This is a genomic window from Hafnia sp. (assembly GCF_036648275.1).
In the GTDB taxonomy this organism is placed as follows: Bacteria; Pseudomonadota; Gammaproteobacteria; order Enterobacterales; family Enterobacteriaceae; genus Hafnia; species Hafnia alvei.
Genome location: NZ_JAVXIQ010000005.1, coordinates 1 through 115,343, shown reverse-complemented (window position 1 = coordinate 115,343; position 115,343 = coordinate 1). Strand labels below are relative to the sequence as shown.

104 protein-coding genes and 1 other annotated feature (1 of these 105 running past the window's edge) are annotated in these 115,343 nt (G+C 48.6%); of the genes, 58 read left to right on the top strand and 46 right to left on the bottom strand.

Annotation, left to right across the window (positions count from 1 at the left end; translation table 11 throughout):
• Both RSC70_RS06895 and RSC70_RS06890 read right to left on the bottom strand, forming a co-directional pair.
• Positions 1-209, bottom strand: partial view of a gluconate 2-dehydrogenase subunit 3 family protein gene (locus RSC70_RS06895; RefSeq protein ID WP_025800877.1) — the start only. The gene continues 529 nt to the left of window position 1, outside the view; the window shows 209 of its 738 coding nt (coding positions 1-209); its start codon is at positions 207-209; the stop codon falls past the left edge of the window.
• A 435-nt stretch (positions 210-644) separates the two neighbouring features.
• Entirely contained in the window at positions 645-1,283 is a 639-nt protein-coding gene (locus RSC70_RS06890) for a homoserine/threonine efflux transporter (protein WP_282814909.1), read from the bottom strand.
• A gap of 224 nt (positions 1,284-1,507) precedes the next feature.
• Here RSC70_RS06890 and RSC70_RS06885 point away from each other — a divergent pair, with 224 nt between their 5' ends.
• From RSC70_RS06885 to RSC70_RS06875, 3 genes are all read left to right on the top strand, one after another.
• Positions 1,508-2,401: a leucine-rich repeat domain-containing protein gene (locus RSC70_RS06885; RefSeq protein WP_130997805.1), complete on the top strand. Its 894-nt coding sequence runs from the start codon at positions 1,508-1,510 to the stop codon at positions 2,399-2,401.
• Between the two features lie 38 nt (positions 2,402-2,439).
• Positions 2,440-3,258 carry an MBL fold metallo-hydrolase gene (locus RSC70_RS06880; RefSeq protein ID WP_130997806.1) on the top strand — a complete coding sequence of 273 codons (819 nt, stop codon included), beginning with the start codon at positions 2,440-2,442 and terminating at the stop codon, positions 3,256-3,258.
• A 406-nt stretch (positions 3,259-3,664) separates the two neighbouring features.
• Complete coding sequence (locus RSC70_RS06875) at positions 3,665-4,861, top strand: MFS transporter (RefSeq protein ID WP_130934107.1); 1,197 nt, start codon at positions 3,665-3,667, stop codon at positions 4,859-4,861.
• Between the two features lie 21 nt (positions 4,862-4,882).
• Here RSC70_RS06875 and RSC70_RS06870 read toward each other — a convergent pair whose 3' ends face one another.
• Positions 4,883-5,422, bottom strand: a complete 540-nt coding sequence (locus tag RSC70_RS06870) for a GNAT family N-acetyltransferase (RefSeq protein WP_130997807.1) — start codon at positions 5,420-5,422, stop codon at positions 4,883-4,885.
• A gap of 154 nt (positions 5,423-5,576) precedes the next feature.
• Here RSC70_RS06870 and rimO point away from each other — a divergent pair, with 154 nt between their 5' ends.
• Complete coding sequence (gene rimO / locus RSC70_RS06865) at positions 5,577-6,893, top strand: 30S ribosomal protein S12 methylthiotransferase RimO (protein WP_063585536.1); 1,317 nt, start codon at positions 5,577-5,579, stop codon at positions 6,891-6,893.
• 66 nt (positions 6,894-6,959) lie between these two features.
• On the opposite strand, the gene RSC70_RS06860 is transcribed toward rimO, so the two are convergent.
• On the bottom strand, positions 6,960-7,787 hold the full coding sequence (locus RSC70_RS06860) for an SDR family oxidoreductase (RefSeq protein WP_040045844.1): 828 nt from the start codon (positions 7,785-7,787) through the stop codon (positions 6,960-6,962).
• A 339-nt stretch (positions 7,788-8,126) separates the two neighbouring features.
• Here RSC70_RS06860 and hisL point away from each other — a divergent pair, with 339 nt between their 5' ends.
• The 12 genes from hisL to RSC70_RS06800 all read left to right on the top strand — a co-directional run bounded on the left by hisL (position 8,127) and on the right by RSC70_RS06800 (position 18,653).
• Complete coding sequence (gene hisL / locus RSC70_RS06855; protein ID WP_102961614.1) at positions 8,127-8,177, top strand: his operon leader peptide; 51 nt, start codon at positions 8,127-8,129, stop codon at positions 8,175-8,177.
• Positions 8,153-8,278: a sequence feature (His leader region), on the top strand. (Overlaps the previous gene by 25 nt.)
• A gap of 56 nt (positions 8,279-8,334) precedes the next feature.
• Positions 8,335-9,234, top strand: coding sequence for an ATP phosphoribosyltransferase (hisG, locus tag RSC70_RS06850; RefSeq protein ID WP_004095958.1), 900 nt, complete (start codon positions 8,335-8,337; stop codon positions 9,232-9,234).
• 5 nt (positions 9,235-9,239) lie between these two features.
• Positions 9,240-10,577, top strand: a complete 1,338-nt coding sequence (gene hisD / locus RSC70_RS06845; protein ID WP_332542098.1) for a histidinol dehydrogenase — start codon at positions 9,240-9,242, stop codon at positions 10,575-10,577.
• Positions 10,577-11,680, top strand: a complete 1,104-nt coding sequence (gene hisC, locus RSC70_RS06840) for a histidinol-phosphate transaminase (protein ID WP_130994189.1) — start codon at positions 10,577-10,579, stop codon at positions 11,678-11,680. The genes hisD and hisC overlap by 1 nt, the downstream gene beginning before the upstream one ends.
• Positions 11,677-12,744 (top strand): bifunctional histidinol-phosphatase/imidazoleglycerol-phosphate dehydratase HisB, encoded by a 1,068-nt coding sequence (gene hisB, locus RSC70_RS06835; protein WP_111329239.1) that lies wholly within the window; start codon positions 11,677-11,679, stop codon positions 12,742-12,744. The genes hisC and hisB overlap by 4 nt, the downstream gene beginning before the upstream one ends.
• A complete protein-coding gene (gene hisH, locus RSC70_RS06830; protein WP_103009329.1) occupies positions 12,744-13,346 on the top strand; it encodes an imidazole glycerol phosphate synthase subunit HisH in 603 nt (200 codons plus the stop codon). The genes hisB and hisH overlap by 1 nt, the downstream gene beginning before the upstream one ends.
• Before the next feature lie 14 nt (positions 13,347-13,360).
• The gene (gene hisA, locus RSC70_RS06825; protein WP_332542097.1) at positions 13,361-14,098 is read left to right on the top strand and encodes a 1-(5-phosphoribosyl)-5-[(5-phosphoribosylamino)methylideneamino]imidazole-4-carboxamide isomerase; all 738 of its coding nucleotides are present in this window, start codon (positions 13,361-13,363) and stop codon (positions 14,096-14,098) included.
• Positions 14,080-14,856: an imidazole glycerol phosphate synthase subunit HisF gene (hisF, locus tag RSC70_RS06820; RefSeq protein WP_234619020.1), complete on the top strand. Its 777-nt coding sequence runs from the start codon at positions 14,080-14,082 to the stop codon at positions 14,854-14,856. Before hisA ends, hisF begins: the two co-directional genes overlap by 19 nt.
• The gene (gene hisIE, locus RSC70_RS06815; RefSeq protein ID WP_332542096.1) at positions 14,850-15,479 is read left to right on the top strand and encodes a bifunctional phosphoribosyl-AMP cyclohydrolase/phosphoribosyl-ATP diphosphatase HisIE; all 630 of its coding nucleotides are present in this window, start codon (positions 14,850-14,852) and stop codon (positions 15,477-15,479) included. The genes hisF and hisIE overlap by 7 nt, the downstream gene beginning before the upstream one ends.
• A 503-nt stretch (positions 15,480-15,982) precedes the next feature.
• Positions 15,983-16,873, top strand: a complete 891-nt coding sequence (locus RSC70_RS06810; protein ID WP_282814917.1) for a VOC family protein — start codon at positions 15,983-15,985, stop codon at positions 16,871-16,873.
• A 59-nt stretch (positions 16,874-16,932) separates the two neighbouring features.
• Entirely contained in the window at positions 16,933-18,315 is a 1,383-nt protein-coding gene (locus RSC70_RS06805) for an alginate export family protein (protein WP_332542095.1), read from the top strand.
• A 71-nt stretch (positions 18,316-18,386) separates the two neighbouring features.
• A complete protein-coding gene (locus RSC70_RS06800; RefSeq protein ID WP_332542094.1) occupies positions 18,387-18,653 on the top strand; it encodes a DksA/TraR family C4-type zinc finger protein in 267 nt (88 codons plus the stop codon).
• 27 nt (positions 18,654-18,680) lie between these two features.
• On the opposite strand, the gene RSC70_RS06795 is transcribed toward RSC70_RS06800, so the two are convergent.
• Positions 18,681-19,856 carry a M20 aminoacylase family protein gene (locus RSC70_RS06795; protein WP_332542093.1) on the bottom strand — a complete coding sequence of 392 codons (1,176 nt, stop codon included), beginning with the start codon at positions 19,854-19,856 and terminating at the stop codon, positions 18,681-18,683.
• A 363-nt stretch (positions 19,857-20,219) separates the two neighbouring features.
• On the opposite strand from RSC70_RS06795, the gene RSC70_RS06790 reads away from it, so the two are divergent.
• A complete protein-coding gene (locus tag RSC70_RS06790; RefSeq protein ID WP_025800860.1) occupies positions 20,220-21,383 on the top strand; it encodes a NapC/NirT family cytochrome c in 1,164 nt (387 codons plus the stop codon).
• Positions 21,384-21,395: 12 nt separating this feature from the next.
• Positions 21,396-23,912 (top strand): trimethylamine-N-oxide reductase TorA, encoded by a 2,517-nt coding sequence (torA, locus tag RSC70_RS06785; protein WP_332542092.1) that lies wholly within the window; start codon positions 21,396-21,398, stop codon positions 23,910-23,912.
• Positions 23,913-24,015: 103 nt separating this feature from the next.
• Here the strand turns inward: torA and RSC70_RS06780 are convergent, their stop codons facing one another.
• Positions 24,016-24,285, bottom strand: a complete 270-nt coding sequence (locus RSC70_RS06780; protein WP_234619025.1) for a type II toxin-antitoxin system RelE/ParE family toxin — start codon at positions 24,283-24,285, stop codon at positions 24,016-24,018.
• A 35-nt stretch (positions 24,286-24,320) separates the two neighbouring features.
• Positions 24,321-24,581, bottom strand: a complete 261-nt coding sequence (locus RSC70_RS06775; protein ID WP_234619026.1) for a type II toxin-antitoxin system RelB/DinJ family antitoxin — start codon at positions 24,579-24,581, stop codon at positions 24,321-24,323.
• A gap of 335 nt (positions 24,582-24,916) precedes the next feature.
• Between RSC70_RS06775 and RSC70_RS06770 the strand changes: the two genes are divergently transcribed.
• Positions 24,917-26,095, top strand: a complete 1,179-nt coding sequence (locus RSC70_RS06770; protein WP_432707134.1) for a sugar efflux transporter — start codon at positions 24,917-24,919, stop codon at positions 26,093-26,095.
• Positions 26,096-26,170: 75 nt separating this feature from the next.
• Here RSC70_RS06770 and dagF read toward each other — a convergent pair whose 3' ends face one another.
• The 8 genes from dagF to RSC70_RS06730 form a co-directional block, all read right to left on the bottom strand.
• Complete coding sequence (gene dagF / locus RSC70_RS06765; protein WP_332542091.1) at positions 26,171-26,914, bottom strand: 2-dehydro-3-deoxy-phosphogluconate aldolase; 744 nt, start codon at positions 26,912-26,914, stop codon at positions 26,171-26,173.
• Positions 26,901-28,025 carry a D-glucosaminate-6-phosphate ammonia lyase gene (gene dgaE / locus RSC70_RS06760; RefSeq protein WP_282806782.1) on the bottom strand — a complete coding sequence of 375 codons (1,125 nt, stop codon included), beginning with the start codon at positions 28,023-28,025 and terminating at the stop codon, positions 26,901-26,903. The genes dagF and dgaE overlap by 14 nt, the downstream gene beginning before the upstream one ends.
• 11 nt (positions 28,026-28,036) lie before the next feature.
• The gene (locus tag RSC70_RS06755) at positions 28,037-28,903 is read right to left on the bottom strand and encodes a PTS system mannose/fructose/sorbose family transporter subunit IID (protein WP_025800854.1); all 867 of its coding nucleotides are present in this window, start codon (positions 28,901-28,903) and stop codon (positions 28,037-28,039) included.
• Complete coding sequence (locus RSC70_RS06750; RefSeq protein WP_025800853.1) at positions 28,900-29,652, bottom strand: PTS mannose/fructose/sorbose/N-acetylgalactosamine transporter subunit IIC; 753 nt, start codon at positions 29,650-29,652, stop codon at positions 28,900-28,902. The genes RSC70_RS06755 and RSC70_RS06750 overlap by 4 nt, the downstream gene beginning before the upstream one ends.
• A 58-nt stretch (positions 29,653-29,710) precedes the next feature.
• Positions 29,711-30,196 (bottom strand): PTS system mannose/fructose/N-acetylgalactosamine-transporter subunit IIB, encoded by a 486-nt coding sequence (locus RSC70_RS06745; protein WP_046458054.1) that lies wholly within the window; start codon positions 30,194-30,196, stop codon positions 29,711-29,713.
• A gap of 49 nt (positions 30,197-30,245) precedes the next feature.
• Positions 30,246-30,677 (bottom strand): PTS sugar transporter subunit IIA, encoded by a 432-nt coding sequence (locus RSC70_RS06740; RefSeq protein ID WP_115103199.1) that lies wholly within the window; start codon positions 30,675-30,677, stop codon positions 30,246-30,248.
• A gap of 131 nt (positions 30,678-30,808) precedes the next feature.
• A complete protein-coding gene (gene dagR, locus RSC70_RS06735) occupies positions 30,809-33,601 on the bottom strand; it encodes a transcriptional regulator DagR (protein WP_332542090.1) in 2,793 nt (930 codons plus the stop codon).
• A gap of 80 nt (positions 33,602-33,681) precedes the next feature.
• Positions 33,682-33,936: a YkgJ family cysteine cluster protein gene (locus RSC70_RS06730; RefSeq protein ID WP_061554160.1), complete on the bottom strand. Its 255-nt coding sequence runs from the start codon at positions 33,934-33,936 to the stop codon at positions 33,682-33,684.
• 442 nt (positions 33,937-34,378) lie between these two features.
• Between RSC70_RS06730 and mtr the strand changes: the two genes are divergently transcribed.
• Both mtr and yeiP read left to right on the top strand, forming a co-directional pair.
• Positions 34,379-35,629, top strand: coding sequence for a tryptophan permease (gene mtr, locus RSC70_RS06725; RefSeq protein WP_304185677.1), 1,251 nt, complete (start codon positions 34,379-34,381; stop codon positions 35,627-35,629).
• Between the two features lie 157 nt (positions 35,630-35,786).
• Complete coding sequence (gene yeiP / locus RSC70_RS06720) at positions 35,787-36,359, top strand: elongation factor P-like protein YeiP (RefSeq protein WP_004096007.1); 573 nt, start codon at positions 35,787-35,789, stop codon at positions 36,357-36,359.
• 85 nt (positions 36,360-36,444) lie between these two features.
• On the opposite strand, the gene uxuA is transcribed toward yeiP, so the two are convergent.
• The gene (uxuA, locus tag RSC70_RS06715; protein ID WP_332542089.1) at positions 36,445-37,635 is read right to left on the bottom strand and encodes a mannonate dehydratase; all 1,191 of its coding nucleotides are present in this window, start codon (positions 37,633-37,635) and stop codon (positions 36,445-36,447) included.
• 449 nt (positions 37,636-38,084) lie between these two features.
• On the opposite strand from uxuA, the gene RSC70_RS06710 reads away from it, so the two are divergent.
• The gene (locus RSC70_RS06710; RefSeq protein WP_332542088.1) at positions 38,085-39,551 is read left to right on the top strand and encodes a mannitol dehydrogenase family protein; all 1,467 of its coding nucleotides are present in this window, start codon (positions 38,085-38,087) and stop codon (positions 39,549-39,551) included.
• A 79-nt stretch (positions 39,552-39,630) separates the two neighbouring features.
• Here the strand turns inward: RSC70_RS06710 and RSC70_RS06705 are convergent, their stop codons facing one another.
• The 3 genes from RSC70_RS06705 to RSC70_RS06695 all read right to left on the bottom strand — a co-directional run bounded on the left by RSC70_RS06705 (position 39,631) and on the right by RSC70_RS06695 (position 42,640).
• On the bottom strand, positions 39,631-41,166 hold the full coding sequence (locus tag RSC70_RS06705) for a cyclic diguanylate phosphodiesterase (protein WP_332542087.1): 1,536 nt from the start codon (positions 41,164-41,166) through the stop codon (positions 39,631-39,633).
• A gap of 178 nt (positions 41,167-41,344) precedes the next feature.
• Complete coding sequence (locus tag RSC70_RS06700; protein WP_332542086.1) at positions 41,345-42,088, bottom strand: GntR family transcriptional regulator; 744 nt, start codon at positions 42,086-42,088, stop codon at positions 41,345-41,347.
• 228 nt (positions 42,089-42,316) lie between these two features.
• Entirely contained in the window at positions 42,317-42,640 is a 324-nt protein-coding gene (locus tag RSC70_RS06695; protein ID WP_025800844.1) for a hypothetical protein, read from the bottom strand.
• A gap of 366 nt (positions 42,641-43,006) precedes the next feature.
• On the opposite strand from RSC70_RS06695, the gene RSC70_RS06690 reads away from it, so the two are divergent.
• From RSC70_RS06690 to cycA, 4 genes are all read left to right on the top strand, one after another.
• Entirely contained in the window at positions 43,007-43,993 is a 987-nt protein-coding gene (locus RSC70_RS06690; protein ID WP_332542085.1) for a CobW family GTP-binding protein, read from the top strand.
• Between the two features lie 37 nt (positions 43,994-44,030).
• Positions 44,031-44,735, top strand: a complete 705-nt coding sequence (locus RSC70_RS06685) for a phosphatase PAP2 family protein (RefSeq protein WP_063585557.1) — start codon at positions 44,031-44,033, stop codon at positions 44,733-44,735.
• A 399-nt stretch (positions 44,736-45,134) separates the two neighbouring features.
• Positions 45,135-45,719: a bifunctional murein DD-endopeptidase/murein LD-carboxypeptidase gene (gene mepS, locus RSC70_RS06680; RefSeq protein WP_004096016.1), complete on the top strand. Its 585-nt coding sequence runs from the start codon at positions 45,135-45,137 to the stop codon at positions 45,717-45,719.
• 430 nt (positions 45,720-46,149) lie between these two features.
• Entirely contained in the window at positions 46,150-47,553 is a 1,404-nt protein-coding gene (cycA, locus tag RSC70_RS06675) for a D-serine/D-alanine/glycine transporter (RefSeq protein WP_332542084.1), read from the top strand.
• 107 nt (positions 47,554-47,660) lie between these two features.
• Here cycA and wzz(fepE) read toward each other — a convergent pair whose 3' ends face one another.
• From wzz(fepE) to dinG, 3 genes are all read right to left on the bottom strand, one after another.
• Positions 47,661-48,776: an LPS O-antigen length regulator Wzz(fepE) gene (gene wzz(fepE) / locus RSC70_RS06670; protein WP_332542083.1), complete on the bottom strand. Its 1,116-nt coding sequence runs from the start codon at positions 48,774-48,776 to the stop codon at positions 47,661-47,663.
• A gap of 336 nt (positions 48,777-49,112) precedes the next feature.
• Positions 49,113-50,030, bottom strand: a complete 918-nt coding sequence (ybiB, locus tag RSC70_RS06665; protein ID WP_332542082.1) for a DNA-binding protein YbiB — start codon at positions 50,028-50,030, stop codon at positions 49,113-49,115.
• A 93-nt stretch (positions 50,031-50,123) separates the two neighbouring features.
• Entirely contained in the window at positions 50,124-52,313 is a 2,190-nt protein-coding gene (gene dinG / locus RSC70_RS06660; RefSeq protein ID WP_282814929.1) for an ATP-dependent DNA helicase DinG, read from the bottom strand.
• 455 nt (positions 52,314-52,768) lie between these two features.
• Between dinG and proV the strand changes: the two genes are divergently transcribed.
• From proV to proX, 3 genes are all read left to right on the top strand, one after another.
• The gene (gene proV, locus RSC70_RS06655) at positions 52,769-53,968 is read left to right on the top strand and encodes a glycine betaine/L-proline ABC transporter ATP-binding protein ProV (protein WP_063585562.1); all 1,200 of its coding nucleotides are present in this window, start codon (positions 52,769-52,771) and stop codon (positions 53,966-53,968) included.
• A complete protein-coding gene (proW, locus tag RSC70_RS06650) occupies positions 53,965-55,068 on the top strand; it encodes a glycine betaine/L-proline ABC transporter permease ProW (RefSeq protein WP_130934127.1) in 1,104 nt (367 codons plus the stop codon). Before proV ends, proW begins: the two co-directional genes overlap by 4 nt.
• 211 nt (positions 55,069-55,279) lie before the next feature.
• Positions 55,280-56,278, top strand: coding sequence for a glycine betaine/L-proline ABC transporter substrate-binding protein ProX (gene proX, locus RSC70_RS06645; protein WP_226930023.1), 999 nt, complete (start codon positions 55,280-55,282; stop codon positions 56,276-56,278).
• Between the two features lie 51 nt (positions 56,279-56,329).
• On the opposite strand, the gene RSC70_RS06640 is transcribed toward proX, so the two are convergent.
• Complete coding sequence (locus RSC70_RS06640; RefSeq protein WP_130934128.1) at positions 56,330-57,388, bottom strand: FUSC family protein; 1,059 nt, start codon at positions 57,386-57,388, stop codon at positions 56,330-56,332.
• A gap of 208 nt (positions 57,389-57,596) precedes the next feature.
• Here RSC70_RS06640 and sbcB point away from each other — a divergent pair, with 208 nt between their 5' ends.
• Both sbcB and rarD read left to right on the top strand, forming a co-directional pair.
• Positions 57,597-59,021 (top strand): exodeoxyribonuclease I, encoded by a 1,425-nt coding sequence (gene sbcB / locus RSC70_RS06635; RefSeq protein ID WP_332542137.1) that lies wholly within the window; start codon positions 57,597-57,599, stop codon positions 59,019-59,021.
• A 227-nt stretch (positions 59,022-59,248) separates the two neighbouring features.
• Positions 59,249-60,175 (top strand): EamA family transporter RarD, encoded by a 927-nt coding sequence (gene rarD, locus RSC70_RS06630; RefSeq protein WP_025800832.1) that lies wholly within the window; start codon positions 59,249-59,251, stop codon positions 60,173-60,175.
• Between the two features lie 5 nt (positions 60,176-60,180).
• On the opposite strand, the gene RSC70_RS06625 is transcribed toward rarD, so the two are convergent.
• The 6 genes from RSC70_RS06625 to RSC70_RS06600 form a co-directional block, all read right to left on the bottom strand.
• On the bottom strand, positions 60,181-60,510 hold the full coding sequence (locus RSC70_RS06625) for a helix-turn-helix domain-containing protein (RefSeq protein ID WP_040045807.1): 330 nt from the start codon (positions 60,508-60,510) through the stop codon (positions 60,181-60,183).
• Positions 60,500-60,889 carry a type II toxin-antitoxin system RelE/ParE family toxin gene (locus RSC70_RS06620; protein WP_332542081.1) on the bottom strand — a complete coding sequence of 130 codons (390 nt, stop codon included), beginning with the start codon at positions 60,887-60,889 and terminating at the stop codon, positions 60,500-60,502. Before RSC70_RS06620 ends, RSC70_RS06625 begins: the two co-directional genes overlap by 11 nt.
• Before the next feature lie 164 nt (positions 60,890-61,053).
• Entirely contained in the window at positions 61,054-62,442 is a 1,389-nt protein-coding gene (locus tag RSC70_RS06615) for an APC family permease (protein ID WP_332542080.1), read from the bottom strand.
• Complete coding sequence (locus RSC70_RS06610; protein WP_040045804.1) at positions 62,432-62,650, bottom strand: hypothetical protein; 219 nt, start codon at positions 62,648-62,650, stop codon at positions 62,432-62,434. Before RSC70_RS06610 ends, RSC70_RS06615 begins: the two co-directional genes overlap by 11 nt.
• Positions 62,651-62,916: 266 nt before the next feature.
• Entirely contained in the window at positions 62,917-64,239 is a 1,323-nt protein-coding gene (gabT, locus tag RSC70_RS06605) for a 4-aminobutyrate--2-oxoglutarate transaminase (protein ID WP_304185705.1), read from the bottom strand.
• Between the two features lie 190 nt (positions 64,240-64,429).
• On the bottom strand, positions 64,430-65,848 hold the full coding sequence (locus RSC70_RS06600) for a glutamine synthetase family protein (RefSeq protein WP_025800826.1): 1,419 nt from the start codon (positions 65,846-65,848) through the stop codon (positions 64,430-64,432).
• 216 nt (positions 65,849-66,064) lie between these two features.
• Here RSC70_RS06600 and puuD point away from each other — a divergent pair, with 216 nt between their 5' ends.
• From puuD to sanA, 11 genes are all read left to right on the top strand, one after another.
• Positions 66,065-66,847 carry a gamma-glutamyl-gamma-aminobutyrate hydrolase gene (gene puuD, locus RSC70_RS06595; protein ID WP_040045802.1) on the top strand — a complete coding sequence of 261 codons (783 nt, stop codon included), beginning with the start codon at positions 66,065-66,067 and terminating at the stop codon, positions 66,845-66,847.
• 12 nt (positions 66,848-66,859) lie between these two features.
• Complete coding sequence (gene puuR, locus RSC70_RS06590; RefSeq protein WP_025800824.1) at positions 66,860-67,417, top strand: HTH-type transcriptional regulator PuuR; 558 nt, start codon at positions 66,860-66,862, stop codon at positions 67,415-67,417.
• Between the two features lie 91 nt (positions 67,418-67,508).
• Positions 67,509-69,005 carry an aldehyde dehydrogenase PuuC gene (gene puuC / locus RSC70_RS06585; protein ID WP_304185711.1) on the top strand — a complete coding sequence of 499 codons (1,497 nt, stop codon included), beginning with the start codon at positions 67,509-67,511 and terminating at the stop codon, positions 69,003-69,005.
• Positions 69,006-69,010: 5 nt separating this feature from the next.
• Positions 69,011-70,291 carry an NAD(P)/FAD-dependent oxidoreductase gene (locus RSC70_RS06580; RefSeq protein ID WP_332542079.1) on the top strand — a complete coding sequence of 427 codons (1,281 nt, stop codon included), beginning with the start codon at positions 69,011-69,013 and terminating at the stop codon, positions 70,289-70,291.
• 268 nt (positions 70,292-70,559) lie between these two features.
• A complete protein-coding gene (locus RSC70_RS06575) occupies positions 70,560-70,823 on the top strand; it encodes a hypothetical protein (protein ID WP_130934130.1) in 264 nt (87 codons plus the stop codon).
• A 251-nt stretch (positions 70,824-71,074) separates the two neighbouring features.
• A complete protein-coding gene (locus RSC70_RS06570; protein WP_193764722.1) occupies positions 71,075-72,292 on the top strand; it encodes an MFS transporter in 1,218 nt (405 codons plus the stop codon).
• A 143-nt stretch (positions 72,293-72,435) separates the two neighbouring features.
• On the top strand, positions 72,436-72,843 hold the full coding sequence (locus tag RSC70_RS06565) for a CidA/LrgA family protein (protein WP_025800819.1): 408 nt from the start codon (positions 72,436-72,438) through the stop codon (positions 72,841-72,843).
• Positions 72,843-73,535 (top strand): CidB/LrgB family autolysis modulator, encoded by a 693-nt coding sequence (locus RSC70_RS06560; protein ID WP_193764717.1) that lies wholly within the window; start codon positions 72,843-72,845, stop codon positions 73,533-73,535. The genes RSC70_RS06565 and RSC70_RS06560 overlap by 1 nt, the downstream gene beginning before the upstream one ends.
• Before the next feature lie 182 nt (positions 73,536-73,717).
• Positions 73,718-74,602, top strand: a complete 885-nt coding sequence (gene cdd, locus RSC70_RS06555) for a cytidine deaminase (protein WP_332542078.1) — start codon at positions 73,718-73,720, stop codon at positions 74,600-74,602.
• Between the two features lie 208 nt (positions 74,603-74,810).
• The gene (locus tag RSC70_RS06550) at positions 74,811-76,508 is read left to right on the top strand and encodes an NAD-dependent malic enzyme (protein WP_130934134.1); all 1,698 of its coding nucleotides are present in this window, start codon (positions 74,811-74,813) and stop codon (positions 76,506-76,508) included.
• A 218-nt stretch (positions 76,509-76,726) separates the two neighbouring features.
• A complete protein-coding gene (gene sanA, locus RSC70_RS06545) occupies positions 76,727-77,476 on the top strand; it encodes an outer membrane permeability protein SanA (protein WP_332542077.1) in 750 nt (249 codons plus the stop codon).
• Between the two features lie 16 nt (positions 77,477-77,492).
• Here sanA and RSC70_RS06540 read toward each other — a convergent pair whose 3' ends face one another.
• From RSC70_RS06540 to RSC70_RS06505, 8 genes are all read right to left on the bottom strand, one after another.
• On the bottom strand, positions 77,493-79,685 hold the full coding sequence (locus RSC70_RS06540) for a sensor domain-containing phosphodiesterase (protein WP_332542076.1): 2,193 nt from the start codon (positions 79,683-79,685) through the stop codon (positions 77,493-77,495).
• Between the two features lie 528 nt (positions 79,686-80,213).
• On the bottom strand, positions 80,214-81,224 hold the full coding sequence (gene mglC / locus RSC70_RS06535; RefSeq protein WP_025800813.1) for a galactose/methyl galactoside ABC transporter permease MglC: 1,011 nt from the start codon (positions 81,222-81,224) through the stop codon (positions 80,214-80,216).
• Positions 81,225-81,270: 46 nt separating this feature from the next.
• Positions 81,271-82,863 carry a galactose/methyl galactoside ABC transporter ATP-binding protein MglA gene (mglA, locus tag RSC70_RS06530; protein WP_072039383.1) on the bottom strand — a complete coding sequence of 531 codons (1,593 nt, stop codon included), beginning with the start codon at positions 82,861-82,863 and terminating at the stop codon, positions 81,271-81,273.
• A gap of 112 nt (positions 82,864-82,975) precedes the next feature.
• Positions 82,976-83,974 (bottom strand): galactose/glucose ABC transporter substrate-binding protein MglB, encoded by a 999-nt coding sequence (gene mglB, locus RSC70_RS06525; RefSeq protein ID WP_040045794.1) that lies wholly within the window; start codon positions 83,972-83,974, stop codon positions 82,976-82,978.
• Between the two features lie 335 nt (positions 83,975-84,309).
• The gene (gene galS / locus RSC70_RS06520) at positions 84,310-85,308 is read right to left on the bottom strand and encodes an HTH-type transcriptional regulator GalS (RefSeq protein WP_332542075.1); all 999 of its coding nucleotides are present in this window, start codon (positions 85,306-85,308) and stop codon (positions 84,310-84,312) included.
• A gap of 258 nt (positions 85,309-85,566) precedes the next feature.
• A complete protein-coding gene (gene yeiB, locus RSC70_RS06515) occupies positions 85,567-86,766 on the bottom strand; it encodes a DUF418 domain-containing protein YeiB (RefSeq protein WP_332542074.1) in 1,200 nt (399 codons plus the stop codon).
• Positions 86,767-86,907: 141 nt separating this feature from the next.
• Complete coding sequence (folE, locus tag RSC70_RS06510) at positions 86,908-87,570, bottom strand: GTP cyclohydrolase I FolE (protein ID WP_332542073.1); 663 nt, start codon at positions 87,568-87,570, stop codon at positions 86,908-86,910.
• Positions 87,571-87,731: 161 nt separating this feature from the next.
• The gene (locus tag RSC70_RS06505) at positions 87,732-88,892 is read right to left on the bottom strand and encodes a YbfB/YjiJ family MFS transporter (RefSeq protein ID WP_332542072.1); all 1,161 of its coding nucleotides are present in this window, start codon (positions 88,890-88,892) and stop codon (positions 87,732-87,734) included.
• 129 nt (positions 88,893-89,021) lie between these two features.
• Between RSC70_RS06505 and ptrR the strand changes: the two genes are divergently transcribed.
• From ptrR to RSC70_RS06470, 7 genes are all read left to right on the top strand, one after another.
• A complete protein-coding gene (gene ptrR / locus RSC70_RS06500) occupies positions 89,022-89,990 on the top strand; it encodes a putrescine utilization regulator PtrR (protein WP_282806795.1) in 969 nt (322 codons plus the stop codon).
• Entirely contained in the window at positions 89,977-91,101 is a 1,125-nt protein-coding gene (locus RSC70_RS06495) for an S-(hydroxymethyl)glutathione dehydrogenase/class III alcohol dehydrogenase (protein ID WP_046449830.1), read from the top strand. The genes ptrR and RSC70_RS06495 overlap by 14 nt, the downstream gene beginning before the upstream one ends.
• An 83-nt stretch (positions 91,102-91,184) precedes the next feature.
• Positions 91,185-92,027 carry an S-formylglutathione hydrolase gene (gene fghA, locus RSC70_RS06490; RefSeq protein ID WP_332542071.1) on the top strand — a complete coding sequence of 281 codons (843 nt, stop codon included), beginning with the start codon at positions 91,185-91,187 and terminating at the stop codon, positions 92,025-92,027.
• Between the two features lie 214 nt (positions 92,028-92,241).
• Complete coding sequence (moeA, locus tag RSC70_RS06485) at positions 92,242-93,480, top strand: molybdopterin molybdotransferase MoeA (RefSeq protein WP_040045788.1); 1,239 nt, start codon at positions 92,242-92,244, stop codon at positions 93,478-93,480.
• A 2-nt stretch (positions 93,481-93,482) separates the two neighbouring features.
• A complete protein-coding gene (gene moeB / locus RSC70_RS06480; RefSeq protein ID WP_130997843.1) occupies positions 93,483-94,250 on the top strand; it encodes a molybdopterin-synthase adenylyltransferase MoeB in 768 nt (255 codons plus the stop codon).
• A gap of 137 nt (positions 94,251-94,387) precedes the next feature.
• Entirely contained in the window at positions 94,388-94,774 is a 387-nt protein-coding gene (locus tag RSC70_RS06475) for a VOC family protein (protein WP_130997844.1), read from the top strand.
• Between the two features lie 191 nt (positions 94,775-94,965).
• A complete protein-coding gene (locus tag RSC70_RS06470; protein WP_282806798.1) occupies positions 94,966-95,787 on the top strand; it encodes a hypothetical protein in 822 nt (273 codons plus the stop codon).
• Positions 95,788-95,854: 67 nt separating this feature from the next.
• Here RSC70_RS06470 and mdoH read toward each other — a convergent pair whose 3' ends face one another.
• From mdoH to RSC70_RS06455, 3 genes are all read right to left on the bottom strand, one after another.
• Positions 95,855-98,404: a glucans biosynthesis glucosyltransferase MdoH gene (gene mdoH, locus RSC70_RS06465; RefSeq protein WP_332542070.1), complete on the bottom strand. Its 2,550-nt coding sequence runs from the start codon at positions 98,402-98,404 to the stop codon at positions 95,855-95,857.
• A complete protein-coding gene (locus tag RSC70_RS06460) occupies positions 98,397-99,893 on the bottom strand; it encodes a glucan biosynthesis protein G (protein ID WP_038502720.1) in 1,497 nt (498 codons plus the stop codon). Before RSC70_RS06460 ends, mdoH begins: the two co-directional genes overlap by 8 nt.
• Positions 99,894-100,391: 498 nt before the next feature.
• A complete protein-coding gene (locus RSC70_RS06455) occupies positions 100,392-100,736 on the bottom strand; it encodes a DsrE family protein (protein WP_227741599.1) in 345 nt (114 codons plus the stop codon).
• Positions 100,737-100,915: 179 nt separating this feature from the next.
• On the opposite strand from RSC70_RS06455, the gene RSC70_RS06450 reads away from it, so the two are divergent.
• The 4 genes from RSC70_RS06450 to RSC70_RS06435 all read left to right on the top strand — a co-directional run bounded on the left by RSC70_RS06450 (position 100,916) and on the right by RSC70_RS06435 (position 104,625).
• Positions 100,916-101,290 carry a MysB family protein gene (locus tag RSC70_RS06450; RefSeq protein ID WP_040045784.1) on the top strand — a complete coding sequence of 125 codons (375 nt, stop codon included), beginning with the start codon at positions 100,916-100,918 and terminating at the stop codon, positions 101,288-101,290.
• 200 nt (positions 101,291-101,490) lie between these two features.
• The gene (locus tag RSC70_RS06445) at positions 101,491-103,182 is read left to right on the top strand and encodes a sensor histidine kinase (protein WP_040045783.1); all 1,692 of its coding nucleotides are present in this window, start codon (positions 101,491-101,493) and stop codon (positions 103,180-103,182) included.
• On the top strand, positions 103,179-103,913 hold the full coding sequence (locus tag RSC70_RS06440) for a LytR/AlgR family response regulator transcription factor (protein ID WP_282806800.1): 735 nt from the start codon (positions 103,179-103,181) through the stop codon (positions 103,911-103,913). The genes RSC70_RS06445 and RSC70_RS06440 overlap by 4 nt, the downstream gene beginning before the upstream one ends.
• A 247-nt stretch (positions 103,914-104,160) precedes the next feature.
• Positions 104,161-104,625: an HdeA/HdeB family chaperone gene (locus tag RSC70_RS06435; RefSeq protein WP_332542069.1), complete on the top strand. Its 465-nt coding sequence runs from the start codon at positions 104,161-104,163 to the stop codon at positions 104,623-104,625.
• 87 nt (positions 104,626-104,712) lie between these two features.
• On the opposite strand, the gene glk is transcribed toward RSC70_RS06435, so the two are convergent.
• The 3 genes from glk to RSC70_RS06420 form a co-directional block, all read right to left on the bottom strand.
• A complete protein-coding gene (gene glk / locus RSC70_RS06430) occupies positions 104,713-105,678 on the bottom strand; it encodes a glucokinase (protein WP_040045781.1) in 966 nt (321 codons plus the stop codon).
• A 164-nt stretch (positions 105,679-105,842) separates the two neighbouring features.
• Entirely contained in the window at positions 105,843-106,547 is a 705-nt protein-coding gene (locus RSC70_RS06425; protein ID WP_130934144.1) for an aspartate/glutamate racemase family protein, read from the bottom strand.
• Between the two features lie 72 nt (positions 106,548-106,619).
• Complete coding sequence (locus tag RSC70_RS06420; RefSeq protein ID WP_063585585.1) at positions 106,620-107,072, bottom strand: multidrug/biocide efflux PACE transporter; 453 nt, start codon at positions 107,070-107,072, stop codon at positions 106,620-106,622.
• Between the two features lie 107 nt (positions 107,073-107,179).
• On the opposite strand from RSC70_RS06420, the gene RSC70_RS06415 reads away from it, so the two are divergent.
• On the top strand, positions 107,180-108,049 hold the full coding sequence (locus RSC70_RS06415) for a LysR family transcriptional regulator (protein WP_063585586.1): 870 nt from the start codon (positions 107,180-107,182) through the stop codon (positions 108,047-108,049).
• A gap of 15 nt (positions 108,050-108,064) precedes the next feature.
• Here RSC70_RS06415 and RSC70_RS06410 read toward each other — a convergent pair whose 3' ends face one another.
• Positions 108,065-109,738, bottom strand: a complete 1,674-nt coding sequence (locus RSC70_RS06410) for an alpha-keto acid decarboxylase family protein (protein ID WP_332542068.1) — start codon at positions 109,736-109,738, stop codon at positions 108,065-108,067.
• A gap of 222 nt (positions 109,739-109,960) precedes the next feature.
• Between RSC70_RS06410 and mgrA the strand changes: the two genes are divergently transcribed.
• On the top strand, positions 109,961-110,950 hold the full coding sequence (gene mgrA, locus RSC70_RS06405; protein ID WP_332542067.1) for an L-glyceraldehyde 3-phosphate reductase: 990 nt from the start codon (positions 109,961-109,963) through the stop codon (positions 110,948-110,950).
• On the opposite strand, the gene RSC70_RS06400 is transcribed toward mgrA, so the two are convergent.
• A complete protein-coding gene (locus RSC70_RS06400) occupies positions 110,947-111,489 on the bottom strand; it encodes a sugar O-acetyltransferase (RefSeq protein WP_282806988.1) in 543 nt (180 codons plus the stop codon). The two genes, mgrA and RSC70_RS06400, sit on opposite strands and share 4 nt — an antisense overlap.
• A gap of 218 nt (positions 111,490-111,707) precedes the next feature.
• Between RSC70_RS06400 and RSC70_RS06395 the strand changes: the two genes are divergently transcribed.
• Positions 111,708-112,124 carry a DUF2502 domain-containing protein gene (locus RSC70_RS06395; RefSeq protein WP_080764369.1) on the top strand — a complete coding sequence of 139 codons (417 nt, stop codon included), beginning with the start codon at positions 111,708-111,710 and terminating at the stop codon, positions 112,122-112,124.
• A 77-nt stretch (positions 112,125-112,201) separates the two neighbouring features.
• Here the strand turns inward: RSC70_RS06395 and RSC70_RS06390 are convergent, their stop codons facing one another.
• Positions 112,202-113,437, bottom strand: coding sequence for an Nramp family divalent metal transporter (locus tag RSC70_RS06390; protein ID WP_130934148.1), 1,236 nt, complete (start codon positions 113,435-113,437; stop codon positions 112,202-112,204).
• Positions 113,438-113,854: 417 nt separating this feature from the next.
• Between RSC70_RS06390 and RSC70_RS06385 the strand changes: the two genes are divergently transcribed.
• Both RSC70_RS06385 and RSC70_RS06380 read left to right on the top strand, forming a co-directional pair.
• Entirely contained in the window at positions 113,855-115,057 is a 1,203-nt protein-coding gene (locus RSC70_RS06385; RefSeq protein ID WP_025800785.1) for a NupC/NupG family nucleoside CNT transporter, read from the top strand.
• A 19-nt stretch (positions 115,058-115,076) separates the two neighbouring features.
• The coding region (locus RSC70_RS06380; RefSeq protein WP_332542066.1) for a hypothetical protein at positions 115,077-115,343 on the top strand (267 nt) is incomplete at its 3' end.

Here is a 115,343-nt window from a genome sequence, read left to right as displayed (position 1 = left end):
TGCACAAACGCATATTCTTCAGGCGTAAAAAAGGTAGGAGTGTAATCACGCGCCGTATGTTTTTCGGGCGTTTTTGGTTCAGTTGCATGCGCAACCATCGGAGCCGTCAGTGAGCCAATACCTGTTCCACCGATAGCCACTGCGGGTACTAATGTTATTGTTTTTAGAAGGAAATCTCTTCTTGAGCTTCCAGATTTTTCTTTTGCCATGACATTGCCCATCTACAAAATGTTATCAGTTATTTAACACCATTTCCTTGCTGAATGTGTTGTTATGAAACATTTGTTTACGTTACGCTACGTTTGGAAATGGCAGATTTGGCGTGAATTAAATGAATTGTTACGGGTAACTTACTGATTAGGGAGGAAAACGAGCAAGAGAGTCTTGTGACTGAGTAAGTGTGACGGATCGCACAAAATGTTGATTATTTGATTAAATAACCCACCATAAATCTAACAATTTTGCATACAACTCAAAAAAGCGATCGTCTTGGTGGTCTACAGCGCTACAGAGATAAATCAGCAACGCTCTCACTCCCAAACTGGATTAGTCATACTTAAAAGCACACAACATGTCTATTTTCCACCCAATAACAGCATAGTTGAAATATCAATAAGTGTTACGACTTATCCCTGTGATTCAGTTCAACGGCTAAGTTCGCGTCCACCTTCGTAAATAAGCCGCAACGCAAATGCCCCGACAACGGCACCGATCACCTTGCTGATCACGCGTTGAATGCGTGAATAACCACGGCGCACCACCGAGAGAGAAAAAGCCTGACTGAGGAAAATACGCCAAATGACCGAGCTCATCACAATGCCAAACCAGGTTAATAACTTGGCCCAAGTTGGCGTTTCAGCGCTTAGCGTTACCGAGAAAATACTGATAAAAAACAGCACGGTTTGTGGGTTAGAAAGATCGGTAATCAGTCCACGGCGAAAAAATACCGCCCCTTCGCCGGGCACCAGCGTATGCAACCCGCCAATTTGTATATCATTTTGATTTTTTACTACGCCGTAAGCGTACCAAAGCAGATAAACACCGCCTGCTATTTTGATGATTGAGAACAGGCTTTCAAACTGGGTCATCAAGGCCACCATACCAAATAGGCCAAGACCAGAATAAATCGCATCGCCCAGCGCTACGCCTAATCCTGTATGCACACCGGCACGTCGTCCAGAAGATAGGCTCGTCTGAACCACCACAAAAAGGTTCGCTCCCGGATTAAAAAAGGTGAGGACAAACAACCCGACAGTGACCCAAACCGCATGTAATGGTTCCATTATTCTTCCCAAGTTCGTTAACGTTAGTAGCATTATGGTTAGTGGCATTATGAGAAGCTATTCGTCGTAGCAACGTGCGCCAACTCACTGTTTATAAACAACACGCCAAAGGGTTTATTTTATCCTTGTGAGCACTCAGTTTTGCTCCCCTTTTCTTCCCATCACGAGGCAAACTGGCTACAGTGATCTCCTCACTGCCAGCCTCACTCATTGGATTCATCCCTATGCTATTACACCAACGCTCAATAACACCGACAGAACAGGCTAACGCGCCGTTTCTCAATCTTGATAATCAACAACTTGAGCAGCTTGATAACATTAAATTGAATGAAGGGCTGACAGGGCTTAGCGTCTATAACAACCAGCTACGCGACTATCCAGAGCAAATTGACAGCTTAACTAAGCTACAGGTGCTCAATATATCCTGTAATCAGATCGCACATATTCCTGACTCTATTGGGCAGCTTCGCGCGCTGGAAATGCTCGACCTCGGGCATAATAAATTATCTGAATTGCCCAGCACGCTTGGACAGCTAACTGAATTGGTCTATCTCTATTTGAGCAATAACCAGCTCAATGATATTCCAGCAACGCTGTCAGCGCTGCATAACCTGCGTTACCTGAATATTACGGATAACCATCTCACTAGCATTCCAGAAACCGTTTTTGCCCTGCACGCCTTAGAAGAGCTGCGCTTATACAATAATAAAATTGCGTTGTTTGCTGAAAAGATTGGTGAACTTACAAATCTCAAAGAACTGCATTTAATGAACAATCATCTCAGCCAGTTCCCAGACCAAATCAATCAGCTAACTCAGCTACGCGTGTTGGATGTGTCGGGTAACCGCATTAAATCGATTCCGGATGCTTTAACGCAATTAAACTGCCTGCAAGATCTTAATTTCAGATTTAATAATCTGTCTGAGTTACCAGAAAGTATTGCCGCTCTAACTCAGCTACAAACGCTGGATCTGCGGGCAAATAATCTCACGTCATTACCAGACAGTATCTATACGCTCAAGAATCTTAAACGACTCGATCTGCGTTGGAATTCATTTGGCCACTATCCGGCACAGCTGGCTCAGCTCGAAGAAAACGGCTGTCTGATTCATATCTAATTTAGTTAGTCATTATCAACTGTGCGGGCAAATGACAGATGTCGCTTAAGATTACGGTTTTGCTAGAAAATCACACCCGTCACGCTGATTTAAACAGCGGCGTAGGATTAAGTTTATGGCTGGATGATGGCGAACAGAGGGTCCTGTTTGATACGGGGCAAGATCAGCGTTTTTGTCATAACGCGCAACGCTTAGGAATAGATTTAAGTACTGTTTCTTCCGTGGTGCTTTCACACGGGCATTACGATCATTTTGGTGGGCTTCCTTATCTGATTCCCTACACTCCGCACAAGCCTAAGGTCATATGTCACCCCGATGTGTTTCTCACACGCTATGCGGGGGGCTTTATCGGTTCTCGTGCCATCAAAATAAAAAAAATATCCCCTGAAAATAACAAAACGCAATTACAAACCCATTTCCCCTTTCAGCTTTCACGACAACCGGTAAACATCGGCACACGCTTTATTTTTGCCGGAGAAATCCCCCGCAGCAATCCCAATAAACGCTTCGGCTTAATTGAAAATGATACAGGTTATGAAACTGACTATGTCAGAGACGATAGCTGTTTAATCTGGCGTGGAAGCCAAGGTTTAGTGATTATTGTTGGCTGCTCGCATTCAGGCATCTGCGATATTATTGACTACGCCAAACAGATCACTGGAATAGATAAAGTCAGCGCCGTTATCGGCGGTCTGCATTTACGTAGCGCGGGTTTGCCAGAGATGCTCCGCACCCGACGCTATTTCCAACAGCAAAATATCAATCTTATTTACGGTTGCCACTGTACCGGAAGTTGGGGTCGCTTATGGTTAAATGCTCAGCCGTTTAATACCGGCGATATCCTTAGCCTAGAGTAGCCACCAAAAGACCACGATTTGCCCTATCTATATTACACAGATATAATTCGCACCTAATCTAAAGAGAATTTGTCTCTTGGTATCGAGTAAATTTCATGGTTTGTACCTACTTCAAAAAATCCGTCACCAGACGCAGCTCCGCGCAATCGAAAGATGAAGCGTTGTTCGGAGCCTAATCAGCAGCCATCCGCTGCTTAAACTCTTCATCAGCCAGCAGGTCATCGGTCGTTTAGTTACGTCGATTTCTGCTAGCTGAAATTTAGGGTTTATGTCTCTTGCCACGCTTTATCTGTGGCCTTGATGTTGCAAAACATCCGTGACGGATTGTTGAAATAAACAATCTTTAAGCCGGGCCGCCAACAGTGCGAACCGGCTTTTTTATTGAAAAAAATTGAGTACCAATACCATGACGCAACAACTTCATTGGAAAAAGGACATCGCCCTTTTCCTCTCAGCCCAAACAGTGACTCTGCTTGGTTCATCCATCGTGCAATACGCCATTATTTGGTACATCACGCTGACTACGTCTTCAGGGCTGATGATCACCATCTCGACCCTGTGCGGTTTTTTGCCTCAGCTCGTTATTTCGCTGTTTGCCGGTGTATGGGTAGATCGCTATAACCGCAAGTATGTCAGTATGATTTCAGACGCGGTTATCGCGCTGGTAACGCTGTTGTTGGCTGTTGCATTTATCTTAGGATACAAGCCGCTATGGTTGATCTTTGCCGTATTGGCCGTTCGTTCCTTTGGCACGGGAATTCAAACGCCAACCGTGAATGCGATCATTCCTCAACTGGTGCCAAAAGATCGCTTGATAAAGATAAATGGAATCAACAGCACATTAAGTTCGTTGAACATGCTAATTGCACCGGCGGCCAGCGGTGTGCTGTATGCTTATTTCTCCATCGAGAAAATCTTCTTCGCCGACGTCATTACCGCCGCGATTGGCTTAGTATTTATGTCGATGTTAAAGATCGCCAAACTCACAAACAGCAATCTTGACGGTAAATCGACTATCAAGGTTATCGGTGAAGGCTTCCATTACCTTCGGCAAAATCCGTTTATCAGCTATCTGATTATGTTCTTGATCATCATGATGATCTTGATAAGCCCTGCGGCATTTATGACGCCCCTGATGGTCAGCCGTTCGTTTGGCCCAGAGGCATGGCGATTAGCCATCAATGAAATGGCCTTTAGCAGCGGAGCCATTACGGGTGGAATATTGATTGCAATGTGGGGAGGATTTACCAGCCGTCTACGCACCACCTTGTTCGCTGGCGGTGCCTATGGCTTTTTCATGATCGCACTTGGCTGCGCGCCGCAATTCAGCATTTATCTGGCTTTTAATTTCCTGATAGGGATCACCATGCCGTGCTTTAACGCGCCGGTGACTTCTCTGCTACAGGAAAAAGTGATACCCGAAATGCACGGTAGAATTTTCAGCTTGGTGCAGGTCGCCAACTGCTGCGCTTTGCCGCTGGGTATGGTGCTGTTCGGCCCGCTTGCCGATCATTTCCGCATCGAGCATTTGCTGGTTATTGCCGGAGTATTGGTGCTTCTTCTCTGTGTTCAGCTATTTGTGAAAAGGAAATTAGCTGAATAATAACTCAAATCCTAGCAGGGGTTAGCCCCTGCTATATTCCTCGGCCAACAAGCCGAAGACCCAGTCATCATGCCATTTTCCCTGTAGAAAATAATTTTGTCGCAAACAGCCTTCCTGCTGAAAGCCGCTGCGCATTAATAATCCCCGCGATGCTTCATTACCCGAAGTCACCACCGCCTTTAGCTTGTGATAGCCACATTGTGAAAAGGCAAAATCAATAAGCGCAGTGAGAGATTCTTTGCCATAGCCTTTGCGTTGAAACCTAGGGGAAATAATAAAGCCAACTTCAGCTATACGATATGGCATCCATTCAGAAACAAAGCCGGTTAATCCCACTCGCTGACCCGAGTCCCGATCAATCATGACTAAGCACAACCATTGGGGCAGTTCTTTACGCCATTTAGGTAAGCGACTCTCGAAAGCAGCCAAAATCTGCTGCTCTGTTTGCGTATCAGCAATCAGCGCCATAGCTTGCTCATCACGGTAAAGATCGCTGAAAAACGCCCAGTCTGATTCAGTGATTTGCCGCATGATTAGTCTTTGAGTTTCGAGCATTACCATCTATGCATCCTTAAAAATCGGTCAAGATTTCTGATAACATCGCGACGAATTTATCTAGCCTAAGCACCCATCATGATAAAAACTAGAGGCAAAATAAATTCCCGTGTAAAATCTCAGCCGTTTTTCTTCTTTGAACATTTTGTGAGCGTAATATATGCACCAACCGCGTATTGGTTTTGTGTCTCTGGGCTGCCCGAAAAACCTAGTAGACTCCGAACGTATTCTGACCGAACTGCGCACCGAAGGTTATGATGTAGTCCCCCGCTACGATGACGCCGAGCTCGTTATCGTGAACACCTGCGGTTTTATCGACAGCGCCGTGCAAGAATCGTTAGAGGCTATCGGTGAAGCGCTCAACGAAAATGGCAAAGTGATTGTTACCGGCTGCTTAGGGGCAAAAGAGAACCAGATCCGCGAAGTTCACCCTAAAGTTTTGGAAATAACGGGACCGCACAGCTACGAAGCCGTGCTTGAACACGTACACCAGTATGTGCCGAAGCCAACGCATAATCCGTTTACCAGTCTGGTGCCGGAACAGGGTGTTAAACTCACGCCTAAACATTACGCTTACCTGAAGATATCCGAAGGCTGTAATCATCGCTGCACGTTCTGCATCATTCCATCCATGCGCGGCGATCTGGATAGCCGTCCGATTGGTTCCGTATTGGATGAGGCAAAACGTTTGGTTGATGCGGGCGTCAAAGAACTGCTGGTTATCTCGCAGGATACGTCGGCCTACGGCGTTGACGTCAAACACCGTACCGGATTCTGGAACGGACAGCCGGTGAAAACCAGCATGATCGGCCTATGTGAACAGCTTTCTTCACTCGGCGTTTGGATCCGCTTGCATTACGTTTACCCCTATCCGCACGTTGATGACGTCATTCCATTGATGGCGGAAGGCAAAGTGTTGCCGTATCTGGATATTCCGCTTCAGCACGCCAGTCCAAAAATCCTTAAACTGATGAAGCGCCCTGGCGCAGTAGAACGCACCCTTGAGCGCATTAAACGCTGGCGCGAAATTTGCCCGCAGCTCACGTTGCGTTCGACGTTTATCGTTGGATTCCCAGGTGAAACCGAAGAAGACTTCCAGATGCTGCTCGATTTCCTGACTGAAGCGAAACTCGACCGCGTTGGCTGTTTCAAATTCAGTCCGGTTGAGGGTGCCACCGCCAATGAATTGGCTGACCAAGTGCCGGAAGAAGTGAAGGAAGAACGTTTCCACCGCTTTATGCAGCTTCAGCAGCAAATTTCAGCCCAGCGTCTGAAAGACAAAATTGGCCTGACACTTCCCGTTATCATTGATGAAGTGGATGAAGAAGGCGCTATTGGCCGCAGCATGGCTGATGCACCTGAAATCGACGGCGCGGTTTATCTCAACGGTGAAACCACGTTGAAGATCGGCGACGTTGTTAACGTCACCATCGAAAACGTTGATGAATACGATATGTGGGGCAGCGTTAGCGCCTAATCGCAGCGCTAATTTCTGCAACAAAAAAGCCTGTCATTTGACAGGCTTTTTTACTTTAAGCGCATATCAATTCAATGGCATCAGCGTCGGATTCGAATACTGATACTCGAAGCCTAATTCTTTGCTGATTAAGCTGCCATCCACGAGTTTTCCCTGCGCAGGTTTATCTTCATCGGCAAACTGCGGTGGCTCCAGTCCTAAAGCCCGCGCTAGAGGCGGATAAAACTCGGCCTTAGTCGGATGGATCGGCGCACACAGGTTATATACATGCCCACCCTGCGGCAGTTTGAGCAGCATTTGAATGGCCGCAATCACGTCATCTTGATGCACCAAATTCACGCCGCTGTTGGCCCCAGAAATACCTGTTTTCCCCGCAAGAAAACGACCCGGATTACGCCCTGCGCCAACCAATCCTGCCAAGCGCAAAATATCAACAGAGGTATTTGGCAAATCGTGCAGCCACGTTTCTAGCTCAGCCAAAGTACGACCAGCGCTGGTATTAGGTTGCAACTCAGAGCGTTCATTCACGGTACCAACGGCGTCACCATAAACCGAGGTAGAACTGAGGAAAATAATCCGTGGAACGTTATGCGCCAAAGCGCTATCCACCAAAAGCTGAACCGCGTGCAAATAGCGCTCGCCTTCTTCTGGCTTGCGGCTGGCTGGCAGCGTAATCACTAACGCATCGGCATCGAGCAACTGTTCTAAATCGTCTTGCTCGCACTCAAGTTCAGGCGTCATCACCAACGGATAACATTCGATTCCGCTCATCCGTGCAGCTTCAACGCCGTCTGATGTGGTTTTACTGCCAACCACCTGATAGCCGCGCCCCAGCAAAGATAGGGCCAACGGCATACCAACCCAACCAAGTCCTACTATTGATATCTTTTTCATTGCGGCCCTCTCAATGCGCATGACCAGCGATCTAATCGCACCATTTATTTCGATGAATTATGCATGGAAAACAATTTATTCATATAAATCAGGCTACGCCACTCTCTCTGTTTATACAATTTCCACGCTATATCGTGCAGTAAAGTATTGTCAGTAATAATCAATCATGCTGGGTAAATGAAACAAAAACGAAATATTAAACTTTTCTCGCCATGTGCCAGCTATAGATAAAACAAAAAATGACCACAAAAAAGAGGTTGCCATCGCCCCTGCATTTGGTTTAGGTTAATTTACAGTTAACGCAGACAATCGTGTCTGCCAAATTATTGGATTACCAAAATGCTTACTCGCGTTCAGTTCAGCCACCATCATCACCATCATCCTGACTAGTCTGACAGGCCGATGAGTGCTGGAAGACGGTTAACAATCTTCCAGTGGCGCAGAACGCAAAAGAGAGCCCTCGGAAGATTATCTTCCGAGGGCTTTTTTGTTGTCCAAAGATTAGTAAATAACATCACAGAATTTATAAAATATTAAGGGAAGCCACATGTTAGACAAAACTCGTTTACGTATCGCCATGCAAAAATCCGGTCGCCTGAGCGAAGATTCTCAAGAGCTTCTGGCACGCTGCGGCATCAAAATTAATCTACAGCAGCAACGCTTGATCGCATTCGCTGAAAACATGCCTATCGATATTCTGCGTGTTCGTGATGACGATATCCCTGGATTAGTGATGGATGGCGTTGTCGATTTGGGCATCATTGGCGAGAACGTTTTGGAAGAAGAGCTGCTGAGCCGCCGCGCTCAGGGCGAAGATCCGCGCTACTTCACGCTGCGTCGCTTGGATTTTGGCAGCTGTCGTTTATCACTGGCGATGCCGTTAGACGTTCCTTACGACGGCCCGCAGTGTTTACAAGATTCCCGCATCGCGACCTCCTACCCACACCTGCTTAAGCAATACCTCGATAAACAAAATATTCGCTTTAAATCATGCTTGCTGAACGGCTCGGTGGAAGTCGCACCGCGCGCTGGCCTTTCTGATGCGATCTGCGATTTGGTGTCTACCGGCGCAACGTTGGAAGCCAACGGTCTGCGCGAAGTTGAGGTGATTTATCGCTCCAAGGCCTGCCTGATCCAACGTGATGGCGAAATGCCAGCCGCCAAACAAGAACTCATCGACAAACTGATGACCCGTATTCAAGGCGTAATTCAAGCTCGCGAATCTAAATACATCATGCTGCACGCGCCAAGCGACAAGCTGGAACAAATTATTCAGCTGTTGCCGGGGGCTGAACGTCCAACATTACTGCCGCTGGCCGGCGACCAAAACCGCGTCGCCATGCACATGGTGAGCAGCGAAACCCTGTTCTGGGAAACCATGGAAAAGCTGAAATCTCTGGGTGCTAGCTCGATTCTGGTTCTGCCAATCGAAAAAATGATGGAGTAATAGCGATGATTGCTGCTGATAAGAAAACCAACTTTAACAACATCACTTTCTGGAACGAATGCGATGCGCAGCAGCAACAAGCGCTATTGCAACGTCCAGCGGTCGCCGCGTCTGACTCCATTAGCGCCAGCGTAGCCAAAATTCTGCAACAGGTTAAATCCGGCGGCGATGCGGCACTGCGTGAGCTAAGTGCCAAATTCGATAAAGTCGATATCACCACGTTGCGCGTCAGCGTGCGCGAGATCGATCAAGCGGCCTCTCGCTTAGGCGAAGAGATCAAAACGGCTATGCAGCAGGCTGCCAAAAACATCGAAAAATTCCACGTTGCCCAGATCTTGCCTGAGGTTGATATCGAAACGCAGCCCGGCGTACGTTGCCAGCAGGTCACCCGCCCACTGGCATCGGTCGGTTTATATATTCCCGGCGGAACTGCGCCGCTGCTATCCACCGTATTTATGCTCGGTATTCCGGCGCGCGTCGCGGGCTGTCAACGTGTGGTCTTGTGTTCTCCACCGCCGATTGCCGACGAAATCCTTTATGCCGCATCGCTGTGTGGCATCACCGAGGTGTTTCAGGTCGGCGGAGCTCAGGCCATTGCGGCACTGGCTTTCGGCAGCGAGTCGATCCCTAAAGTGGATAAAATTTTTGGGCCGGGCAATGCTTACGTCACTGAAGCTAAACGCCAGGTAAGCCAAAGCATCGACGGCGCAGCCATCGACATGCCTGCTGGCCCTTCTGAAGTTCTGGTCATCGCCGATGAAAAAGCGACTCCGGCATTTATCGCCGCCGATTTGCTGTCTCAGGCCGAACACGGCCCTGATTCACAGGTGATTTTGCTCACGCCAGATGCTGAAATTGCCAAACGCGTCGCCGTTGAAGTGGAAGCACAGCTGGCAACCCTGTCACGTGCCAACATCGCCCGTCAGGCGCTAGATTCAAGCCGTTTGATTGTCACTTCATCATTAGCGGAGTGCATCGATATCAGCAATCGTTATGGCCCTGAGCACTTGATTATCCAGACGCGCGAGCCGCGCCAGTGGATCGACAAAATCACCAGCGCAGGTTCCGTATTTCTTGGCGACTGGTCACCCGAATCTGCGGGCGACTATGCGTCTGGAACTAACCACGTGCTGCCAACCTACGGCTACACCGCAACCTATTCCAGCCTCGGTTTAGCTGATTTTCAAAAACGCATGACCGTTCAACAAATTAGCGCCGATGGCCTACTCGGCTTAGCACCGGTGATTGAAGCGATGGCGGCGGCAGAGCTGCTGACCGCCCACAAAAATGCCGTCACCCTGCGCGTTGCTGCGCTCCAGTCTCAGCAGAAGGAGAAAAACTAATGAGCTCCAGCATTGAAGAATTGGCCCGCGCCAACGTGCGCAAATTAGTCCCTTATCAATCTGCTCGCCGTCTGGGCGGTAAAGGCGACGTGTGGTTAAACGCCAACGAATATCCAATTGGCACGGCTTATCAACTCAGCGCCGATACCTTTAACCGTTATCCAGAATGTCAGCCACAGGCCGTGATTAATAACTATGCGTCCTACGCTGGCGTCAACGCCGATCAGGTTTTAGTTAGCCGGGGTGCCGATGAAGGCATTGAGCTTCTGATCCGTGCATTCTGTGAACCGGGTCAGGATGCGGTGCTGTATTGCCCACCTACATACGGTATGTACGGCGTAAGCGCTGAAACTTTTGGAGTTGAACGCCGCACGGTTGCACTTCGTGAAGACTGGCAGTTAGATTTACCGGCTATTGAACAAAATCTGGCTGGCGTGAAGCTGATTTACGTCTGTAGCCCTAATAACCCAACCGGCAACTTGCTTAGCCCAACTGATTTACGCCAGCTGTTAGAGCTCACCGCTGGAAAAGCCATCGTGGCGGTTGATGAGGCCTATATCGAATTCGCGCCGCACGCCACGCTGGTGCCTTGGCTGGCTGAGTTCCCGCACATGGTCGTATTGCGTACCCTTTCTAAAGCGTTTGCTTTGGCGGGGTTACGCTGTGGTTTTACGATCGGAAGCCCTGAAATGATCACCCTGCTGTTAAAGGTGATTGCACCTTATCCACTCTCAACACCGGTTGCTGATATCGCCGCACAGGCGCTCTCTCCTGACGGTGTGGCAGCCATGCGCCAGCGGGTGCAAACCATTTTAGAAAACCGCGCGCTGCTGGTGAAAGCCTTAACCGAATGCGACTGCGTCGAGGCCGTTTATCCCGGCGAAGGCAACTATTTAGTCTTCCGCTGTTCAGCCGCCGCTGCGGTGTTTAAATCGCTCTGGGATCAAGGCATTATCTTACGAGATCAAAGTAAACAACCCAGTCTGTCTAACTGCTTAAGGATCACCATAGGTACGCAGGCAGAAAACAACCAAGTGATTGCAGCCCTGCGCGCTTTTCCCAATGCCGTAGCCGCTAAAGAATTCAGCAAGGAGGCCGTGTGAGCCAGAAGTTTCTTTTTATCGACCGTGATGGAACCCTAATTAGCGAACCACCGGTTGATTTTCAGGTCGACCGCATGGACAAATTGGCATTTGAACCTGCCGTTATCCCTGCGCTACTGAAGCTACAACAGGCCGGTTATCGTTTGGTGATGATCACCAATCAAGACGGATTAGGAACGGCCAGTTTTCCGCAGGCCGATTTTGATGGCCCACATAATTTGATGATGCAGATTTTCACCTCACAAGGCGTGGTATTTGATGACGTGCTGATTTGTCCACATCTGCCTGCTGACAACTGCACCTGTCGTAAACCAAAAACCGAGCTGGTGCAGTCGTACCTGAATCCTGAAGTGATGGACTATGCGGCCTCACGCGTCATTGGCGACCGTGAAACAGACGTTCAGCTGGCTGAAAATATGGGCATCACCGGTATTCGCTACAACGCCGAAAATAGCGGTTGGGCACAGATCGCCGAAGAGTTGACTAAACGCGACCGCCACGCACAGGTGAACCGCGTTACGCGTGAAACCGCAATCAACGTTGACGTGTGGCTCGATCGTGAGGGTGAAAGCCACATTCGTACCGGCGTCGGCTTCTTTGATCACATGCTCGATCAAATTGCCACCCACGGCGGCTTCCGTATGAATATCGAGGTGAAAGGCGATCTGTATATCGACGATCACCACACCGTGGAAGATACCGCGCTAGCATTGGGCGAAGCGTTGAAAAAAGCGCTGGGTGATAAACGTGGCATTTCCCGCTTTGGCTTTGTGCTACCGATGGATGAATGCTTGGCGCGCTGCGCACTGGATATCTCTGGCCGCCCTTATCTGGTTTATAAAGCCGAGTTTACCCACCAGCGTGTAGGCGATCTCAGCACCGAAATGGTTGAGCACTTTTTCCAATCTCTGGCCTATGCCATGGGGATCACGCTGCACTTGAAAACCAAAGGGAAAAACGATCACCACCGCGTAGAGAGCTTATTTAAAGTCTTTGGCCGCACGCTGCGTCAGGCCATTCGCGTTGAGGGCGATACACTGCCAAGCTCGAAAGGGGTTTTATGATGGCCGACACGAACGTTGTGATTCTGGATACAGGCTGCGCCAACTTGTCCTCGGTAAAATATGCTATTCAACGGCTGGGCTATGAGCCAAAAATCAGCCGTGAGCCCGACGTGGTGCTCACCGCTGATAAGCTCTTTCTTCCGGGTGTGGGGACGTCACAAGCCGCGATGCAACAGCTGCGCGAACGCAATCTGATTGAGCTGATTAAAGCTTGTACTCAGCCCGTTTTGGGGATCTGCCTCGGTATGCAACTGCTGGCTAGCCGCAGCGATGAAGGTAATACCGACACATTAGGCATCATCGATACTCCCGTCGAAACCATGAAAGATTATGGGCTGCCGTTGCCACACATGGGCTGGAACCAAGTGTCAGCCCTCGCCGGTCATCGCCTTTTCCAAGGGCTGGAAGACGGTGCTTATTTTTACTTTGTGCACGGTTATGCCTATCCCTTGTGTGAAAATACCATCGCACAGGCGAACTACGGCGCGCCCTTTAGCGCGGCGGTGCAAAAAGATAATTTCTTCGGTGTGCAATTCCACCCTGAGCGCTCCGGTGCCGCCGGTGCTCAGCTGTTAAAAAACTTTCTGGAATTGTCACTTTAAGGAGCAGCACGCCAATGATTATTCCCGCATTAGATCTTATCGACGGAAAAGTAGTGCGTCTGCATCAGGGCGATTACGGCCAGCAACGCGATTATGGCAATGACCCGCTACCGCGCCTGCAAGAGTATCAGCAACAAGGTGGTGAAGTTCTGCACTTGGTTGATTTAACCGGTGCCAAAGATCCGGCAGCACGCCAGATCCCCTTGCTGCGCAAACTGCTGGCCGGTGTTTCCGTTCCCGTGCAGGTTGGTGGTGGAATTCGCAGTGAAGACGACGTAGCAGCGCTGCTTGAAGCGGGCGCTGCACGCGTTGTCATCGGCTCCACGGCGGTGCGTCAACCTGATGTCGTGAAACAGTGGTTTACCCGTTTTGGTGCCGATGCGCTGGTTCTAGCGCTGGACGTGCGCATCGCGGCTGACGGCAGCAAAAATATTGCGGTCAGCGGCTGGCAGGAAGATTCCGGCGTCACGCTTGAACAAATCGTCGATGCGTTTCTGCCTTATCGCCTCAAGCATGTGCTTTGCACCGATATTTCGCGAGATGGCACGCTCAGCGGCTCCAACGTGGCGCTGTATCAAGAAGTGTGCGCGCGTTATCCGCAGGTGGCGTTTCAGTCATCCGGCGGCATTGGTAGCCTAGAGGATATTGCGGCCCTACGCGGCAGCGGCGTTAAAGGCGTTATTGTGGGGCGCGCCCTGCTCGAAGGAAAATTCACCGTGAAGGAGGCTATCGCATGTTGGCAAAACGCATAATTCCTTGTCTGGACGTACGCGATGGCCAAGTGGTCAAAGGCGTTCAGTTTCGTAACCACGAAATTATCGGCGATATCGTGCCGCTCGCTCAACGCTATGCGCAGGAAGGTGCCGATGAGCTGGTGTTTTATGACATCACCGCCTCTTCCGATGGACGCGTAGTGGATAAAAGCTGGGTATCACGTGTGGCGGAAGTGATTGATATTCCCTTCTGCGTCGCTGGCGGGATCAAAAGCATTGAAGATGCTTCGCAAATCTTAACCTTTGGCGCAGATAAAATTTCCATCAACTCTCCGGCGCTGGCCGATCCTGATTTAATTTCTCGCCTCGCCGACCGATTCGGCGTGCAGTGCATCGTGGTGGGGATCGACACATGGTTTGATGCCGAAAGCGACAGCTATCAGGTTTATCAATTTACCGGTGACGAACAACGCACCAAAGCCACCACGTGGCAAACGGTTGATTGGGTTAAAGAAGTGCAAAAGCGTGGTGCCGGTGAGATCGTGTTAAACATGATGAACCAAGACGGCGTGCGCAACGGCTACGATCTTCGTCAGCTACAGCTGATTCGCGACGTATGTCATGTGCCGCTGATCGCCTCCGGCGGTGCGGGTACACCAGAGCACTTCCTTGAAGCATTTCGCGACGCCGACGTTGATGGCGCGCTGGCCGCCTCGGTGTTCCACAAACAAATTATCAATATTGGCGATTTGAAACGTTATCTGTCGCAACAAGGTGTGGAGATCCGCTTGTGTTAAAAGAATCCTTTTTATCTGAACAGCAGAAAGAACAATTAGATTGGAACAAAGTTGATAACCTGATGCCTGCGATCGTTCAACACGCGGTATCCGGCGAAGTGCTCATGCTAGGCTATATGACGCCCGAAGCACTCGATGAAACCAATCGTAGCCGCCACGTAACGTTTTACTCGCGTACTAAACAGCGCTTGTGGACCAAAGGCGAAAGCTCAGGCCACTACCTCAGCGTTGTCAGCATCACGCCCGACTGCGATAACGATACGTTGCTGGTATTGGCGGAGCCTCAGGGCCCAACCTGCCACAAAGGCACCAGCAGCTGTTTCTCTCCTGCCGCCTCCGACTGGGTATTTTTGTTCCAGTTAGAACAGTTGCTGGCAGAGCGTAAAAATGCCGATCCGAAAAGCTCTTATACCGCAAGTCTGTACGCCAGCGGCACCAAACGTATCGCGCAGAAAGTAGGAGAAGAAGGCGTGGAAACCGCGCTAGCCGCCACGGTGCACGACCGTGATGAACTGGTGAATGAAGCCTCAGACCTGATGTATCACCTGATGGTATTACTACAGGATCAAGATCTGGACCTCAGTGCGGTGATTAATAATCTGCGTCAACGACATGAGAAATAATAGCGGCATTTAACCTTCTCTATTTGTAACGTCATCATATTAAAGATGACGTTACAAACTGCATATATCTATATCCAGATAATCCCAATACGCAAAACATTAGCCAACTCACGCAGTGCTCACATGCACCACTGACATTTTATTTGATGATAAAAGCTCTTTACCTCCTATTATCAAACAAAATTAAAACCACCAAACCATTAATAAAAATAAAAATAAAAATAAAAATAAAAATTCAAAATAAAAGAAATTATTTTCTAGAACTATTCCTAGAGCGTCATTCTGCTAAATCTAGAGTGACGGTTATTTTCAACTATTCTGCCAGAACCCACTCTTTAACCTCGCTAATTACAACTCTATTTTACCCTAGTTATTTTAAATAAAACGTTAAAAATAACTGTCTATCCTTCATTTCGCTTCTCCGTAATATGCACATTATCAAACAGTTCATCGGCAGTGCACTCAACCGATAGCATCGAATAGTTAATATTAAGGGGACTGAAATGAATCAAACAGCGCGAATTTCTATCTACTTCGCCGTCGCTTCTGCATTAGCAGTGACTTTATCTACGGCCAGCTGGGCGGCGGATATCGGCGTAAGCCCGCAATACGACACCACCCACGTCTATGTCGAACCGGGAAAAATGGATCCTTTCGTCGACAGTATTCTGAAAACTTTTGGTGGAAGCACAACCCAGCGCGTCTTAGCGGATGTCACCCCTACACCGAGCCAAACCTATTCTCAACTGATCTTAACCCCGTCGGGAAGTTTTTCCGTATTTGATTTCCAAACACCAGCGCCTTATCCGTTTGGCAACGAGCGTAACGGTTTCTTAGTCACTAATATGGATGCCGCAATAGCGAGCGCCAAAAAAGCCGGTGCCGACGTTATCGTTGAGCCATTTAACGATCCTATTGGGCGTGACGCAGTTATTCAGTGGCCAGGCGGCGTGAACATGCAGCTGTATTGGCATACTAAAGCACCTAACTATCAGCCACTAAGCTTTATTCCTGAAAACCGTATTTATCTTTCACGCTATCGCGTTGATGATTTTATTAAAAGTTATCAGAAATTCTCAAATGGCAAAATCGTCGATGATTCACAGCAAAGCTCTGCCGTCATTGGCGGTGAAAAAAATAGCGCTATTCGCGTAGTTAATTTGTCTTCCGCCTTCGGAAAAACCCGCATCTTTGTCACCGATGGGCATTTGAACTATCCCTTCGGGCAAGAACGTACCGGCTATGGCGTTGCTAATCTGAGTGAAACCCTCGGCAAAGCAACGGCCAGCGGTGCAAAAATCCTGTGGCAGTCGGTCGCAGGGGAAAAACGTGCTAGCGCCGTGGTGCAATTCCCTGGCGGCTATATTGCGGAAATCCATCAAGACACCAAATAATTTTTATTTTATCGCGATGCCAGCGTGATTTGGCATCGCGACCTCAGCAAGCGATCCCCATGCAACACGTTAATGAACCACTTAATAAACGACTTAATCAACAATTAAATAAACTACAGCCTCAGGGCTTGCTGCCCGCATTCATTGCGGCGGCCGCGCTATCGACATTCGTTCACTCACCTTACGTTCACGCAGAAACATTACCTGCATGGAAGCAGATCGCATTAACTGACAATGCGACGCTTTCCTTCGACGGTTCACTGCGTGAACGCTATGAATGGAGCGATCAACGCGATCTGGCCGCGCACGGCGGAGGGCGAGATAGTACCTTCATGCAGCGTTTTCTGCTGGGTTCTAAACTCGACTATGGCCGTTATTTATCAACCTATATTCAGCTTGGTTCGTCGATTGCCACGCCGCGCGATCAGGGACGCAAGCCAACGGATGACGATCACGCCTATGTCGGGCAAGGATACATCGATTTAAAATTACCTACCGACGCGGGTCTCGGCACGCTGCGGGTGGGACGGCAAGAGATTCCCCTCGGCTCACTGCATTTGATGGGAACGCGTGACGGAGCAAACGTGCGCCGCTCGTTCGATGCGGTTCGCGCCAGTTGGGCAACGCCCAAAAATCGCGTAGATGCATTTATTGGCCATCCGGTGAACATCAAAAAAGGCAGTTTTGATGATGACACCGATAATAGCCAAAAAATCTGGGGGCTATATGCCACAACGCCGTTAGCCCCACTCGCCTCTTCTATCGATCTCTACACCTTTGGCTTCGAAAGCAACGATTCCACCTACGCACAAGGCAGCGGCAGTGAACGCCGCTATACCGTTGGCAGCCGAATTTTCGGCGGCGCGGCGGGGTTTGATTGGGACAATGAAGCAGCGTATCAATTTGGTGAGTTTTCCCCCAATGGCGCATCACGCACTATTCGGGCATGGTCCGCATCAGCGCACGCGGGCTACACGGCGTCTACCTGGATGTGGAGACCACGTTTCGGCGGCAAAATGGGGATTGCGAGCGGCGATAAAAACCCGCGCGACGGCGAACTGAATACCTTTAATGCCATGTATCCAAAATTGCCTTATCTCACCGAGAACGGTCTAGTGGCACCGGCCAACCTGATAGACATTCACCCGTCTGTCACGTTAACGCCAACGGATACCCTCTCCGTTGATCTTAGCTGGGATGCAATGTGGCGGCAGCAAAAGCAGGACGGATTTTATCTTGGCCCAATGAAACCAGTTAAAAACAGCACACAAGGCAGCCGTTTTATTGGTAACCAATACCAGATTTCAACTCAATGGACACCAGAAAAATGGCTACAGTTTAAATTCGCCTATGCCTATTTTGACGTTAGCCATAGCTTGGAAAAACATGCCGATTTAAAAGATATGAATTTCATAATGACATCTGCGACGCTGAGTTTTTAAGCCATGGTTGATCCTGAGTCTTGAGCCCCCATCTATACTTATGTAGCCTAAAAAATAACCGGAGGTGAATAATGGCCAGTGGTTGGGCAAATGATGGGGCAGTTCAGGATCAAATTGACGCTACGGTTGATGATGCCGTCGCACGCGCACGTAGCCAGTTAAGCCACGGCGAAAGCGCTCATTTTTGTGAAGAGTGTGGCGCAGAAATCCCAGAGGCGCGGCGCAAGGCACTACCGGGAGTTCAGCTTTGCGTGAACTGTCAGGCGGAAATCGACAAAAAGCAGCAGGTAGCCAGTGGATACAACCGCCGAGGCAGTAAAGATAGTCAGTTGAGGTAGGAAAACCACCCCAACTCACTCACGCCGTTATGCCAAATAAGATTGGGTCAGTGCCACCCAATATGCTGCGCCCACGCTCAGATTGCGGTCGTCAAAATCGTACTGTGGGTGATGCAGCATCGGCGAATCACCGTTGCCAATAATGCAATAACAGCCGGGCTTATGCTTGAGCATAAACGCAAAATCCTCGCTGCCCATAAACGTATTAGGCATATCAACAACCTTCTCGCTGCCGAGTAGCTCAACCGCCACCTGCTTGGCAAACGCGGTTTCATGCGGCGTATTCATCAACACCACGCCCGCCACCGCGCTTTCGATAGACGCCGTCACGCCATAACATACGGCCTGTGCTTCGGTAATGATTCGAATCCGTTGCAGCACATTTTTGCGCACGTTTTCATCGGTGGAGCGGATGCTTAATCTCAGCACCGCTTCCTGTGGGATTACGTTTCCTGCGTCACCAGCCTGAAAAGCCCCCACGCTAACCACGGCCTGATCCTGTGCGGCAATATTGCGCGAAACAATTGTTTGCAATGCCATCACCAATGACGCACCAGCAACGATCGGATCAATGCTTTTTTCAGGCGTTGAACCATGACTGCCTTTGCCGGTCAGGGTGATGGTCAAACTATCCACCGCGGCCATCGTCGCGCCTTCTTTAAACGCCATATGCCCTTGTGGATATCCCGGCATATTATGCATCCCGTAAACGGCATCGACGGGGAATCGAGTGAACAAACCATCGTCAATCATTGCCTGCGCGCCGCGCATATCTTCTTCAGATGGCTGAAAAATCAAACGAACGGTGCCGTTGAAGTTTGCGCTATCGCTCGCCAACCACTGCGCAGCCCCCAGCAACATGGACGTATGACCGTCATGACCGCAGGCGTGCATCTTACCGGAACAACTGCTTTGATATTTTACGCCGCTGGCTTCATGAATCGGCAATGCATCCATATCTGCCCGCAGGCCGATAGATTTTGTTCCTGTTCCTCGGGTTAAACTCGCAACAATGCCGGTTCCGCCGATGCCTGTAACAACTTCATAGCCCCATTCATTGAGCAACTCAGATACTTTGCTAGACGTATTCGTTTCGTGAAATCCCAATTCTGGATTGGCATGAAATTCGTGGCGGATACTTTCCAACTGAGCCTGCGAACGTTGTAGCTGGGAGATAAGTGTTGCGGAGTCAAAATTCTTCATTAATTCAACCTTTGAGGATTTCAAACAGCCAATGCCGGAACCTACCGCTCAAATGACATTCGCAAACAATTCAAGAGATTCAGTTTAATCATAGCGGTATCTATACCCCTCAATGTACCCGTACTACGCCGCTGGCTGTTAACGAAATGTGTTACTGACTGCAAACAGTACAGATCGCCGCCCTCAGCCACCCTATCTCAACAAAAAAAGCTTATAATTTTGCTACTTCTTTATAGGTAATTAGTTCAAAAATTTTCTATACTTAACAAGTTTTTGAATCCTATAGCATTGAAAATAATCAATTCATTCGATTCAGGAATAATATGGCAAGAAAACTATATTAATAATTATATGGAATAAACTATGAGCAATCGATATCAGACTCCCGGCAAGCGCCGGAGCAGAGCCTGGCTGTGGCTTTTGTTGTTGGGGATCATCATCGGTGCAGCCCTGCTGGCAGGAACCGCCACCGTTATGCATAAAACCAGTGACACAGCATTCTGCATTTCATGTCACACCATGGAACAGCCTCTCGCCGAATATCAGGGCAGCATTCACTTCCAAAACACCAAAGGTATCCGCGCCGAATGCGCCGACTGCCACGTTCCACACCAACCTATCGATTATCTGCTTACCAAAGTAGCCGCGTTGAAAGACGTGTATGGCGAAGTGACAGGTAAAATCGATACGCCTGAAAAATATGAGGCGCACAAACTCGCCATGGCGCAAAGCGTGTGGGATACGTTGAAGAAAAATGATTCCGCAACCTGCCGCTCATGCCATAGCTACGACGCAATGGACGTTATCGCGCAGAAGCCAGAAGCCCGTCAGCAGCATCCGGTCGCCATCAAAAATGGTGAAACCTGTATCGATTGTCACAAAGGTGTTGCCCATATCCTGCCAGACATGAGTGGGTTAGCCGCCGCCGGTGCCAGCGAATTGGCTAACGCCGCAGCGAAAACGCCAGACAGCGCTACCACGCTGTACACCATCGCCACCGAACCGTTCTATTTGAGCGCCGATGAAACCCAGCACAACGCGGGTAACTTGATGCCATCCACCGAAGTGAAAGTGGTAAAACGTCAAGGCGATCGCGTATTGGCTGACGTTGCCGGTTGGCAGCAGGATGGCGTGACAGAAGTGTTCTATGCCGCACAAGGTAAGCGCATTCTGAGCGTGTTAGTGGGCGAAGATGCTCGCAAACAGCTGAAAACCCTAAGCACGGTTAAAGACGCCGAAACCGGACTGGTTTGGCATCAGGTTTCATTGCAGGTTTGGTTGCCGAAAAAACAGCTGGTTGATGACCAACAAAAAATTTGGCATTACGCCTCTGACATGATGTCTGCCAACTGTACCGGTTGCCATGGTTTAACGGCGCTTGACCGCTTCAACGCCAACCAGTGGATCGGTGTGGTTAAAGGTATGGCTCCACGTACTTCTCTGACGCAGGAACAACTGCGCGTTCTGACCCAATACGTTCAGAAACACGCCAGTGATATGCCTGCCAATCAGTCGAACAAGATTTAAGGAGCCATAACAATGAAAAAAAATCTGAACTCCCACGTTGAAAACGTTAGCGATTTCGAACAGAAACCGCTGCAAGTCAGCCGCCGTCGCTTTTTGACCGGCGCCGGTGCCGTGTTGAGCGTGCCATTGCTTGCGGGTTTATGGCCTAAGTCAGCCTTAGCGCAGGCCATCAGCCAAGCGTTGCCGCAGTTTACCGCGCTGCGTCAGGCACAGACGGGCATACTCACCGCCGCACACTGGGGCGCTTTCGAAGCCATCGTGAAAGACGGCAAAATGGTGGATGTTAAGGCCATTAGTGACGATCCGTTCCCAAATGAGCTCATCACCATGGCGCCCTATCAGGTGCACGCAGAAAACCGCATTAAGTACCCGATGGTACGTAAAGGCTGGTTAGAAGGCGGTCCTGCCAATAGCCAACCAGAACTTCGTGGCCGTGACGAGTGGGTACGCGTGAGCTGGGATAAAGCGCTGACGCTGGTAAGCGATCAAATCGCACGCCTGCAAAAAGAACATGGCCCACAGTCTATATATGCTGGCTCTTACGGCTGGAAGAGCGTGGGTATGCTGCACAATAGCCGTACACTGCTTCAACGTATGATGAATCTAAGTGGCGGCTTCTTAGGTTACGCGGGTGACTACTCGACCGGTGCTGCGCAGGTGATCATGTCGCATGTGGTAGGTTCAATGGAAGTTTATGAACAGCAAACCGCATGGCCAAACGTTATCGAGAATAGTCAGTTGGTGATTCTGTGGGGATGTAACCCTATGATCACATTAAAAAACAGCTGGAACGTTCCCGATCACGTCGGCCAAACTGGCTTTGAGGCGCTGAAGAAAAAAGGGACTCGGATCATCAGCATCGATCCAGTTCATAACGACAGCGCAAAATTCGTGAATGCTCAGTGGATTGCACCGCGTCCGTACACCGATACTGCCATGTTGATTGGTATTGCGCACACGCTGCTGACAGAAAAACTGCATAACCCTGATTTCCTGAAAACCTATACCGTTGGCTTTGATAAATTCGAAGCTTATCTTATGGGTCAGGACGATGGCATCGTCAAAGATGCAAACTGGGCAGCCGAGGTTAGCGGCGTTGATGCCGACGTACTTCGTCAGCTAGCGCGTGATATGGCGAAGAATCGCACCATGATTATGGGTGGCTGGGGTATTCAACGTCAGCATCACGGCGAACAACAACACTGGATGCTAGTGACCGTTGCCGCCATGTTGGGGCAAATTGGTCTGCCGGGCGGCGGTTTTGGCTTTAGCTATCACTACTCTTCAGGCGGCAGTCCGACGGCTAAAGGTGGGATCTTGGCGGGTATTTCCGCCGGTAACTCACCGAAAAATACGCCTACGCCAATTCCCGTTGCGCGTATTGCCGAGTGTTTAATGAATCCAGGCAAAACCATTAATTTTAACGGCGCTCAGGTTACCTATCCTGATGTGAAAATGGTTTACGTCGCGGGTGGTAACACCTTCCACCAGCATCAAGATACAAACTCGCTAGTCAAAGCTTTCCAAAAACCTGAAACCATTGTGGTCAACGAACCTTATTGGACAGCAACAGCTAAACACGCGGATATCGTATTCCCAACCACCACCAGCTACGAGCGAAACGATCTGGAAATGGGAGGTGACTATTCTCAGCTGTATGTATTCCCTATGCATCAGTGCGTACCACCGCAGTTCGAATCGCGTAGCGATTTCGATATCTTTGCGGGTTTGTCAGAAAAACTCGGGGTTCAGGATGCCTTCACCGAAGGCAAAGACGAAACTCAGTGGCTGAAAAGCATGTATGACGATATGAAAACGCAGGCTCGCGCAGCCCGCGTAGCACTGCCGCCGTTCGACATGTTCTGGGAATCAAACAACTATGTTCGCTTCCCTGTGCCAGAAGAGAATAAACAATGGATACGCTTCGCTGACTATCGCGAAAACCCACTGTTAAATCCATTAGGTACACCGTCCGGTAAAATCGAAATCTACTCTGACGCCATTGAGAAAATGGGTTATGAAGATTGCAAAGGTATTCCAACGTGGATGCCGCCGCATGAGTGGTATAAAGGGCCTGAAGCCGCAAAATATCCGCTGTCTCTGAATACCGCTCATCCGATCAACCGTCTGCACTCTCAGCTAGACAATACGCCGCTGCGTAAAAAGTATGCAGTTGCCGATCGTGAAGCCATTCTAATCCACCCAATTGATGCTAAAACTCGTGGCATCAGCAACGGTGACTTAGTACGTGCCTTTAACGATCGCGGCCAGATCTTGGTGGGCGCAGTGGTCACTGAAGATGTGCGTCAGGGCGTGATTCGTATCAGCGAAGGTGCATGGTTCGATCCAGCAGATCCAGCAACACCAGGGTCGCTGTGTAAAAACGGCAACGTGAACTGCCTGACGTTTGATATTGGCTCATCTAGCTTGGCGCAGGGTAACTGTGGCCAAATGGCGCAGGTTGAGATCGAAAAATATCAGGGCCCTGCACTCACCAATACAGCCCATGCGGTTCCAACTGGCGCATAATTTCTAACGCTGCACTTTAACCGCATCACCAACGGGGCTTCGGCCCCGTTTTTTAATCAAAAAATTACCATCAACCATGGCTCATCAACGACTCACCAAAAAACTAATCAAATAACTCCGCATGACTTCCCACACGAAATAGTCTTAACTCGGTTTTGGTACGCTGATAGATTAATAGAAGATCGGGCATTCCATGGCATTCAAGATAACCAATATAATTTCCGACCAACTTATGTTCTCGATATCTTTCCGGCAGCGGCTCGCCTGTCTGTAGCAAAGCAACTGTTTGTAGGATGACTCTCTGAGCGAATAGATTACCCATAAAGCGTTTAGCATCTTTTTTAAAACGATGCTGATAAACAATCATTAACATGATGAGCAATCCTTGCATCATGATCTCCCAACTCGCTACCAGCCGATATCTGCCTTCAATTCATCAATATCGCTGGCCCGATTCACACCGATACCGGCTTCCAGATCGCGGATCGCCTTCAGCGTTTTTGCATTAGGCTTGAGCAATTCCGCAGGGACCTCACCTGTCACCGCAATCTGATTAACTAATAACCGAATGATCGTTGAAAGATCGGTTCCTAACGCGCTGGCATTCTCCATGGCGGCCACTTTAACCGCAGGGGAAACTCTTGCTCTTACCACATCACTTTTAGTCATAACTTCGCTCCATGAACTGAGTGTTTTATAACCATAAATGTAGCTACATCGTAGCCATAAAACAAGTGAATTCATCGCTCTTCCCCCGTATTTATACTTACCGCTATTATTACGTTTTACGGACAAAAGTCAGAACCAAGAAAAAATAATGGAATGCTCTTCGCAAACTATTTTCAGCCTGCTATCCATTTATTATTGTGCATAATCTATTCCCTATCTTTTGTATGACTTTCTTACATTCGAGAGGCTGAAACAGCTTTTCATTTTTAACATTCGAGCGTAACATGCCCGCCCTGAAGTTCTCCGTTCACCTCTGACTGATCCCTGATAAATCTATGCGCATGTATTCGACCGCACTCCGCCGTCTGCCCGATTTAACCTCCACCTCATTCTTGATTGTGGCTTTTTTGACCGGTATTGCTGGCGCATTACAAACACCAACTCTCAGCCTATTCCTCTCCACCGAAGTGGTTAAAAGCCCGTTCATGGTTGGGTTGTTTTATACCGGCAGCGCGGTGATTGGGATCATTGTTAGCCAGTTTCTCGCCGCACGCTCGGATCGCTCAGGCGATCGCAAAAAGCTGATTTTATTGTGCTGCATTCTTGGCGCTGCGGGTTGTCTGCTGTTTGCCTATAACCGTAACTACTATTTATTGCTCGTCGTCGGCGTCATGCTCACCAGTTTTGGTTCCACCGCCAACCCGCAGATGTTTGCTCTAGCACGGGAATACGCAGATAAAACCGGTAAAGAAGCGGTGATGTTCAGCTCAATTTTGCGTGCTCAAGTTTCTTTGGCGTGGGTGATTGGGCCACCGATTTCGTTCGCGCTAGCGCTCGGTTTTGGCTTTCCGTTTATGTATCTGGCGGCGATGGTGACGTTTTTAGTTTGCGGTTTGATTGTGTGGTACACGCTGCCTTCGATGCCTAAAGCGGTGGTACGCACAACAGAAGTGCTGGATGCGCCACGCCGCAATCGCCGCGATACGCTTTTGCTCTTTGCTGCCTGCACATTGATGTGGACCTGCAACAGCATGTACCTCATCAATATGCCGTTGTACATCATTCATGAACTGCATTTACCGGATAAACTGGCTGGCGTGATGATGGGCACCGCCGCAGGCTTAGAAATTCCAACCATGCTCATCGCGGGCTATTATGCGAAGCGCTTCGGCAAACGCTTTTTGATGATGGTTGCACTCGCCGCAGGATTGGCTTTTTATGCTGGCCTATTGTTCTTAACCGCACCGTGGGCACTGCTGGCGTTACAGCTCCTCAATGCCGTTTTTATCGGTATTTTGGCCGGAATTGGCATGCTGTATTTTCAGGATTTAATGCCCGGTCAGGCAGGTTCAGCTACTACCTTATTTACCACTGCGGGGCGTACCGGTTGGATATTTGCAGGTTCAGTTGCTGGTTTTATTGCGGAGTTCTGGAACTACTACGCCGTATTTTTTGTTTCGCTGGTTTTGTTGATTGCGGGCGTGGCCTGCATGATTAAAATCAAAGAAGCGTAATTCCTACGGCTACGGTCTGTAGAAACAGAAACGCTGGAAATAAGATCCCAGCGTTTCGGTACAATACAGCGTTATCTACACAATGGCTTTGATCATATCCATCAGCTGTTTGATATCTTCTGGGCGCGTCTCACCACTTTGTGGATCGATGATCGAGGTATAGACGTGTGGCATTACTCGCTGCACGCCAGCCTGCAAACAGGTTTGTAAAATAACCCCAAAGTTGTCCAAATCGATGCCGCCTGTCGGTTCTATCAGCGTCATTCCGTTACGTGCAGCGCTTTCCGCCAACGTTTTTAACTCCTCTAAGCTACGCTCCCCGCCCATTGGGAAAAACTTCGCCGCGTGCGCGCCCATATCCAACATCATATTCACCGCGCTATCACAGGAGACAATGGCTTTGTCTCCTTTGGCACTGCGCTCGCCGGTTGAAATTTGTACCTGCCCGATCTTTCCCGTCGGGCTTACTAACGCATTGATATACGTATGCGACTGCCCAGCCTGAGCCAGCGCGCCTGCGGCGAAACCACATCCAGTAAAGGTTTGGTTAACATGCGCGGCGCCTGTAGCGGCGGCAATCATCGCGGCTTTGTAAAATTGAGCAGGATCACCCGCCCCCAATCCCACTGAAATCGAAGGCACCTGCAACTGCCAGCGTTTAACCTCTTCAATGCCCTGCGCCACATTGTCGAACTGTGCCGATAACACGCCAATCACCGCATGGCCTTCAGCGGCGTCATACACCGCTCGCGCATTTTCTATATTTTTGGCCAGCACGTTGATGGCTACACGCCCTTGGTAAAAATTAATGCTTTGCATAATGCTTTTCCTGTTCGCCGGCGATCTGTGCCAGTCTCTCAACGATCGTGGTTAAATCATGTTGATCTAATGTGCGAGGATCGATACTAAATACACCTTGATGCAGGAAGTATCGACGCGTGTAGATAGCGATTTCACCGGTTCGTAGCATCGCTTCAACCTGCCGTGCATCTATGCCTAAAACATCAGAGTGAACGCGTACCTGAACACGCCAAATCTCGCGCCCCGCTTCATCTTGTTCGATCTCGGCGCTAAATCCGCGCAGCGCCGAGATCGCCTCAACCGTGGAGGCTAGCTTTTCTGGCGTCATATTGGCGATACCTTCGCCATAAAGTTCCAACGCTTTCACCAAGCCGACCATGTTTTCTTTGCCGATTTTCATGGCTCGCGCAATTCCGTGATGCTGAGCTTTGCAGCAGCGGATCCACTCACGCCCGCCAGTAATAAATCCCGACGTTGGGGCATTGAACGCTTTGGCTCCGCTGTAAATCACCATATCGGCACCACGAGCAATGTATTGGCGCAAATCTTCTTCGGCGGCGGCGTCAACGATGAGTGGCAGTTGGAACTGTTTGGCGACCGCCACAAAATCTTCAAGCGTGAGCATGCCTTTTTGTACGCTGTGGTGAGATTTCACAAACAGCAGCGCCGCCGTGCGTTCGCTGACCGCTTTCTCAAGCTGCCAGCGCGCAGCCAAATTACTCTGCCCTACTTCAACAATGCGCCCGCCACCCAAACGAATGGCGCTGGTGATCGGCGCGCCATAATCAATGTTATGACCGCGCAGGATGAGAATTTCGTTGGCCATGCCAGCGCTGTCCGGCATCATCGCTACGCGGTCTGGTTCACCGCGCGTGATAACCGCCGCCACCGCAATGGCAATCCCCGCCGATGCGCAAGAGGTTATGTAGCTATCCTGCGCGCCGGTGTGCGCTGACACCAGCTCGCCGGTGCGATCGACCAGAGCATCAATTTCCACAAACGCCCCTGCGGCCTCTACCGTTGCGGCCATCACTTCAGGTGATACCGCTGAAACGCCCAGAATGGTCATTTTTCCGCAGGCGTTAATCACACGTTTTAGCCCTAGGCGTTGGTAAATATTTTGACTCATTTCAACTCTCCTTACAGCACACCAAGCAGTGAACACACCACGCTAATCACCACTACCGAAAGCAAAATCGTGGTATAACGCGGGCCTTTTTTGGTGAGATAGAAGTAGATAGAGAACACCGCGGCCAGCGGCAAAAGCCCAGGCGCAATAGAATCTAATATCTGCTGCACAACAATTTCAGATCCTTCAAGCGCGCTGATTTTGAGCGGTGACGTTATCTTGACGTAGCTTGCCGATAGCGCGCCCATCATGATTAACCCGAGCACGTTGGCACCATAAATCAGCTCTTTAATTCGCCCGCCTTGTAGCAAGGTGATGATGGAATCGCGCCCAAGGGTATAGCCTTTGTGTACCAGCCCGTAGCTGACCGCCAGCGTAATACCGGTGTAAAGCACCAGCGGCAGGATCCCGCCGAATGCGCTTCCTTTAGCAGCAAATGGAATGAAGATCGCGATGAGCAAAGGCATTACCGCCGCCCAAATTACCGAGTCACCGATACCTGCCAGTGGTCCCATCAATCCCGTTTTGATCCCGGTGATCGATGCATCAGAAATGGGTTCACCGCGCGTCTTTTGTTCTTCCATGGCGATAGCAACGCCTTGGATCACCGCACCAAACGTTTGTTCAGTGTTGAAGAAGTTCAAATGGCGCTTTAACGCCTCGGCTCTCTCTTCTTTTTCGGGATAAAGCTTTTTGATAATCGGCGTCATCGAGGCGCAGAAAATCAGGCTCTGTAGACGTTCATAGGAGCTGGAAACCTCGGCACCCAGCCAATAAATAAACCACGCTTTGGTGATATCGCCTTTGGTGAGCGCCGAACTCTGGCGGGCACGCTCCACTAATTCGTGCTGCATGATATCTGGGGTTGATTCACTCATGATGATGCTCCTTCATTCTTTGCCAAACCTTTCACCAAAAACGCCACGCAGGTGCCGAAAATAGCCATCGCCATGATGTCGACTTTGAGATAAAGCACCGCGAAGAAACCACCGATAAACCAAGGCAGCAGGCTTTTCTTACCAATCACCATAATCGTGATGGCAAAACCGAGCGCGGGAAGAATGCCGCCCATAATTTCAAACGAGTGCGTTAACCAATGCGGCATCAGTGCGAGGAATTTCTCGACCACGCTCTGGCCGAAATAGTTGGCACCGAACACCACAGGGAAACGTAGTACTAACCCCAGCAACGCCGGATATAAAAAGGCGCAGCGCATAATGCCGCCGGTATTGGCCTCTTCGGCGTATTTGTCCGCCATATGCACCCACGCCGCATTCAGCGTACGGCGAAGCTGGTCGAGGAAGACGCCGATCACGCCAAACGGAATCGCCAGCGCGATAGCTAAGTTAGGCTCCATATGGGCCTGAACGGCAATGGGGATCGCGATGCAGGCCGCCAGAGCTGGATCGGAAGGCACATTACCGCCCGGCGTTGATGTCACGCCGAGATAAACCAGCTGCATGCCCGCCCCAATAATCATTGAGGTTTGCATATCGCCCAAAATCACCCCAACGAACACAGCAATAACAATCGGCTGAACCAACATGCCTGAAAAGGTGTACCCAAGACGTAAACGGGCAAACCAGTAATACAGCCCCATGCTGATAGCAATAAACAAGGTATCCATAGTGATTTCCTCTGGTCAAAATCAATGGTCAACAATCAAAGTTGGTACTCAAAGACGATTAATATTTTTTTAGAATGTCTTCTAGCGACTGCGGCTTATCTTCTGGAATGGTTTGGAAGAACACCTTAATGCCGTGATCTTTCAAATCGCCTAAAATGCCCACGTCTTTGTCGTCTAGCGTAATGTTTTGGAAAACGGCTTTGCGGCTCGGGCCACCGCCTAACCCACCTACCTGAATATTTTGCACATCAAAACCTTGATGCACGGCGTCTTGTACCGCCGTCAGCGATGGGAACAGCACCAGCACTTTTCCTTCGCCCAGCTGATTCTCTTTCCACGCAGCGGCAAAACTGCTGTTGCTGTAGCAATCCACTTTGATGCTTGGCGGTGCCGCCATCAGATAGATATTTTTCATAAACGGATCGGCGTCCAGTTCGTCGCTGACCACCGCAATACGGTTTGCTTGAGATTGCCCAACCCACTTAGTAACAACCTGACCATGAATTAAACGACTGTCGATACGACATAAAACGATGCTAGCCATGTGATTTTCCTTTTTTCGTTATTCGGTTTTATATTTCGGATTTGATGGGTTATGCGTTGTTCTGAAGGCTATTGATATGCGCCACCACGTCGAGACAGCTGTCGCGCCCAGCTTCGACCAGTTCTTCGATTGCATCGGTCAATAAACCGGTTTCGCGCAGCTCTAAAGCCTGTAGCAGCAGTGATGCATTCAGGCCGCAAATCACGCCGATTGGATAATCCACGCTTAGCCGAGCCGCCACGTTTGACGTGGTTCCACCGATAAAATCGGTCAGGATCAGCGATCCTTTCGGCATGGCGATCACGGCTTGTTCAACGCGCTGAAAGAACTCGCTAAAGGTATCTACCGGCATGAGCGCAATTTCGGCCACGCCTTGAATATCTCCAGCAACCATTCGTAAGCTGGCGCAGAGCTGGCTGCCCCAGCCACCGTGAGTCAGCAGTAAAATCTGTGGTAGGGGATGTGAAGCGGTGGTAGACAAAATGAGCCTCCTGGCATTCAGTCAAAGAAATAAAAGGTTTCTATGACTGGTATTGCAACGCCCGTGCCAGCATTGTGTCACGGCGCGTTTTTTATCGAGGAGGTATGCAGAGAAAGCCCGTGGAATACGGGCTAGCGGTAGAGAAGCTCGTAAATATAAATGAATTCTGCGTCAGATAAACGAATGGCATACGCCTCCTCAATGGGGGCAAACGCCTGTTTGATGACACTCATGGCGGCAGCATCAATATCTTGCTGAGTTTCCAGCGCCATCTGTAACGGTTTACGGCTAATAACGATACGCTCCACCATGCAACAGCAGTGGATAAGGAAGCGTAGTGTCACTTGTCGGCTCGGTTTGAGGTCTGAGGCCTGACAGATCCGCTGCAAGACGCTCTCCATTTCCTGCAAGATGCGCCGTGGGTTCAGAACCGAAATCTGATTAATGATACTTTCGAGCGTTAACGCGCTGATAAAGCGCATTGAGCTACGTTCAACCTCAAGCCGGCGTTCCTGAGTGCTGAGATCGGGGTTTAATAAGCTAAGCAGCAGCTCTGGGCCTTGCTCTGAAAACATCTCTTCCAGCGAGATAAAGGGAATATCCGGTAATCCCGGTTGGAACGTCCCCACAATGCCCACCAGCCGTTCATGGGGAGCCAGAACCTGCTGAATACGGTCTAGGCTGCGAACCTCGTTGTAATCCAGAATTAATAAGCGCGTATCCTGCGCCATCAGTTCACCAAAGCTTTCTGACAGAACCTTGTGGATTTTCTCTGCGGTTCCCATACCGGTAATGCAGGACACTACCAGCACTTTTCCCGCTCCGGCCTGTTCAGGAGAACACCAATGACACGGAATTTGTTTCTCCTGCATTAGCGCATTCAGCGCGGCGAAATCGCTAGACTCGTAGGTCAGATCCAGCCCAATTTCTAACAGACTGGTCAGCGTCATGTTTGGCAGCAGCAACACTTCAAACTGGAACAATTTGCTGATGGCGCTGCCAAAATGGACCAGCGAACCAATATCGACCATCAGAATCACGCGCCGGTAGCCACGGCTGCGGATCAGGTTGGTAAGCACTTCCAAGGTGTCATGCACCGACTGTTCGAACGGCATATCAATCGCGGTCAGCAGTTCACGCTCTAAAACTTGATTCACATATTGCGCCATACTGGTAGCCGTCGTGGCACCGTGGGCAATAAAAATCACGCCAAGCTCTGGGCTATCGTCAATTTCACAGCGGTGTTGGCGGCACTCTTTCAGGAACATGCACAGATAAACGACTTCGGTCGCAGGGCATTGAATATTAAATATTTCATCGATGCGACGACAAAGCTGCATCGCGTTATCGTATTCGTCTTTGCAGTGATCCAATATCAGGCTTGAAGAGTAAAGCTGAGGAATCAAACCGCGCTGGACATAGCTCAGCAAGGTGAGGAAGTGCTTACGCAGATGGTTAACCATGTTTTCTGGCAGCGTAAACCCAACCACCTGCTCAACGTAGCCAATAAGCAGCGCTAAACGCTGTTCAAGCTGGCCGCTGTAGCCGACCGTCGCAGTGTCACGGCTGTACAAACCATACTCAAATATCGAGCGCAGTTTGTTTTTGAGGATAGCCAGCGTTTCCTGCGGCGGCACGTTGCTGTTGCGTAGGTTGACATATTCACGCGTCAGAAAGCGGTAAAACAGGTCACTGTCTTCTTGCCCAACGGCGGCGCCCAACGAGGGTTTCAGCGCAGACAGGGTATCTGCACTGATATCCAGCCATTGCTGTTGACCAAATATGCTATCGACCAGCAAACGTTGATCCGCACTCGGCATCACCGATTGCTCCACAAGCTTTTTATCCAACGTCAACACGTCGTGTTGCTGTCCCATACCCGCTGCCCAGCCCTGAGCACACAAGAACTGGATGTCGCTTTTCAACTGGCCGATATTGCCTTCCAACGGTTTTTCTAGCAGCCACAGCAGCAGCGCTTTATCTACCCGAATGGTGCGGCTGATTTTTCGACTTTCTTGATGCAGGAATCCAGTAATCAGCTCAATTTGCTCTTCCATTGAACGCTCACGTAATGCAGGAAGATCGATACTGACCTGTATACGGCGCTGAAAAGTCCGTAGCAACGTGGAATTCACGGGCTCCGTGGTGGCGCAGATTAAGCGCACACTCACCGCTCGCGCTTTATGGCTAGAACCCAACGCCCGAAATTCACCTTTATCTAACAGGGCAAACAGTTTTTCTTGCCCTTCATAAGGAAGGCGATGAATTTCATCCAGCAGCAGATAGCCACCGTCAGCCTGCTCAATAAGCCCAGTTTTGTCGCTGGTTGCGCCGGTAAAAGCGCCCTGCCTGTGACCAAAAAGATGAGAAGAGAGCAGCTCGGGGTTGTGCGCATATTCGGCGCAGTTGAAATAGACCATCGGCAGTGCGTTATTGGCACTTTGCTGACAGGCAAACTGGTGCATCAGCTCGGCAAAATAGGTTTTCCCCACGCCCGACGGGCCGGTCAGTAAAACATGCAAACCACTGGGATAGAGTACCGCGGCCTTCCCTTTTTCCACCGCCAGTTTTAGGCTGCGGTCGTAACCAATCAGCGCGGTAAAAGGGTCGCTGGCGATAAGTGGGTCTTCACTTGGCAATAATTCGCTGACAAAACGAACCTCAGTGAGATGGTCTGGTAAAACATGACCAATGATAGTTTCTATCACCTCGCGATGGAGAAAATAAACCGGGCGGGTTTTCACCTTAATGACCCGTTGCTCACTCCACAGTTGGTTAAGATCTTTACTGACTGAATTACGCGCGAGGCCAAGATTAAAACCAATACTTTCAGCGGTGAAAGCAACGTCGTTTTGCAAATCGGTCTGGTTCAGACCCAATGTTAAGCGTTCTAATTCCTGGCAAATTCTGTCTATACGTTTCATGCTGAGATCTAACCCGTCCCTTAAGTCGCGATTTTTGAACATAACATAAACCGCGAAAACTTAATGTGCGGGAACCGGCATCAAGGCGCAGTGGCTATCTCAAGCTGAATTAAATAGCTCAAGGCTTGATCTCGATGACTAAAACACATATCCGCAGCGGCCTGAAGTCCGCCACACACGGCGGGTCTAAGTGGCGATAAAAAGATTTTACAGCGCATGTCATCATCAAGTTGAACACAGCGCGTATTAGCGGGTTTGCCGTTAGGCATACCGGGGATTGGGCTAGAAATTGAGGGAGCAATACAGCAAGCTCCACAATCGGAACGGCAGTCCATGGAAGTACTCCGGTGGGCTGTCTGAAATGAGCTGCGACAGAGTCAGCGCGCGGAAAATCCGCTCTTCATATTTACGAATGCTGCTCATTTAAAATATTGAGATACACGGGGCTAGTACACCGCGGGGCGCTCCGGCGGCTTACGCCGCTACGACCCCATCGATGTCCTTCCCCTAATATCTGACTTTAGGGAGCAATACTACTGATTTCATTTATACAGGGTTTTCATCATTTCTGCTGTAAAAGCTCGCGACAGATACACCGATAAATCGGTATCAACCGGCGGTTAAACGCGTAACTTTCTGCCTCATCGCGACTTTCTCGCACAAAATTTGGCAAATTCTTTTACCTCACTCGTTATTACTCTGTTTACTTCTCATCAAACAACACGTACCATTGAGCTAGTACATAAGAATTAGCATGCCGCTAATCAGGAGCACAGCATGACGATGGAGAATACCTTGACTCAAACGATACGCCGCCCGTCAGTCCTTGGGGGCGCGATGATTATTGCCGGAACCGCCGTTGGTGCGGGGATGTTTTCTATTCCGGTCGTCACCGCTGGAGTCTGGTTTACCGGTTCCGTCTTGTTGCTGATCTATACCTGGGCCTGCATGTATATCTCTGGCCTAATGATTTTAGAAGCCAATCTAAATTATCCTGCAGGCGCTAGCTTCCACACCATGGTTGGCGATCTGCTAGGCAAAGGCTGGAACTCGTTAAACGGGCTTTCCATTACCTTCGTTCTCTACATTCTGACCTATGCCTATATCTCAGCGGGTGGTTCAATCATCACCCACACGCTGGAACCCTATTTTGGCGTTGGGCAAACCGCAGCAGGCTTGGTATTCGCCATTGTCGTAGCCTTTATTGTATGGTTATCGACGCGTGCGGTTGACCGTTTAAGCACCATTCTGATTGGCGGCATGGTGATTACCTTCTTGCTGTCGACCGGTGATATGTTCACCCATGTCGATCCTGCGGTTTTGTTTAATACCGGTGAGGACAAGCCAAGTTATTTGCCCTATGCGCTGGCTTCGCTTCCTTATCTGCTAACGTCTTTTGGCTATCACGGCAACGTTCCAGGGCTGGTGAAGTATTACCATAAAGACGCTAAGTCAGTGGTTCGCAGTCTGTTTATCGGCACAATTATCGCGCTGACAATCTACATCTTCTGGCAGTATGTGATCCAAGGGAACATCACCCGCGCGGCGTTCCAGCAGATCATCGCTGAAGGCGGCAATATTGGCAGTTTGCTAAAACAGATGGGCAGCGTTGCTAGCAGCAGCATTGTCAACCAGCTGCTTAATGCGTTCTCTTATATGGCGTTGGCGAGTTCGTTCTTGGGCGTTTCTTTGGGGCTGTTCGACTTTATCTCAGACTTCTTTAAGTTTGATGATACCCGTGCTGGCCGCACCAAAGCCGCATTGATTACTTTCGTTCCACCAACGATTGGCGCTCTGGCATTCCCAGACGGCTTCCTTTATGCCATCGGCTTTGCGGGTTTAGCCGCCACTATTTGGGCGGTTATCGTGCCGGCCATGATGGCGCGCGCAAGCCGTAAGCGTTTCCCGCAGGCGAGCTATCGCGCACCGGGCGGTTCAGCAATGATTCTGTTTATTATTACCTTTGGTTTGATTAACGCAGTGGCACATATTCTGTCACTGATGAACTTGTTACCCGTTTATCAATAACTCGTCAAAAACTGTGATGCCGGAGCGCCCGCTCCGGCTTTTTGCGTCAAATTTATCTGCTTTTTTATCTTCCCCTCTTGCCTAGAAAACGCCGCGCGGGTAACGTGTCGCCACACGCTAAAGACTGAATTTGCAAACTCATTAACAAGGTTTTTTTATGCCAAGAGCTAACGAAATTAAACGCGGTATGGCGGTCACTTTAAACGGCAAACTGCTGCTGGTTCGCGATATCGATGTACAAAGCCCAAGCGCTCGTGGCGCGAGCACGCTGTACAAAATGCGTTTCTCCGATATCCGTACCGGTCTGAAAGTTGAAGAACGTTTTAAGGGCGATGACATTCTGGAAGAGATCTCTCTGAGCCGTCGTCAGGTCAACTTCTCGTATATTGACGGTGACGAATACGTCTTTATGGACAATGAAGACTACACGCCATATACCTTCAAAAAAGATCAGATCGAAGAAGAACTGCTGTTTATTCCTGAAGGTGGAATGCCAGGCATTCAGGTATTAACCATGGATGGCCAAGTGTTGGCACTTGAGCTGCCACAGACCGTTGATATGGAAATCGTTGAAACCAGCCCAAGCATCAAAGGCGGTTCTGCCAGCGCACGTACTAAGCCTGCGGTAATGAGCACCGGTCTAACGATTCAGGTTCCTGAATATCTGAGCAGCGGTGAAAAAATTCGCATCCATATTGAAGAACGTCGCTTTATGGGCCGTGCTGACTGATTACTGTTCTGCACAGCAAGCAGCAAAAAGGGACGCAATGGCGTCCCTTTGTTTATCTTCAGCAATACATTACGCGATAACTGTTTTATTTCATCTCAGGGAACAGCGCACGCTTAAGCGCAAGTTCAACGCCGCGCACCTCAGCTAAACCTTTCAAGCGACCAATCGCAGAATAGCCGGGGTTAGTTTTCTTCTTCAGATCGTCTAGCATCTGGTGACCATGATCGGGACGCATAGGAATTGGGCGCATATCCCCTGCTTTCTGGCGACGTTGCTCTTCGGTCAAAATCGCTTTCACCACGGAATACATATCTACATCACCCTGCAAATGTGCACCTTCGTGGAAGGTTTTCGGGTTTTGCTCACGGCAGGTAGAACGTAAATGCGTGAAGTGAATACGGTCGCCGAAGGTTTCAATCATCTTAACCAGATCGTTATCGCCACGAACGCCGTATGAACCGGTACACATGGTGAAGCCGTTATAGATACTATCGACGGTTTCTTTCAGCCATTGCATATCTTCAATAGTTGAAACAATGCGTGGCAGCCCCAGAATTGGACGCGGTGGATCATCAGGATGAACCGCTAGCTTCAAGCCGCACGCCTCGGCAACAGGCACGATCTCTTTCAAGAAATAGCCCATGTGCTCGCGTAGCTTAGCCTTATCGATACCATCGTACTCGGCTAAACGAGCGCGGAATTGATCCAGCGTGTAGCCCTCTTCTGCTCCGGGTAAACCTGCAATGATGTTGCCAGTTAACTTAGCAATATCGGCTTCGCTCATGGCGTCAAAATAGGCTTTAGCCTGAGCTTGCTCTTCTGCCGTGTAATCTGCTTCTGCATTTGGGCGCTTTAAAATATGTAATTCAAAAGCCGCAAACGCAATTTGATCGAAACGCAGCGCTTTAGAGCCATCAGGTAACTCGTATTCAAGATCGGTACGCGTCCAATCCAGAACGGGCATAAAGTTGTAGCAGACGGTATCAATGCCGCAGGCCGCGAGATTTAGCAGAGACAGCTTGTAGTTGTCGATGTGCTGTTGATAGTTGCCGGTGTGCGTTTTGATCTCTTCGTGAACCGGAACGCTTTCAACCACGGACCATGTCAGCCCTTTTGCCGCCAAGATAGCCTTACGCTTCTCGATTTCTTCAACTGTCCACACTTCTCCGTTAGGAATATGGTGCAATGCGGTGACAACACCGGTTGCGCCTGCCTGACGAATATCATCCAAAGAAACCGGATCGTTCGGGCCATACCAACGCCAAGTTTGTTCCATCTGTCTCTACCTTCTGCGGGTGAAAATACGATTTATCATGATTAAGTGAATTCTTCTGTGGCAGCTTTGGCAGCAATCTCTCGTTGTTTCCAGCAAAATAGTGAGCAAAAAACTCAAGATGTTATACCAAATACCACAGATATCATTTAGCTTTTACCTTACTCTTTGCTGGTTTTCTGTCAAAACCCAATCCACTATTGGTTGATCCACTTCACGAATATTCTAGAATTTTGGACTAACCAATTTCATTTTCTGTCATATGACTTTAGACTGCAAGCCACTTTAGCGATCTTAGAAGATGTCAGACCGCATTAATACTCAGGCCATAAACGCATTTTTATGCCGTGAGCATAGGTGAGATAAAGTGGTCTAACATCTTTTGCTTTACCGTTCTGATGCTGACAGACCTTTGTTCGTCTGCCACGTTCATCTTCTCAATGGAGTTCAGCATGAAAAACCTAGCCAACCACTCTTTGCCAGACGGTGTAAAACAGCCCACTTATGACCGTAGCCTTTTAAAAAGCCGTATCGTCCACCTCGGTTTTGGTGCTTTTCATCGTGCCCATCAGGCATTGCTGACTGACCGAGTGCTTAATCAGCAAGGCGGAGATTGGGGTTATTGTGAAGTTAACCTGTTCGGCGGCGAAAAGTTGATTGAACAGCTGCGCGAACAAAATCATCTGTACACCGTGTTGGAAAAAGGCGCTGAACATAATCAGGCCGTGGTGGTAGGTTCAGTGCATGAATCGCTGCACTCAGAAATCGATGGCATTCAGGCCGTTATCGAGAAAATGGCGGAACCACAGGTAGCCATTGTATCGTTGACCGTCACAGAAAAAGGCTACTGCATTGAACCCGGCAGCGGAAAATTGGATCTCAACAACGCCTTGATCCAACGCGACTTAGCCACTCCGCTGGCACCGACTTCAGCACCAGGCGTGATTGTGGAAGCTTTACGTTTACGCCACGAACGCAATCTTGCACCGTTTACCGTCTTATCTTGCGACAACATCCCTGAAAATGGTCACGTGGTTAAAAACGCAGTTCTCGGATTAGCTAAAGCACGCGATGAAAATCTGGCCACATGGATTGAATCCAACGTCACCTTCCCAAGCACCATGGTTGACCGTATTGTACCGGCCGCCACGGAGGAAACATTGGCCGAAGTCGCTCAGGCCGTTGGCGTGGAAGATCCTTGTGGCATCGCCTGTGAGCCTTTCATTCAGTGGGTTGTGGAAGACAATTTTGTCGCAGGTCGCCCGCAGTGGGAAATCGCTGGCGCAGAGCTAGTGAGTGACGTACTGCCTTATGAAGAAATGAAGCTGCGCATGCTTAACGGTAGTCATTCATTCCTCGCGTATCTGGGATATCTGGCTGGCTATCAGCACATTAATGATTGCATGGAAGATCAGGCCTATCGCACCGCGGCACACCGTTTAATGCTGCAAGAACAAGCCCCGACGCTACGCGTAACCGGCGTTGATTTAGGTCAGTATGCCGACCGCCTGATCGAACGCTACAGTAATCCATCGCTGAAGCACCGCACTTGGCAAATTGCCATGGATGGCACCCAGAAACTGCCTCAGCGTATGCTGGACTCCATTCGCTGGCACCTTGCTCACGACAGCGCTTTCCCATGCTTGGCGCTCGGTGTGGCGGGTTGGATGCGATATGTTGGCGGCGTAGACGATCATCAACAGGACATTGATATTCGTGATCCTATGGTGGAAACATTAAAAGCGGTGGTTGCTGGAAGCCAAGAAGGCGAAGCCCGCGTTCAAGCATTGCTGGGTATCAAAACGGTATTTGGTGATGAGTTGCCAAAACAAGCTACATTTGTAGCAGCCGTAACCCAAGCTTATTTAGCACTCGTGAAACATGGCGCGGCTAAAACCTGTGCTGCACTGGTTAAATAACTGACGTGAATTGGCTATCCTTTATGGGATAGCCAAAGCTGTAAACTTTATCTGATAGCCAATTGATATATTAAGCATTCTATAACAGCCACTTATCGCTAAAGATTTTGAGATCTTCTGGCCGCCCGAATAAATACCCTTGTAAAAAATCAAGGTTATATTGCTTAAGATGCTCCGCCTGTTCCGGTGTTTCCACCCCTTCCGCGACCGTCACCATTTGTAGACGTTTAGCTAAATCAATCACGTTATCTACGATATGTCCTGATAACGCATCTGACCCGATCATGCGGATAAAACTCTGGTCAATCTTAAGAATATCGATATGGAATTCACGCAGATAAGCCAAGCTTGAGTGGCCGGTGCCAAAATCGTCTAACGCAATAAGCACACCAAGCTCGTGTAGCTCATGGAATATGCGGTTCGTCATTTCGTTTGGCACAATTAGCTGGCGCTCGGTCAGTTCTAATACCAGCTGAATTTTATAGCCTTCAAAGGCGGCAAGAAATTGGCGGCAATCCTCAACCAGACTGAGATCTTTAAAATGGCTCGCGCTAATATTGATTCCAAAATGGAAGTTGTAAGGGAGACGCTCCGCTAACGGCGCAAAATAGTCCCTCACCTGCGCCATTAAATCTTGAGTCATCGGCACGATTAGCCCTGATTCTTCGGCTAAAGGAATAAACTGGTTAGGCGCAATCATCCCCATCTGCGGATGACGCCAGCGCATGAGCACTTCACACCCCGTGAGATCGTTCGTATTACCGCTAACAACGGGCTGAATAAACGGAATAAACTCATGATTCCTCAATCCGCTTTTCAATTCGGATAAAGGTGAATTCACGCGGCCCATTGTACGATAGGTTACGAATCCCAATAAGGCGGCTAAGAGTGGGAATAAAATAATGCTGCCGGAAGAGTACTCCCAGACGTATTCCCAATGGGTGCTGGTGGGAATTTCTGTTGCAACCGTGTAAGGAAAACGCGTTGATGTCTGAAAATAGCTGGTGCCATTGGGCTGGAATTTCTCATCGGAGACATGGCCTGAACTATCCATCCAACTTGTACCGACTAATAGACGGATTTCCGTTGGTGTTTGCAGCAGTTCCAAAACATTCTTTAGATAATAGCCATCAACACCAACTAAAACGCTGTGCTCACCGTAAGATTTGCGAAACGCAATAAGCGAACGATTTGGCGTTACCGGATTACCATTCAGCATCAATAGCATTCCACCGACGTATTTACTGGTACTCACACTGGTCGAATACTTTCCCGCTAGAGATGAGCAGTAAACATTATCGCCAGTAGCCAGATTAACAGTACGGATATCTGGAACAACGGTAACTTGATAACGTAAAGCATCCTGAGTTTCAGTGTTACAGGTCTTACCTAAATAATCATGTACAGCATTCGCGGCGGTCTCTGCATTTTGTAACGTCGCATCAAATTGCGATATCGCACGCTGCAGGCGTTGTTCAATATCGCGCTCCATCCCACGCGAAATCTGCCATGAAATTGTCAATACGGCGATAATAAGAATTAAAATAACGACCAGTAGAGAGACGATAAGTCTGGCTACTGGGCGGAAACTCGCTGAGCGAAAAAGCTTTGTCATATATCAGTTACCGGCAATTTCCGACGGATATTATTTTTATTATGTCGAAAAACGACCATAAATAGCTAATCTATTGCGAAATATAGGAACTTACCGCACAAACTGATGAAAAAGCCAACGGCGAAGCGACGTTGATAGCATGCAGCTAAGGTAGTAATGCACTAACAAAGTATAATGCCTACTCGCTCTGTAACACCGGAGTTGATTCAAATAAAAAACCATCGAAACTCGGATCTTCGGGATCGGAGATTTCTAACAACTTAGTTTTTACATTTTCCAAATGCTGCCACATCGCCTGTTTTGCAGATTTAGCATCGCGACGTAAAACGGCATGCAGAATTTTTTGGTGATCGTCTAACCAATTCCAACGGTAGCTGAAGTCGCTGGTATGCACGTGCAGCCCACTCCACATTGGGTTATGTTTTCTTGCCTGCCAAGCGTCGTGAACCATGCTGGCCAACACGCTGTTTTGCGTAGATTGCGCAAGCAGGCAGTGGAAGAGTTCATCGGCGCTTTCATCGACCGTGCCTAAGGACAATAACTGGCGCTCTTGCTCAATCGCTTTTCGCATCTTCATGATGTCGGCTTTGGTTGCCTGAACCGCCGCAAATGCCGCAATCTCGCTCTCCAGCAACTGCCTTGCCTGAAGCAATTCAAAAGGGCCGTAGGTATTTTCATCGAGATCGGTCACCGCTGCACGTCGCTGGCTTTGCGGCAAAGCAACAACATACACGCCGGAGCCTTTACGAACATCAATCAGCTTTTCCAGTTCGAGCATGATAAGTGCTTCACGAACAACGCTGCGGCTAACGCTAAATTGTTCCGCAATATCACGCTCAGGGGGCAAACGTTCGCCAATTGGATACTCTCCTTGCGCAATGAGCTCACGCAGAGTATTGCCCACTTCTTGATACAATCTCATATTGCTACCTTTTATACCGATAACGTGGGCGAATATTGTCTAGCTTACCAATTGGCCAGACCAAATCCCCAAATGATAGGAGCACTTACCTAATTTGGTCTGATTATATCACAGCAGAGAAATGACCTCGGCAAAATACATCAATAACAGGGGCTGGATAACCATAATCCAAACCCCATTTGAATCCACCAACGTATAAAGTATTGAGAAAAGAATTAGCAAAGAAATCTAATGATAATTAATAGTTAACACACCTAGGGTATGTTTGGAATTGATCCAGTTTAATTGACTGGTTCCCACTGAAATAGGGAGATCGACGGGAGCCGTACCTATTTGGCTAATTGGATGACTGACCGTTGCGGTTCGGCCACCGTTGTCACAGCGGGTTTTTATGCGATTCTTGTCAATGCCAACGTCACAGGCATCTTCAACAATCGAGCCAACAAAACGAATAACCCCCACATTTCCTGCCTGAGCTTCAGGCATCAATCCAGAGAAAAAAGGCAATCCTAAGCCGACAGCGAAAAGCATTGATAACCAAACCTTATTCATGGTCACCTCTTGGATTTTCACACAAATACACGCTAGCCGGTAAATACATCAATCCATGCAAATCCTGCGCATAGAGAGTGATTTAAAGGTAGCAGTCTGTAAAAAACACAACGGCACCAAAACAGGAAACCTTAAGAAAAAATGTCGTTCAGGCGATATACAGCAGGTAACTATGCTATAGAGAAAATTCTTAGCGTTTAATAAGGCTAAATCGGCAAGCCCACAGTAGATTACGGAAGCGAATATTTTTGCGATATTCTCTTTTTCGTTTAACTTTGGTTTAACGTTGCAGCACTTTCGCTCCCCTGAGATAGTGTGCAATCATGGTAATATTCTGGTCGAAAAGCAGGTAAATCGGGGCGTTAAATGACTAAAGTAAATCTCATCACTGGATTTTTGGGTAGCGGTAAAACCACCACGCTACGCCACTTATTAGCAAACAAACCCGAGAATGAAAAATGGGCTGTTTTGGTCAACGAATTTGGTGAAATTGGCATTGATGGTGCGCTGTTGGCCGATACCGGAGCCGTGTTAAAAGAGATCCCCGGTGGATGTATGTGCTGCGTTAACGGCCTACCCATGCAGGTTGGATTGAATATGTTGTTGCAGCAAGCCAAACCCGATCGCTTGCTGATTGAGCCCACGGGGCTTGGACATCCAAAACAAATCCTAAACCTGCTGACATCAGATACCTATCAAGCTTGGCTTGAGTTAAAAGCCACACTTTGTGTGCTTGATGCCCGCCAGCTGAGCGATGACAAATACACCAGCAACGAGAATTTCCGCGATCAGCTCGCCGCAGCAGATATCATTGTGGCGAATAAAGACGATACCTATAGCGACAGCGATCGCGAGAAGCTCGATGGCTGGTATCAGCAAGCGGGCTCAGGACGTCGCTTAGTATCGACGCAGCATGGGCTGCTTGATGTGGTATTACTCGACAGTCCACGTGAAAATATCGCCGAGCTACCTAATGCTAAACATCACCATCATGGTAAAGCGCCTGCTTCAGGCATCGCCGCTCTGCGTCTGCCTGAAGGGCAAAACTGGCGTCGCTCACTGAATCAGGGCCAAGGCTATTTTAGCTGCGGATGGGTATTCAGCACGGAGACCTGTTTCAACACCGTCGCGTTGCTGGAATGGGTACGTCTCGCACCGGTTGTCCGCGTGAAAGGAAGCTTGCGGATCCCTGAAGGAACCTTGATCGTTAATCGACAAGGCGCTGATTTTCATATTGAAACGCAGCAGACCACGCCGCTGGACAGTCGCATCGAGTTAATTCATGACGCTGAAACCGACTGGAACACATTACAAAGCGCGCTCTTAAAAGCGCGTATTAAAACAGCATATTAAACAGATGTTTTCATTTTTTACAGGTTAGGCTTAGCACATGACTCGTCGTAATCTGCCGTGGATTATTTTGTGTAATCTCCTTGGCATCGCTTTATTCTTTTCTTGGTATTTGGCTCCGAATCACGGTTTCTGGTTCCCAATAGACTCGTCGATCTTTTTCTTTTTTAACGATCATCTGGTCACCAACCGCGCCTTTCTCTATTTAGTCGCCTATACCAATAATCGTGCGTTTGACGCCATAGCACTACTGTGTATGGGATTGCTATATCTGTCATTTTTTGTCAAACAAGATGGTTACGGCAAGCGCCGAATGCTAATTTTGGGCGTGGTAATCTTGCTGACTGCGGTGGTTTTAAACCAACTGGGTCATATTCTTCCCGTTAAGCGTGCAAGCCCAACTAACTATTTCCCCCACATCCATCGCGTGGGAGAACTTACTGGAATTAACACCAAAGACAGTTCAAGCGACAGTTTCCCTGGCGATCATGGCATGATGTTGATTATTTTTGCCGTATTCATGCTGCGTTATTTTACGCTTCGCTCTTTTATTATTGCGCTGGCGATCTTCGTGGTATTTATTCTGCCGCGCATCATGATTGGTGCACATTGGTTTAGCGATATCGCCGTAGGCTCCCTCAGCGTTGTGCTGGTAGGTCTAAGCTGGTGGCTACTCACGCCTGCATCAGATGCCTTATTGAACTTGTTAGACCGGCATTTGCCCGGCAAGTATCGTCCGCAATAATCCATCACATCCCCCTGAATCCATATCATCGATTAAGGGGGATAAATCAGACATTGCATAAGTTCTCATTCAGACAATTCCTATACCATCTTGCCTTTCTTTTATCCTTTCCATCCCGTGCGCATCTTTTTTAATAATCTTTAAATATTACATATTATTACAGCAGCTTCTTATTCTTTAAAATGCACAAAAAGCCTCGCCAAACCTATTTCGATCCGGTAATATTTCAACGTTTGTGCATAGATTCTGAGTTTTTGAGAATAATAGCGACAAAAGTGTGCTCCACCGCACAGATTTCATGTGTAAACATTGTCACATGTGGATCCTATTATTAGTCTCTTGAATGGCATTTATAGATAGCGACTCCGTCGTTAAGGACAAAAAGGAAAATCTTCTACAATGGTCAAGTCTCAACCGATTCTGAGATATATCTTGCGATTAGCTCCAGCTATCGCCGCCGCAGTACTCCTGTCGGCATGTAGTGCAAACCATTCTTCATCTGATAGATACGCACAAACTGATACGCATGCAGTTAAAGACAAAGATGGTCTTTTACTTCAAGCTTCTCAGGATGAATTTGAAGCAATGGTTCGTAATGTGGATATTAAATCCAAAATTATGGATCAATACGCAACCTGGAAAGGTGTGCGTTATCGCCTCGGTGGCGATAGTAAACGTGGCATCGATTGTTCAGCATTTGTTCAGCGTACTTTCCGTGAACAATTTGGTTTGGATCTGCCCCGCTCTACATCAGAACAACAAGATACTGGCCGCCAAATTCAGCGTACCAAGCTGCGTATCGGTGACTTAGTGCTGTTCCGTGCAGGTTCAACGGGCCGCCATGTTGGTATCTATTTAGGTAATGATCAATTCGTTCATGCTTCCACCAGCAGCGGTGTGACTATTTCAAGCCTGAATGATAGCTACTGGAAAGGCCGTTATCGTGAAGCTCGTCGAGTATTGACCAACCCGGCGCATAGCTAATCCAGACGCACAAACACCTGATTGTCCTAAATGCCCAATAAAACGCGACTTCGGTTGCGTTTTTTTATGCCCGCAACCCCTCTGCTTCTCCTCATCAGCACCGTCACAATATTCTGTAATCCGTTCTTGACGCTGAATGATTATTGCGGTGATTTTGTGATCGAACGGATGTTTTATCCGACTCAGCTTGAAATGCATCACAAATCACTGTGGATCGAGATCTATAAAAAAACAAAAAATTAACATTAAGTTAATCTATTTGTATTCAATTCTTATTTTCTTCCCTAATATCTTGGATGTCCTGCGAAAGAGTCGTTCTCTATCGCAATGCATTTATATACCTAAAATTATAGGCTGCACCGCAGCTAATCATCTGCGAAATATCAGCAGAAGGCATGCCACTTACAGACAGGTAAAAGGAAGAGACAAAATGGTAGAGCAGGTAAAAGTTGAGGCCGCGAGCCCCGCAAAAGGGGAAAAGCATCTACGGCGTAATCTCACCAACCGTCATATTCAGCTTATTGCTATCGGTGGTGCCATCGGTACCGGCCTGTTTATGGGATCCGGCAAAACGATCAGCCTTGCAGGCCCCTCGATCATTTTCGTCTACATGATCATCGGCTTTATGCTGTTCTTCGTGATGCGCGCAATGGGGGAGCTGCTTTTATCCAATCTTGAATATAAATCCTTTAGCGACTTTGCTGCTGATTTACTCGGCCCGTGGGCTGGATATTTTACCGGTTGGACATACTGGTTCTGCTGGGTTGTCACTGGGATAGCCGACGTCGTTGCAATAACCGCCTACGCGCAGTTCTGGTTCCCCGGGCTTTCTGATTGGGTCGCCTCGCTTGCCGTGGTGCTTTTGCTGTTAGGCCTAAATCTGGCAACGGTCAAAATGTTCGGCGAAATGGAATTTTGGTTTGCGATGATTAAAATCGTGGCCATCGTTGCGCTGATTTTGATCGGGCTAGGCATGGTGTTAATGCATTTCGAATCACCAACCGGCAGCGTGGCTTCATTTAGCAACCTTTGGAACGACGGTGGCTGGTTCCCGAAAGGCTTAAGTGGTTTCTTCGCGGGCTTCCAAATTGCGGTGTTCGCCTTTGTCGGTATTGAGCTGGTAGGAACCACGGCGGCCGAAACGAAAGATCCTGAGAAATCACTGCCACGAGCGATTAACTCGATTCCTATACGCATCATTATGTTCTACGTATTTGCACTGATCATGATTATGTCAGTGACACCGTGGAGCTCCGTGGTTCCAGATAAAAGCCCGTTCGTTGAACTGTTCGTGTTAGCGGGTTTACCTGCCGCTGCCAGCATTATTAACTTCGTGGTGCTGACCTCTGCGGCCTCCTCCGCCAACAGCGGCGTTTTTTCAACCAGCCGTATGCTTTATGGCTTAGCGCAGGATGGCGTAGCACCTAAGCGCTTTGCCCTGCTGTCTAAGCGCGCGGTTCCATCATCAGGTTTAACGTTCTCCTGCGTTTGTCTGCTGGGCGGCGTGGTACTTATCTACTTAATCCCTAACGTTGTTACCGTCTTCACGATGGTCACCACGGTGTCAGCGATCTTGTTCATGTTTGTTTGGTCAATCATTCTGTGTTCATACATGGTTTACCGCAAACAACGTCCTCACCTGCATGAAAAATCTATCTACAAAATGCCTTTTGGCAAGCTGATGTGCTGGGTGTGTCTTGCCTTCTTTGCGTTTGTCATCGTACTACTCACGCTGGAAGCTGATACACGTCAGGCATTGATGGTAACGCCGATCTGGTTTGTTATTCTGGGACTGGGTTGGATGTTCATTCGCAAACGTCGCAGCACACAATAGATACAGGCTGCTCTGATTAAACAAAAACGGGCCATATGGCCCGTTTTTTTATCTCTGATAAGTTGATATTTCTATCAAGCTATTAAGATCTCAAATTAATACATACGTTATTTACGGTTTTTGATCACATGGCGGACAGTGACCAAACCGACCGAAGTGATCCCACCTAAAATAAGTGCCAGCAAGACAATTAGCGCCGTTTTAGGGCTGTCTTTTTTCACTGGCTCATTAGGCTTCATCATGTATTTGTACGCGGTGAAATTGATATCCGCTAACTTTAGCTCGCGCAGCTTGCTGATAATCATCTTGCTGTCTTGCAAACCAGAGTTCAACTGAGCCAGATCGGTAATCGATTTCTCAATTTCCAGCTTACGTTTTAAACCGTCAGAACCCAACGCAATAGAAAAATCAGGGTCATCTTTAATCGCGGTGCCGTTACTATACAGTGGACGTTTCACACCAGCCGCATCAGCAATAGACAATGCATAACCAAGACGGTTGATATTCACGTCTTGCACATTTTTTAAACGAGCAAGGGCCATATCATATTTTGACTCTTCACTGCTCAGGCTAATATCGATCAGACGCTGGATCTTGCCGGCGATGAACCTTTCCACCGAGGCGTTAACCACTGAGATATAGCCTTCCAACGTTTTTTGCGCGTCTTCACTGCTATCAGCGGTAAACGACAACTTATAGTAAGAATAAGCGGTATCAGCTGGAGTCTTGCTCAATTCGCTGCTAAAGGAAGCAAAAGACTTGGTCGCCAAACTGTCAAGTATCTGACGCTTAGCCAATTCATCGTTAGGACCAACTTTCTCAATGAGCCGCTTATAAAAATCGGTTGTCACGAGGTATTCACGGCGCAAGATCTGAGAGTCATAGTCTCGTGCGAAGAGACTTAATAGATCTTTTTCGCTAACGTTAAAATCGATGTTAAAAACAGCAAGCTGCGGCTTCAATTCATCCAGAGATGTGAGTTCCTCACTTTGCGGAGCAACAACAACGGCCTCACTCGTCCATTTTTGCGGCAGAATTTTAGCAATCCCATACCCGATTAAACCAAAACAGAACGTTATAATTAAAATTGTTTTATATGATTTAATTGCAATAAGTAACCATTCAATCAAGTCAATTTCATCATCACGTGGGAATGGAGGCTGGAATTTGCGGTTTGAGCTGTCTAAAACAGCATCATTATTTTCATGATGTATAATAGTCATAATGTTACAAGCAAGTCACACTCTGTTATGCACTGTTGAATATGGGTACGGTAGAATTTTCCAGAAAAGGATACTGGATAACTTTTTTGATAGATACAACTTAAAGTGAGATCTTAAAAATAAAAATATAAGCTCAGTGAGAACAAAAAAAACAAATAAATCACCAGCGCAAATAAAATCCTAAGAATTAAACTCTAATTTGAAGAATTTTCTTAGCGTTTTATTTACCTTAACCAGAACTTACCCCGATTAAATTCGCATAAAAAAACGCCTATAAATAGTTATTTAGAGTGACTACATTTATAATGTACTGCTTGTAGGCTAATTCCTTTCACCCTATTTTTGTGTACTGACAATATTCAAGCAGGCTTCTACCTGTAGCTTGAGACTTAGAGGTATTGGCAGCTCACCGCGAAGACAACGTTTCGTCCAGCGCACGGTTTCCTCAATGCTTTTTGCCTCGGCTAATTCGGGTTTATCCCCCTCTCCCATTTCGCGCGTCACTAGCGTACTCATTTCTCCCTCACGGCATAAATGCATCTGCGGGCAACGTAACGGGTTTGCATACGCCTCGCCTTCCGTTCCATGCAACAGCAGCGAGGTCGATAATGTTTGATTAAATAACCCCGCCATTCTCTGGATATATTCTGGGTGGGAAACGCTGGCAATGCGCAAAGCGTTACCGGCAAAAGGGTTAATCATCTTGATTAGAGTATGTGCGCTATTACGAACGCCCATTCGCCAACGTAATGACAGCACTTGATGCATCTCTGGCGCTAAATCTTCCACGCAGATAAAAACCGGCTTGCCGGTTTTCCAATCAATGTTTTGCACGTCGCGTGTCGGTGTAATGTCCAGTTCTTGGAATATTTCAGCGCTGGTAACTCGGCCTGGATCTTGGCTAACACCGTGCACCAACACGGGAACGCCCTCCCTTGCCAGCAGCATGGCCAACAAAGGAGTTAAGTTAGCTTGCTTGCGAGCGCCGTTATAGCTTGGGATCACAATAGGCATTGGCATATCAGTAGGCAGCGCAAGGTTGGCGGAACGCTGCTGCATCGCTCGATAAAAACCAAGCATCTCCTGCTCGGATTCACCTTTGATACGCAACGCAATCAGGATACCACCTAACTCCAGCTCAGGGATGTGACCGGCCAGCATATCGCTAAACAACGTTTCAGCCAGTTCGGCGCTGATATCACGCGCGTGGTTCTTTCCTCGCCCTACTTCTTTAATAATTTGTGCATAATCCACGGCAACACCTCGTACTCATCTAATTTACATTTGCATCATATTAGGGATAGTACGTGGCATTATTTGCTCTGACAATTGTACTTAGCGCGAATCTCAGCCTCGACGGCGAGCACCACGCTTGCCACGCGAGCCGCTCGTTGATTTTTTATCGCTCTTCGGCGCAGGAATTTCGGGGAGGTCGCCCTCCGGCATTGGGCGCTGCTCAATTGGAAATACCGGCAATGCGCCCAGTAAACGTGCGCCATAGCTTTTGCTCAGCAGGCGGCGATCATAAATAATGATCTCACCTTTGCACTCATGGCTTCGGATCAAGCGGCCAACTTGCTGGATCAGCGTGAACGACGCACCAGGCAAGCTCTGTACTTCGAACGGATAGCGTTTGAGCGTTTTCAACCATTCGCCTTCGGTGAGGATCACGGGGCTATCTATAGGCGGGAAAGCAACTTTATGGATATGCACCTGAGTGAGCAACTCTCCTTTAAGATCTAACCCTTCAGCAAATGACTGTAGCCCCACCAAGGCACTTTGCTGGCCTTTACGCACACGGCGACAGTGCTCTTCAACCAAGCGGTAACGCGGTTGGTCGCCTTGAACCAACAATCCCAAACGTAATGCCGGCACGAAGCTGAGGAACGTGTGCATCGCTCTCTGGCTGGCAAACAGCACCAACATGCCGGTATGCTTGCCACTTTCCCATTCATGACGGAAAAAATGTGCCATTTGGCGTAAATGCTCCGCTTCCTGTGCCATAGCAGGTTCAAGCGTCATTTGCGGGATCACCAAACAGCCTTGCTCTGGATGGTTAAACGGAGAATCCAGCGCGACAAAACGATCTCCCGCTTTTTCATTTAAACCAGAGAGCTCGCTAATTCTGTTAAAACTATTCAAAGACCGTAGCGTAGCCGAAGTGACGATGGCATGTGGGATTTTTCGCCACAGCATTTTCTCAAGCTGATCGCAGACGCGGATCCCAACGCAATGCATATAGATGTGCTGCACATTGTCAAATACGTCACGCGTTAGCCATTTCGAAATCGGTGCATTGGATGCTTTCTCCATTGCCGCCAAACGCCACAGTTTCGTCATCGCCTCTAAATAGCTGAAACTACGACTCATCTGCAAAATGGCTTTGTGCAATCGCATAATGTCGTGACTGCCGGTCTTTTCCTGCAAATCATTCATCATGAATTCAGCCAAACCGCGCAGCCCGTCCGTCAATTTATATAAACGAACGGCAATATCGACCATGGGCTCCGGCAATACGCCCATCTCGAAACGATAGTTTGGCTCACTGCTTCCCACGGGAAGTAGCGATGTCGCCATACGATCAAAATCTGTGGTTAACTGCCGCATCTCTTCACAATGGGCTTTTAAGCGCTCGCTATCCATCAGCTTCGGGCGATTTTTAGGGCTGTACTGTGCACCGCATTGCTCGATGTGTCGCGCGATCCCTTCCACCTGGCCGTTAACAAAAATAGCCGTAATCTCGCCATCGATTTCTAGCGCATCACGCGCTACATCAGGCAAATGATGTCCTTCATCCAGCACCAACAGCAAATCTTTGGCATTAGGGAGAACCGACTCATTTTCTAACGCAGCCATAACTAACGCATGGTTTGCGACCACCACGTCAGCGCTCTCGATTTCTCGACGAGCAATAAAGAAAGGACACTCGCGAAAATACATGCAGTTGCGCGCTAAGCAGTTGGCGCGATCGGTGCTTAGCTTCGCCCACAGAGCATCATCTATATTCTCATCAAGGTGATCGCGCAAACCATCCCAACGATAGCCGCTAAGCTGCTTGCTGATTTTTTGACATAGCGCTTTTTCTTCGGCGCTGCTGGGCTGTAAATCATCTTCAATAAACAGTTTAAGGTCGCCCTGCATGCCTTCAGCGCTCGCCATCGCGGCCAGATTACGCGGGCAGATATAGCGACCACGGCCAAACGCCGCGGTAAACTTTAAATCGGGGATAATTTTGCGCAGCAGCGGGAGGTCTTTGCTGTAAATCTGATCCTGCAAAGCAACGTTGGCCGTGCTCACCACCAGAGGTTTCTCTTGATCGCGACTAATCGCAATCCCTGGGATCAGATACGACAGCGTTTTACCGACACCCGTTGGCGCTTCAATGGCCAAATGACGAGCATCATCACCGGCTAGCGTTTTCGCGACTTCCGCAATCATCGTGCGCTGCTGAGGACGTGGGATAAAATCAGGGATATGCTCAGAAAGGGCTTTATACCATTGAGTAATTTGATTTTTAGTTGCGGAAGAAAGCGCCATTGATACTCGATACAGAAAGAAACAGAGGGCTATTTTCTCATATTCACCATCAAAAATCAGCCTGATATTCTGTCATGCACGTGGAATAGCAGTTGATAATAATGTTTACATAAATAGATTAAAGCCAAGAAATATTAGGAGCATTCTTAACAAATAATATGATTTTGATTATAAATATTCAGCAGAATAATTACGCTTTGTTGAAGGGCCCTAACAGCACAAATAACTTAAAAACCGAGGGATATTAAAATCAGGTCGAAAGCGCAGCAGCATTTTACCATAACGAATATTTATGCTTATGTAAACCCCAATTACGGCATTAATCTGAATTTAGGGGTTGTCTCATCATCTCATTATGTTAGGGTATTAAACGATTTCGCTCATAATATTTGGATTATTTGATTTAAATAATCTGTGAACTATTTCTCATTATATATAGGACACTCTATTATTGCATGACTATTAAAATAGAAATTAAGAACCTTTACAAAATATTCGGAGAACATCCCGACCGTGCATTTAAACTTATTGAATCAGGTCTGCATAAAGACCAAATATTTGAAAAAACAGGTCTGACCGTTGGCGTTAAAAATGCCAGTCTGGCCATTGAAGAAGGCGAGATATTTGTCATCATGGGACTCTCAGGTTCCGGCAAGTCCACCATGGTACGCCTTCTCAATCGTCTGATTAAACCGACCCGTGGCCAAGTCATGATTGACGGCGAAGATATTGCACAGGTCTCAGAAGAGAAACTGCGTAATATTCGTCGTAGTAAAATCAGCATGGTTTTTCAATCATTTGCACTTATGCCACATTTGAATGTGCTCGATAACACCGCCTTTGGGCTAGAGCTATCGGGTATGCCTCAGGCTGAGCGCCATCAGAAAGCACTCGATGCCTTACGTCAGGTTGGATTAGAAAATCACGCTAACTCTTATCCCGATGAATTATCCGGTGGTATGCGTCAGCGCGTTGGTTTAGCACGCGCCATGGCAATTAACCCTGATATTCTATTAATGGATGAAGCATTCTCAGCATTAGACCCTTTAATTCGTACTGAAATGCAGGATGAGTTAATTAGACTTCAGTCTCAACAACAAAGAACCATTGTATTTATTTCACATGATTTAGATGAAGCAATGCGTATTGGTGACCGCATCGCCATTATGCAAGGTGGTGAGGTAATACAGGTTGGAACGCCTGAAGAAATATTGAATAATCCGGCCAATGATTACGTTAAGACTTTCTTCAAAGGCGTTGATATTAGCCAAGTCTTTAGTGCAAAGGATATTGCTCGCCGTAGACATATTTCGTTGATTCGAAAAACACCGGGATTCGGGCCTCGTGCTGCACTAAAATTATTGCAGGATGAAGATCATGATTATGGTTATGTGGTAGAACGAGGCCAAAAATATATTGGCATCGTTTCAGTAGAATCATTAAAACAAGCGCTCTCTCAAGGTCAGTCTTTAGATTCTGCCCTGCTGTCAGCTCCCGAAGCCGTTGATGCAGATACCTCGCTCAACGAATTAATTTCGCAGGTTGCCCAATCACCTTGTGGTGTTCCGGTGACATCCGCTGACGGTATTTTTATCGGTATTATCAATAAAGGCACGCTACTACAAGCACTGGACAAAGAGGGCCCTAGCCAATGAGTGACGCAACGAGTAATCCATGGGCAACCGAACCCGCAGAATCAGCCGCCAGCGCATCATCCGCATCGCAAGGCGCAGACGCATGGTCTTCATCACCGGCCACGACTGATGCCGCAAGCAACCATGCAGCTCAAGGCAGCGATTGGCTCAGCAGCGCTCCCGCGCCCGAGCCAGAACACTTTAATCTGATGGATCCGTTCCATCATACCTGGGTGCCCTTCGATACGTGGGTCACGCATGGTATCGATTGGCTGGTCAGTCACGGCCGCCCTGTTTTTCAAGGCATTCGCATGCCGGTGGACTTCGTCCTCAGCGGATTTCAAAACATCTTGCTGGGCATGCCCGCGCCTATCGCGATTTTGGTCTTCGCCTTAATTGCATGGCAATGCGCCGGTTTTGGCATGGGGGCCGCGACCCTAATTGGCCTCATCGCCATCGGCGCGATTGGCGCTTGGTCGCAGGCAATGGTGACGCTTGCACTGGTGCTGACATCGCTATTTTTCTGCATGCTCATCGGCCTTCCTCTAGGGATTTGGCTGGCACGCAGTAAAGGCGCAGCCCGTGTGATTAGACCGTTGCTGGATGCCATGCAGACCACGCCAGCGTTCGTCTATTTGGTGCCTATCGTGATGCTGTTTGGTATCGGTAACGTGCCGGGCGTCGTCGTCACCATTATCTTTGCGCTGCCGCCGATTGTACGTTTAACCAGCTTGGGTATTCAGCAGGTTCCGGCGGATTTGATAGAGGCCGCTGAGTCCTTCGGTTCAAGCCCGCGCCAGATGCTGTTTAAAGTGCAGCTACCGCTGGCAATGCCCACCATTATGGCTGGTGTTAACCAGACTCTGATGCTAGCGCTGTCAATGGTGGTTATCGCCTCGATGATTGCCGTGGGTGGTTTAGGCCAGATGGTACTACGCGGTATCGGCCGACTCGATATGGGTCTGGCCTCCATTGGTGGGGTTGGTATCGTAATTCTCGCGATTATTCTCGACCGTTTAACCCAGTCCGTTGGCCGCGATCGTCGCAGCCGTGGTACGCAGGGTTGGTACATGACTGGCCCTATAGGTTTTGTCGCACGTATTTTTGTTAAGCGCGGTTAACACTTCTTAGCCTCCCTCTTGCAGGGGGAGGCGCATATCGAACTTCTATTCGGTTTTTTTCATCGTCTGAGAAGAGCGCGGATAGCCCTATTTCCCATCTATACCCTGCATAGCTGGCACTACGCCAAAAATATCAGGGATAAAACAAACAGGAATATTCATGACATCACAAACAAAACAACATAACCAAACTCAACAACGCATCGCTTCTATGCTTGCCGTCACTGCTTTGGCGTTCGGCACGCTTTCCATCTCCTTCTCCACTCAGGCAGCAGAATTGCCGGGCAAAGGCGTGTCTGTACAGCCAATTCAGAGCAGTATTGCCGAAGAGACTTTCCAGACCCAACTGGTGAGCAAGGCGCTAGCAAAACTAGGCTATGACGTTCAGCCAACCAAAGAAGTGGATTACAACGTAGCATACACTTCCGTTGCCGCCGGTGATGCCACCTTCCTCGCGGTGAATTGGGATCAGCTTCACTCTGATATGTACAACGGTGCCGGCGGTGATAAAAAATTCTACCGTGAAGGCCAGTACGTAACAGGGGCGGCGCAGGGATATTTGATCGATAAGAAAACCGCCGATCAGTATCACATCACCAATATTGAGCAGTTGAAAGATCCCAAAATTGCCAAGCTGTTTGATACCAACAACGACGGCAAAGCCGATTTAGCCGGTTGTACACCAGGCTGGGGATGTGAAGCTTCGATCAACTATCAGCTCAAAGCCTATGGTTTGAATGATACGGTTGAACATAATCAAGGCAACTATTCAGCGCTGATTGCCGACACCATGACACGCTTTAAAGAAGGCAAGCCGGTGTTTTACTACACATGGACGCCGTATTGGGTCAGTGACGTTCTCAAACCGGGACGTGATGTTGTTTGGTTACAGGTGCCGTTCTCAGCCTTACCAGGCAGCCTGAAAGATGTTGATACCAAGCTGCCAAACGGCGCTAACTACGGTTTCCCTGTTAACAATATGCAGATCGTAGCTAACAAAACCTTCGCCGAGAAAAACCCAGCGGCGGCAAAACTGTTTGCTGAAATGAAATTGCCAATTGCTGACGTCAATGCGCAAAACCTGCGTATGCATCAGGGTGAAAACTCAGAAGCGGATATTGAGCGCCATGTAAACGGCTGGATTAAAGCGCATCAGGCCACGTTTGATGGTTGGATCGATGCTGCGAAGCAGGCTGCAAATAAGTCATAACGTTACGCCATAACGTATAGTTATCCCCCCTATCAGGGGGGATAATCAAAATTACTTTCTTAACACCATACCGATCAAGTCTTTAAGCTCATCAAGCTGTTTCGCCAGTTCAATATTAAGCCAAACATAACCATAGATGGGTGCTTCAATATTTTCAGCTGCTTTGGCATTTTCCATTAAAGCTTTAAGCTCGCCGGACACCGAAACCATTTCAGGCAGATCGCTCAAATTCGCTTCGATGCTTCCACTGAGCAGTGCATTGGAAAGTGCATTCAGCGTATTAACCGACAGTTTCTGAAATTCACGCAGTTTTATCGCATTCAGCATGATGAAATGGCTTTCACGGGTTGCCCAATAAGCATCCGTTAAAAGCTCAAGCGTGGAAACCAAATTACGACTCATCACCTGAATGGCATCAAATACATCTTTATCGATGCGCGTTTCTCGCACACACGGTGAAATCAGCGTGCGTATTTTAACGAGTTCATTCAGGATTTGCTGGTGCTTATTGGTTAAATGAGGCCGCTCTAACACGTTTGGAGATATGTGGGCGCTGTAAAAACTGCTCATGTTTTTAAGCTCTTTGCTCATCATTAACCGCCAGTGGACAAATGCTTTTTGGGTGAATATCGACGTAAAAAGCAGGGCTAATAACGAACCAATAATCACATCGCCGCTTCGCCACAAGGCAGTATTCATATCACCGGGACCCGCACCACAAACCACGGCCAGCGTAATCCCGATCAAAAGCCCCATATAGGGCCGTTTTCCTAATGCCAGCACGCCGCACACAAACATGACGACCGCACACCACACCAGCATCAACGGCATGGAAAAGACTTCAAGATAGAGCGCAACCAACCCCGATGCAGCACCAAAAACCGTGCCCATAATACGTTGCAGCGCACGGGTAATCACGTTTCCCCAAAACGAAATCGGCCCCATCACCACCACCATCGTGATCAGCGGCCACGTGGCTTCGGGTACGTGCAATAAGCGAATCGCCAAGAAGGTGATGACAAACGCAATCGCCATACGGATACCGTGGATGGCTTTGTAGTGACCGTAAATCACATGTTCGAGGGGAGAAATTGCTCTATTGAGACGCACAGGGAATACCTTAAGGATAACAACGCATGAAAATACCTATCTTTGCTAAGTGTACTCAATATCGTAAAAAAAATTAAACAACAAACGCCGTTTAGCCAAACCAGATAAATAATTATGCGATGTTCTCCGCGTGTTTTGTCCCAGTCTTTGGGTTTCACCAATTTCGCGGTTACACTAGTCGCTACTTTGTTTTCTGATAAGAGATGTTATTTTGAGCAAGGCCGCGCCCACGTTCCTCATCCACGACTACGAAACCTTTGGTCAACATCCGGCATTAGATCGCCCTGCCCAGTTTGCTGGCGTGCGGACAGACGCTGATTTCAACATCATTGAAGAACCTTTGGTGATCTATTGTCGCCCTGCCGACGATTATCTTCCTCAGCCAGAAGCCGTCATGATCACAGGCATCACACCTCAGGTTGCGTTAGAGCGTGGCGTTAGCGAGGCCGAGTTTGCACGGCACATAAACCAGATGTTCAGCGTGCCCGGCACCTGCATAATGGGCTACAACAACATTCGTTTTGATGATGAAGTCAGCCGAAATATCTTTTATCGTAACTTTTATGATCCGTACGGATACAGCTGGCAAAACGGCAATTCACGCTGGGATTTGCTCGATGTTTTACGCACCTGCTACGCATTGCGCCCAGAAGGGATCAACTGGCCGGAAAACGATGAAGGTTTGCCAAGTTTTAAACTGGAGCATTTATCGAAAGCCAACGGTATCGAGCATGAAAATGCCCATGACGCGATGGCCGACGTTTACGCCACCATCGCGCTGGCTAAATTGGTTAAACAAGCACAGCCTAAGCTGTTTGATTACTTGTTCCAACTGAGAAATAAACACAAAGTTTCAGCGCTGATTGATATCGCCAACATGAAACCACTGGTGCATATTTCTGGCATGTTTGGCGCACTGCGTGGCAACACCAGCTTAGTCGCGCCGCTGGCATGGCATCCTGAAAATAAAAATGCAGTGATCATGTGCGATCTGGCTGGAGATATGTCTCCACTATTGGATCTGGATACCGATGCCCTGCGCGAGCGGCTCTATACTCGCCGCAGCGAACTTGGCACAGCGTCTCCTGTTCCCCTCAAACTTGTGCATATCAACAAGTGTCCAGTGCTGGCACCTGATCAGACGCTACGCCCCGAGAATGCCGAACGATTAGGGCTCGATCGTCAGCATTGTATGGATAATTTACAGCTGCTACGTAGCCATCCTGAGCTACGAGACAAAGTAGTGGCGGTGTTTGCCGAAGCCGAGCCTTTTAAAGCATCAGAAGACGTTGACGCCCAGCTGTATGACGGCTTCTTTAGCGATGCAGACCGAACGGCAATGCAAATTATTAGAGAAACCCTGCCGCAGAATCTTCCGGCCCTCGACCTTACGTTTAACGATAAACGCGTTTTACCTTTGCTGTTCCGCTATCGCGCACGTAACTTCCCAGCTACGCTTACCGATGATGAACAGCGTCGCTGGCAGCTACATCGCCAAGCAGCACTAACGCCTGAACGTGTTCAAACTTATATTCATCAATTGGAAGAGCTGTATAACCGCCATGAAGAAAATCCCGAGAAATTGGCCCAGCTTAAAGAACTGTATGAATATGCAAAGCAGTTAGTCGGTTAACATTCATAAGATTTATCATTGAGGGTGAGCTACATCACCCTCGGTTTTCTTACCAACGGTTAAAGTAGGTAGCGAAGGCGTATTTTCTTTATTTTACAATATACATACCCAAAATAATTCGGGTTGCATTGAGGCGAGCCAGCCAGTGCTTAGGGTGAGTAAGCGCGACCAACAAAATGCAGTTTGAAGTATGGCGGTATAGATTTCATACAAAACAGGTCGTAAATATGTGGCTGAAAAACGGGCCAGTCTTGGCCGTTCTCGCGTTTATTTTGTGGGGCATTACACCGCTTTTTTATAAAATGCTGCCAGATGCCAACGTGCTTGAGTTGCTGGCGCAACGCCTGTTTTGGTCTATTCCTCTGCTGCTTCTGCTACGTCTGTTATTTAAAAACCGAACGACGTGGCAGCAGGTTTGGCAAGATAAACGCTCTCTGTTCTGCTGCCTATTAGGCGGCCTGATCATGAGCGTCTCATGGACAACGTTTATCTATGCGCTCACCCATAATCTGGTGCTTGATGCCAGCCTTGGCTATTTCACCAATCCACTGTTTTCTATCGCGTTAGGCGTTATTTTTCTCCACGACAAACTCAGCCGCTTTCAGCGCATCGCCGTGGTGCTCGCCATCACGGGTTTGGTCTATCAGGTCATTTTGTTAGGCCACGTTCCACTTCTCGCTTTGGCAATGGGCAGCACGTTTGCATTCTATGGGTTAGTGCGTAAATTTATTCGCTACGACATCATGACCGCATTAACGTTAGAAACACTGTGGATGCTGCCGCTAGCGATTGCGATTACCTTTTGGCTGCATGCCACCGGCGGCAGTATTCTGGCGGGCTCCGGCACAAAAACCTATATCCTGTATGCCCTAACTGCACCGGTCACCTTCGCACCTCTGCTGCTGTTTGCCGCAGCGATTAAACGCACTTCGCTGACGGTAATTGGCCTTGCACAGTATGTTGAGCCGTCTCTTCAATTCTTACTGGCGGTGCTCGCCTTCGGCGAGCCGATCAATATGCCGAAAATGATTAGCTTCTCTCTCATCTGGCTCGGGTTGGCGTTTTGCGTCTACGAATTATTCCAGCAGCACTGGCGCTATCGCCATTTAGCTACCGATATGGTGCGCGGCAAAAGAAACCATCCGGGGCATTAAGTCACTTAACTCACTGATACGGTTAAGTGCCCACGGGTTGTTTTAAGGCGCGGTTTTTTAACCTGAATGTTAATTTGGCCGCCCAAACACATCAGGCATGACAACATTTTAAATTCGCTAATGCCGCGAAACTGCCCACGCAGTAAATTAGACAGTTTTGGCTGAGTCATCCCAAGCATCACAGCGGCTTCGGTTTGAGAAAGGCCTCGTTCCTGTAGCAGCTCAGCAATAATGGCCGCCAACTGTGCCTTTACCTGCATCTCTTCGGCGTTAGCATACTGAAGATCTTCATAGACGCTATCGCCACCGGCTTCGATCTCGAGGTTATTTTTCATAGTGATTTTCCTTTGCATGTTGTTGAGCCGCTTTTAAACGTTCTTTGACCTTTTCCATATCGGTCTGCGGTGTCGAAATCCCAGAAGATGACTTCTTTTGAAACGCATGCAACACATAAACTGCGTGCTTGAATTGAATGCAGTAAACAGCGCGATACGTTCCACATCCATCATCATCGACAATCTCTAATACCCCCGCGTCATGAAACCCCTTTAATGGCTTTGCCTGTGGGTGCTTCCGTCCGATTTGAGCAAGATACAATGCATAACCCATCGTATCTTTCACCTGATCCGGCAATTGCTGTAGATCTTTTTTACACCCCGAAATCCAAAAAATAGGTCTGCGATAAAGCCTTACCATTCGTTCAATTATATCCATTTAGGTATAAAACTCCATGTTATTTTGCTGCTTAAATGACCTTTTTATTGAGGGGGGAAAACTAGCATGGCGATAAAGAGATGTCAGAGCATAAGCAGAGGATTGGAAAGAGCTTCGCAAAAAATTCGGGGAGCTTTCGCTCCCCGACATAACTATTTAGATCTTTATTCCGCCTGCGGTTGGCTTTCAAACTGCGGCGGTGGTTTACGGAAGCGGCGGGTGAGGAACACCAGATAGCCAAATCCCAGTGCGGCCCAAATCAGCCCCATGGTTAGCGAGCTTTTCTCCAGATTCAGCCACAGCACGGCAACCGTTAGTGCACCAATCATCGGCAAAATAAGGAAGTGGAAACGATCCTTCCAGGTTTTATTACGCCCTTCACGCACATAGAAGTGGCTAATCACCGAGATATTCACAAACGTGAACGCCACCAGCGCACCAAAGTTTATCAGCGCGGTCGCCGTCACCAGATCAAACGAGATAGCTGACAGAGCAACCATCCCCACCATCACCACATTCAGCGCTGGCGTACGCCATTTTGGATGCACGTAGCCAAAGATCTTTTCAGGGAACACGTTGTCGCGCCCCATGACATACAGCAAGCGCGAAACACTCGCGTGCGATGCCAAACCCGAGGCCAGCGTATTCACAAACGTGGTACACAGGAAGATCGATTGGAACAGTTTTCCACCCACGTAAAGAGCTATTTCTGGCAGCGCCTCATCCGGCTGTTTAAACCTTGAGATATCAGGGAAAAACAGCTGAATAAAGAACGATACCGAGATAAAGATAATGCCACCGTACAGCGCGGTGAGAAATATCGCCCTTGGGATCGTTTTCGCTGCATCTTTGGTTTCTTCAGACAGCGTCGTTACCGCATCAAAACCTAGGAATGAGAAGCACACGATGGTAGCGCCAGTGATAATCGGCAGCAAATGCGCATTCTCGCTAACGAATGGTTGAAGGCTCCATACCTTGCCAACCCCCTCGCCTTTATGCAGACCTTGCACAACTAAAAAGATAAACACCACGATGATTGAGATCTGCACCAAAACAAAAACGGTATTGAAATTGGCTACCAAACTCACGCTTTTCAAGTTCGCCGCGGTCATGATCGCCACAAAACCGACCACCCAAATCCACTGGGGAACCTCTGGGAACATCGCCGTGAGATAGATTTTCGCCAACAGCACGTTAATCATCGGCAGGAAAAGATAGTCCAGCAACGATGACCACCCCACCAAAAAGCCGACATGCGGGTTAATCGCTTTTTGTGCATAGGTATAGGCCGAACCCGCGGTCGGGAACTGGCGCACCAGTTTGCCATAGCTTATCGCCGTAAATAACACGCCGGCCAAAGCAAAAAGATACGACATTGGCACATGACCATTGCTGATACCCGACACAATGCCAAAGGTATCAAACACGGTCATCGGCGTCAGATAAGCCAAGCCCATCATGACAATCTGCCAAAGCTTTAATGATTTGCGTAATTGGGGCTTGCCCGCTTCATGCGCGGCAGCCTGACCAACAGGAGGAGTGCTAATCGCCATGACGGTTTCCCCCTTTGTCCTCTGCTGGTAACAAATTAACGTCATTCAGAGAGGCCGCGGGGAAACGTCGTATTAGGCGGCGGGATAATCGGCTACAGATATAGGTTTGTTCATTTAGCAAAGCGCCAATAAAACAGTGAGCTGGCCCGTATTCGCTGCGGCTCAGGCGTTCGCCCAAGCGCGGCGGATAAACATAAACATGCACCATCGTTATATCCTCTAGACGTATCCCGATACGTCATCATAGTAAACCGCTACCGCCTGAACGCTCCGTGGTCCGGTAGTGGAAAACAGCCGCGAGAACTACTTTTGCTCTGGCTATTGCGCGAATCTTCCGACCGCGCTCTGTATTTGGAGCCTGTGCCGTGCAAGCATGGACAGGCTCATCGTTTGTTCACGTGCGCAGACCCAAAGTCATTACGCCATAGTGATAAAAAAAAGATAACCGGCAGTAAACTACCGGTTATCTTTATGTCATGCATTTTGCACTGTTTTTGCCACAACAGAAAGTGCTGAAGCCAACTTTTCCATACCTTCTTTTATAACTTCTTTTTCAGCCGTTAACGGTGCTAAGAATCGAATGACATTACCACGCACGCCGCAGGAGAGCAGAATCAGCCCTTGCTTACCGGACTCTTTCACCAACGCAGAAGTTATCGCCTTATTGGGTTTAGTGGCGTCGCGGTTTTCCACCAGCTCCATCGCCACCATCGCGCCAACGGCACGAATATCACCGATACAATCAAAGCGTTCTGCCAACGCATGTAACTCGGTCGTAATCTGTTCGCCAACCTGCTGCGCTTTTTGGTTCAGTTGTTCTTCTTTAATCAAATCTGTGACTGCCAGCGCCGCGGCGATAGCCACCGGAGAACCTGCGTAAGTGCCGCCTAAACCGCCCGGCAACGCTTTTTCCATCAGGCGTTTTTTACCCACCAGCGCAGACAGCGGGAAACCGCCCGCCAAGCTTTTCGCCATGGTGATCAGATCGGGTTCAACGCCGGTATGTTCGATAGCAAAGGTTTTACCCGTACGGCAGAAGCCGCTCTGGATTTCATCCGCAATGAAAACAATGCCGTGCTGGTCGCAAATTTCACGTAACGATTTCAAGAAACCAGCAGGAGCGGCATAAAAACCACCTTCGCCTTGTACCGGTTCAATAATGATTGCGGCGACTTCGCTCGGCGCAATGTCCGCTGCAAAAATGGAATCAAGCGCATCTAACGCGTGCTGCTCCGTGATGCCCAAGTAGGAAGACGGATATGGCGCATGATAAATGCCGGATGGGAACGGGCCGTACCCCTGTTTATACGGAGCAACTTTTCCGGTCAGCGCCATCCCCATTAAAGTACGTCCGTGGAAACCACCGCGGAACGCAATCACTCCACTGCGCCCGGTGGCGATACGCGCTACTTTCACGGCGTTTTCAACCGCTTCAGCACCCGTGGTTAGCAGCAGCGTTTGCGTGGCTTCTTTAATCGGCACCAACGCATTCAAACGCTCAGCCAGCTCAACATATTCTGGATAAGGTGTGACTTGGAAGCATGGGTGTGTGAAGCGCGTCAGCTGTTCTTGAACGGCAGCGATTACTTTTGGGTGGTTATGGCCGGTATTCAGCACGGCAATCCCTGCGGCAAAGTCAATATAACGATTGCCTTCAATGTCCCACAGCTCTGCATTGCGCGCTTTATGAATGAACGCTGGCAGTAATGTTGACACTCCGCCCGCCACAGCCTCTTCACGGCGCTTCTGCCATGACTGATTAGAGGCATTCCCGGACAGATTTTGATTCTCAGACATGATGTACTCCGTAATTGAATTTGAATTTCAAATTTCGAACCCCACCCCAACCCTCCCCTTATCAGGGGAGGGAGCACTCCGTGTAAACACGCTGTTTCTGCAAAAATGCGCATTTTCAGCCCCTCCCCCTGACAAGGGGGAGGTTGGGAGGGGGTCTTGCAGTACCTTTCAATTTGAAAGATAAAGGGTATTAGGCGTTCTTCAACATCCAGTCGATTTCAGTGTCAGTCACCATACGTTCAAACTGAATAAGTTCATCGGTTTTACAGGCGTGGTAAACATGGCTGAAACGCTCTCCGAGCAGCGAGCGCAGCGCTTGCTGTTCTTCAAATTCATACAGAGCATCGCTTTGGCGGATTGGGAATGGCAGACCGTCCTGCTCAATGCCGTTACCGGTGATAGGTTCTGCCAGCGTAAGCGTGTTGTCTAAACCGTGCAGAATGCCCGCAAGCACCGTTGCCATCACCAGATACGGGTTGGCATCAGCGCCAGCAACACGATATTCAACACGGTGGCTGTCGCGGTCACCACATGGAATGCGTAATGCAACGGTGCGGTTATTGTGGCCCCAAGATGCCTGAGTCGGCACATACATGCCCGGCTGGAAGCGGCGGAACGCATTGACGTTCGGCGCTAACAACGCCATAGATGCGGGCATCAGCTCCATCATACCCGCGAGTGCTTTCTTCAATAATGCCGAGTCTTCACCATCATCATCAGCAAAAACGTTTTGGCCTTTACTGTCGAGCATACTGATATGGATATGCATACCGCTGCCCGCATACTCTTCATAAGGCTTCGCCATAAAGGTGGCGTGCATGTCGTGATTCTCAGCCACCATGCGTACTAGTCTCTTTAACGAAAGCGCGTGGTCGCAGGCCAGTAAGACGTTATCGGTGTGGTTCAGGTTAACTTCGAACTGTCCTGGAGACGCTTCGGCTACCGCACCATCGGCTGGGATTTGTTGTAATTTAGCCAGTTCATCAATATCGCTTAACACATCGGCAAAATGATTCAGGTTATCGACTGAATAGACCTGACTTTGGGTATTTCGCTCCTGAGTGCCGGGGGCACAGGGAGGCTGAAGATATCCTTCGGCGTCGCGTTGTCGATCGATGAGATAGAACTCCAGCTCTACCGCTACCACGGGGAATAATCCGCGCTGGCGTAGTTGCTGCCAGACATTATTCAGTACGTTACGTGGCTCAACGTCAAAGGGAGTACCATCTTCATCCAGCATGGTCAGAAGAACCTGACCGATAAATTCTGGGTCAGCCGCCGATGGCGTTAACGATCCCAGTACCGGAATACAGGTACGATCGGGCTCTCCGAGCTCTTGGCCTAATCCGGCCTCTTCAACCACGTTGCCCAAAATATCCATCGCAAACACCGACGCGGGGAAATAGCAGCCTTTCTCAAGCTTTTTCAGCCCAGCAACAGGAATGCGCTTTCCACGGAAGCAACCATTAAGGTCGGTAAGGAGTACATCGACGTGCTGCGTGGAGGGATAGCGTTCCAAGTAATTTTTTACTTCGCGTTGGAACGCGCTACTTCGTCTCTCTTCACTGTGCTGAACAAAGTTTTCAACTTCTACGATATTGGTTTGCATGATTCACCCGCCATTGATTGAAGACCGTGGATCTGACCGTTTGGACTGCTCGATATAATGTCCACAATTGAAATGTAGATGCAAACAAAATGTTTCGCAAGTGTTGCAATTAGTTTGAATATTACGCTTACCACTGCTAGATTGAGAAAATATTGAACGGAAAAGCGCTGTATGGAAGCAATGTGTTCATAATTTAGACCAAGCGGAGAGGGTGGTATGGGCAATATATTTAACAGGCCGGTGATTGGCGTTGTCATGTGTAGGAACAGGGTGCACGGGCACCTAACGCAGACCTTGCAAGAAAAGTACCTAAATGCCGTATTGAATGCGGGCGGACTTCCGGTGGCCTTGCCACATGCGCTGTCTGAACCTGAACTGTTGGAATCGCTTCTCCCCCATCTGGACGGCATTATGCTGCCGGGCAGCCCAAGCAATGTGCAGCCGCACCTATATGGTGAAAACGGCGATGAGCCTGACGCCGATCCTGGGCGTGATAGTTTGAGTATGGCGCTGATTAGCCTCGCACTCGAAAGGCGCATTCCCCTTTTCGCCATCTGCCGTGGGTTACAGGAAATGGTGGTGGCAACCGGTGGCACGCTCTATCGCCGCCTCTATGAACAGCCGGAGTTACTGGAACATCGCGAAGATCCAGAACTTCCGCTGGAGCAACAATATGCCCCCTCTCATGAAGTGCTGGTACAGGCAGGGGGTTTGCTTTCACAATTAGTACCGGGTTGCAACAAGTTCTGGGTTAACTCATTGCATGGTCAAGGTGCCAAAACGCTGGGGCCACGACTGCGCATCGAAGCCAAGGCATCCGATGGTTTAGTGGAAGCGGTTAGCGTTCACGATCACCCATTCGCCTTGGGCGTGCAGTGGCATCCTGAATGGAATAGCGATGAATACGCCCTATCCCGCTTGTTGTTTGAAGGTTTTATCACCGCTTGTCAGAAAGCCAGTGCTGAAAAAAACAGCCAGCCTGATAAGAACTATCAATAAGGAAATATGCATATGAGCGATGTCAGCTTGGCGCCAGGAAAACGCCTGTCACATATCCGTCAACAATTGGGATTGTCGCAGCGCAGGGCAGCTGAACTGTCTGGATTAACGCACAGTGCTATTAGCACCATCGAACAAGATAAAGTCAGCCCAGCCATTAGCACCTTGCAAAAACTGCTCAAGGTCTATGGGTTGTCACTGTCGGAGTTTTTTGCCGAACAGGAAAAACCAGATGAACCACAGGTTGTGATTAACGCCGAAGACTTGATCGAAATTGGCAGCCAAGGGGTTTCCATGAAGCTCATTCATAACGGTAACCCAAACCGCACGCTGGCCATGATGATTGAAACTTATGAACCCGGCACCACAACCGGTGAACGCATAAAACATCAGGGTGAAGAGATAGGCACCTTGTTGGAAGGGGAAGTGATGCTGACGGTCAACGGTCAGATTTATCACCTAGAAGCCGGACAAAGTTATGCCATTAACACCGGCATTCCTCATAGCTTCAGCAATACGTCGGCGCGTATATGTCGAATTATCAGCGCCCATACACCCACAACATTCTGACGCCTATGTCGAGATATAGATAAAACCCGACGCCGTTGGCATTGCCGTTCATGCCCTGCAATGCCATGTCGAAGGGAATTAAGGGGAACGCATGGACTTTCACGATTTGCAGTACTGGCAGCAACGGGCTCGCGCCCTAGAGATTGAGAACCGACTGTTTATTAATGGCCGTTATCAGCAGGCCGCCGATGGCGCACAGTTTGCCGTGGAAGATCCGGCGGGTCAGCGTGAGCTGGTTCGCGTCGCTCAGGGAGATGAGCACGATGTGAATCAGGCCGTTAGCGCAGCGCGTGAAGTTTTTGAGCGTGGGGATTGGTCACGCTCCCCTCCTTCAAAACGCAAAGCAACGCTGATGAAGCTGGCTGATTTAATGGAACAGCATCACGAGGAGCTGGCGCTGCTGGAAACACTGGATACCGGCAAGCCTATTCGCCACAGCCTACGTGATGATATTCCCGGCGCCATTCGCTCTCTGCGTTGGTACGCCGAAGCCATTGATAAAGTGTATGGCGAAATTGCCCCAACGGCTCAAGACGCCCTTGCGTTAATCGAACGTGAACCCGTTGGGGTTGTCGCCGCCATCGTTCCTTGGAACTTCCCTCTGCTGTTAGCCTGCTGGAAACTCGGGCCAGCCTTAGCCGCGGGTAACAGCGTTATTTTAAAACCGTCTGAGAAGTCACCGCTGACCGCCCTACGGGTCGCTGGTTTAGCTAAAGAGGCCGGTTTGCCCGATGGCGTACTCAGCGTGATCTCAGGTTTTGGCCAAGGAGCCGGACAAGCTCTCTCCCGCCATCCTGACGTCGATGTTCTCACGTTTACCGGCTCCACACGAACCGCCAAACAACTTTTAAAAGACGCGGGTGATTCCAATATGAAACGCGTCTGGCTCGAAGCCGGCGGCAAAAGCGCCAATATTGTTTTTGCCGACTGCCCCGATCTGCAAAAAGCAGCGGCCAATGCGGCGGCGGGAATTTTCTATAACCAAGGCCAAGTGTGCATCGCAGGCACGCGTTTGCTGGTGGAAGAAAGTATCAAAGACGAGTTCCTCTCTATTTTGCGCGAGCAGGCTCAGGCCTTCAGACCGGGTAATCCACTCGATCCTGACACCGTGATGGGCACGCTGATTGATGCCGATCACTGCGAAAAGGTGAATGAATATATTGCGGTAGGACTGGCTGAAGGCGCGAATCTGTATCTCGATGGCCGCGATCACCCACAGGGTGAGCATGGCAGCTACCTCGGCCCCACCATTTTTACCGAAGTTCGCAGCTCAATGCGCATTGCACGTGAAGAGATCTTTGGCCCAGTGCTTGCTGTCACCACGTTCACCACCGAACAGGAAGCGCTCACGTTGGCAAACGACAGTGATTATGGCCTAGGTGCAGCTATCTGGACTCGTGATTTGTCTAAAGCTCATCGTATGTCGCGCCGCCTGAAAGCGGGTTCGGTATTCGTTAATAACTACAACGATGGCGATATGACCGTGCCATTTGGTGGCTATAAGCAGAGCGGCAACGGGCGCGATAAATCACTGCACGCCCTAGAAAAATTCACCGAATTGAAAACTATCTGGATCTCGCTGGAGTAAATATCATGACTGAACATGTAAATAGCTATTATGCCGCCAGCGCGAATCCACACGCGCCTTATCCGCAGCTGACCGAATCTGTTCAATGCGACGTGTGTATCGTCGGCGGTGGTTATACCGGCCTTTCTTCCGCGCTACATCTCGTTGAAGCGGGCTATGACGTTGTTTTATTAGAATCAGCTCGTATTGGCTTTGGTGCCAGTGGACGTAACGGTGGCCAGTTGGTCAACTCCTACAGCCGCGATATTGACGTCATTGAACAGCGCTACGGCATGGACACCGCCAAAATGCTGGGCAGCATGATGTTTGAGGGTGCAGAAATTATTCGCCAGCGTATCAAACGCTACGCCATCGACTGTGATTACAAGCCCGGCGGCATTTTCGCTGCGCTCAACAACAAGCAATACCACACGCTCATCGAACAAAAAGCCCACTGGGAACGCTATGGCAATACCCAGCTTGAGCTTTTAGATTCAGACCGCGTACGTGAAGAGATCGCCTCCGATCGCTACGTAGGGGGATTGTTGGATCACAGCGGTGGTCATATTCACCCTCTCAATTTAGCGCTGGGTGAAGCAGAAGCGATCCGCATGCAAGGTGGACGCATCTTCGAGCAATCTCCGGTCGTCAAAATTAAGCATGGCACGCCGGCCACGGTGATCACTGAAAAAGGTCAAGTACAGGCGAAATACGTCATTGTGGCGGGGAACGCCTATCTGGGAAATAAAGTTGAACCGGAATTAGCGCGCCGTAGCATGCCGTGTGGCACTCAAATCGTGACCACTGAGCCTTTGCAAGCCGACGTGGCAGCCTCATTAATTCCGAAAGACTACTGCGTGGAAGATTGTAACTATCTTTTAGACTACTACCGTGTCACCGGTGATAACCGTTTATTGTATGGCGGCGGCGTAGTTTACGGTGCACGTGACCCTGACGACATTGATAATCTCATCGTGCCAAAACTGCTGAAAACTTTCCCACAATTGAAAGGTGTGAAAATTGATTATCGCTGGACAGGCAATTTCTTGCTGACCCTATCGCGCATGCCGCAGTTTGGTCGACTGGAGAATAACATTTACTACATGCAAGGCTACAGTGGACATGGCGTGACCTGTACCCATCTGGCTGGGAAGCTGATTTCAGAGGTACTACGTGGTGACGCTGAGCGCTTTGATGCCTTTGCTAAACTTCCTCACCTTCCCTTCTTTGGCGGACGAAATTTACAAATTCCATTCACCGCCATCGGCGCCGCCTATTATACAATCCGCGATCGCTTAGGCGTGTAATTATTTCGTTACCCACACAAATACAAGAGTCTTATAGGCTCTTGTATTTCCCCATTAAACATATTTCATCATCATTAATACCGCCCCTAAAACGTCTAAACTATTTCCCTCACAGTTTTCTTTAACCTTCATTTCATTTGTTAATTTAAACGTTTTTATTACAACCTGACACTATTAAAATGTAAATAATGAAAATAGCGCTGGCATTTAAGCGCTTAAAAAAACAAAATATAAAACTGCATTTATATACTTAAAAGAGAGGAATATTATGCAGTTAATATATAATTATGATGAATATTACAAATGGATTATTGGCTCTTTTTTTTATGATTTTGACGCTAACTCAGAACCTTTAGTCGATGAAAGTGAATTACTTGATTTTGCTAATAAATCACAGCCAGAAAGCTACCCATGTTTGGTTTACATCGCGGTAAATAGCCCATTAGAGCCGTTTCCATCCATAAAGTTTATCTATAGAAAGCAGCTCGATGCATGGTCTGAACAAGCTAGACTCGTTGCCGAGCACCCATAAGCCACATAGAAAACAATGGTAATGGATTGCCATTGAATTTCTTACAAACGCTTATTTTTCCCTTCAGTATTTTCTTTACGATTTCTGGTTTATGGCAGTCATTGATCGCTAAACGAGTCATTAATTATAAATAACTTGCTGAATTTATTGTTTAGACTACCCGACTCTGTTTTTTCTAATACAATCAGTAGTTATCGTTCATTTCCTTTACCATGCGTCAACTACATAGAGTAAGACATCAATATATGAGGCTGAAAGGATTCCCACCACTAATTACCCTACTGTTGATGTCGTCACTCATATTAACCATAGGGCGCGCCATTACACTGCCTTTTATTACTATCTATATGACCGAGCACTTTCATCTTGAGCCTGAGAGTGTGGGGCTGGTCTTAGGTGTTAGCCTGGCGCTAGGCATTATTGCAAGCTTTTACGGTGGCTATCTGGTTGATAAATTTGATAAACATCGATTAATGATTATCAGCATTGCTCTATTTACTCTAACGTTTTGCATTATGCCATGGCTTAACGACGTGCTCTGGATGGTGCCCGTGTTGGCGCTATTGCACGCCGCTTATTCTATTTTTAGCATTGCCATTAAAGCCTGCTTTGCCGAATGGTTACCGGTGAGTGAGCGCATTCGCGGCTTTTCGATGAATTATACGTTAGTGAATGTTGGCTGGGCCGCAGGCCCTGCGCTCGGCGTTTTCGCGGCGTCGTTCTATCCCATGCTACCGTTTTTTCTCTCTGGCCTGCTGGCCTTTCTCGTTGGACTCACCCTTTGGCTGCGCCTAGACAGCTACGGGCTTCCGCCAGCGAACGGTGATGCGGTATTTACCGAGCAGCGACTTACTTTTCGTGCCACCTTTAAAGTCTTAAGCCACGACCGCCGGCTAATCTTTTTTACGCTCGGCAGCACCATGGGCGCAGTGGTTGCAGGGCAATTCACCGGCTACTTATCCCAGTATTTAATCACCGTCAGCAACGCGCAGTTTGCTTATCAGGTGATTGGCTCAGTGATGACGGTAAACGCAACCGTCGTCATCGGCTTGCAGTATTTGCTCAGCCGCAACATGAATAAAGAAAATCTTTTGCGCTGGCTAATACTTGGCACCCTCTTTTTCTGTCTAGGCCTCATCGGGTTTGCATTAGCTGAACGCTCCATTCCTATCTGGATGGTCGCCATGGCAATCTTCACCCTCGGTGAAGTCATCGTGATACCGGTTGAATACCTGTTTATTGATTTTATTGCGCCAGCGCATTTGAAAGGCAGTTACTACGGGGTGCAAAACTTGGCTAATTTAGGCGGTGCAGTGAACCCCATACTGTGCGGTTTTTTGCTCTCTTTCACCCCGCCGACTACGCTTTTCTACGTACTGGTCGCTATATCACTTTTTGGTCTAGTATTTTTCTGGTACGGCTATAGACTGTCGGGCGCATCTAACCACGCTTCCGAAGATCTCATCTGATACGGGCTCCTACCTAATGAGCTCCTAACTGAAAACCTTCACAAACGGCATAATTGCGATAACTTGTTTTCATGATGTGATCGGTAGCACATTTCTGATTTTAATTGTATGATGAATGCGTTTTCTTTCTTAGGTATTCACTGATGTCAAAAGCATTTTCAGTTTGCTGGCAGTATTTGAGAGCTTTCATATTAATTTACCTGTGTTTGTTTGCAGGGAATGCCATCTCAACGCTGCTGCCAATCACAATTCCAGGTAGCATTATTGGCATGCTGATCTTATTTGCCCTGCTGGCATCACAAATCATGCCGGCAAAATGGGTAAAACCCGGTTGTAATATTCTCATTCGTTACATGGCGCTGTTGTTTGTCCCTATCGGCGTTGGCGTGATGCAGTACTACGACGTATTGACCAAACAGTTTGGGCCTATCGTCGTATCATGCCTAATCAGTACTTTGATTATTATGGTTGTCGTTGCTTATAGCTCTCATATGGTGCATCGCGAACGTATCATCGGTGAGGCTACCGACGGCAGCGAGGAGAAAAAATAATGGCTTATATTTGGTGGTCGTTACCACTCACGCTGTTAGTCTTTTTTGGGGCGCGCCGTATTGCCCAAAAGCTAAACATGCCGTTATTGAATCCGTTGCTTGTATCAATGGTAATTATTATTCCATTGCTATTGCTGCTCAAAATTCCTTATGAGCATTATTTTGCAGGCAGCTCAACGCTGAACAGTTTGCTACAGCCTGCCGTGGTGGCATTGGCATTCCCACTGTATGAGCAGATCCACCAGATCCGCGCACGCTGGAAATCCATCATCACTATCTGTTTTATCGGCAGCGCTACCGCCATGATTTCAGGCACAGCGATTGCTCTGTGGATGGGTGCATCGCCAGAAATCGCAGCCTCGGTGATGCCGAAATCAGTGACCACGCCAATTGCAATGGCCGTTGCACAGTCGATTGGTGGTATTCCTGCAATCAGTGCGGTATGCGTTATTTTCGTTGGGATTCTGGGGGCTGTATTTGGCCATACTCTGTTGAACCTGATGAAAATCACCACCAAAGCCTCACGCGGTTTGGCGATGGGTACCGCTTCGCATGCCCTTGGCACCGCACGCTGCGCCGAGATGGATTTTCAGGAAGGCGCATTCAGCTCGCTGGCTCTGGTTATCTGCGGGATTATTACTTCGTTGCTAGCGCCATTCCTCTTCCCTGTACTGTTGCACTTATTTAGCTAATATCACTGTTGCCTCCCCTACATGGGGAGGCAAAAAAGAAACAAAACTCACAAAAACCCGCGATACATCTCACACTTCTTTCATTCGTTACATTAATTACATCAAAATAGTGATAATAATCACATAATAATGCCAATCGGTTGCCTAGAATACTCTCCCGTAACTAACTAAGAGGCTCCCCCATGCACGCACGATACGACGCGGCATTCAGCCAACTGCCAGCCGCTTTGCAGGCGGCGCTCTCACCGATTATCAATGATGCTGATTTCCGCGCGGTGATTACCGCTTCTCAGGTTGAAAGTCTGAAACAGGCTACCGGCATGAGCGACAGCGAATTAGTATTTGCCCTGCTTCCAATGGCCGCAGCATGCTCACTGGCACCAATCTCCAAATTTTACGTCGGCGCCGTTGCTCGCGGTGTTAGCGGCAACCTGTATTTCGGTGCCAATATGGAGTTTCTGGGCGCACCGATGCAGCAAACCATTCACGCAGAACAGTGCGCGGTGACGCACGCATGGCTGCGCGGCGAAAAAGCACTCGCCTCCATCACGGTTAACTACACCCCTTGTGGTCACTGCCGTCAGTTTATGAATGAGCTGAATACCGGCACCAAACTGGCGATTAACTTGCCAGGACGCCAGGCTGCTACGCTGGGTGATTACCTGCCAGACGCTTTTGGACCGCGCGATCTTGACATCAAAACCCTGCTAATGGATGAAGAAAACCATAACCTCAGTTTGGCTAATGCGGACGAACTAACCTTAGCGGCGTTAGACGCAGCCAACCGCAGCCATGCGCCTTATAGCCATGCCTATAGCGGCGTAGCGCTGGAAGCCGAGGACGGTACCGTTTATAGCGGACGCTATGCTGAAAATGCGGCCTTTAACCCAAGCTTGCCGCCGTTACAGGCCGCGCTGATTCTGATGAACGTTTCAGGTAAAGACGTGCTGCGTACTCGCCGTGCGGTATTGGTTGAAACCGAAGACGCCGTGTTCTCTCAATGGGATGCAACCCAAGCAACGCTTCATGCATTAGGTTGTACTCAAGTCGAACAGGTTCAGATTTAAGCTGTTTTTAACGCAGGGTCATTCGGCCCTGCGTTCCCGTTCCTCGCCAAATCCTGTAAAAAAGTGTTACTTAGCTCGCACTTTCCCTGCTAAATGTCATCTTTCTATAACAAGCATTGAACAACTTATTAGTATCTCTTAGGATCGCTGGGATGACGCATTAAAATATCTGATAAAAATATACCGCCCGACATAAAGAGTGCTACCCATGGAACTGGAATACGAAAGTAAACGTCCGTTGTACATCCCCTACGCAGGCCCGATCCTGCTGGAATTCCCCCTGCTGAATAAAGGCAGCGCCTTTAGCGAAGAAGAACGCAGCAACTTCAACCTACACGGCCTGCTGCCTGAAGCCGTCGAAACGATTGAAGAACAAACCGAGCGCGCCTATCGCCAGTATCTGGATTTCAAAACCGATAACGATAAACATATCTACCTACGTAATATCCAAGATACCAACGAAACCCTGTTCTATCGCATGCTTGATGCCCATCTGAGTGAAATGATGCCAATCATTTACACCCCGACGGTAGGCGAAGCCTGCGAGCATTTCTCTGATATTTACCGTCGCGCCCGTGGTCTATTCATTTCCTATCCGAACCGCGACCGCATCGACGATATGTTGCAAAACGCCACCAAACAAAACGTAAAAGTTATCGTTGTAACCGACGGTGAACGTATCCTTGGGCTAGGCGATCAGGGCATCGGCGGCATGGGGATCCCCATCGGTAAATTGTCACTGTATACCGCGTGTGGCGGCATCAGCCCTGCCTATACGCTGCCGGTCGTGTTAGATGTGGGCACCAATAACCCACAGCGCTTGAACGATCCTCTGTATATGGGATGGCGTCACCCACGCATTTCCGGTGATGAATATTATGCCTTCGTTGACGAGTTCATTCAGGCCGTGAAACGCCGCTGGCCAAATGTGCTATTGCAGTTTGAAGACTTCGCTCAGAAAAATGCTACCCCGCTGCTCAACCGTTATCGTGACGAACTCTGCTGTTTCAACGATGATATTCAAGGTACGGCGGCGGTTACGCTGGGTAGCCTGATTGCTGCCAGCCGAGCTGCCGGAAGCCAACTGCGCGATCAAACAATTACGTTCTTAGGCGCAGGTTCTGCCGGTTGTGGCATCGCCGAGCAAATCATTGCCCAGATGAAATCCGAAGGCTTGAGCGATGAAGAAGCACGCCAACGCGTCTTTATGGTTGACCGCTTTGGTTTGCTCACAGATAAGCTACCAAACCTGCTCGAGTTCCAAAGTAAGCTGGTGCAAAAAAGCACATCACTAGCAAACTGGAAAGTAGAAAGCGATGCGATTTCACTGTTGGAAGTGGTGCGTAACGCTAAGCCTACCGTTCTCATCGGCGTTTCGGGTCAGCCTGGCTTGTTTACTGAAGAAATCATTCGTGAAATGCACAGCCACTGCGCGCGCCCTATCGTTATGCCGCTGTCGAACCCAACGTCACGCGTTGAAGCCCGTCCAGAAGATATTATTAACTGGACCGATGGCGCGGCGCTGGTCGCCACCGGCAGCCCATTCGGGCCGGTAAGCTATAAAGATCAGGTCTTCCCGATTGCTCAATGTAATAACTCATATATTTTCCCTGGTATTGGGCTCGGTGTTCTGGCCTCTGGGGCTAAACGCGTCACCGACGGCATGCTCATGGCCGCCAGCCGCGCCTTAGCCGACTGCTCACCGCTGGCACAGCAAGGTTCAGGTGCACTGCTGCCTGATGTTAAAGATATCCAACAAGTATCACGCTCCATTGCGTTCCAAGTGGCCAAAGAAGCACAGCTACAAGGCGTGGCGGTGTTGACCTCTGACGAAGCATTATTACAAGCGATCGATAATAACTTCTGGCAGCCTCTGTACCGTATCTACAAGCGAACTTCATTCTAAGAATGTGTGAAAGTCGCTAGGTAAAATACAATTCGAGTTAACTCCCAAGCGTGGTGTAACAACCACGCTTTATTTTTAATTCCGCACTCTCATCGTCTAAAAAATCATCAAGTTAGGAAAATCCCACTCAGATTGCTTGCGTCGCCTGAGCGGGTAAAGTAGCCTCGTAGACATAAGCACCTTTAGGCATAAATACAAACGACGCAGCAGGCACCATCATGTGGAGACGACTGATATACGGTATTTTAACCGTCGCTATTTTACTGGCGGTGACGGCTATTGGTCTGGATCGCTGGATTAGCTGGAAAACTGCGCCGTACATTTACGAAGACGTGCAGGATTTACCGCATCGTGAGGTGGGCGTGGTTTTAGGCACGGCTAAATATGTCAGTACTGGAACCATCAATCAGTATTACCGCTACCGCATCCAAGGCGCACTTAACGCCTACAACAGCAACAAAGTGAATTACTTATTGCTGAGCGGCGACAATGCGCTTCAGAGCTACAACGAGCCGGTAACCATGCGTCGCGATCTTATCAATGCCGGTGTGCCTAACGGCGATATTGTGCTCGACTATGCAGGATTCAGAACGCTGGATTCCATTGTTCGCACACGCAAAGTCTTCGACACCAACGACTTCACCATTATCACGCAGCGTTTCCACTGCGAGCGTGCTCTGTTTATTGCGCTTCACATGGGTATACAGGCGCAATGCTTAGCAGTGCCGTCGCCCAAAAATATGATGATGATAAGAGTGAGGGAAATTGGCGCACGACTGGGCGCGTTAACCGATCTCTATATTCTTAAGCGTGAACCGCGTTTTCTTGGCCCGATGATCCCTATTCCCGCAGTACATAAAGTATCGGCCGATGCACAAAGCTATCCAGCGGTCTCCCCTGAGCAGTTACAAGAACTTGAGCAAGTTTTAAAACAAGAAAAAGCCGCTGAAAAACCAGCGGCTAAATAGCTAGAAAATTAAACGGTTAGAAAGAATTTAGCGGCTTAGGTTCTCCGAGTAAAAACCCCTGCAAATACTGCACACCTAATTGCTGTAGCATCTCAAGCTGTTCTTGAGACTCAACATATTCAGCAACAACCTGCAGTTTCTTTTCTCGAGCAATATCGCAAATCGACTTAATAATCAGCTGGTCGAGCGAATTATTGACAATATCTTTGACAAATACGCCATCAATTTTCACGACGTCTGCATTTAAGGATTTCAGACGCTGATAGTTAGAAAATCCAGTGCCAAAGTCGTCAATAGCAATTTTGAAATGGTAGTCACGTAACGCTTTGATCGTTGAGTGTTCGATATTCTCATTCACAAGATGCTGCTCTTCGGTGATTTCGAAAATAATCGCCTCAGGACGGACTTGGTAATGCTCAAAGATTTCAATAATCCGTGGCGCAGTATCACGCTGCATCAACGTAAGCGGCATCAGATTAACCGAGAAACAGGTATTGCTAGTGTCTAATTTTGCCTCACTTATATGCTTAACCACATTTTCAACCATCAGCAAATCAAACTGCGCGCATAAATTAAACTCAGAAATCAGAGGAATAAATTTACTCGGCGGGATCACTTCACCGTTGTCCAGAAGACGAGCCAAAATTTCGTAATAACTCTTTCCTCCTGAATGAACGATAGGCTGTGCATAAAGCTCAAGACGGTTTTCAAGCAACGCCGTCGTAATTTTCCGTAACCACACCACTCGCTCGCTGACTTCTTCCCGAATTGACTCCGCATTTTCCTCTAAGCTGATAACCTCATTTTCGAGGCTAGCACGTTCAGAAAGGTGATGGAGCTTACCCACGCGCGTATAGAGTGACTCTTTCGTGGCGTCAAACTGGGTATATGCGATGCCATAGCGCAGCATGACGGGATTATCATTCCAGCTTAGCTCGGCATCACACAAGCACTGACGAATAAGATGAATGCGGTTTACGTTATCCGTCGTATCCAGATAAAGCAGTAACTCACAGCCAGGCAGTTGATAGATATCTTCACCCGGTTTCAGCAACGGCTTAATCACCGCCGCAATGCGCCTTTTAGTATCAACCCGCATCATCATCCCATGATAGCGGCTCAAGGCTTCTAAATTCGTTAAACGGAGAAAGCAGAGCGTTCCTTTGGGATGGTTTTCGATGTACTCGCTCAAGGAACGAATATTTGCCAATCCCACCATCGGATCAATGCGAGCAAGATGCATATAAACCCGTTTCATCACTTCGCTGCGTTTAAACATCACGGCCATATAAAAAATGGAAACCGTAAACGCAATCAATGAAGCCGATAAAAATGCAATCTGATAACTACTATTGAGTTCAACAGAGAAATTTGAGTTAAAAATAAATAAGCATAGAGACGTGAATGACCACATAAGTAAAATAACCCGATGGCCAAACCTAAATATTCCGTAAGTAAATAAAATAAATAATAATGGAATAAAATAGCTTACGTTAAAATTTTCCTGCGCGGGGAAACAAATAGCAAATAACGCACCTAATAAAATCCCTAGCCAAATGAACGTCACACAATGTTTTTCTCTTGAAAAAGCATCACGTAAACATTGGTTAAAAAATTTCTTTGCATAGTTTCGGTTAAGTAACATTCGCAAAGTATAATAATAGGCAGGCGAAATGGCGATTGAAGATAAAACCAGCGCCTCAACGTTAACTACCGCGAACATATCTAGCTTATATGAAAAATAGCGCTCCATGACGGGCGACATATCAAGCACGGAACCAAACGCAAGCATCATGCCTTTACAGGCCAGTGGATACAGTAACCCAAAGACAAACATACGAATGCCAAGCGCACGACTGGTCATGCTATCAATATCATAACGCCAACGAACGCCCACCATGCGATCCATGACACAAAAGCTGCCCCATAGTGGCAGTCCGTAACACAGTGAAAGCACCACTGCTTCGGTCAAGCTCATGATGTTTAAAGTTGAATAATAAAAAGTATAAACGATAAACAGTGGGGCAAACCCTTTCATGCCAAATAACATGACGACTGAAATCGCTAAAGCCAACGGAAGATAAAGTAAAAAAATTGCGTTCCCTTGAATGTTCGCCATAGGCGACAATTCACGCGATAAAGGCAGCAATACGATGCAAATAAGCATCGGAACAATCATTTCTTGCAGCCTGATAATGGTGTTTCTCATTGTATCGATATGCTTCTTTCGAAAGAAAAAATATCAGAGATAGAAAACAAACAATGAAACCTCACGCTTGTTCATTTCGTAAGTTATGAATTTATAATTTAAGAAATGTCTATTCTCGTAGAAAAATCCGTTTAGCGCTGCTCACATCCTTGATCTGTAGTTAGCAAGAGACATAGTTTCTTTATGTTACTAGCTCAATAATTCAAGTATTAAACCTGACGAATGATTATTACATACCGAGAGCCAGAATACGTAGGGTTATTATTGCAATCAAGAATGTTCCTAGGCTTAAATTAGCCAAGTGCATCCTTTTTTTATTGGCAGGTTAATAATGTGATTATATTTAACAACTATGGCATTATTTTTTGAAATGGAAATATGTTAATGATTGTGGATTGTTTTTATTAAAGTTTAATTAAAAACCTTATGAGCTTTACCATCATGATATTTATTACAGATAATATTTAAACGAGAAATATCTTATAGAATACAAAAAGCCGAACCTAAGTTCGGCTTTTAAAAAAGAGATTATTTTTTCTTCGCATACTTCAGCGAATCAAGCGCTACCGCAAAGATGATAATTGACCCCTTAATAATATACTGCCAGTAGGGGTTAACACCAATGTAGGTCAGACCATAGTTGATGACAGTAAAAATAATAACCCCAGTCACCACGCCGATAACGGTTCCTACACCACCGCTGAAGGATACGCCACCGACGACGCAGGCTGCGATAGCATCCAACTCATACATAAAGCCAAGGTTATTCGTTGCACTCCCGATACGTCCAGCTTCGAGCATCCCGCCAAATGCGTAGAACACGCCAGACAGTGCATACACCATAATCAAATTTAGCGGTACGTTTACCCCAGAAACTTTCGCCGCTTCAGGGTTACCACCAATAGCAAAGATATTTTTACCAAACCGCGTTTTGTTCCACAGCACCCAGACGAAAGCCACTGCGATCAGCGCATAGAAGGTGATATAAGAAAGTTTGAAATCCCCGAAGCGTAAAAAGCCCTGTGCAAAATTAGAGAAATTCGGCGCAAAACCCGCCACAGGAGAAGCCCCAACGTAATCGTAATACAGTGAGTTAATACCGTACACGATAATCATGGTACCAAGGGTGGTAATAAACGGCGTCACGTTGAGATAGGCGATAATTAAACCGTTTACTAAACCAATCACCGCACCCACAGCACATACCACAAGAATAACTAATGGAATAGGCACAGTCTCTAAATTTGGAAACACCTTATTGACGTTATCCATAGACTGCAACAGTGTTGCCGCAACCACGGCAGCCAAACCGACCTGACGCCCAGCAGATAAATCCGTACCCTGCGTCACAATCAGCCCTGCCACACCAAGTGCAATAATAATACGCACCGATGATTGAGTCAGAATATTACTCAGGTTCATTAGGCTTAAAAATGTTGGATCCTGAAAAATAATAATCGCTAGCAGCACTAACAAAACAACATAAATCCCGCCCTCTTTAAAATAAGTAAACAGGCTTTTTTTATTTAATACGCTCATATTCGTAACCCTTAAAATATCAGGTGCAACATTACCGATGCAGGATTTATAGATGCAAAGAAGCCAATCGCAGAATTTCATTCTGAGATGTTCTTTTAGTTTCAACGATACCGGCAACTTGGCCATTACTCATGACTAATATGCGATCGGTAATACCTAGCAGTTCAGGCATTTCTGATGAAATAATAATGATGCCCTTGCCTTTTTTCGCCAGCTCAGTCATCAATTGATAAATTTCAAATTTGGCACCCACATCGATACCACGAGTGGGTTCATCCAGCATCAGTATTTCGGGCTGAGTCAGCAACCAACGGCCAATAATCACCTTTTGTTGATTCCCCCCAGACAGGGAACCAATAGACGTATGATGTCCCGGTGTTTTTACCCGCATAGCATCAATAACCCACTGGGTATCGCTTTTCATTCGTCGATTATCCAGCAAGCCCACTTTATTTTTATACTTACGAATATTAGAAATAAGCGAGTTAAAACCAATATCAAGATAAGCATAAATACCTGTAGAGCGGCGTTCTTCAGTCACTAAGGCAAAGCCATGGTTTATCGCTTCGTTGGCACTATGGTTATTAATCGCTTTGCCATGCAAGCGGATCGTACCTTTTACCTTTTCGCGAATGCCAAACAGAGTTTCCACAATATCCGTTCGTTTCGCACCGACTAGCCCCGCAATACCTAAGATCTCACCTTCGTGCAAATCAAATGAAACATCACGGATTGAAGGCTGGCGCAGCGACGTCAGCTCGCGCACTTCCAGAATGACCTTGCCCGGCGTATTAACCCGATCGGGGAAACGCTGGGTTAACGAACGCCCCACCATCATTGAAATGATTTGGTCCATGCCCATACCATCTAAGGTTTGAGTCGCAATCCACTGCCCGTCACGCAGAATCGTTATTTCATCGCAGAGTTTAAAGATCTCTTCCATTTTATGAGAGATATAAACAATGCCGCATCCGCGATCTTTTAATTTACGGATAATCGTAAAAAGATGATTAACTTCTTTTTCTGTTAGAGAAGAAGTTGGCTCATCCATAATCACAATTTTAGCGTTATATGAAAATGCCTTAGCAATTTCAATCATCTGCATTTGAGATACAGATAATCCAGCCACTTTTTCGCGTGGATCGATATCAATATCGAGTTCATCGAATATCGCTTTAGTATCTTGATACATCTTATCTTGATCGACAAAAATCCCTTTCATCGGATAGCGACCAAGCCACATATTATCCATTACGTTTCGCTGAAGAACTAAATTTAGTTCTTGATGCACCATCGAAACGCCGTGCTCCAATGCTTCTTTGGCGCTCTTAAAATTGATCTCTTTTCCCTGAAAAAGAATACGTCCTGAATCTTTCTGGTAAATGCCAAACAAACATTTTAATAGTGTGGATTTACCCGCACCGTTCTCCCCCATTAATGCATGGATGGAGTGTGGTCGAACACGCAAATTGACATTATCCAGCGCTTTGACGCCAGGAAATGACTTATTTATATTATCCATTTCCAATAAAAACGCGCCATCATCATGTTTTATCGATGCGTTCTCTTGATTAGAAATCTGATCTTTTGCCAAAGAGCTGTCGGTCAACGAGTTACCCATCAAAGAGTTATCTGGCATAACATCCACCTGAAAATGACATAAAGAATAAGCCCGATAACCTCTGGTTGAACCATCAATCAATATCGGGCTTAAAACTTAAAAGTTATTGTTATATAGGCTTAGGTGAAGCTTATTTTTTAATAAACTGAGACAGATTGTCCTGATCGACACCGACGTACGGAACGCGAACAATTTTATTATCAATTTTCCAGTTAGTACCTTCACCCGCAGGCTTGCCTTCAGCGAGATTTTTGGTCAAATCGAAGGTTGCTTTAGCTTGGTTATTCGCATCATTCAATACGGTACCCGCCATTGCGCCTGATTTAACTAATGCCAGCGCTTCTGGCAGCGCATCGACGCCAAACACTGGAATAGAGGTTTTGTTGTGCGCTTTCAATGCTTCGACAGCGCCCATCGCCATGGCATCGTTATTAGCGATTACCACTTCAATCTTGTTCGCATTTGGGCCAGATAGCCACGCATCCATTTTATCTTTGGCCTGCGCGGTATCCCACATTGCAGTATCTAACTGCAATTGCTGAGTTTTAATACCTTGATCGTTCAGGCTTTTCACAACATAAGTGGTACGTGCTTCAGCATCTGGGTGACCCGGCTCGCCTTTCAGCAGTACGAACTGAATCACGCCATCTTTGTTCAGATCCCAGTTAGGATTGGCTTTCCAGTGTTTACCGATCAGCTGACCCTGAATGATGCCAGACTCTTTGGAGTCGGTGCCCACGTAATACGCTTTGTCGTAGCTATCCAGCGCCTTACGAGAGGGTTCTTTGTTGAAGAACACAACCGGAACATCGTTTGCCTTCGCTTTATCAATAATCGTTGGAGCAGCAGCAGGATCGACGAGGTTAATTGCCAATCCTTTCACGCCACGCGCCATCAGCACGTCAACCTGATCGTTTTGCTTGGACTGATCGTTTTGTGAGTCATTCATCAGCAATTTAACGCTGGGATCAGCCTTAGCATCGTTTTCTAACGCCTTACGTACCACGGACATAAAGTTGTCGTCGTACTTATAGATGGTGACCCCGATATTGGTGGTTGCCGCCTGTGCCGCGACGCCAAACATCATGCTGGCCGCCAAAGTTGCTAAGGTAAACGTCTTCTTATTCATGTGAAGCTCCGATTGGATGTAGGGTATTTCAGCATGGATGTCCGATTTTTCAGACGCCCTTGTTTATCGTTTCCACTATCGCTGCGGCAAGAAAACAAATACCAACGCGAACCGTTTAAAATACACATATCGTTTACATTTAGAATATCCCAGCCACTCTAGGTTTGACGCCCGAAAAACCTAGAGTATCAGGGCGATTTACACGTATGACTGATATTTGTGATAGCGAAAACGCCACAAGAATAGACACGATTATGTTAATATTCTGTGAATGAACTCACAGATTGAAAACGGTTACATGGGCCAATCTGCTGACAAAGTGAGCTACACCACAATTATCGAGAACCCACGCTCCAGCGCTGCACTAAGGTAGGCATAAAACAATGGCCGTTGGGAGAAAGAGGCGTTTGATGAACGGACTTAAGCGCCAGCTCAGAGGCTAAAGTAGCTATAGAAACAATAGGATAACGGACGGTGGTCAGTTTAGGGCTGGTATAGCGTGCAATAGGGATATCGTCAAAACCCACGATAGAAAATTGTTCTGGGATAGAAATACCGTTCTCTTTCAACACGGCTAAAGCACCCGCCGCCATAGCGTCGTTATAGGCAAACACGGCACTCAACTGCTGATTGCGGCCAAGGAGTTCCACCATTGCGGCTTCACCACCTTGCAGATCGGGCGAAGCATAGGCGCACCATGCTTTACCAATTTCGATCCCCGCTGATTGCATGGCGGTTTCATATCCTTTCTGCCGCATCATTTGGTCTTCAATCTGATGATTTGAACCCAAAAAGCCAATCCGACGATGGCCTTTGTCCAGCAGTAACTGCGTGGCCATTTGCCCACCCGCCAAGTTATTCAGGCCCACACAGCGGTGCTCATAGCCCGCAACGATACGGTTGATCAACACCATACCCGGCACCTGCTGCATAAACGCCACCAGCTCATCGTCTGATAACATCTTTGCGTGCACAATCAATGCATTGCAGCGCTGGCGTATCAGCATTTCTATCGCCTTTCGCTCTTTGTCTGCATCGTGATAACTGTTGGCAATCAGTAGGTTTTTGCGTTCACGCTGGGCAACTTCATCAACGCCTTTAACTAACGCACCAAAGAAAGGGTCAGAGACATCCATCACCACCACACCCAACATGTCGCTACTTTGCGTTGCTAACGCCTGCGCGTTGGCGTTCGGGCGGTAGCCGAGCTCTGCCACGGCGTTCTGCACCACCGCTTTCGTTTCCGGCGTAGTGATCGCCGTATTGTTCAAAACACGGGATACGGTAGCAACGGAAACACCCGCCAGCCGTGCGACATCACGAATAGTGATCATGCGTGACGCTCGCGACGGCAAAGAAAAGCACAAAAATAAACACGGAATGGTGCAGGACAGCGAATGGCATTCATAGAGATCCCTGAGTCGAAAGCACGTACGTGATATGACCGCGCTATGCTACCCAGTTTTTCATCATTGCTGCGTGAAATATGTCACAGGAAAGAAAACGTTTTCATACATTTCATTAACCTTTCACTTCAGCTCACGCTTTTCATTTGTCTTTCTCGCGTCAAGGTTCGCTTGAGACGTCATTGCTCAACTTTTTGTCTGAGTACCTAGCGCCGTTAATTTACGCCACAGCCACTCAACCGGCCCTTGCTTAAAGTGACGCAGCCAAAGTATCGAGAAAAGAACATTAATCAGCCATACCACCGGAACAACCCAGAGCAATGCCGTTCTTGACCAGTGATTAAACATAGCGAATTGATAAAACAGCGTGGTGCACAGCAGCGTTTGCAGCAAATAGTTCGTCAACGCCATACGCCCAATCTGCCGCAGAGCGAAGGCAAGTTTAAGCCGTGAGATTTGTGGCCAGAAGGCATAAATCAGCGAAACATAACCGATCATCATGAGTGGTGCAGACAGTTCGGCAGGCACCTGAAGCAGATAGCCGCTAACGTGATATTCCCAACCATTTTGCCACTGCGCTAAAGTGGTCGGCACCTGAATGGTTAATCCCACCACCAGCGACCAAAGCGCCGTTCGCCGATAATGTCGCTGGCTGAAACTGCCGCTTAGCCAGCCGCTGCGCATTAGTGCCGCACCGGTCAGCATCAGCCCTGCGAGCTGCCAGCCATACTGCACCGCGAGCGCCATCAGATTTGCGCTGAGCAAATCACTGCGATTACGCCATGCTTCCCAACCACCGTGTATTTTCCAAATGCCTTCGTACTGAATTGCAGCATATCCCGGCAGCCAAAATGCGCTCGGCTCAGGCCCTGCAATCAACCCTAGCAATAGCAGCAGACCTAATCCAATGACATACAGCACCAGACCGGTACGCAACAGCTGTAGGGTTGACGTCGCATCGCGGATCATTCGCCAACTGATTAATCCAATCAGGCCATAGGCCAATAAAATGTCGCCATCCCAAAAGAAAATGGCGTGGACTAGCCCGAATAAAACCAGCCACGATAAACGCGCACACAGCCAGTGCTTGCCCTTAGGCAACAACAGCTGAAGCCCTGCCCCAAACAACAGCGCAAACATGGCTAAAAATTTGCCTTGCACAAAGATATGTAACAGACCCCACGTCAGCGTATCTGCACCATCAGGCAGGCCGTTGTAGGCAGGATTGAGATAGGCCGCTTTAGGTAAACCAAAACCGGTGATGTTCATTAAAAGAATACAAAGAATCGCCAGCCCGCGCACAAAATCCAGCGTACCAATGCGTGTTTTCAGCATGGCAGGTTTTGTTACCGCTTCGGATTGAGAGTTTTGCAAACGCTGCAGCATAACAACGATCCCTATAGAAAATACTTTTACTATACCCAAAACAATTCAAGTTACTTGAAGTATGACGGGCATATACAAAAACGCCGGCACATGGCCGGCGCTGTATCACTTCGAGTCAATCACCCGATTATTCACGCTCAACTAGCCGTGATGGCGTACCGCGCGCAAAAATTCCTGACGGGTATTTTGGCTCGATTTAAATAACCCACCGAGCGAAGTTGTCGTCGTCGCACTGGTCGCATCACGCACACCACGAGCTTTCACGCAGTAATGCGTGGCATCAATAGACACCGCAACGTTGTTGGTTCCCAGCAGAGTTTGCAACGCAACCAAAATTTGCTGGGTCAAACGCTCTTGTACCTGCGGACGCTGCGCAAAGAATTGCACAATGCGATTAATTTTCGACAGGCCAATCACGCATTCTTTAGGAATATAGGCCACCGTGGCTTTGCCATCGATGGTCACAAAATGGTGCTCACAGGTGCTGGTGAGCGTGATATCCCGCACCGTGACCATCTCATCAACCTTCATCTTATTTTGAATGACGGTTATTTTTGGAAAATTCGCGTAATCCAAGCCCGAGAAAATCTCATCAACGTACATTTTGGCAATACGGTGCGGCGTTTCCGCCAAGCTATCGTCAGACAAATCAAGATTGAGCAACTGCATGATTTCCGTCATGTGCTCTTTGATGCGCTGTTTACGAATTTCACGATCTAACACTTCCCCTCGCAGGGGAGTTTCTAGGCCACGAGCCTCTAGCGCCGTATGAACCAAAACTGCTTCTTTACTTAGCGATGACATCAATTCTCTCCTGCAGGTAATCTTAATTCTGAGCACAATTTGATGGTGATCACATCAGAATTTTGTCATCACTTTAGTGGAGTGCGAACGCTTTATCCAGTGATACTCTTTCAGCTATACATGAAAAACCGTCATTTGTTTAATGCATATATAATGTGCGGTTATCCATCAGCCCGCTCTGTTTGTGGGCTGCGCACGGGCTGCGTGCGAAATACTAAACCACCCGCAACGAGTAAACCTATTGCAGCAATATACAACGCGGGCTCTAAACGATGCGTTAGCGCCGTTGAAATAGCCGAAAGCATAGGGCCAACTAATTGGCCGACGGCGTAACCCGTGGTCAGCAACCCTGCCATATAACGAATGTGCGAAGGCGCTAACTCGCGGCCATATTGCAGCGAAAGTTGAACCACACATAAGAACCCACCGCCGGTAAGTAATGCGCCGAATACCAATCCACTGACCCCAGGGATCGTTTCCGTGAACACAATGCCTAATGCTTGGATCCACAATACGATCGCTAAGCGTTGCTGAGTCAGCAGCCAGCGGCGCGTCAAAATCCCCACACCAATCCCCACCACGGCGGCAAAACCAAATACTGGCCAAACAAACTGAGCAAATAGGCTATCGGGAAAACGTGCATGAGCCATTTGTGATAAAAACGTCGCAGGTAAGATATAGCCGAATCCGGCCAGACTGTAGCTCCACACCAATCGTTTGAGTGCGGGCGTTAATACTAAAGGCTGGGCAGGCACGTCAGGGCGATGAAGCTCTCCTGCTCTTGGTAAGAAGCGGGCGATAAAACCAATCAGCACCAGCGCTAGCACACCGTAAACCAGCCACGCCTGAGCCGCATCGAGATTAAGCGCGCTAATTCCGACCGATAGCATCCCACTGATAAAAATACCGGCCCCAGGACCGGCAAACACCGCGGCAGCAAGATTTGGTTTTCCGAAATGAGCCAAACGTTCATTCGTCCATGCGGCCACCAGCACCATTGCCCATCCGCTCGCCCAGCCAACCATAAAGCGGATTAAGCTATGCCACCAAAAACCGCTGACACAGGCTGAAAGCAGAGTTAAGAACACCGCTCCCCAAAGTCCAAGCTGCAACCGCCGTTCAACCTGTCTGCTCGCCCGCATCGCGTCAAAGGCACCAACCAAGTAGCCCAAATAGTTAAGCGCGGCCACAATCCCCGCGCCAGTCAGTGAAAACTGATGCTCTGCAATCATCAACGGAACCTGAGGCGTGAAAGCAAACCGCCCAATTCCCATTGCCACAACCAAGGCTAAAAAGCCGCTTAATGCGATACGCGCTGCCATTGCAGGATCTCCATCCCTATCACGCTGATGATAGATAATTGTTAAATAATTTGTTGTTATATTGCCTTGCCAAACAAGTCTCAAAAAGTGAATAATGATAATCAAGTTATTCACGCTAAGAGAATGAATATGGATCTTACCCAACTGCGCATGTTCTGTAGCGTAGCTGAAACTGGCTCGGTTGCTCGTGCAGCGGAACTACTTCATCGCGTTCCTTCCAACCTGACCACCCGTTTGCGTCAGCTAGAACAGGAGCTGGGCACCGATCTGTTCATTCGAGAAAAACAGCGCTTACGACTTTCACCAATGGGGCATAACTTCCTCAACTATGCCAAGCGAATTCTGGCGCTCAGCGATGAAGCAATGAGCATCACGCATGCCGGAGAGCCGGCGGGAAGCTTTGCGTTGGGTTCCATGGAAAGCACCGCTGCAACGCGTTTACCGGTGTTATTGGCGGCCTATCACCAAAGCTATCCTCAGGTGGCACTCTCGTTGGTGACAGGAACTTCGGGAGAGATTACCGAAAAAGTACGCGCGGGAACGCTTGCCGCAGGATTAGTCGACGGCCCGCTCAATCATGATGAGCTGAATGGCTGCATTGCTTTTCGTGAAGAGATGGTGGTGATTTCTAGCCTTGAGCACCCACCGATTACCCGTGCTAAAGACGCTGCCAATCAAACACTGTTTGCCTTTCGGCCTAGCTGCTCGTATCGCCTGCGTTTTGAATCGTGGTTTCAGCAAGATGGCGCCGTACCCGGTGCGATTATGGAAATTCAGTCCTATCACGCCATGCTTGCCTGCGCCGCCAGCGGTGCCGGTATTGCGATGATCCCACGTTCGGTTTTATCTCTTTTACCCGGTCATGAACGTGTGGCCGTACACGCATTGCCTGACGATATCGCCCAAACTGCAACATGGCTTATCTGGCGACGCGATGCGTTTAATCCCAATATTCGTGCGCTGAAAATGCAAATCATTGAGCAAGAGCGCGCACAAGAGCGCATAGAAGAACAGTCAGAAACTATCGAGATTCCCGCGTCAGAGCACGCCATCGTCTTACATCAAAAAGAACCAGGAGCACACCATGCAAATGATTAAAACTCGCGCCGCCGTCGCTTGGGGGCCAAATCAACCATTAACCATCGAAGAAGTTGATTTGATGCCGCCACAAAAAGGCGAGGTTTTGGTTCGCATTGTCGCCAGCGGCGTGTGCCACACCGACGCATATACCCTGTCAGGGAAAGATCCTGAAGGCGTATTCCCTGCGATCTTGGGCCATGAAGGCGCGGGCATCGTTGAGGCCGTGGGTGAAGGCGTGACTACCGTCGCCGTCGGCGATCATGTGATCCCGCTATATACGCCGGAATGTGGCAAATGTAAGTTCTGTCTATCAGGCAAAACCAATCTGTGCCAAGCCATTCGTGAAACTCAGGGCAAAGGCTTGATGCCAGACGGCACAACGCGTTTCTCTAAAGACGGCAAGCCCATTTTCCACTACATGGGGACATCTACGTTCTCTGAATACACCGTTGTGCCCGAAATTTCCTTGGCGAAAATCAGCAAGGAAGCCCCACTGGAAGAAGTTTGCCTGCTGGGCTGTGGCGTAACCACCGGTATGGGCGCCGTGGTCAACACCGCTAAAGTTAAGCCGGGCGACAGCGTGGCAATCTTTGGTCTGGGCGGTATCGGTCTGTCTGCCATCATTGGCGCTAAAATGGCGGGCGCGGGACGTATCATCGGTGTCGATATCAATACGGATAAATTCGAACTGGCTCGCAAGTTAGGCGCAACCGACGTCATTAATCCAAAAGATTACGATAAGCCAATTCAGCAAGTCATCGTCGAACTGACCGATGGCGGCGTCGATTTCTCCTTTGAATGTATCGGTAACGTAGACGTAATGCGCTCAGCGCTTGAATGCTGTCATAAAGGCTGGGGCGAGTCAGTTATTATCGGCGTGGCTGGCGCGGGCGAAGAGATCTCGACCCGTCCATTCCAGCTGGTGACCGGTCGCGTATGGCGCGGTTCCGCATTCGGTGGCGTTAAAGGCCGCACCCAGTTGCCGGGTATCGTACAACGCTACATGGACGGCGAGTTTGCACTCAACGATTTTATTACCCACACCATGAGCTTGGATGAAATTAACGAAGCCTTTGATCTTATGCATGAAGGTAAGTCGATTCGTACCGTTATTCATTTTGACCGCTAGTTAAAACGAATAACGAACACACCCAAAATAATGGGCGCAGAAGATTTAATCATCGCGCCTATTATCTCGGACAGGAGAACGTCGTGGATTCACTGGAACTGTTAGAAGAGCATCGTCTGTTCAATGGCTGGCAGCAGCGCTACCGCCACGCATCTGATGCACTCAACTGTCTGATGACATTTAGCATCTATTTGCCTCCCACAGCCGACGACGCACCGCCGCCGGTACTCTATTGGCTGTCAGGCTTAACTTGCAATGACGAAAACTTCTCCACCAAGGCTGGCGCGCAGCGCATTGCGTCTGAGCTAGGTTTAGCATTAGTGATCCCAGATACCAGCCCGCGCGGCGATGCAGTGCCCAACGATGCGGGCTACGATCTGGGACAAGGAGCCGGTTTTTATCTGAACGCCACGCAGGCTCCGTGGAATAGCCATTATCGAATGGATGACTACATCACGCAGGAACTGCCAGCGCTTATTCGCGAGCATTTCAACGTCAGTGAAAAACAGTCCATCAGCGGTCATTCGATGGGGGGACATGGTGCGCTAACGCTGGCATTACGTAATCCACATCAGTATTTGTCGGTGTCTGCCTTTGCGCCTATCGCTAACCCAACGCAGGTACCTTGGGGGCGAAAAGCCTTCGCGGCCTACCTGGGCGACGATCCGTCTCTTTGGCAGAGCTATGACAGCTGTTTTCTGATTGCGCAGCAAAAGCCTACGTTCCCGATCCTCATCGATCAGGGTGATGACGATCAGTTTTTAGCGGATCAATTACAACCCGCCAAACTTGCCGAGTTGGCTCGTCAGAACGAATGGTCGCTCCGCTTACGTATCCAGCCGGGTTATGATCACAGCTACTTTACTATCGCGACGTTTATTGAAGACCATCTTCGCTTCCACGCCGAACACCTTGGCTTAGCGTAATACCGGTTAGATGTCATTCACGCTGAATTTCATGGCCGCGCCTGCGGCCATTTTTAATGATGACTCTCGATACATCCCTCTAAACCTATCTACGCGGACAATAAGCGGATTACGCAAGCGTTCTCCCCTTCTCCGATTTCTGCCATAATAGCCGCATTATTTATCCCCTCCTGAGCTGAGATCGGCTGTCGGGAACCCTGTACGGAGCCAACCGATGGATTGTTACAACACCTCTGATTTGATTTCTATTGAGCAAGCGCTGGAAAAATTACTTTCGCAAACATCAGCCATTTCCGATGTTGAAGACGTTGCGCTGACCGATGCCGCTGGCCGTATCACTGCTCTTCCCGTTATTTCTCCGTTAAATGTTCCTCCGTTTGCTAACTCAGCCATGGACGGATACGCCGTTCGTTTGCAAGACATCACGCCAGACGCCGTACTTCCTGTTGCGGGCAAAGCATTTGCAGGCAGCCCGTTCAGCGGTGAATGGCCAGCAGGCAGCGTCATTCGTATTATGACCGGCGCGCCTGTACCGGCAGGAACCGATGCGGTTATCATGCAAGAGCAGGCTGAACTCAGCGAACAAGGCGTGCGTTTTACGGCGATGCCAGCACAAGGGCAAAATATCCGTTTGGCCGGTGAAGATATTCGCCAAGGCGCTGAAGTATTAGCCGCTGGCGTACGTTTAGGCACCGCCGAACTCCCTCTGCTGGCGTCTTTGGGCATTGCTCAAATCAAGGTCGTGCGTAAGCTGAAAGTCGCTCTGTTTTCAACCGGCGACGAATTACAGCCCGTGGGCACACCTTTGCAAGAAGGGCAGATTTACGACACGAACCGTTTTGCCGTGCGCTTAATGCTTGAGCAAATGCACTGCGAAATTATCGATCTCGGCATTATCCGCGACGATCCGCAGGCGCTGCGCGAGGCCTTCAAAGCGGGCGATCTGCATGCTGATCTATTGATTAGCAGCGGCGGCGTTTCCGTTGGCGAAGCCGATTTCACCAAACAAATTTTAGATGAAGTCGGAAAAATCAGTTTCTGGAAACTGGCCATGAAGCCGGGTAAACCGTTCGCTTTTGGTCAGCTTAATCGCGCATTGTTCTGCGGCCTGCCGGGCAACCCTGTTTCAGCCGTGGTGACGTTCTATCAGCTGGTGCAACCGTTGATTGCTCATCTTTCTGGTGATACCCACTGGCAGCCACCGGCACGTTTAAAAGCCAAGGCGATGACTTCCCTGAAAAAATCACCGGGTCGTTTAGATTTCCAGCGCGGCATCGTTAGTGCGAATGCTCAGGGCGAGCTGGAAGTGCGCACCACGGGTCATCAAGGCTCACACGTCTTCAGCTCATTTACCCTCGGCAATGCTTTTATTGTTTTAGAGCGCGAGCGCGGATCGGTCAAAGTCGGTGAGTTGGTTGATGTAGAATTGTTTAATCCGCTGCTGAGATTCTAAACATGAGCAAAGAGATACCCGAAGAGCTTAGCGATGCTGAGATGATGCGATACAACCGCCAGATCGTGCTGCGCGGTTTTGATTTCGACGGGCAGGAAAAGCTAAAAGCCTCGCATGCGCTGATTATCGGATTGGGCGGTTTAGGCTGCCCAGCCAGCCAATATCTGGCGGCGGCCGGTGTGGGAACCTTAACGCTTGTCGACTTTGATACGGTATCTCTTTCTAATTTACAGCGCCAAATCTTGCACCGCGATGCGCGAATCGGGATGGCAAAAGTCGAGTCAGCACGTTTGTCTCTTCACGACATTAACCCTCACACCCAGTTGAATACCGTTAATGCCGTGCTAGAGGATACCGAACTTTCCACGCTTATTGCACAGGCTGACGTGGTTCTCGACTGCACGGATAACGTCGATATTCGCGATCGTCTTAATCGCTTATGCTTCAACCTGCATACGCCTTTGGTGTCCGGTGCCGCTATCCGCATGGAAGGGCAAGTTAGCGTATTTACCTATCAAGAAGACGAGCCTTGCTATCGTTGTTTAAGCCGCTTATTTGGCGCTAACGCCCTCACCTGCGTGGAAGCGGGTGTTATGTCGCCGTTGGTCGGAATTATCGGTGCCATGCAAGCGATGGAAGCCATTAAGTTGTTGGCACATTTTGGTACGGTTCCCCGTGGGCGACTGATGATGTACGACGCCATGAGTTCACAGTGGCGTTCAATGACGTTGGCTAAAAACCCTTCTTGCGAAGTGTGCAGTCACCCATAATCGCTCTGGTCTGTGCTCCTATCTGTTGCGTAAATGTTGAATAACATCAGAGTAAAACGTTATGGTGGCTTAATAACGTTTTATTCTTCGATATCGTTTTCACTCATATTCACATCATTTTTTGGAGCCGCCTGCCCATGCTTAGACTCTCTACGCTGGATCATTTAGTCCTCACCGTTGCTAATATCGACAAATCCGTCCAGTTTTATCAGCAGGTTCTGGGGATGGGAGTTGAAACCTTTGGCAGCGAAGGCCGTACCGCGCTTACGTTTGGTGAGCAAAAAATCAATCTTCACGCGGCCAAATCGCCTTTTCGCCCTCATGCTAAGCATCCAACGCCAGGCAGCGCCGATCTCTGCTTTATCACGGTTCAGCCGCTGCAAGAGGTTGTTTTATGGGTGATTGGCTGCGGCGTCGAGATTATTGAAGGGCCGGTGACTCGCACCGGCGCCACCGGAAGAATTAGCTCTATTTATTTGCGTGACCCCGACGGCAATCTGATTGAAATCGCCAATCGTCTTTAAACAACTCAATAATGACCGCTCAGGGCTGTGAATTCCTACCGCATAGCCCATTCAGTCCTCCTTCTATTTCTAGCCTGGTGTATTATCAATTAAGGTACGTTTGCATCACTGATAGTCACGATCGAGTTGCGCCTATTGAGAACTAACTCTAGGCGCAATTTGGCTAAATCATACCGCAACAAGGAGCATGAATGCGGCCCCCAGAGACTTTACTCGCTGCTGCAACGCTACTCGCCGTTGTGTTATTGCCGTCCGGCGCGATAGCGGCTCCACCGATTATTGGTAATTCACACATTGTGCGTTCCAACAATATTATCTTGATGGAAGGCGATATCGTTGGCCCAGCTAAAAGCTATCATCAATATGTTATCGGCCCTGAAAGCCAAGATACGCTGCGCGATATCAGCATCGAGTTTGCCCGTAGTGGACAAATCGAGGCCGCAGGTCAAAGCTACGGCCCCAACCCCGTTTGGGAAAGTCGCTTAATGCTGGATGACATTGGTTGGATAAGCCGCAGCGTGGTGGCGGTTCAAACCGGCCATGAGCAAGATGTTTCACAGCTCATCAGCGCCTATAAAACGGATGAGCGTGGTCGAATAGTCAAAGTGACCGAAGTCGAAGCTGGCGACAACACGATTGGCATTACTAATCAGTACTATTTTTACACGCCTGACGATCAGGTGCGCTTTTACGTTGCCGTTGGTCGTAATCCGGGATTTGGTATGTATCTGTATCGTCCCGATGGGCGATTAGAGAAAGTCGTGAAAAACGATAATGACACCCTTTCAACCTTTACCGACAACGGCAAAGATCTCAGCTCTACCACCAAAACACCTCATGTTACCTATATCACCGAGTGTCAAAAATGGGATAACAGCGGGAACTGCATACTGTCTGAGAAGCAAGAAATCATCAGCTTTGACTACCAAGGCGAGCTAAAAAGCATCACGTCACGCTTTATGCTGCAACAAGACATCTTGTACTACCCACCTCACCGCGCAGCCCATCCTTAATCGCGAGATAAAAAAGGGTGTTTGCTTTTCGGCAAACACCCTTTTTACATTTAGCTCAGCTAAGCGATTAGACCGCTGGCTTCAGTGCCTGATAAGCCTGAGTCCACTGTGGGTAGCGTTCTGGCGTGCTCCACAGTAACTGATGCAGACGAGCCAACGTAACAGGATCGCTCAACAGCGCCAAACGTTCGTCTCGGCTAAGCTCCTCAGGCCCGGTGCTCAACGCTTTCTCTACGCGCTCTTCACGCGCTTTAGCAATAGCAGCATGCGCATGATGGCGAGAAGTTGCCATTGCGGTCGCCAGCGCATTGTACGCAGGATCAAACACCGCACGCAGAAAGCCATGATCGAGTTCACGCTTGTTGTTAAGCTCAACGTAGCGCTCGGTCGCCACCATCTCAACCGGAGGAGAATATTCCTCTGGGATCAAGAAGATCTTGGCACGTTTGCATTTCACACCCAGCGTGCGACGGCTCGTAATCACCGAAACCACCGGCGACAGGATCAACGACACCACAATCGGTGACAGCCACCAGAGGAAACGCAGATCCAGCACCGCAACGCCACCCGCCCAGATAAGGCCGAGTAAGCACTGCGAACCATGGCGACGGAAAGCTTCACTCCACGGCGTAGCATCATCGTCACGCTGCGGCGACTGCCAGGTGATTGACCAGCCAAGGAACGCGCTCACCACAAATACGGTATGGAAAATCATACGCACCGGTGCCAGCAGCACGGAGAACAACATCTCCAGCAGCATGGAAATCAGCAGGCGGAATGAACCACCGTACTCTTTAGCACCTTTGGCCCAAATCAGAACAACAGACAGCAGTTTTGGCAGGAACAACAGCACCAACGTGGTTGAGAACAGCGCAATCGCTAGTTCAGGACGCCACTGTGGCCAAACAGGGAATAGCTGCCGCGGCTGCAGGAAGTACTGCGGCTCCATCAGCGTATGCACCACCTGTAGCGCCGTTGAGAGCACCAAGAACATAAACCATAGCGGTGCCGACAGATAAGACATCACCCCCGTCAGGAACACCGCACGGTGAACCGGATGCATCCCTTTCACCAAAAATAGGCGGAAGTTCATCAGGTTACCTTGGCACCAGCGACGGTCACGTTTAAGCTCATCCAGCAGGTTCGGCGGCAATTCCTCGTAGGAACCCGGCAGGTCATAGGCAATCCATACCCCCCAGCCAGCACGACGCATCAATGCGGCTTCCACAAAGTCATGTGACAAAATGGAACCGGCAAAGGTGCCGCTGCCCGGCAAAGGTGCCAGCGCGCAGTGTTCGATAAACGGCTTCACACGAATAATGGCGTTGTGGCCCCAATAATGGGATTCACCTAACTGCCAGAAGTGCAAACCTGCGGTGAACAATGGTCCGTATACACGCGTTGCAAACTGCTGAATACGCGCATACATGGTGTCCATACCGGTCGCCTTCGGCGCAGATTGAATAATCCCCGCGCTTGGATTGGCTTCCATTAGACGAACCAAATTGGTTAAGCAATCGCCGCTCATCACGCTATCGGCGTCAAGAATAACCATGTAGCTGTATTCTCCGCCCCAGCGACGGCAGAAGTCATCGATATTGCCGGATTTGCGTTTGACACGACGACGACGACGACGATAGAAAATACGCCCTTCACCGCCGACTTCTTTGCAGATCTCCATCCATGCTTTTTGCTCTGCCACGCAAATATCAGGATCGTAGCTATCGCTCAGCACAAAGATATCAAAGTGTTCGATTTGCCCTGTCGCCGCCACCGATTCGTAGGTCGCACGCAGCCCTGCAAATACGCGGGATACGTCTTCGTTACAAATAGGCATGATCAGTGCGGTGCGATGTTTTGGATTAAGCGCCTCATCCCCGACCGTCGTGGCAGAAATGCTGTATTTATCGCGGCCTATCAAGAGCTGAAGGAAGCCCATCAGCGCTGTCCAGAAACCGGCCGACACCCAACAGAAGAGAATGGCAAACAGCACTAATATTCCAAACTGAAGAACATAGGGCAGCAGCTCCATCACCGACTGCATGATCGGCTTCTCCAGCATTGAAGCTGGATCGATCCACTCCCACCCTTGATACGGTAGAATGGTTTTCATGTACCACGTGGCAATGACCGTCTGCGTCAGCATCAGGATAAGCAAAACCCAGCGGCGCATTGAGCCCACTTTACGCCAGCGTTTATCTGCCTCGGCTTCTGCCGCGGTTTTAAACTGGTGTTTCGGCGGCTGCGTCCTGCCTAGCAGGCCATCCCACATGCGGCCAACCGGATTGGTGCGCCACTTTTCAGGAAACATCGACGTACGCTTAATGGTGGGCATTGCTTTGATCGCAGTTCGTCCTGCCGCATCTTTTGTCAGCAATGCTTTTTCTTCCAGCGTATCCGACCAGCCCATTTCAAGACGTGATTCAACTGAACAAAGAGGCGCATCGAGCGCCTCTAAATCCGACAGTTGAACATCGTCTGAGGCCAGCGACCTATGCACCGCATCCACAGAAACATCCTGTGATGCGGTCATTTGCTGCCTGAGCGCGGCTTCTTGCTCCGCGCTCATCGCCAATGCCTTTAGATAGGCATCGGCATTCTCAGTAGACTTATTCATTGGCAGGTAACTGATAGCTCCAGATTTCACTCAGCGGTTTATCTTCTTTGATCAGATAAGCGCGCATCTCAACCGGTTTTTTGTTGTCGATAACGTTAAAGCGCAGCGTCAGACGCCAGCCGCCGGTTACTGGGTTGTAACGTAAATCGTTCTGCACCAGTTTAGTGTTGTCATCCGTTGTCACCTGCGTCGTTACAGGTGCATCAGGCGTCAACGCTTTCAGCGCTGGACCAACAAAATCAACAATCAGCGCGGTTGTGCCGTCAGGTTCACGGATCAGGTTAGACTGTTTCACATCACCGGTTGAACGCATCGTCTGCTTAACCCACGCTAATGCAGGATCATGCAGTTTTGCTTCATCACGAGTGAAGTGTAGACGGTAATCTAGATTAATAGGTTTTCCGACCTCTGGCAGACTTGCCGGGATCCAGAATGCCACGATGTTATCGTTGGTTTCATCGGCCGTTGGAATTTCCACCAGCTGAACTTTACCTTTGCCCCAAACACCGCGTGGTTCAACCCAAGCGCCCGGACGCAGATCGTAACGATCGTCTAGGTCTTCGTATTGAGAGAAATCACGAGTACGCTGCAGCAGGCCAAAACCTTTCGGATTTTCAACGCTGAAGGTGCTTACGGACAGATGTTTAGGATTGTTCAGTGGACGCCAAATCCATTCGCCGTTGCCAGCATGAATCGACAGACCTTCAGAATCGTGCAGCTGTGGACGATAGTTCACGTTAGTGGATGGCTGGTTTGAACCAAACAAATACATGCTGGTTAACGGTGCCATACCCAGCACGCCCACTTTGTCGCGCAGATATACGCGTGACTGCACATCAACCACGGTGTCAGTACCCGGAGTCACAATCATGCGATATGCACCGGTTGCGCGTGGAGAATCCAGCAGCGCGTAAATCACCAAGTGTTTATCTTTCGCTTTTGGACGTTCAATCCAGAATTCGCGGAAGCGCGGGAATTCCTCGCCAGACGGCAGTGCGGTATCGATAGCCAAACCACGCGCAGAAAGACCGTAGACTTGGCCTTTACCCACAACGCGGAAGTAGCTTGCGCCCAGCATGCTCATGATTTCATCGTTTTTACCCGCCTGATTGATCGGATAAACCACTTTGAAACCCGCAAAGCCCAAGTCTTTCACGGCCTCTGGGTCGTGTTTCACTGAGCCAAAATTAAAGTAGTCCGGGTTATATTTGATCTGACGAACCGACGTTGCCGTCACTTCATTGATCTTAACCGGCGTATCAAAATACATACCCTGATGGTAGAACTCTAATTTGAATGGAGTTTTAAGGTTATTCCAGTAGGGTTTGTCATGATTGAATTGGATCTGCTGATAGTCAGCAAACTTCATCTCACGAAACTCTGAAGGCAGATTGCTTTTAGGTGCCTTGAAAGACTCCCCTGCCAGAGATTGTGCTTTTTTTGCAACATCATCTAGCGAAAACGCCCATGCCTGTGTTGTTGCGAGCATCAGAAATACTGATGCAGCCAGCCCTGTTAAAGCGCGAAACTTGGGCCGGGTGGTTAATAAATGTGTTAGCACATACCCCCCTGATGGTGCTCTACGAAACGAAGAACTCAGTAATAAATTGGTTTGTTGGAAGCATAGTAATTGATTACTCACCCCGTCGACAACAACCTAATAAGGGTTGCAACCCAATAGGATTGAATTTAATTATACTCAACGTCAATTAGAATTAAATTAGCATTTAAAATCAAAATGTTACATTAAGTGTTTTTTAGGAAGATCCCTAATAAATGCCTGATTGTGCAAGATAAAAAATTTCACTGAATAAATTTAAACCAGCCAGCCATAACGTGGTCCTTAATAGAAAAAAGCTGCTTTTTTATCCATTGTTCCGATTGACCAATTCATTAATAAGGAAAGTAAAAGCGATAACATCACAATTGTTTAAGTGGGATTGCGTTTAGCGGGCCACTGAATATAGCCACCGAATTGAAGTGCCCGCTAAGGTTTGATGTAAAAATAACCCTCTTGCTGGTGTTCAACCAGTGCCAATATGCCCGCAGGAACAGAGTTCACGCCCATCAATAGCCGATCCAGCGTAATGCTATTCGCCCGCATGGCATTCTCACAGGCCAGCAAAATGACGTTATCCTGCTGCAATGTCTCCCAGTTTGGTGATTCGTCACTGTCGGCAATCAACGTGCTGATGGCTGAACCGGTAAACACAATATGAATATCAGTATATTTGCCGTTGCGTGCTTTCAATAGATTAGTGGCGCTGTTAAACGCGGGAATGCAGTGCGTTGATTCTGAAACATGGAATACAACTTTCATTTTAGTCATCATTTTTCTACCAAAGAGGCTTGAACCATAGCAGTAGGAGCAGTCAAAGTCATGATTGAGCACATATGTTGCCAAGATTGCGCACAAAAAAACTTTGTCGTTTTCTTGCACCTTTGCAGAAATTATCAACAATTGATATTTGAACTCAAACTTCATAACCACAACCAATAGCGAGAAACATCATGGACATGTATCTGACCTTAGATGAAGCTATAGAGGCCGCCAGAGAAGCCTATTTAGCCGATCATGAAAACAGCGATGACGCCTCACAGGTCGCCCAATTCAATCTGCAAAAATATGTCATGCAGGACGGGGAAATCATGTGGCTCGCGGAATTCCACGCTACCGAAGATGAAGGTGGTGATGGCGTACCGCTATTTAGCGGTGAAGCAGCTCAGGCAATTTTTGATAATGACTATGATGAGGTAGAAATTCGCGAAGAGTGGATCACTGAGAATACGCTCTACGAATGGGATGAAGACGACTTCCAGTACGAACCGCCATTAGATACTGAAGAAGGCGAAGCCGCCTCAGACGAGTGGGAAGAACAAAATTAGTTGCGCTTCCTCATGCTATCGCAGAGCTCATCTGCGATAGATTGATTGTCGTCTAGATACAACGCCCTCCCCTTCCCTCATTACGGTAATCTGCGCCATCGCTCTGGTTGATTATCATCATGGAGGCTTTATGGCTATAATCGCCGTACATCAACACACTGAATTATTCGGTTTATAATATTTTGCAAGAAAACTTCAATATGCTGCTGGCGGTGTTTGAACGCGCCGCTCTGATGCTGATCTGCATCTTTTTTCTGACACGCATTCGCCTGTTCCGCCAACTGCTGCAAAAAGAGCAACATACACGGGTTGAGCTGGCCGCCGTCACCGCGATTTTTACCACCTTCGCCCTGTTTAGTACCTATAACGGTATCAGCGTTGAAGGCGCATTAATCAACGTGCGTATTATTGCGGTTATTTCCGGCGGGATACTTTTTGGCCCCTGGGTGGGGATCACAACCGGCGTTATCGCGGGCGTGCATCGCTACTTAATCGATATGGATGGCGTAACCGCGATCCCATGCTTAATCAGCAGCATCATCGCCGGGATTATTTCAGCGTGGATCCATCAACGGATTGCGAAAGAAAAGCGCTGGAGCGCGGGTATCTTAGCGGGCATGTTGTGCGAAAGCCTGACGATGGTGTTGATTATCGTCTTTATCGATTCAAAACCGCTGGGGATTGATATCGTTGAGCACATCGGTTTACCGATGATCCTCGGCGCTGGCTGCATCGGTTTGATCGTGCTGTTGGTACAAAGCGTTGAAGATGAAAAAGAGGTTATCGCCGCACGTCAGGCGAAACTGGCTCTCGATATCGCCAACAAAACGCTGCCTTACTTCCGCAATATCAACAGTGAATCACTGATGACTATTTGCCGGATCATCCGCGAAGATATCAACGCCGATGCGGTGGCCATCACCAATACCGAAAATATCCTCGCCTACGTGGGCGTGGGCGAAGATCAATACAATATCGGCGAAGAGCTGATTAGCGATGTAACCCGCCAAACGATTCAGCGCGGTGACATCACGATCAATAACAACGATGAAGCCCACCGCACGCCGCAGATCCATTCACAAATTATCATCCCGCTACGTGAAAAAGGTGAAGTCACCGGTACACTAAAAATCTATTACTGCCACGCGCACAAAATCACCTATTCATTGAAGGTCATGGCCGTCGGCCTATCGCAGATTATCTCAACGCAAATCGAAGTTTCTCGCATTGAACAGCTGCGCGAAATGGCAGACAAAGCCGAGCTCCGCGCGCTGCAAAGCAAAATTAACCCTCATTTTCTCTTTAATGCGCTTAACGCGATTTCTTCTTCTATTCGCACTAATCCTGATACCGCTCGCCAGCTGATCATTAATTTAGCCAGCTACCTGCGCTTTAATCTGGAGCTCAACGATGAGCACATCGACATCAAGCGCGAGCTGCACCAAATCCAAGACTATGTGGCGATTGAAAAAGCGCGTTTTGGCAGTAAGTTGACGGTTATTTTTGACATCGACGACGTCGATTTAACTATTCCTAGCCTGCTGATTCAACCGTTAGTTGAAAACGCTATTGTGCACGGAATACAGCCGTGTCGCGGCAAAGGCGTGGTAGCAATTGCGGTTAAAAAGAAAGATAACCGGATAAGAATCTCTATCAAAGACACCGGTAACGGGATCAGTCAGGAAACCATTGACCGGGTGACGCACGGCGATATGCCAAATAATAAAATTGGTCTGCTCAATGTACATCAACGCGTCAAACTGCTGTATGGCGATGGTCTGCATATCCGCCGCCTTGAACCCGGCACCGAGATCTATTTTTACATTACCCCAAGCGTTCCTACGCACAACGAACTCACGGTGCGAGAACCCAAGGAGGTTAATACGCTATGAAAGCGATCATTGTAGAAGACGAGTTTTTAGCGCAGGAAGAGTTAAGCTATCTGATCCGAACCCACAGCAAAATTCAGATTGTGGGCACCTTCGAGGATGGTCTTGATGTGCTGAAATACCTACAGCACAACGAAGTGGACGCTATTTTTCTCGACATCAATATCCCTTCGTTGGACGGTGTGCTGCTGGCACAAAATCTCAGCAAATTTGCGCGTAAGCCGCAGATTGTTTTTATCACCGCTTACAAAGAACATGCGGTAGAAGCCTTTGAGCTAGAGGCCTTTGATTACATTCTTAAGCCCTATCACGAGTCACGCATCATCACCATGCTGCAAAAACTAGAGGCCAGCCACCAGCGCGAGCAGGAGTTAACCAACAACAACACCGTAGCGCGGCCGGCTCCCAAAACGATTAACCTGATAAAAGACGAACGCATCATCGTCACCGAGTGCAACGATATTTATTATGCAGCGGCGGATGAAAAGGTCACCCGAGTTTATACCCGCCGCGAAGAATTTGTGATGCCAATGAACATTACTGAATTCTGTAACCGATTGCCTGAAGAGAAGTTTTTCCGCTGCCATCGTTCGTACTGCGTTAATCTATCTAAAATCCGAGAGATCGTACCGTGGTTTAATAACACCTATGTATTGCGCCTCACCGATCTTGAGTTTGAAGTCCCCGTAAGCCGTGGAAAAGTAAAAGCATTCCGCCAACTTATGCGGCTATAGTATCGAATAAATTCAAATCTATATTTAGCCAACCGCCTTCATAATGGATCTCATCGCGAGATCCATTTCGATCAATCCCATGCTAAAAGCGCTAATCAACGCATAGCAAACAGACCAAAAAACTATATTTATAGAGCTAATATCTAAATCCAACATTTTAAAAAGTGCTATATACTATTTGTGTTACAAAACAACTTCCGCTCGTTATGACAGATATCAACGGAAATGGCACTTTTATGATGTATTTATGAGCGGTTTGCTCTGTTGGATCGAAGAGAGAATAGCGATGATGAATTACAAAACCTTTTCAATAGCGCTTTTAACCACACTTCTGGCGACCACCTGCACCTACGCAGCCTCGGTTCAAAACAGTGATTCACAAAGCAATAATGCGCAGAACAACGCAGTCTTAACGTTAGACGCTCCGACCGCAACAACCAACGCCACCGGTTCAAAACCCAAAGAATCTAAAACTACCCCCATTCACATGTCCTGTGAAGATTTTTTGGCGCTTGATACACAGGCACAAACACCGGTTGTATTTTGGGTAAGCAATTTAGATACCCACTATAAAGGCGGTGATTACGTTGATGAGCAGCAGGTCGACGAGTTTGTAACGCCGATGGTGATTGAAGAATGCAATAAAGCACCAGCGACCAAACTGATTGATTTAAAGAGTAAAATGGAGCAATACGTCAAAAAACATTTCTAATTTATTTTGCTGATGCTCACAAAAAAGCCTGCTCAGTGTCCTGCGCAGGCTTTTTACTTTTATTTTCAGCGGGCATCGAGAATCTAACTAGATTTTCATGCCTAACTCTTGGCGCAAATGCGCGCCCGCGCCCAGTAATCCAGGGAAGTCGTGTACGATAAGATAAACAGGAATATCATGCACATACTCCTTAAAGCGCCCTTTATCTTCAAACGCCGCACGAAAGCCCGATGCCTTAAAGAATTCAAGAAAACGAGGCACAATGCCCCCCGCGATATACACGCCGCCGAAGGTTGCCATATTTAGCGCCAAGTTGCCGCCAAAGCGCCCCATTATCACGCAAAACAGCGAGAGTGCGCGGCGGCAATCGGTGCAGGAGTCAGCCAGTGCCCGCTCGGTAACGTCTTTAGGCGCCAGGTTTTCCGGCAAACGGTTATCCGATTTCACAATGGCGTGATAAAGGTTAACCAGCCCTGGGCCGGATAAAATACGCTCGGCAGAAACGTGCCCAAGTTCTGGACGCAACACTTCAAGGATCAGATCTTCTTCTTCACTGTTGGCGGCAAAATCAACGTGCCCACCTTCGCCCGGTAGGCTGATCCAGCGATCGGCGGCATGAATAAGATGCGCTACGCCTAGCCCCGTCCCTGCGCCGTAGATAGCAATCGGCTTATCCTTCAACGGTGCTTTACCGCCAAACTGCATCAGATGCTCAGGCTTAAGCATCGGAACAGCCATGGAGACCGCAGTGAAGTCGTTAATGACTTCCAGCTTCTCCAGCGCCAGATTTTTTTTCATCTCAGCAATAGAGAACGCCCACGTGTGGTTGGTCATCGCCACCCAGTCTTCTGTCACGGGGCAGGCGATGGCAATACAGGCTTCTTTGACGGAAACGTTATGCTCTTGCAGATAGGTACGAATCGTGGCTTCTAAACTGTCAAACTCCAGCCCTGAATAGGTTTTTGCCTGCGAGATTTCACCGTTCTCCAGCGAGCAAAGAGCCAATCGCGCGTTCGTGCCCCCTACGTCCCCGACCAGTGCGTGCGTTGTCATACTGCCTTCTCCCAAAAAATGCTGTCTGAACCACCGAAAAAAATCTGATCGCATCTAAACACAGCCGTATCACCCCCACAACGGCCACTCCGCACTACGGCGCGCAATAGTGAAACCGATCACAAAAATCGTTTCAGCAAAGAGGGGCTAAACCCTTTTTTACACTAAACGCTTTCGTTGCCTAACGCCCAATGCGCAGCGTATTCAGCATGAATTTGCGCCGTATCAAACAGCGGAACGTCAGCATCGGTTTGGTCTACCAGCAATGCAATCTCAGTGCATCCCAGAATAATGCCCTGCGCGCCTTGCTCAGCTAACCGCTGCATAATCTCGCGGTATTGTTGGCGTGATTCAGGACGGATTTGGCCTAAGCACAGTTCCTGATAAATAATGCGGTGGATAATTTCGCGGTCGGATTCGTTGGGAACGATGACCTCAATGCCAAAGGTGTCGGTGAGTCGGCCACGGTAGAAATCTTGCTCCATCGTGAAACGCGTACCCAACAGGCCAATGCGCGTTAAGCCTTTAGCCTGAATGCGTGCCGCAGTGGCGTCGGCAATATGCAGCAGCGGCAAACCGCTACGTGCTTGGATCTGCTCAGCCACTTTGTGCATGGTGTTGGTGCACACCACAATACCTTCTGCGCCAGCAGCCTGTAGACGCTGCGCGGCATCTGCCAAAAGCTCACCGGCCTGCTGCCATTCGCCCTGCATCTGTAGGTGTTCGACTTCGGCAAAATCGACGCTGTATAAAACCAGCCGAGCGGAATGTAGTCCACCCAGCTGGTTTTTTACGGTCTCGTTGATAATTCGATAGTACGGAACCGTAGATTCCCAACTCATTCCGCCGAGTAAGCCTAACGTTTTCATGCTGTTGCTCCTGTTAACCCGCTATTATCTCTACGGGTTAACATAACGCAGGCGGGCAGAATGAGTACAGCATTAGCGTAAGGTTGACGCCATATTGCGAGCCGCACGACGTGCAACAATGCGCTCACGCAGCGTGTCATACACCCAGTTGTAGACCATGGTGTATGGCAAGAAGAACAGGATGATGCCCAATTCCAGCATAAACGCCTGTAGCATCGAGATGCCTAACACATACGCGGCAATATTCACGCCGATCACGATAAACCCGCACTCAAAGCCAAGCGCGTGGAGAATACGGACTTTTACATTACGCACCACGCGGCTAACCGGCCATAAACGATCGAATATCGCGTTGTAGATGATATTCCAGATCATCGCAGCAGTAGCCAGAATAATTGTCAGGCCGCCCATCTCCCATACTGAGCGCTGCATCAAATACGCGCCAACGGGCGCACAGATAAGAGTCGCAATGGCCTCAAAAGTGACGGCGTGGAACACGCGTTCCATCAAAGATTTACGTTGCATACGGAATAAAACCTCAAATTAATGCTCTGAGTTATGTCAGAGAAGGTGATTATCCTCGGGTTTATCGCTATATTAAAATTAGGTTCCATCGATAAAATAGATACTTTATGCGTTACTCTCCCGAAGCACTCAATGCCTTTGTCGAAACCGTTTCGGCCGGATCATTCTCCGCCGCCGCACGCCGTTTGCATAAAAGTCAGTCCACAGTCAGCACCGCGATTGCCAATTTAGAAGATGATTTGGGCGTGACGCTGTTCGATCGTTCGGCTCGCCATCCGGTTCTTACCGAACAGGGGCAGCGTGTTTTGATTCACGTGAAGGAAATTTTGGCTGCCAGCGAGCGCCTAGACCAGTTAGCCGTGCGTTTGATGGATAACGTTGAGCCGCGCCTGACGTTTGTACTTTCCGACACCTTCCACCCCAGCGCGTTAGAAGCATTGCTACAGCAATTCGACCAGCGCTACCCCGATACGGAATTTGAATGTCTGATTGGCGAAGATGAAGACGTTATCGATCTGCTGCAAAAAAACCGCGCCCACATTGGACTGATCGAAGCGCGCAAGCATTATCCGCCGGATATCGGCGTAGCGCGGTTAAGCAAGCAGACTCAAATGGCAATTTATACCGCCCCGTCACATCCGCTCGCGCTACGCGAACGCATTCGACCAGAAGAACTCAACGCCGTGCGCGAACTACGTTTAAGTACCTATCTCGAGCGCGATCAAACCCAAATGCATGGCTTGATTTGGTCTGCACCTAACTATTTGCTGTTGCTTAGCATGGCAGTTCAAGGATTTGGTTGGAGCGTACTACCGTGCGCGTTGGTGGAGGAATTTTGCCATCAACAAGAATTGGTGCCGCTGTCAGTGCCCGGCTGGCCAAAATCTATTTCTGTCGACGTGGTGTGGTCAAAAAACTCCCCGCCGGGGCCGGCAGGGAGCTGGATTAAAGATTATTTGCTGGATATGCCCGCTTGAGACTGATTTAGCCAATTACTGATGTGATGCATTACGCTCGGCAATCGCTTTGCTCAGCGTCGCCAGATATTCCGGTACATCCATTTTTGGCAGCATAACTTCAATAAGCGTCAGCGCTCTTGGTGCTTTGCTCGCATCTAAGGCTTTTTGCAGAGATTGCACGCTGTCTGCATGATAGGTGACCGCATTGCCGTTCACCGAAAGTGCAGCCGGAATTTGAGTCCAATTCCATGCGGCAATATCGTTGTAGACCTCTTCGGGGCCATGGATCGCTCGCTCTACGGTATAGCCATCGTTGTTGACTAAAATAATCACCGGTTTTAGCCCATGACGTAGCAGCGTACCCAATTCTTGAATCGTAAGCTGAGCCGAACCATCGCCGATCAGCAGGACGACGCGGCGCTGTGGCTGCGCCAGTTGGGCACCCAGTACCGCGGGCAGCGTATAGCCAATCGAGCCCCAGAGTGGCTGAACGATAAAGCTCGCGTCTTTGGGCAAACGCAGCGTCGCAGAGCCAAAACTCGAAGTCCCCTGATCGGCAATCACGATATCACCAGCGCGTAAAAATCGCTGGACCTGCTGCCAAAACGTATGTTGATCAAGTTGATTGCCGTGCCCTTCAGGCAAACTATCTCGCTGGGCATCGGGGGATTGCCACTCCACGCAAAGCTCGCGTGCCAGATCAATTAATGCGGCCAATGCGTCATTCATCGGTAATTGGCTAAACACGCGCCCTGCCACGCTGGCTGAAAATGGCTGAATATCGATGGTTTTATTCAACGCGAGCTGATGGGTGAAACCCGCCGTCACGCTATCGGTTAACCTCACACCCACGCTTATTAATGCATCCGCATTTTCAATCGCGGCCTTCACGCAGGGTTGGCTAGCGCCTCCGGCATAGGTGCCAACAAAGTTTGGCTGACTTTCGTCGAGAACACCTTTCCCCATGAGCAGCGTTGCGCTGGCAACGCCGGGTAAATCAGCCAACTGCTGAACGGCCTGTTTTTGACCAAACCGGTCGGCCAAAAAATCGGCCAATAATGCCACCTTACGCACCGGCATAAGCAGCTCACGCGCTGCCTGAACAAATTCATTTAGCCCAGTAATCTCATCTTGCCGCGCGGCGAAGGGATAGAGTTCGGTTCGAATCGGTTCATCACACACATCGCTTGGCAATAAGAGGTAACCTGGCCGACGGTGATAGAGCACATCGCTGAGAACACGATCGATTTCAACCGCCGCATTTTCTGGCGTCAATACGGCCTGCGAGCAGGTCACTTCAGTCGCCATGCGGTAGAAATGACCATAATCGCCATCACCTAACGTGTGGTGAAGCAACTCCCCTTTCTGCTGAGAACGCCTATTTGGAGCCCCTACAATATGAATGACCGGTAAATATTCAGCATAGCTGCCTGCGGTGCCGTTAATCGCACTCAACTCCCCCACCCCGAACGTGGTCACCAGCGCAGCTGCGGGCGCACAGCGAGCATATCCATCAGCGGCATAGGCGGCGTTGAGTTCGTTGGCGCATCCCACCCATTCAAGATCGGCGTGAGCCGTAACAAAATCGAGAAAACGCAGATTGTAGTCTCCGGGAACGCCGAACACGTGCTGAATACCCGCCTGTGAAAGTCGGTCAAGGAGGTAGTCGGATACGCTATACACCGTGCTATTTGAAGTCTTGCTCATTGCGATGCTCCCAATGGACATTTCAGAGCAGTAAGCGCTGAAAAAACGAGAAGTTAGTTCACGTTTAAAAGTATAGGGGGCTCTTTTTGATGGCGTTGAAACCGGCTCAGGCGCATGATGGAAAGCTAGATTTACGCAGTGAACACGCATGCCACCGATTAGCTTCAGGAGGCGTACTGCGTGTTTGTCGTCTTTTTTCATGTCATCGTGTAAGGAAGATCAATGAGTTATCTGGCAAATCCCGAACGCTATCAATCGATGGAATACCGACGTTGCGGTAACAGCGGTTTACAGCTACCGGCTATCTCGCTGGGGTTGTGGCATAACTTTGGTGATACCACCCTTTTCGACAACAGCCGCAATATGCTGCTGCGCGCTTTCGATTTAGGCATCACTCATTTTGATCTCGCGAACAACTATGGCCCCCCTCCCGGCTCGGCAGAAACCAATTTTGGCCGTGTTCTACAACACGATCTCCAGTCCTATCGCGATGAAATGGTGATTTCAAGCAAGGCGGGATACACCATGTGGGAAGGGCCTTACGGTGACTGGGGCAGCAAAAAATATTTAGTGGCTAGCCTTAACCAAAGCCTGAAACGCATGGGACTCGACTATGTGGATGTTTTCTATCACCACCGCCCTGATCCCAATACTCCGCTCGAAGAAACCATGGGCGCTCTCGACCTCATCGTGCGTCAGGGTAAAGCCCTGTACGTTGGGCTATCTAACTATCCCGCTGAAACGGCTCGCCAAGCAATTGAGATCCTGCGCGATCTCGGAACGCCTTGCTTGATCCATCAACCTAAATATTCAATGTTTGAACGTTGGGTTGAAGGCGGTTTGTTGGACGTCTTGCAAGAAGAAGGGGTTGGTTCGATTGCATTTTCCCCACTGGCGGGAGGCCTGCTGACAGATCGATATCTGCATGGAATACCAGAAGATTCACGCGCAGCACACAGCCAGTTCTTAAAGCCAGAAGCCATTACTGAACAGAAGCTGGCGAAAATTAAACAGCTTAATGAGATGGCGCTGGCGCGAGGGCAAAAACTGTCGCAAATGGCGCTGGCCTGGGTGTTACGAGGCGATCGCGTGACATCGGTACTGATTGGCGCAAGCCGTATCAGCCAAATCGAAGATGCCGTTGGCATGCTAGAAAACCGACATTTTAGCGCCGAAGAGCTCAGCGCTATCGAAAAAATTCTGGCCAGTTAATCTTCATCAACCGAACGCAGTACACGACATGGATTTCCCGCTGCAACAACGCGCGGCGGGATATCTTTCGTTACCACGCTGCCGGCACCAATCACCGAACCGTCACCGATGGTGACGCCCGGACACACAATCACCCCGCCGCCAATCCACACTTTGTTGCCAATCGTAATCGGCTTACCAAACTCAATGCCTGAGATTCGCTGTTCAGGATGGGTAGGATGTGCCGCGGTATATAGCTGCACATGGGGGGCGAACATCACGTCATCGCCGATAGTTACAGGCGCGATGTCCAAAATGGTCAGATCCGTATTGGCGTAAAATCGCTGCCCAATTTTAATGTTGTAGCCGTAGTCGCAAAAGAACGGCCCGGTGATCTCAGCCTGCTTATCCACATTCGGCAACAGCGCTTCCAGCAGCTCTTTGCGCGTCTGCTGCTGCGACGGCAAGGTATGGTTAAACTGGAAACATAAATCAATCGCGCGTAGTCGATCGGCCACTAACTCAGGATCTGACGAGTAGTAGTTTTCACCCTCAATCATCTTCTGTTTTTCACTTTTGCTCACGTCTACTGCTCCTTAACTTGGCGAGGCCGCCAGAATAATCTCAAACGTCGCGATTAACAGCGGATTACCCCATTTCTCCACATTGTCATCACATTCACAATGCTAATATCAGCTCACATAAAGGAATGACGGCGTTATGTGTTGTTCATTGAAGATGATGCCAACCAACGTCCTTCCCCGTAAAGGAGAAAAACATGAATCCGCGTATAGCTGCAGTTATTTTCGCTTTTTGTAGCCTGATGCCTCTGGGCGTAGCACAGGCCACGTCAGCTGATATCGATTTACTTCCCGGCGTGAGCTTGCACCTTGGCGATCGCGATCAGCGAGGAAATTACTGGGATGGTTATGACTGGCGTGATCAAAACTGGTGGCGCAATCATCAAGGCCGTTGGGTCGGTGACCGCAGTCCTCGCGGCTATTACTGGGATGGTGGCCGCTGGCGTGACCACAACTGGTGGCAGAAAAACTACTATTCACGCGGCGGGAAGTATTACCGCTATGACCATAAAAACAAATATAAGCACCATGACCGCGGCAACCATTATGGTCACTATAAAAAACACGATCGCCATGACCACCACGATCGTGATGACCGACATGACCATCGCTAATGACTGAATAAAAAAAGCAGGTTCACAAAAATGAACCTGCTTTTCTATTAATTTTCCAAAAACAAATTATCTAATCGCTAAAACAGCATGCTCGCCAACAGGTAAAAGTTTAATCCGACGACTACCACAACAATAACTTTACCCAGCGCCTGAACGGTACGTCCGTTCACCATGTCGCCCATCAGTTCTTTATCACCGGTGAAACGCAGCAACGGCACCAGTGCCAGAGCGATACCAAAGCTCAGCAGCACCTGACTTAACAATAGGATACGGGTTGCATCCAGCCCTGCCATAATCACGATGAAAGAAGGCAGCATGGTCACCACTCGGCGCACCCAGAGCGGAATGTAAAAGCGAACAAAACCTTGCATAACCACCTGACCAGCCAAGGTTCCCACCACGGTAGAAGACAATCCGGCGGCAACTAGACTCAAACCAAAAATGGTAGCTGCGGCGTTACCTAGCAGCGGTTTTAGCGTTAAATAAGCTTGGTCCAGCTCCGCAATTCCACTGTGGCCGCTAAAATGAAACGCGGCCGCTGCGGTTGCCATCATCGCAAGGTTAACAAAACCGGCGATAGTCATCGCAATAGCAACGTCGAGTTTAGTGGACGAGTAACGTTCGGCCTTGGTCCCCAACGATGCAGAAGTTTGCGTCAGTGACGAGTGCAGATAAATCACATGCGGCATGATCGTTGCGCCTAGCACACCGGCAGCTAAAAATACCGCTTCGTGAGTGGGTAAATCAGGAACCAACATTCCATGCGCGAGCTGAGCAACGCTTGGCTGAGAAAACACCAGCTCCACGATGTAGGCCGCAGCAACGAAAAGAAGCAGACCACCGATAACTAGCTCAAGTGGTTTCTGCCCACGGCGTTGTAGCGTCAGGATCAGGAAAGTCGCAATGCCGGTTAAAACCGCCCCTTCCAACAACGTACAGCCCAGCAATAATTTGAAGCCAATAGCGGCCCCAATAAATTCAGCCAAGTCGGTCGCCATGGCAATGATTTCAGCCTGCACCCAATAAGCCCAAACCGCCGGACGTGGAAAGCGATCGCGAATATGTTCCGCTAGGTTTTTACCGGTAGCAATGCCAAGTTTTGCGGAAAGGAGTTGGATAAGCATGGCCATGAAGTTGGCCCATACAACGACCCACAGCAGCTTGTAGCCGTAAGACGCACCGGCCTGAATATTAGTCGCAAAGTTACCAGGATCGATATAGCCGATAGCGGCGATAAAGGCGGGTCCCATCAGCGAAAGTTTTATCTTCCGCGACGCAGGAGGAGTTGTTTCTGCAACACGTGAATCAAGCATACCAGCCACCTTAACACCTATAGTCACACTAATGATTTGTGACCTAAACTTCGTGATTAACTCCATTATTGTATAAGTGATAATGATTATCAATATCAACTTAAACGATACTGCCTATCCGTTCGATAGGCCGTTTGCTTGTGGAGTCTGACAAGGCGCTTTCAGCTCTTAAACACGCTACCACTATCGCTGCTGGCATTTCTTCCCAATAAGCGAACTATGGTGTTTAATAATAATATCACAACTTTTCAAACTTTCATCAACATGGTCCTTGGGGGTTTTTTGTTACTTTTCTAACTTTTTTCTTGATTTACGTTATAACAATTTCAATATTTGCAACCTAAGTCTCGTTTTTACCTGTGCCGTTACATAGAATGTGCTGCGAAATTTAGCCTGCCTCATAATTTGGAGCACTGTATGTCCCCTATTTTGCATTTTGTTTTAGCCCTTGCGGTGGTAGCGGTACTTGCCCTGCTCGTTAGCCGCGATCGCAAAAGCATTCGCGTGCGCTTCATTGTTCAGTTGTTAGTCGTTGAAATCCTGCTGGCTTACTTCTTCCTGAACTCCAACATTGGTTTGGGCTTCGTGAAGGGTTTCTCTGGATTCTTCGAAACGCTGCTCAAATATGCGGCAGAAGGTACCAACTTCGTCTTCGGTAACATGAGTGACAAAGGTCTGGCCTTCTTCTTCCTGAACGTACTGTGCCCAATCGTCTTTATCTCTGCTCTGATTGGTATTCTTCAGCACATCCGCGTATTGCCGGTTATCATCCGCGCAATTGGTACCGTGCTGTCTAAAATCAACGGCATGGGTAAGCTGGAATCTTTCAACGCCGTGAGCTCGCTGATTCTGGGTCAGTCTGAGAACTTCATTGCGTACAAAGATGTTCTGGGAAAAATGTCTGAAAAACGTATGTACACCATGGCAGCAACGGCGATGTCTACCGTTTCTATGTCCATCGTTGGTGCATACATGACCATGCTGGATGCCAAGTTTGTGGTAGCCGCATTGGTGTTAAACATGTTCAGTACCTTTATCGTACTGTCCCTGATTAACCCTTATTCTGTGGAAGGTGAGGCTGACATTCAGCTGAAAAACACCCACGAAGGTCAGAGCTTCTTTGAAATGCTGGGCGAATATATTCTGGCTGGTTTCAAAGTTGCGATTATCGTTTCCGCTATGCTGATTGGTTTCATCGCGCTGATTGCTGCGCTGAACGGCCTGACCGAATGGGTCTTCGCGCTATTCCACGTTGACGGCATGACTTTCCAGAGACTGCTGGGCTATGTCTTCTATCCATTTGCATGGGTAATGGGCGTACCAAGTCACGAAGCGCTGAACGTTGGCAGCATCATGGCAACCAAGCTGGTTTCTAACGAATTCGTTGCCATGATTGACCTGCAGAAAATTGCGACCGAACTGTCTCCTCGTTCACTGGGCATTCTGTCTGTGTTCTTGGTTTCATTCGCTAACTTCTCTTCTATCGGTATCGTTGCCGGTGCTATCAAAGGCCTGAACGAACACCAAGGAAACGTGGTTGCTCGCTTCGGTCTGAAACTGGTTTACGGTTCTACGCTGGTAAGTATTTTGTCTGCGTCAATTGCAGGTCTGTTCCTGTAATACGCTAGATAAATTCTGATTGGCTAAAAGGCGCTTAGGCGCCTTTTTTATTGCCTGTCACCCAATGACATCTCTTTTTACAGAAAAGTCCGTAGCGGTGCTTACAGGACTATTAGGCAGGGTGTTTATTGAATCAATAGCGAAAGCGTTGAAATCAGAGAGCGGAAAGAGAAAAGAATTTCAGAACGAAATGCAGAAAAGCAAAAAGCCGACATCTCTGTCGGCTTTTCAAATTTTGGTGGAGCTAAGCGGGATCGAACCGCTGACCTCTTGCATGCCATGCAAG

Coding starts and splice junctions, on each gene's coding strand:
- RSC70_RS06890 (WP_282814909.1), bottom strand. CDS start 1,283: ATGGAACCATTACATGCGGTTTGGGTCACTGTCGGGTTGTTTGTCCTC.
- RSC70_RS06885 (WP_130997805.1), top strand. CDS start 1,508: ATGCTATTACACCAACGCTCAATAACACCGACAGAACAGGCTAACGCG.
- RSC70_RS06880 (WP_130997806.1), top strand. CDS start 2,440: ATGTCGCTTAAGATTACGGTTTTGCTAGAAAATCACACCCGTCACGCT.
- RSC70_RS06875 (WP_130934107.1), top strand. CDS start 3,665: ATGACGCAACAACTTCATTGGAAAAAGGACATCGCCCTTTTCCTCTCA.
- RSC70_RS06870 (WP_130997807.1), bottom strand. CDS start 5,422: ATGGTAATGCTCGAAACTCAAAGACTAATCATGCGGCAAATCACTGAA.
- rimO (WP_063585536.1), top strand. CDS start 5,577: ATGCACCAACCGCGTATTGGTTTTGTGTCTCTGGGCTGCCCGAAAAAC.
- RSC70_RS06860 (WP_040045844.1), bottom strand. CDS start 7,787: ATGAAAAAGATATCAATAGTAGGACTTGGTTGGGTTGGTATGCCGTTG.
- hisG (WP_004095958.1), top strand. CDS start 8,335: ATGTTAGACAAAACTCGTTTACGTATCGCCATGCAAAAATCCGGTCGC.
- hisD (WP_332542098.1), top strand. CDS start 9,240: ATGATTGCTGCTGATAAGAAAACCAACTTTAACAACATCACTTTCTGG.
- hisC (WP_130994189.1), top strand. CDS start 10,577: ATGAGCTCCAGCATTGAAGAATTGGCCCGCGCCAACGTGCGCAAATTA.
- hisH (WP_103009329.1), top strand. CDS start 12,744: ATGGCCGACACGAACGTTGTGATTCTGGATACAGGCTGCGCCAACTTG.
- hisA (WP_332542097.1), top strand. CDS start 13,361: ATGATTATTCCCGCATTAGATCTTATCGACGGAAAAGTAGTGCGTCTG.
- hisF (WP_234619020.1), top strand. CDS start 14,080: ATGTTGGCAAAACGCATAATTCCTTGTCTGGACGTACGCGATGGCCAA.
- RSC70_RS06810 (WP_282814917.1), top strand. CDS start 15,983: ATGAATCAAACAGCGCGAATTTCTATCTACTTCGCCGTCGCTTCTGCA.
- RSC70_RS06805 (WP_332542095.1), top strand. CDS start 16,933: ATGCAACACGTTAATGAACCACTTAATAAACGACTTAATCAACAATTA.
- RSC70_RS06800 (WP_332542094.1), top strand. CDS start 18,387: ATGGCCAGTGGTTGGGCAAATGATGGGGCAGTTCAGGATCAAATTGAC.
- RSC70_RS06795 (WP_332542093.1), bottom strand. CDS start 19,856: ATGAAGAATTTTGACTCCGCAACACTTATCTCCCAGCTACAACGTTCG.
- RSC70_RS06790 (WP_025800860.1), top strand. CDS start 20,220: ATGAGCAATCGATATCAGACTCCCGGCAAGCGCCGGAGCAGAGCCTGG.
- torA (WP_332542092.1), top strand. CDS start 21,396: ATGAAAAAAAATCTGAACTCCCACGTTGAAAACGTTAGCGATTTCGAA.
- RSC70_RS06780 (WP_234619025.1), bottom strand. CDS start 24,285: ATGTTAATGATTGTTTATCAGCATCGTTTTAAAAAAGATGCTAAACGC.
- RSC70_RS06775 (WP_234619026.1), bottom strand. CDS start 24,581: ATGACTAAAAGTGATGTGGTAAGAGCAAGAGTTTCCCCTGCGGTTAAA.
- RSC70_RS06770 (WP_432707134.1), top strand. CDS start 24,917: ATGCGCATGTATTCGACCGCACTCCGCCGTCTGCCCGATTTAACCTCC.
- dagF (WP_332542091.1), bottom strand. CDS start 26,914: ATGCAAAGCATTAATTTTTACCAAGGGCGTGTAGCCATCAACGTGCTG.
- dgaE (WP_282806782.1), bottom strand. CDS start 28,025: ATGAGTCAAAATATTTACCAACGCCTAGGGCTAAAACGTGTGATTAAC.
- RSC70_RS06755 (WP_025800854.1), bottom strand. CDS start 28,903: ATGAGTGAATCAACCCCAGATATCATGCAGCACGAATTAGTGGAGCGT.
- RSC70_RS06750 (WP_025800853.1), bottom strand. CDS start 29,652: ATGGATACCTTGTTTATTGCTATCAGCATGGGGCTGTATTACTGGTTT.
- RSC70_RS06745 (WP_046458054.1), bottom strand. CDS start 30,196: ATGGCTAGCATCGTTTTATGTCGTATCGACAGTCGTTTAATTCATGGT.
- dagR (WP_332542090.1), bottom strand. CDS start 33,601: ATGAAACGTATAGACAGAATTTGCCAGGAATTAGAACGCTTAACATTG.
- RSC70_RS06730 (WP_061554160.1), bottom strand. CDS start 33,936: ATGGACTGCCGTTCCGATTGTGGAGCTTGCTGTATTGCTCCCTCAATT.
- mtr (WP_304185677.1), top strand. CDS start 34,379: ATGACGATGGAGAATACCTTGACTCAAACGATACGCCGCCCGTCAGTC.
- yeiP (WP_004096007.1), top strand. CDS start 35,787: ATGCCAAGAGCTAACGAAATTAAACGCGGTATGGCGGTCACTTTAAAC.
- uxuA (WP_332542089.1), bottom strand. CDS start 37,635: ATGGAACAAACTTGGCGTTGGTATGGCCCGAACGATCCGGTTTCTTTG.
- RSC70_RS06710 (WP_332542088.1), top strand. CDS start 38,085: ATGAAAAACCTAGCCAACCACTCTTTGCCAGACGGTGTAAAACAGCCC.
- RSC70_RS06705 (WP_332542087.1), bottom strand. CDS start 41,166: ATGACAAAGCTTTTTCGCTCAGCGAGTTTCCGCCCAGTAGCCAGACTT.
- RSC70_RS06700 (WP_332542086.1), bottom strand. CDS start 42,088: ATGAGATTGTATCAAGAAGTGGGCAATACTCTGCGTGAGCTCATTGCG.
- RSC70_RS06695 (WP_025800844.1), bottom strand. CDS start 42,640: ATGAATAAGGTTTGGTTATCAATGCTTTTCGCTGTCGGCTTAGGATTG.
- RSC70_RS06690 (WP_332542085.1), top strand. CDS start 43,007: ATGACTAAAGTAAATCTCATCACTGGATTTTTGGGTAGCGGTAAAACC.
- RSC70_RS06685 (WP_063585557.1), top strand. CDS start 44,031: ATGACTCGTCGTAATCTGCCGTGGATTATTTTGTGTAATCTCCTTGGC.
- mepS (WP_004096016.1), top strand. CDS start 45,135: ATGGTCAAGTCTCAACCGATTCTGAGATATATCTTGCGATTAGCTCCA.
- cycA (WP_332542084.1), top strand. CDS start 46,150: ATGGTAGAGCAGGTAAAAGTTGAGGCCGCGAGCCCCGCAAAAGGGGAA.
- dinG (WP_282814929.1), bottom strand. CDS start 52,313: ATGGCGCTTTCTTCCGCAACTAAAAATCAAATTACTCAATGGTATAAA.
- proV (WP_063585562.1), top strand. CDS start 52,769: ATGACTATTAAAATAGAAATTAAGAACCTTTACAAAATATTCGGAGAA.
- proW (WP_130934127.1), top strand. CDS start 53,965: ATGAGTGACGCAACGAGTAATCCATGGGCAACCGAACCCGCAGAATCA.
- proX (WP_226930023.1), top strand. CDS start 55,280: ATGCTTGCCGTCACTGCTTTGGCGTTCGGCACGCTTTCCATCTCCTTC.
- rarD (WP_025800832.1), top strand. CDS start 59,249: ATGTGGCTGAAAAACGGGCCAGTCTTGGCCGTTCTCGCGTTTATTTTG.
- RSC70_RS06625 (WP_040045807.1), bottom strand. CDS start 60,510: ATGAAAAATAACCTCGAGATCGAAGCCGGTGGCGATAGCGTCTATGAA.
- RSC70_RS06620 (WP_332542081.1), bottom strand. CDS start 60,889: ATGGATATAATTGAACGAATGGTAAGGCTTTATCGCAGACCTATTTTT.
- RSC70_RS06615 (WP_332542080.1), bottom strand. CDS start 62,442: ATGGCGATTAGCACTCCTCCTGTTGGTCAGGCTGCCGCGCATGAAGCG.
- RSC70_RS06610 (WP_040045804.1), bottom strand. CDS start 62,650: ATGGTGCATGTTTATGTTTATCCGCCGCGCTTGGGCGAACGCCTGAGC.
- gabT (WP_304185705.1), bottom strand. CDS start 64,239: ATGTCTGAGAATCAAAATCTGTCCGGGAATGCCTCTAATCAGTCATGG.
- RSC70_RS06600 (WP_025800826.1), bottom strand. CDS start 65,848: ATGCAAACCAATATCGTAGAAGTTGAAAACTTTGTTCAGCACAGTGAA.
- puuD (WP_040045802.1), top strand. CDS start 66,065: ATGGGCAATATATTTAACAGGCCGGTGATTGGCGTTGTCATGTGTAGG.
- puuR (WP_025800824.1), top strand. CDS start 66,860: ATGAGCGATGTCAGCTTGGCGCCAGGAAAACGCCTGTCACATATCCGT.
- puuC (WP_304185711.1), top strand. CDS start 67,509: ATGGACTTTCACGATTTGCAGTACTGGCAGCAACGGGCTCGCGCCCTA.
- RSC70_RS06580 (WP_332542079.1), top strand. CDS start 69,011: ATGACTGAACATGTAAATAGCTATTATGCCGCCAGCGCGAATCCACAC.
- RSC70_RS06575 (WP_130934130.1), top strand. CDS start 70,560: ATGCAGTTAATATATAATTATGATGAATATTACAAATGGATTATTGGC.
- RSC70_RS06565 (WP_025800819.1), top strand. CDS start 72,436: ATGTCAAAAGCATTTTCAGTTTGCTGGCAGTATTTGAGAGCTTTCATA.
- RSC70_RS06560 (WP_193764717.1), top strand. CDS start 72,843: ATGGCTTATATTTGGTGGTCGTTACCACTCACGCTGTTAGTCTTTTTT.
- cdd (WP_332542078.1), top strand. CDS start 73,718: ATGCACGCACGATACGACGCGGCATTCAGCCAACTGCCAGCCGCTTTG.
- RSC70_RS06550 (WP_130934134.1), top strand. CDS start 74,811: ATGGAACTGGAATACGAAAGTAAACGTCCGTTGTACATCCCCTACGCA.
- sanA (WP_332542077.1), top strand. CDS start 76,727: ATGTGGAGACGACTGATATACGGTATTTTAACCGTCGCTATTTTACTG.
- RSC70_RS06540 (WP_332542076.1), bottom strand. CDS start 79,685: ATGAGAAACACCATTATCAGGCTGCAAGAAATGATTGTTCCGATGCTT.
- mglC (WP_025800813.1), bottom strand. CDS start 81,224: ATGAGCGTATTAAATAAAAAAAGCCTGTTTACTTATTTTAAAGAGGGC.
- mglA (WP_072039383.1), bottom strand. CDS start 82,863: ATGCCAGATAACTCTTTGATGGGTAACTCGTTGACCGACAGCTCTTTG.
- mglB (WP_040045794.1), bottom strand. CDS start 83,974: ATGAATAAGAAGACGTTTACCTTAGCAACTTTGGCGGCCAGCATGATG.
- galS (WP_332542075.1), bottom strand. CDS start 85,308: ATGATCACTATTCGTGATGTCGCACGGCTGGCGGGTGTTTCCGTTGCT.
- yeiB (WP_332542074.1), bottom strand. CDS start 86,766: ATGCTGCAGCGTTTGCAAAACTCTCAATCCGAAGCGGTAACAAAACCT.
- folE (WP_332542073.1), bottom strand. CDS start 87,570: ATGTCATCGCTAAGTAAAGAAGCAGTTTTGGTTCATACGGCGCTAGAG.
- RSC70_RS06505 (WP_332542072.1), bottom strand. CDS start 88,892: ATGGCAGCGCGTATCGCATTAAGCGGCTTTTTAGCCTTGGTTGTGGCA.
- ptrR (WP_282806795.1), top strand. CDS start 89,022: ATGGATCTTACCCAACTGCGCATGTTCTGTAGCGTAGCTGAAACTGGC.
- RSC70_RS06495 (WP_046449830.1), top strand. CDS start 89,977: ATGCAAATGATTAAAACTCGCGCCGCCGTCGCTTGGGGGCCAAATCAA.
- moeA (WP_040045788.1), top strand. CDS start 92,242: ATGGATTGTTACAACACCTCTGATTTGATTTCTATTGAGCAAGCGCTG.
- moeB (WP_130997843.1), top strand. CDS start 93,483: ATGAGCAAAGAGATACCCGAAGAGCTTAGCGATGCTGAGATGATGCGA.
- RSC70_RS06475 (WP_130997844.1), top strand. CDS start 94,388: ATGCTTAGACTCTCTACGCTGGATCATTTAGTCCTCACCGTTGCTAAT.
- RSC70_RS06470 (WP_282806798.1), top strand. CDS start 94,966: ATGCGGCCCCCAGAGACTTTACTCGCTGCTGCAACGCTACTCGCCGTT.
- mdoH (WP_332542070.1), bottom strand. CDS start 98,404: ATGAATAAGTCTACTGAGAATGCCGATGCCTATCTAAAGGCATTGGCG.
- RSC70_RS06460 (WP_038502720.1), bottom strand. CDS start 99,893: ATGCTCGCAACAACACAGGCATGGGCGTTTTCGCTAGATGATGTTGCA.
- RSC70_RS06455 (WP_227741599.1), bottom strand. CDS start 100,736: ATGATGACTAAAATGAAAGTTGTATTCCATGTTTCAGAATCAACGCAC.
- RSC70_RS06450 (WP_040045784.1), top strand. CDS start 100,916: ATGGACATGTATCTGACCTTAGATGAAGCTATAGAGGCCGCCAGAGAA.
- RSC70_RS06445 (WP_040045783.1), top strand. CDS start 101,491: ATGCTGCTGGCGGTGTTTGAACGCGCCGCTCTGATGCTGATCTGCATC.
- RSC70_RS06440 (WP_282806800.1), top strand. CDS start 103,179: ATGAAAGCGATCATTGTAGAAGACGAGTTTTTAGCGCAGGAAGAGTTA.
- RSC70_RS06435 (WP_332542069.1), top strand. CDS start 104,161: ATGAGCGGTTTGCTCTGTTGGATCGAAGAGAGAATAGCGATGATGAAT.
- glk (WP_040045781.1), bottom strand. CDS start 105,678: ATGACAACGCACGCACTGGTCGGGGACGTAGGGGGCACGAACGCGCGA.
- RSC70_RS06425 (WP_130934144.1), bottom strand. CDS start 106,547: ATGAAAACGTTAGGCTTACTCGGCGGAATGAGTTGGGAATCTACGGTT.
- RSC70_RS06420 (WP_063585585.1), bottom strand. CDS start 107,072: ATGCAACGTAAATCTTTGATGGAACGCGTGTTCCACGCCGTCACTTTT.
- RSC70_RS06415 (WP_063585586.1), top strand. CDS start 107,180: ATGCGTTACTCTCCCGAAGCACTCAATGCCTTTGTCGAAACCGTTTCG.
- RSC70_RS06410 (WP_332542068.1), bottom strand. CDS start 109,738: ATGAGCAAGACTTCAAATAGCACGGTGTATAGCGTATCCGACTACCTC.
- mgrA (WP_332542067.1), top strand. CDS start 109,961: ATGAGTTATCTGGCAAATCCCGAACGCTATCAATCGATGGAATACCGA.
- RSC70_RS06400 (WP_282806988.1), bottom strand. CDS start 111,489: ATGATTGAGGGTGAAAACTACTACTCGTCAGATCCTGAGTTAGTGGCC.
- RSC70_RS06395 (WP_080764369.1), top strand. CDS start 111,708: ATGAATCCGCGTATAGCTGCAGTTATTTTCGCTTTTTGTAGCCTGATG.
- RSC70_RS06390 (WP_130934148.1), bottom strand. CDS start 113,437: ATGCTTGATTCACGTGTTGCAGAAACAACTCCTCCTGCGTCGCGGAAG.
- RSC70_RS06385 (WP_025800785.1), top strand. CDS start 113,855: ATGTCCCCTATTTTGCATTTTGTTTTAGCCCTTGCGGTGGTAGCGGTA.